This is a genomic window from Modestobacter sp. SYSU DS0290, from assembly GCF_054050955.1.
Genome location: NZ_JBJHAI010000007.1, coordinates 1 through 110,208 on the forward strand (window position 1 = coordinate 1; position 110,208 = coordinate 110,208).

Sequence of the window (110,208 nt, forward strand, 5' to 3'; positions counted from 1 at the left end):
CCCCCCCCCCCCCCCCCCGCCCCCCCCCCCCCCCCCCCCCCCCCCCCCCCCCCCCCCCCCCCCCCCCCCCCCCCCCCCCCCCCCCCCCCCCCCCCCCCCGCCGGTGTCCCACCTCCCGGCGGCCCGTATCGTGTGGCCGCCGGCGACGCGCACCCCAGCCCCCTGGAGGACCCGATGGGAGCCCGGACCACCCGCGTGGGACGGCGCCCGGTGGCCGCCGCCGCGGCCGCCGCGGTGCTGGCCCTGCTGCCGGGGTGCTCCACCGACGCCGGCACGGAGGCCGCGGCGACGACGAGCGCCGCCGCGACCGGCGCCCCCGGGTCGTTCCCGCTGCCCCCGGACTGGCCGGTGGAGAGCATGCCCGTGCCGCCCGGCGGCTCGACCGAGGACACCTCCACCGCGGCGGACTCCCCCTCCTTCGTCGTCTTCGACGTGACGGTCGAGGAGGCGATGGACTTCTACCGCCAGCAGCTCCCCGCCGAGGGCTGGCAGCTGCTCACCGACACCGCCGACCCCACGGCGCTCACCGCCGAGCACCAGGGCGTGCAGGTGCTCGTGCTGGGCTCCACCGACCCCGAGGTGGTCAGCGTGGTGCTCACCCACCCCGGGGCCTGAGCACCGGCGGGTCGCCGGTCATCAGCTCCGCGGCCCGCTCGCCGAGCATGACCGCGGTGGCCGCCGGACCGCGCGAGGTCACCCGCGGCATCACCGAGGTGTCCACCACCCGCAGACCGCGCACGCCGCGCACCCGCAGGTGCTGGTCGACCACCGCCCCGGGGTCGCCCTCCGGTCCCATCCGGGCGGTGCCGGCCAGGTGGATCGCGGTCGCCAGGTGCCGGCGGGTCCAGCGGTCCAGCTCGCGGTCGTCGGCCAGCACGTCGTCGGGCAGGCCGGTCCGCTCACCGACCAGGGGGGCGAACGCCGCCGTCCGGAGCAGCTCGGCGGCCAGCCGCACCACCTCGCGCATCCGGCGCCGGTCGGACTCCGCCGTCAGGTAGCGGTGCTCGATCCGCGGCGGCACCGTGGGGTCGGCGCTGACCAGGCCGAGGCGGCCCCGGCTGTCCTCCTGCTGCAGCGCGACGGCGAGGAAGAGGTCGTCGCGCCGCCGGGCCTGGTCGAGCACCCGGTGCAGCGAGGCGCCCCGCAGCGCCCGCAGGGTGGCTCCCGGGCGCCTCAGCGCCTCGGCGACCGGCGAGCCCGGCGCGCGGTCCAGCAGCACCCGGCTGAACGGCTTCAGCCAGGGCATCACCTCGAGGTCACCGGGGGTCGCCGAGCCCGTCGACGTCGTGTTCAGCGCGCTGGACAGCGGGAGGAGGCCCCGGGGGGCGGCCAGGCGCCGGCGCGGCTGCCAGGTGACGTAGAGGTCGGGGTGGTCGGTGAAGTCCGCGCCCACTCCCGGGGCGTGCACCCGCACCTCGATGCCGGCCGCCCGCAGCTGGTCGGCCGGGCCGATGCCCGAGAGCATGAGCAGCTGCGGCGTGGCCACCGCACCGGCGGCGAGGACCACCTCCTCGGCGTGCACCGCCCCGTGCTCGGTCTGCACCCCGATCGCCCGGTCCCCCGAGAACAGCACCCGGGTCACCCGGGTGTCCCCCCGGACGGTGAGCAGCGCCGCCCCCCGCCGCGGCGAGAGGTAGGCCATCGCGGTGTTCACCCGGACGCCCCCGGTCACGTTGACCGGCAGCGGCCCGTGCCCCGGCGCCCCGTCGGCGTTCTTGTCCGGCTCGGCGGGGAACCCCAGCTCCGCGCAGGCGGCGGTGAACGCCTCGGCGATCGGGTGCCGGGCCACCACCCGCCGGACCGGCATCGGGCCGCTATCGCCGTGCGCCGGGGAGTCGGGGTGGTCGGCGTCGGTCTCCGAGCGCCGGAACGCCGGCAGCACCGCGTCGTAGGACCACAGGTCGTTGCCGGCGGCGGCCCAGCCGTCGAAGTCCGCCCGGGTGCCGCGGACGAAGTAGGTGCCGTTCACCGCGCTGGAGCCGCCCAGCACCCGCCCGCGGACCACCGGGTAGCTGACGTCCTCGGCCAGCTGCGCGGTGTAGGTCCAGGTGGCCGGGTGCCCGGGGGTGACCGCACCCAGCACGGCGGCGTCGCGCAGGGCCGGCGGGAAGTCCGCCGGCTGCGGGTGGTCGGCGCCCGCCTCGAGCACCAGCACCCGCCGGCCGGCGTCGACCAGGCGGGCCGCCAGCGCGCACCCGGCCGAGCCCGCACCCACCACCACGACGTCCCAGCCGACGGCGTCCCAGTCGCTGTCCCCGGAGCCGGTCACCCCGCCGACGCTAGGCGACGCGACCCGCCGGCGCCCTCAGGTCAGGCGGACCGCGTCGTCCCCCGCGGGCCGGACGCGCCCTTCGGTGCGCAGCTTGGCCAGCGTCGCCCGGGTCGACTGGGCGGCGGCAGGCCGCACCGCCCGGGGGACGTCCGCGTAGACCTGCGCGACCAGCTCGGCGACCGTCCGCGGCCCCTCGGCCAGCGCGCTCAGCAGCTGCTGCTCGCGGTACGCCCGGTGGGCGAGGTAGTACTCGACGACGGCGCCGGGGTCGGCGGTCAGCTCCGGTCCGTGCCCGCAGTAGAGCGCGGCCGGGCCGAGGTCGTGCAGCCGGCGCAGCGACGCGAGGTAGGCCAGCACGTCCCCCTCCGGATGGGTGACCACCGACGTGCCCCGGCCCAGCACGTGGTCGCCGACCAGGACGGCGCCGGAGTCCAGCCGGAAGGCCAGGTGGTCGGCGGTGTGACCCGGGGTCGGCACGACCTCCAGCGTCGTCCCGGCCAGCCGCAGCCGCTCCCCCGGCGTGAGCACGCGCCCGCGCGGGCCGGCCACCGCCGCCGTCGCGGCGGCCACCGGTGCGTCGAAGCACCGCCCCCACGGCAGCGCCGCCTCGGCGTGGTCGCCGTGGTGGTGCGTGACCAGCACCGCCACCACCCGGGCGTCCCGGACCGCCAGGGCCGACTCGACCGCGGCGAGGTGGGTGGCGTCGTCGGGCCCCGGGTCGACCACCACCGCCTGCCCACTGCCCGGCTCCCCCACCAGGTAGGTGTTGGTGCCGTCGAGCGTCATCGGCGAGGGGTTGGGCGCCAGCACCCGGGTCACCAGCGGCTCCGGGTCGGCGGTGCGGGGCAGCTGCCCGGGCGCGGGCAGCCCCCATCCGGCCCTGGGGTCCGGTGGCGCGGTCACCCCGGCACGCCGGCCCGTCCGCCCGCGCACGGTCAGCAGCCGGAGATCGAGACGCCGCGGGCACGCAGCCAGGGCACCGGGTCGACCTGGCCGCTGTAGAGCCGCCCGCCGGGGTGCACCTCGAAGTGCAGGTGCGGCCCGGTCGACTGGCCCCGGTTGCCGACCTCGGCGATCTGCTCGCCGGCCCCGACCCGCTCACCCTCGGAGACGAAGTACCGGTGCACGTGGCCGTAGACGGTCACCGCGCCGTCGTCCCCGAGGACGTAGACCGCCAGCCCGAAGCCGGTGGCGGGACCGGCGCGGACGACCGTGCCGGTGGTCGCGGCGTACACCGGCGTCCCGATCGGCGCCGCGATGTCCACCCCGAAGTGGGTCACGCCCCAGCGGGCGCCGTAGCAGCTGCTGGTCCGGCCGCTGGCCGGGCGCACGTACCCCTTGCCGCCGCCGGTGTCGCGGCCGGAGACGACCTGGTTGCGGGCCGCCGCCGCCTCGGCCTCGGCAGCCGCCCGGGCCCGGGCCGCCGCCTCCTCCTCGGCGCGCTTCTGCGCCTGCCACGCCTCGAAGGCGTTCCGCTCGCCCTGCAGCTGCAGCAGTCGCACCTGGGCGTCCTGCAGCTGCTTGTCCAGCGCCGCCTTCTGCGCGGCGACCTGCCCGACCGCGGCCTCCTGGGCGTCGAGCTGGGCGTCGGCCTCCGCCTTGGCCACCGCCGCCTGCTCCTCGGCCGCGGCCGCCTCGTCGCGGGTGCTGCGTGCCGCGGCCTCCGCGGCCGCCTGCTGCTGCTCGGCGGCCTGCAGGGCACCGAGCACGTCGACCTGGTGGTCGGCGACGTACTGCAGCGTCGCCGCCTTGCGCACCAGCTCGCCGGGGCCCGCCACGTCCAGCAGCGCCGCGGCGCTGGTCAGCGAGCTGCCGTTCATGTACGTGTCGCGGGAGAAGTCCGCGATCCGGCCCCGCGCGTCGGTCACCGCGGTGACGGCGGTGGCCAGCTCCTGCGCGGCCTGGTCGGCCGCCGCCTGGGCGAGCTGGCGGACCTCCTCCGCGGCCAGGTAGGCCGTGCCGGCCGCCTCGGCGAGGAACTGCGCGCGCTCGAGCTCGGACTCCGCGGCCGCGACCAGGCCGGCGATCCGGCCGACCTCGGCGGCCGCCTGGTCCTGCGCCGACTGGGCCTGGCCGAGCTGCTCGTCACTGGGGTTCACCGGCTCGGCGAGGGCCGGCCCGGTGCCGGCGGCGAGCAGGGCTCCGGTCAGGGCCAGCACGAGCAGCCGGGCCCGGGCGCCCGAGCGGCGCCGGGCGGGCACCGGCGTCGACGCGCGGAAGGAGCGCAGCGGGTGCTGCGGCATGGTCGCTCCCTGGGGGAAGAGGGATGGACGTTGGGCTGAGCGAGGCTCGCACCGGCACCATCTGTCACAAAGGCAACACGCGGCGCAGTGGGATCCCGCGGACGAGAACGCAACGTGAGCGACCGAACGCGTCGAGTTGTCGACTTCGTCCCGCGCCGGGATCCAGGACACCACAGGATCGGAATGGGCGCCGCCCCCCGGGCGCGTCGTCCCCGGGGTGTCCGGGGGGACGCCGGTCAGCCGCGTGCGGGGCGCTGCAGCTCCTCCGCGAGCTGGGTCAGCTCGTCGCCACCGGCCATCATCGTGGTCAGCTGCTCGGGGCTGACCTCCCCCTTGGCGAAGTCGCCCATGCTCCGGCCGCGGTTGAGCAGCAGGAACCGGTCCCCCACCGGGTGGGCGTGGTGCGGGTTGTGGGTGATGAAGACGACACCGAGGCCGCGGTCACGGGCCTGGGCGATGTAGCGCAGCACCACGCCGGCCTGCTTGACCCCGAGCGCCGAGGTCGGCTCGTCGAGGATGAGCACCCGGGCACCGAAGTGCACGGCCCGGGCGATCGCCACCGACTGGCGCTCACCGCCGGAGAGGGTGCCCACCGGCTGCTCCGGGTCGCGGATGTCGATGCCCATCGCGGCCAGCTCCCGCCGGGTGACCTCCTTGGCCGTCGCCCGGTCGAACCGGCGGAACGGGCCCCAGCCGACGGTGGGCTCGGAACCGAGGAAGAAGTTCCGCCAGATCGACATCAGCGGGATCATCGCCAGGTCCTGGTAGACCGTGGCGATCCCGGCGTCCAGCGCGTCCCGGGGAGCCCCGAAGGTGACCGGGCGCCCGTCGAGCAGCAGCTCGCCCCGGGTGGGCCGGTGCACGCCGGAGAGCACCTTGATCAGCGTGGACTTGCCGGCGCCGTTGTCACCGAGCACGCAGGTGACCTCACCGGCCCGCACGGTGGTGGAGATGCCGTCCAACGCGATGACCGAGCCGTAGTGCTTGCCGATGTCGCGCAGCTCGAGCAGCGGCGCCCCGTCCACCGGGGCCCCCCCGGCAGCAGTGCCCATCGCGGTGCTCACCTCCGGGCCTGCTCGGCGTAGCGGCGGACCAGCCGGTTGCTGAGCACGGCCAGCAGCAGCATCGCGCCGAGGAAGAAGTAGAACCAGTCGGCGTCCCAGTTCAGGTAGACGATCCCCTGCTGGGTCATGCCGAAGACCAGGGCGCCCAGCGCCGCCCCGATCGCGGAGCCGAACCCGCCGGTGAGCAGGCAGCCACCGATCACCGCCGCCACGATGTAGATCAGCTCCTGCCCGGTGCCGGTGTTGGCCTGCACGGCGGTGAGCCGGACCGCGGTGATGGTGCCGACCAGCCAGCCCGCGGCCGCGGTGGTCATGAACAGCGCGATGGTGGTCCGCCGGGCGGGGACGCCCACGTTCCGGCTGGCGACGTCGTCCCCGCCGGTGGCGAACACCCAGTTGCCGAAGCGGGTGCGCAGCAGCACCCAGCTGGCCACGGCGGTGACGCCCAGCCACCACAGCACCGCCACCCGGAACGGCTGCCCGAAGACCTCGATCGTCGAGGCGAACACCAGCTCGGCGAGGTGGTACCCCGGCGCGTCGGCCAGCCCGCGGACGATCACCGTGCCGGTGAACAGCTTGGTCAGCCCCAGGTTCAGGCCCTGCAGCATCAGGAAGGTGCCCAGGGTGATGATGAAGCTGGGCAGGCCGGTGCGGGTGACCAGCCAGCCGTTGAGGAAGCCGATCACCAGCGCCACCACCAGCGCGACACCGATGGCGACCCAGATGTTCTGCTCCAGCTGGACCGCGACGATGCCGACGGTCAGCGCGCTGGCGCCGGTCATCACCCCGGCGGACAGGTCGAAGTGCCCGCCGATCATCAGCAGCGCGACCGCCACCGCCATGATGCCCAGCGTCGAGGCGACGTCGAGCCAGTTCGCGATGCCGCTCAGCGAGCGGAACACCTGCGACTGCGACGCGAAGAAGGCGAAGATCACCACCGCGCCGATCAGCGACCCGAGCTCGGGCTTGACCAGCAGCCGCCGCCACCAGCTGACGGCGGCCACCCGCTCGTCGACGCGCGGCGGAGCACCCGCCGGCGTCCCCTGCGCCACCCCCACCGACCCCTCCCTGCTCAGCGCGTGCCCTCCGCGGCGAGGTCGGCGATCTCGTCGACGTTGGTCGAGTCGACGATGCCCGGGCCGGTGAGCACCGGCTGCCCACCGCCCACGGTGTTCAGGTTGTCCGCGTACAGCTTGAGCATCACCACGGGCAGGTAGCCCTGCTCGTACTGCTGCTGGTCGACGGCGAAGGCGATCGAGCCGTCCTGGATCGCGGCGATCACGTCACCGTTGAGGTCGAAGGTGGCGATCTCGGCGTCGGAGGAGGCGTCCGACGCGGCCGACGCCGCGACCGAGGCGACGGCGGAGTTCAGCGTGAGGACGGCGTCGATCGACGGGTCGCTCTGCAGCTGGGAGGTGATCGTCGACTGCGCGGACTGCAGGTCGTTGATGTCCACCTGCAGCAGGCGGACGTCGCGGCCCAGACCCTGCGAGGCGCCGGCGCACCGCTGCTCCAGGCCGATGTTGCCGGCCTCGTGCACCACGCAGAGCACGTTCTGCGCGCCGTCGGCGGCCAGCCGCTCCCCGGCCCCGCGGCCGGCGATGACCTCGTCCTGGCCCACGTGCCCGATCGCGCCGAACTCCGCGGAGCGGTCCGCGCCGGAGTTGATCGTGACCACCGGGATACCGGCGTCGACGGCCGCGCCGATGGAGTCCTCCAGCGCGTCGGGGTTGGCCATCGAGACGACGATGCCGTCGACCCCCTGGTTGACCGCGGCCTCGATCAGCTGGGACTGGCGCTGCGGGTCGCCGTCGCTCTGGTAGTCGACGGACACGCCCAGGTCGTCCCCGGCGCCCTCGGCCCCCTTCTGCACCACGTCCCAGAAGGCGTCGCCCGCGGAGCCGTGCGTCACGACCGCGAAGCTGTAGTCGCCGTCCCCGCCGGAGGCGCCACCTCCGGAGCCGTCCGTCCCGCCGCCGGAGTTCTCGGTGGAGCAGGCAGCGAGCAGCAGGGGTGCGGCCAGCGCGAGCGCCAGCAGCCGCGTGGATCGGGCCATGTGAGCGTGTCCTCCTGTGTCGCGGCGCAGCGCTGCTCCGCTGGGTCCTCCCCCGGGCGGCCCTGGACTCGGGCGAACCGGGACGAAGTGTGCGGCACCGGGGGAACCGGCGCCCGTCGTAGACCGTTGATCATGCCTCCACCCGCCACCGGCGACGTCAGCGACCTGCCTGCCGAGACCAGGTCGTTGCCGAGAGCGACGACTGCGCGGGTCCACGCCGGGGGACGCGCCTAGGCTCCTGGCCGTGGACGTTCTGGGTTCCGGTCACGAACAGGTCGTCTTCTGCTCCGACCCCGGGTCGGGGCTGCGGGCGGTGATCGCCGTGTACTCCACGGCTCTGGGCCCCGCCCTGGGTGGCACCCGCTTCTTCCCCTACGCCTCCGAGGAGGCCGCCGTCGCCGACGCGCTGGCCCTGTCGACGGCGATGGCCTACAAGAACAGCCTCGCCGGCCTGGACCTCGGCGGCGGCAAGGCGGTGATCATCGGCGATCCGCGCACCGACAAGACCGAGGCGCTGCTGCGCGCCTACGGCCGGTTCGTGGAGAGCCTGGGCGGTCGCTACCTCACCGCCTGCGACGTCGGCACCTACAACGCCGACCTGGACGTCGTCGCCCGGGAGACCCGGTTCGCGCACGGCCGCTCCGAGGCGTTCGGCGGCTGCGGCGACTCCTCGGTGCTCACCGCCTTCGGCGTCTTCCAGGGCATGCGCGCCGCCGCCCAGCACCGCTGGGGCGCACCCACGCTGGCCGGGCGCACCGTCGCGGTGGCCGGCGTGGGCAAGGTCGGCTCACACCTCGTCGACCGGCTGGTCGCCGACGGCGCGTCGGTCGTGGTCACCGACGTCGACCCGGCCGCGGTCGCCCGGGTGCGCAGCCGGCACCCGGAGGTCACCGCGGTCGCCGACACCGCCACGCTGGTGCGCACCCCGCACGACGTCTATGCGCCCTGCGCCCTGGGTGGCGCGCTGGACGACGAGACCGTCGCCGCCCTGCCCGCCCAGATCGTCTGCGGCGGCGCGAACAACCAGCTCGCCCACGAGGGCACCCCGGGACTGCTGGCCGACCGCGGCATCCTCTACGCCCCCGACTACCTGGTGAACGCCGGCGGGGTGATCCAGGTGGAGGACGAGCGGCACGGGTTCTCCTTCGCCCGGGCCGAGGCGAAGACGACGACGATCTTCGACGTCGCCCTCCGGGTGTTCGCCGCCGCGGACGCCGACGGGGTCTCCCCCGCGGTCGCCGCAGACCGACTCGCCGAGGAGCGGATGAGCTCGGTGGGCCGGCTGGCGACCATCCGGCTGCCCCGCTGAACCGCCGTCCCGGGCCGATCGGCGGGTGATCCCGGTCACCGGACCCCTCCAGACGAGGGGGCCGGGGATGCCGACGTGTGCCCGTGACCCATCCGTGTCGTAAGCTCGCTCCAGGACACAGTCACTCAGTCGGGGTCGCCACACGGGCCGTCCAGCCCAGTGCTTGGACGACCCGCACTCCGTCACGAGGGGGTCGAGCCAATGGGGCGCGGCCGAGCGAAGGCCAAGCAGACACGCGTGGCCCGTGAGCTCAAGTACAGCTCACCCAACACCGACCTCACAGCCCTCCAGCGCGAACTCGCTGGTCAGCCGTCGTCGTTCCCCAGCCGGGGGCCCAAGGACGACGACGACGATGAGGACGAGGGCTACGCCGATCGTTGGGCGTCGGACGACGAGGACGACGACTGGGCAGCCAGTCGTTGACCTGCTGACCCGACGGCACCAGCAGCCGTTCGAACGCGAGGACACCGCCGATCCCCCGGGACCGGTGGTGTCCTCGCGCGCCCGAGCCACATGTCGGCCCCCCTGCAGGGCCCCGCTGCGAGCTTGCGAGCAGTGGGGGGCAGGGGGGTCCTTCTTCAGCGGTAGTCGCCGCGGAGGGTGACCGCAGGGGCCGTCGTCGGCGACGCGGCCCCGGTCACCGTGCCGGCGACCCAGGACGGGACGCCGCGGCCGGTGAGCACGGCGACCGCCCGGTCGGCGTGCTCTGCGGCGACGGCGGCGACCATGCCCACGCCGCAGTTGAAGGCCCGCTCGGACTCCGTGCGCGGCACACCGTGCTCCTCGAGCAGTCGCACCGCTGCGGGCAGCGCCCAGGTGCTCCGGTCCAGCTCGGCAGCCAGCCCGTCGGGCAGCACCCGCACGGTGTTGCCGGCCAGCCCGCCGCCGGTGATGTGCGCGTAGGCGTGCACGGTCTCCACGCCGAGCTCCTCGACCAGGGCCAGGCAGTCCCGGGCGTAGATGCGGGTCGGCTCCAGCAGCACGTCCCCCAGCGGGCGGTCCAGCCCGGCCGGGGTGGCGGTGAGGTCGAGCCCGGCGCGGTCGACGACCCGGCGCACCAGCGAGTAGCCGTTGGAGTGGAAGCCGGAGGAGGCCATCGCGATCACCGCGTCGCCGGCCCGGACCCGCTCGGGACCGAGGACGGCGTCGGCCTCGACCACGCCGACCGCGGTGGCCGCCAGGTCGTACTCGTCGGCGTCCATCAGGTCGCCGTGCTCGGCGGTCTCCCCGCCCACCAGGGCGGCGCCCGCCTGCTCGCAGCCGGCGGCGATGCCGGTGACGATCGCGGCGATCTTCTCCGGGACCACCCGGCCACAGGCCACGTAGTCCTGCAGGAACAACGGCTCGGCACCGCAGGCGACGAGGTCGTCGACGACCATCGCGACCAGGTCGACGCCGACCGTGTCGTGCCGGTCCAGCTGCCGGGCCAGCGCGATCTTGGTGCCGACGCCGTCGGTGGAGGAGGCCAGCAGCGGCTTCCGGTACTTCGCGGTGTCCAGGGCGAACAGCCCGGCGAACCCGCCGAGCCCGCCGATCACCTCGGGCCGGTTGGTCCGCTCCACCGCGGCGCGCATCAGCGTGACCGCCCGCTCTCCGGCGTCGATGTCGACGCCGGAGGCGGCGTAGGTGAACTCGCTCACGGCCGGGCCAGCGCCTCGTCCGCGCCGCCGGAGACGGCGGGGCTGCCGGCCTGCTGGCCGGTCCAGCCCGACACGGCGGGCACGCCGTCGCCCAGCGCGCGCCGGCCGATCCCCTCGAGCACGTGCTTGCCCAGCACCTCCGGCTCCCCCAGCGGGATCGGGTACTCGCCGGTGAAGCAGGCGGTGCACAGCCGGTTGGCCGGCTGCTCGGTGGCGGCGATCAGGCCCTGCTCGGAGACGTAACCCAGCGAGTCCGCGTTGATCGAGGCGCGCACGCCCTCGACGTCCAGGCCGTTGGCGACCAGCTCGGCGCGGCTGGCGAAGTCGATGCCGTAGAAGCACGGCCACTTCACCGGCGGGGAGGAGATGCGCACGTGCACCTCGACGGCGCCGGCCTCGCGCAGCATCCGGATCAGCGCGCGCTGCGTGTTGCCGCGCACGATCGAGTCGTCGACGACGACCAGCCGCTTGCCGCGGATGACGTCGCGCAGCGGGTTGAGCTTCAGCCGGATGCCGAGCTGGCGGATCGTCTGGCTGGGCTGGATGAAGGTGCGCCCGACGTAGGAGTTCTTGACCAGGCCCACGCCGTAGGGGATGCCGGAGGCCTCGGCGTAGCCGACCGCGGCCGGGGTGCCCGACTCCGGCACCGGGATGACCAGGTCGGCGTCGACCGGGTGCTCCTTGGCGAGCCGGCGGCCGACCTCGACCCGGGCGGCGTGCACGCCGCGGCCGGAGATCGTGGTGTCCGGCCGGGCGAGGTAGACGTACTCGAAGACGCAGCCCTTGGGCTGGGCCACGGCGAAGTGCTGGCTGCGCAGCCCGTCCTCGTCGATGGCGATCAGCTCACCCGGCTCGACCTCGCGCACGAAGGAGGCGCCACAGATGTCCAGCGCGGCGGTCTCGCTGGCCACCACCCAGCCGCGCTCCAGGCGGCCGAGCACCAGGGGGCGCACGCCCTGCGGGTCCCGGGCGGCGTAGAGGGTGTGCTCGTCCATGAAGGTGAAGCTGAACGCGCCACGCAGGCGGGGCAGCACCTCCATCGCCGCGGCCTCCACCGAGGTGTCCGGCTTCGCGGCGATCAGCGAGGTGACCAGGTCGGAGTCGTTGGTCGCGACGAACGCCCCGGCCACGCCCTCGTCGGCCGCGGCGCTGGCGAGCTCGGCGGTGTTCACCAGGTTGCCGTTGTGGCACAGCGCCAGTCCGGTGCCGGCCTCGGTCGTGCGGAACGTCGGCTGGGCGTTCTCCCAGGTGGACGCCCCGGTGGTGGAGTACCGGGCGTGGCCGACGGCGATGTGGCCGCGCAGGCTGCCCAGCGTCGGCTCGTCGAAGACCTGGCTCACCAGGCCCATGTCCTTGTAGACCACGACCGAGGAGCCATCGGACACCGCGATGCCCGCCGCCTCCTGACCGCGGTGCTGGAGGGCGTAGAGACCGAAGTAGGTCAGCTTCGCGACCTCCTCCCCCGGGGCCCAGACCCCGAAGACGCCACAGGCGTCCTGGGGACCAGGGGAATGGGGATCGAGGTCGTGCGTCAGCCGTCCGTCACCGCGAGGCACTCCCCGAGCGTACCGGCTCCGCCGTCCCGGGTCGGGTGGGACCGCTCACCCGGGTGAGGACGCCGTCCGGAACGCACTGGTCAGCGAGGTGCTCAGGCGATGTTGCCCAGCTCGGCGTTGATCGTCGTGTCGTCGCCGTGCCCGGTGCGCACCACCGTGTCCCCGTGCAGGGTGAGCAGCCGGGCCCGGATGGAGGCCAGGATCGTCGGCTTGTCGCTGTAGGAGCGGCCGGTGGCGCCCGGCCCACCGCAGAACAGCGTGTCCCCGGTGAACACGGTGTTCAGGTCGGCCGAGTGCAGGCAGGTGCTGCCCGGGCTGTGTCCCGGGGTGTGCAGCGCCTGCAGCTGCACCCCGGCCACGGCGAACCGGGTGCCGTCGACCAGGTCACGGTCGGGGGCGGTGTCCGGGTGCACCACGTCCCACAGCATCCGGTCGGCCGGGTTGAGCCAGATGGACGCCGCGGTCTCCTCCCGCAACGCCACGGCGGCGGTGATGTGGTCGTTGTGCCCGTGGGTCAGCACGATCGCCTGCACCCGGCGCCCGCCCACGGCCTCGATGATCGGCTCGACCCGGTGCGGGGCGTCGATGACGACCACCTCGTCGTCGTCGCCGACGAGCCAGACGTTGTTGTCGACGTCGAAGTCCTGCCCGTCGAGGCTGAACACCCCGCTGACGACGGCCCTCTCGATCCGGGCGGTCATCAGAGCACCACCACGGACCGCAGCACGTCGCCGGAGTGCATCTTCTCGAAGGCCTGCTCGACGTCGCCCAGCCCGATCGTCTCGGTGACGAAGTCGTCCAGCGGGAAGCGCCCCTGCAGGTACAGGTCGACCAGCATCGGGAAGTCGCGGCTGGGCAGGCAGTCGCCGTACCAGGACGACTTCAGCGCGCCGCCGCGGCCGAAGACCTCCAGCAGCGGCAGGGTGATCTCCATGTCCGGGCGCGGCACGCCGACCAGCACGACCCGGCCGGCCAGGTCACGGGAGTAGAAGGCCTGCTCGAACACCGCGGGGTGGCCGACGGCGTCGATGGTGACGTCGGCGCCGAAGCCCCCGGTGAGGGACTTGATCGCCTCGACCGGGTCGGTCTCCTTCGAGTTGACCGCGTGGGTGGCGCCGAGCTTCCTCGCCCACTCCAGCTTCCGGTCGTCGATGTCGACGGCGATGATCGTCGTCGCCCCCGCCAGCTTCGCCCCGGCGATCGCGGCGTCACCGACGCCGCCGCAGCCGAAGACGGCCACGCTCTCCCCGCGCTGGACGGCGCCGGTGTTGATCGCCGCGCCGACGCCGGCCATGACGCCGCAGCCGAGCAGCCCGGCGGCCGTGGCCGGCGCCTGCGGGTCGACCTTGGTGCACTGGCCGGAGTGGACCAGCGTCTTCTCGGCGAAGGCGCCGATGCCGAGCGCGGCGGACAGCTCGGTGCCGTCGGCCAGCGTCATCTTCTGCGCGGCGTTGTGGGTGTTGAAGCAGTACTGCAGCTGCCCCTTGCGGCAGGCGCGGCACTCCCCGCAGACCGCCCGCCAGTTCAGCACCACGTAGTCGCCGACGGCGACGTTGGTGACGCCCTCACCCACGGCGGAGACGACGCCGGCGGCCTCGTGGCCCAGCAGGAAGGGGAACTCGTCGTTGATGCCGCCCTCGCGGTAGTGCAGGTCGGTGTGGCAGACCCCGCAGGCCTGCACGTCCACGACCGCCTCGCCCGGACCCGGGTCGGGCACGATGATCGTCTCGATGGTGACCGGTGCACCCTTGCTGCGGGCGACGACGCCCTGGACCTCGTACGGCATGTCCCGGAGCCTAGGTCGGGCCAGGAGCAGGCGCACGACCGCCTCCCGCACGCACAGCGCCCCTCCTGCCGGACGGCAGGAGGGGCGCTGTGCGTGGTGGTGCGGTGGCTCAGCCGGTGAACAGCGTGCTGGCCGTGCGGATGGTCTGCACCAGCCCGTACACCAGCGGCAGGCCCACCAGGGCCCACGCGAAGGCCACGAGGCCGGTCGGCGTGCTGCTCTTCTCGCTCATCGGGCGGTGCTCCGTTCGGGGTTGGCGCGGGCGGTGGCGGGGGTGGTGGCGTGCGGCTCGTGCCACTTCGCCGCCACCGGCTTGACCAGCAGGTTGGCGACGAAGCCGATCGCCAGCAGGCCGACCATGATGAACAGCGCCGGCCGGTAGTCACCGGCGTTGAGCTGCCCCGGGGTGCCCTGGGTGTCCAGGACGCCGTTGACGATCAGCGGGCCGGCGATGCCGGCGGCCGCCCAGGCGGTCAGCAGCCGGCCGTGGATCGCACCGACCTGGTAGGTGCCGAAGAGGTCACGCAGGTAGGCCGGGACGGTCGCGAAGCCACCGCCGTAGAAGCTGATGATGATCGCCGCGAGCGCGACGAACAGCCAGACGGCGCTGCTGCCGACGGTGGCCAGCAGGACGTAGAGCACCAGGCCGACACCCAGGTAGACCATGTAGATGCCCTTGCGGCCGATGTAGTCCGACGTGGAGGACCACACGAAGCGGCCGGCCATGTTGAACAGCGACAGCAGGCCGACGAAACCGCCGGCCGCGGCGGCGGCGACCGCGGAGACCTCGCCGTCCCGGAAGAAGTCCTGGATCATCGGCGCGGCCTGCTCGAGGATGCCGATGCCGGCGGTCACGTTGCAGAACAGCACGGTCCACAGCAGCCAGAACTGCGGGGTCTTGATGGCGTTGCCGGCCGAGACGCTCTCGGTGGTGACCAGCGCCTTCGCCTTGACCGCCGAGGGGTCGAAGCCGGCGGGCTTCCAGTCGTCGGCGGGGACGCGGACGATGAAGGCGCCGAACATCATGAAGACCAGGTAGAGCAGGCCGAGGGTGAGGAACAGACCCGCGACGGCGTTGCCGCTCGGGGTCGTGCCCGCGGTGCCGTCGTAGGCCGGGTCGTACCAGTTCATCAGCTGGCGGGACAGCGGCGAGGCGATGAGCGCGCCACCACCGAAGCCCATGATCGCCATGCCGGTGGCCAGGCCCGGACGGTCCGGGAACCACTTGATCAGCGTGGAGACCGGCGAGATGTAGCCGATGCCCAGACCGATGCCGCCGATGACGCCGTAGCCGAGGTACAGCAGCCACAGCTGCTCGGTGTAGATGCCCAGGGAGCCGACCAGGAAGCCGGCGACCCAGAAGCAGGCCGAGGTGAACATGGCGGCGCGGGGACCGTTGCGGTCCACCCACGTGCCGAACAGCGCGGCCGACAGGCCCAGCATCACGATCGCGATCGAGAAGACGATCCCGATCGCGGTGAGGGTGGAGTCGAAGTGCGAGACGAGAGCGGCCTTGTAGACGCTCGTCGCGTACGCCTGGCCGATGCACAGGTGCACGGCCAGAGCGGCTGGCGGGATGAGCCATCGGTTGAACCCGGGCTTCGCGACGATGCGCTCCCGGGCCAGGAAGCTGGGTACTGCCACGGAACGACCTCCGAGGTGACGTGACGGCGCGGCCGGTCGGACGAGCCAGCCGCGCGAGTCACTTCCCTGTGAGCTCCGTCGCGACCGGTGGGACCGTACGACGTCACCGGCTCTTTCGCCCTGCGCGGTACCCGAAGTGGGGACGGCGTGTCTCATCACGATTTCGCAGGTCGGGCCGCGCGTCGTCGACGTGTCGACAACCCGCGGCGGTCAGCTGCGGCGCAGCGGGGGCAGCGGCAGGTGCGCCGCGAGGTCCGCCCGGTTGCCGCTGGCGCTGACCCGGCCCTCGGCGACCGCGTCCGCCCAGCTGAGCACCCCGGTGGCCAGCCGCAACCAGGTCGCCGCGTCGGTCTCCACCACGTTGGGCGGGGTGCCCCGGGTGTGCCGCGGGCCCGGGATGCACTGCACGGCCACGAACGGGGGCACGCGCACCTCCACCGACCGGCCCGGCACCTGCTGGGCCAGCCAGCGCGCCGAGGTCTTCACCGCCGCGCCCAGCACCGGGCGCGGCGGCTGCTCCGCCTCGCCGGCCAGCCACGGCCGGACGGCGTCCACCGCGGCCCGCAGCTCCTCAGCGGGGATCGGCTGGCCGGCCGCCATCAGCTGGTCGGGACGGTCCCCGCGGGGACGGTGCCGACGGCGGCCTCCGGGCTGCCGAACAGCGCCGGCAGCGTGCCGGTCCAGGCCTCCCGCAGCTCGGCCAGGGGCAGCTCGAGCAGCCCCTCCAGCACCAGGGCGTCACCGCCGGTGGTCCCGAGCTCGGTGACCGGGACGCCGGCGGCCTCCGCGGCGGCACGGACCGCCGCCGGGTCGGCCGTGGTGACGACGACGCGGGCCACCGACTCGCTGAACAGCGCGGCCGTGGGGTCGCCGGTCAGCGTGAGCCGGGCCCCGGTGCCGTACCGCAGCGACGACTCGGTGAGCGCCTGCGCCAGCCCACCGTCGGCGAGGTCGTGCGCCGAGCTGACCGCCCCCTCGGCCGACAGCCGCACCAGCAGCTCACCGAGGGTGCGCTCGGCGGCGAGGTCCAGCCGCGGCGGCAGGCCGCCGAGGTGCCCGTGCACGACCGCAGCCCAGGCCGAGCCGCCGAACTCCGGGCGGGTCTCCCCCAGCAGCAGCACCGTCTCGCCGTCGGCGCGCCAGCCGGTGGGCACCCGGCGGGCGACGTCGGCGTGCACGCCCAGCACGCCGATCACCGGCGTCGGGTTGATCGCGACCTCACCGGTCTGGTTGTACAGGCTCACGTTGCCGCCGGTGACCGGCAGTCCGAGCTCCCGGCAGCCGTCGGCCAGGCCGCGGACCGCCTCGGCGAACTGCCACATCACCTCGGGCTCCTCCGGGGAGCCGAAGTTGAGGCAGTTGGTGACCGCCAGCGGGGTGGCGCCGGAGACGGCGACGTTGCGGTAGGCCTCGGCCAGGTTCAGCTGCGCGCCGGTGTAAGGGTCGAGGCGGGCGTAGCGGGCGTTGCCGTCCAGCGCCAGCGCGATGCCGCGGTTGCTGCCCTCGTCGATCCGGACCACGCCGGCGTCCTCGGGCTGGGCGAGCACCGTGTTGCCGCGCACGTAGCGGTCGTACTGCTCGGTGACCCAGCTCTTGTCCGCGCCGTCGGGGCTGGAGACCACGGCCAGCCAGTCGGCCCGCAGGTCGGCCGAGGACGACGGCGGCACGTCGGCCTGCAGCGCGTCCAGGTCGGCCGGGCGGGCCATCGGCCGCTCGTAGACCGGGCCCTCGTGGGCGACGGTGCGCGGCGGGACGTCCACGATCCGCTCCCCGTGCCAGTCGATGACCAGCCGGTCGCCCTCGGTGACCTCACCGATGACGGTGGCCAGCACCTCCCACTTGCGGCACACGGCCAGGAACGCGTCGACCTTGTCCGGCTCGACGATCGCGCACATCCGTTCCTGCGACTCGCTCATCAGGATCTCGGCGGGCGTGAGCGTGCTGTCGCGCAGCGGGACGGCGTCCAGGTCGATGTGCATGCCCCCGGTGCCGGCGCTGGCCAGCTCGCTGGTGGCGCAGGAGATGCCGGCGCCGCCGAGGTCCTGGATGCCGGTGACCAGGTCCTCGCGGAAGATCTCCAGGCAGGCCTCGATGAGCAGCTTCTCGGTGAACGGGTCGCCCACCTGGACCGCGGGGCGCTTGGCCGGGCCCTCGGCGTCGAAGGTCTCACTCGCCAGCACGGACACCCCGCCGATGCCGTCGCCGCCGGTGCGGGCACCGAAGAGCACGACCTTGTTGCCGACGCCCTCGGCCTTGGCCAGGCGCACGTCCTCGTGCCTCATCACGCCCACGCAGAGCGCGTTGACCAGCGGGTTGCCGGCGTAGCAGTCGTCGAACAGCAGCTCGCCGCCGATGTTGGGCAGGCCCAGGCAGTTGCCGTAGCCGCCCACCCCCGCGACGACGCCGGGCAGCACCCGGGCGGTGTCGGGGGCGTCGGCGCGGCCGAACCGGAGCGAGTCCATGACGGCGACCGGCCGGGCACCCATGGTCAGGATGTCGCGGACGATGCCGCCGACCCCGGTGGCCGCGCCCTGGTAGGGCTCCACGTAGCTCGGGTGGTTGTGCGACTCGACCTTGAAGGTGACCGCGTAGCCGTCCCCCACGTCGACGACGCCGGCGTTCTCGCCGATGCCGACCAGCAGCGCGTCGCTGGGCGGCAGGTCGCCGAAGCGGCGCAGGTGCACCTTGGAGGACTTGTAGGAGCAGTGCTCGCTCCACATCACCGAGTACATGGCCAGCTCGGCGGTGGTGGGGCGGCGGCCCAGGATGTCCCGGATCCGCTGGTACTCCTCCTCGCGGAGGCCCAGCTCGGCGAAGGGCTGCTGCTCCTCGGGCGTGCCCGCGGCCAGCTCCACGGTGTCCAGCCGGCCGGCCAGCCGCCCGGGGCCGGTGTCGAGCTCGGAGAGCCCCGCGGTCGCGCTGGCCTGCCCGGCCGTCACGTCGGCGCTCATGCAGCCACCACCAGGGCGGTGAGGACCGAGGTGAAGAAGCCCAGGCCGTCGACCGACGGGCCGGTGAGGTCCTCGACCGCGTGCTCCGGGTGCGGCATCAGCCCGACGACGCGGCCGTCCTCGCTGCACACCCCGGCGATGTCGCGGGAGCTGCCGTTCGGGTTGCCGTCGACGTAGCGGACGACCACGCGCCCCTCGCCCTCGAGCCGGTCCAGGTCGGCCGGCGCCGCGACGTAGCGGCCCTCGCCGTTCTTCACCGGGACGACGATGCGCTGGCCCGTGGAGAAGGACGACGTCCACGCGGTGTCGGCGCGCTCGACCAGCAGGCCCTGGTCGCGGTTGCGGAAGTGCAGGTGGCCGTTGCGGGTGAGCGCCCCGGGCAGCAGCCCGGCCTCGCACAGCACCTGGAAGCCGTTGCAGATCCCCAGCACCGGCAGGCCCGTGCGGGCCGCGGCCACGACGTCGGCCATCAGCGGCGAGCGCGCGGCGATGGCGCCGGCCCGCAGGTAGTCGCCGTAGGAGAAGCCGCCGGGCAGGACGACCGCGTCGACGTCCTTCAGGTCGTGGTCGGCGTGCCAGAGGGAGACGGGCTCGGCGCCGGCGAGACGCACCGCACGTGCGGCGTCGACGTCGTCCAGCGAACCCGGGAAGGTGATGACACCGATGCGCACTGCTCTTCTCTCCGTTGTGGTGCTGCCTGGACGGCGCTCTGCCTAGTCGGTGGGGAGGTGCAGCTCGACGTCCTCGATGACGGGGTTGGCCAGCAGCGTCTCGGCGATCTCGCGGAGCTCCGCCTCGTCGGGGTCGCCGTCGACCTCCAGCACGAAGTGCTTGCCCTGACGGACACTGCGGACACCGGAGTGTCCGAGCCGCCCCAGGGCGCCGAGCACGGCCTGCCCCTGCGGATCGGAGATCTCTGGCTTCAGGACGACGTCGACGACCACCTGGGGCACGCCGAGAAGGGTACCGGCTCCCGCCCACCGGCCTGCAGGAGCGCAGGTGACGGCCCCGGACGGCCGGGTGGCGGCGTCCCCCGAACGGGTGGCGCCGTCCGCTCGTCGCACTCGCCACCTGCCCTGCGGCACCGATGATGACCCGGCGTGGCCGCCGCCCGGCGGTCACCGGACGGACCGCAACGGACTGGAGGCACCGACCGATGGTGGCGGGCACCCCGAACGTCGACTTCCCGGCCGATGCCACAGCGCTCAGCGTCCTGCCGCTCGGCCAGGACGAGGCGCTGACCAGCAGGGTCCGGCGGAGCAGCGACACGCTGCTCTACCTGAGCCACCCGCGCGACCCCCGCGGCGAGGGCGCCGAGTTCGTGCCCAAGGACATGCTGGAGCTGTCCTGGCAGGCCGACGACGGACTGCGGTCGGTCCCCACCGAGGCCGTCGGCGTCAGCGACGACGGGCTCTGGAAGGTCAAGATCACCGGCCCGGCCAGCAAGCTGCAGCGCCGCGACGCCGTCCGGGCCCCCATCGGGCTGCCGGTGTCGCTCGCCTGGGACAGGATCGTGCTCACCGGCAGCACGGTCGACCTCAGCGAGGGCGGCCTGCTGGCCGTCTTCCGCGGCTACGCCGACCTGGGGGTCGGCACGCCGTTCCCCAAGCGCGGCCAGACGATGACCCTGCGCCTGGACCTGTGGTCCGACGAGCTCGTCACCGAGGTGCAGATGGTGCGCCGCCGGCCGCGCCAGGACCAGCTGCACGAGTTCTCGCTGGCCTTCGTCGGCCTGCCGGAGTCCGCGGCCGACCTCATCCGCTCGCACGTGTTCACCGCGCTGCGCAACGCGCGCACCCGCGGCATCTCCGCGATCTACTGAGCACCTGGCCGGCCTCCCGGCGCCGGCGCACCACCCCGACCCCCGAGGCCGGAACGCGGAAGGAGCTCAGACGAACCGCTGGCCGGTGAGCTTCTCGTAGGCGGTCACGTAGCGCTCGCGGGTGGCGGCGACGACGTCGTCCGGGAGCTCCGGCGGCGGGGACACCCGGTCCCAGCCGGACGTGGTCAGCCAGTCGCGCACGAACTGCTTGTCGAACGAGGGCTGCGCCGCCCCCGGTGACCAGGTGATCGCCGGCCAGAAGCGCGACGAGTCGGGCGTGAGGACCTCGTCGCCCAGCACCAGCCGCCCGGCCGCCGTCCCGAACTCGAACTTGGTGTCGGCCAGCACGATGCCCGCGCCCTCGGCGATCTCCGCCCCGCGCCGGTAGAGCGCCAGGGTCAGCGCGCGCAACGCCTCGGCCCGGTCCGCGCCGACCGCGTCGACCACCTGGGCGAACCCGATCGCCTCGTCGTGCTCGCCCTGCTCCGCCTTCGTCGACGGGGTGAACACCGGCTGCGGCAGTCGCGAGCCCTCGACCAGGCCGGCCGGCAACGGGACGTCGACGATCGCGCCGGAGCGCTGGTACTCGACCGTGCCGGAGCCGGAGAGGTAGCCGCGGGCCACGCACTCGACCGGCAGCATCGCCAGCCGGCGCACCAGCATCGCCCGCCCGGCCACCTCGGCCGGGACGTCGGTCGCCGAGACCAGGTGGTGCTCGGCGCCGTGCTCGGCCAGCACCGGGGCGAGCTGCTCGAACCACCACACCGACAGCTGGGTGAGCACCCGGCCCTTGTCCGGGATCGGGGTGGGCAGCACGTGGTCGTAGGCGGAGATCCGGTCGCTGGCGACCAGCAGCAGCCGGTCGTCGCCGACCGCGTAGACCTCGCGCACCTTGCCCCGCGCGACCAGCGGGAGGTCGACGCTCACGAGAGGGCGGCGAGCCGGTCGAACAGCGGGCCCAGGTTCTGCACGTACCGCTCCGGCCGGCAGATCTCGTCCAGCCGCGCCTCGTCCAGCGTCACGCCGTCGGCCTCCGCGCGGGCCCGCAGCGTCGCCCGGAACGGCGTCCCGGTGTTCCAGGTCTCCATCGCCGCCGACTGCACCAGGGCGTAGGCGGCCTCGCGGGACAGGCCGCTCTCGACCAGCTCCAGCAGCACCGAGGACGTGTAGATCAGCCCGCCGGTGGACTCCAGGTTCGCCCGCATCCGGTCGGCGTCGACGACGAGGTTCTCCACCAGGCCCGCGGTCAGGTTCAGCAGGTAGTCGGTGGTGATCGCTGCGTCGGGCAGGAAGACCCGCTCGGTGGAGGAGTGCGAGATGTCGCGCTCGTGCCACAGCGGGATGCCCTCCATCACGGGCACGATCGCCGCCCGCACGACCCGCGCGAGCCCGGCGATCCGCTCCGAGCGGATCGGGTTCTTCTTGTGCGGCATCGCCGAGGAGCCCTTCTGGCCCGACCCGAACGCCTCGGACAGCTCCCGCACCTCGGTGCGCTGCCCGTGCCGCACCTCCAGCGCGATCGCCTCGCAGACGGTGGCGATGATGCCGAGCGCGGAGACCCACTCGCTGATCCCGTCGCGCAGCACCACCTGGGTCGACGCGTCCGCGGCACGCAGCTGCAGCGCCTCGGCCACGGTCACCTCAACCGACGGGTCGATCAGGGAGTAGGTGCCGACGGCGCCGGAGATGGCGACCACGCCCACCGACTCCCGGGCGCGGCGCAGCCGGTCGCGGGAGCGGGCCATGGCGAAGGCGAGGTCGGCGACCCGGTGGCCCCACACGTCGGGCTCGGCGTGCACGCCGTGCGTGCGGCCCACCTTGATGGTGTCCCGGTGCGCCAGGCCGTGGTCGCGCAGTGCCGCCACCAGCCGGTCGGCCTTGGCCAGCAGCACGTCGGTGGCGTCGGTGAGCTGCACGGCCAGCGCGGTGTCCAGCAGGTCCGACGACGTCATGCCGTGGTGCACGTAGGCCGCGGCCGACCGCGGCTCGGTGTTGTCGGCCCAGGCGGTCAGGAAGGCGATGACGTCGTGCTGCGTCGTCTCCTCGATCTCCGCGACCCGGGCGGCGCTCGGCGGCGGGGCGTTGCGCACCGGCTCGACGACGTCGGCGGGCACCCGGCCGGCCGCGGCGTGCGCCTCCAGGACGAGCGTCTCCACCCGGCACCACAGCTCGTACTTGTGCTCGTCACTCCAGACCCGTCCCATCTCGGGCAGGGTGTAGCGGTCGATCATGCGGGCACCGCCGGGAACTGGTCAGCAGGTCGTGGCACCGTGACATCCTCCCGCACGGGCCGGTCGGTCCGTGCATCCCCTCGGAGGAACCATGCTGAAGCGGGTCACCCGCGCAGTGTCGCGCGCCCGGGAACACCTCCGGGCCGCCGCCGAACGCGACCCGTACGCCTGGCCCGACGGGACGGTGCTGGTGCTCGACGACGGCACCCGCGCCGTCGTCGACCACGTGGAGGGCCACCCGGCCCCCGAGCCGGGCACCGCCGTGGTCACGCAACCCCCCGCGCACCCCAACCGGCGGCCGGACCCCGCCGCCGCTGACGCCCCGCCGGCCGCCGGGAGCCCGCACCCCGACGCCCCCGACGTCGACGTACCGGGCGGCGTCAGCGGGCCACCCCGCCCGGGCGGCCCGCCGCCGGCTCCCGGTCAGGACCGCAGCCGGGGCAGCCTGTTCGGCCCCGAGACACCGCGCACGCCCGACCACGAGGTGCCCAACGGGCTGCGGATCGCCGCGGCCTGGTCGTGGCGGGCGATCGTGGTGGTGGCGGCCGGCTACCTGCTGCTGCGGGCGGCCGGGTACGTCGCCGTCGTCCTGGTGCCGGTGTTCGTGGCGCTGCTGCTGGCCGCGCTGCTGCAACCGGGTGCCGCGTGGCTGCGCCGGCGGGGCTGGCCGACGTCCCTGGCGTCGCTGACGATGCTGGTGGTCGGACTGGGCGTGGTCGCCGGGATCATCACCCTGGTCATCGAGGAGTTCGTGGCCGGGTACGACGACCTCGCCGAGCAGGTGGGCCAGGGCATCGAGCAGGTGCGCGACTTCGCCGTCGACACCTTCCCGATCTCCCAGTCGCAGATCAACGACGCGCTCGACAGCGCGCAGGGGGCGGTCGTCGCCAACCGCGACGTGCTCACCACCGGGGCGCTGACCACCGCGGCCACGGTCGGCGAGGTGCTGACCGGCATCGTGCTGACCCTGTTCACGCTGTTCTTCTTCCTGCTCGACGGCCGGCAGATCTGGCTGTGGCTGGTCGGTCTGGCGCCCACCAACTCGCAGGCCTACCTGGACGAGGCCGCCCGCCGGTCGTGGCGGACGCTGATCTCCTACGTCCGGGCCACCGTCGCCGTCGCCGCCTTCGACGCGGTGTTCATCGGCATCGGCCTGCTGGTCCTGGGCACGCCGCTGGTGGTGCCGCTGGCCGCGCTGGTCTTCCTCGGCGCGTTCGTCCCGATCATCGGGTCGTTCCTCGCCGGCACCGTCTCGGTGCTGGTCACGCTGGTGACGCTCGGGCCGATCCAGGCGCTGGTCGTCCTCGGCATCATCGTCGTGGTCATGCAGCTGGAGGGACACGTGCTGCAGCCGCTGCTGCTGGGCCGCGCGGTCTCGGTGCACCCGCTGGCGGTGGTGCTGGGCATCGCGGCCGGGCTGCTCGTCGGCGGCATCTTCGGCGCGCTGATCGCCGTCCCGGTCATCGCCTGCGGCAACGTGGCCGGCACCTACCTGTCCCGCCGCCACGAGGGCCCCCGGCCGCCGCAGCCGGACACCCGCCGCGCCCGCCGGCTGGTCGGCACCCGCTGAGCCGTGCCGATCGACCCGGGCAGCAAGGAGCCCGCCTCCTCGGCGGCGACCCGCGCGGCGGTCCTCGCGCACCTCTACGCCTTCAACGCCCACTCCACCGACCGGCTGATCGCCGGCCTGCACGAGGACGTCGTCTGGGCCACCGGTTCCGACGTGTTCCAGGGCGTCCGACAGCTCCGGGACGACGTCTTCGACGAGGGCCTGTGGGCCATGCAGCCGTCTCTCGCGGTACGGACGCTGCTCATGGAGGGAGAGGCGGCAGCCGCAGTCCTCCGGGAGGTGCTCGTGGTCCAGGACGAGCGACGCGAGTTCGACATCGCCGTCTTCTTCACGGTCGGCGGTGGGCTGATCAGGACCGTCATGGTCTTCCGGGAGGGCAGCGCAGACATCGGGTCGTGACAACCGCCTCGCCCGCACCACACGCTCACCGACCTGCACGCCGCCGACGGCCGCGGCTGGACGTCCGCTGGCGCGGGTCAACCCGCCCGGAACGACGTGGGGCCGCGCCAGGACGCGGCTCAACCCCTGCTGGCGCGGGTCAACCCGCCCGGGCGAAGACGGCCGGGGGGTGCAACGGTCCGGCCGGACGGCTCAGACGGTGATGCGGCCCTCCACGGCCGCCAGCGCGATGTCGGTGCGCCAGTGCGCGCCGGCCAGCCGGACGCCGGCCACCCGCTCGTAGGCGGTCTGCCGGGCCGCCGCCAGGTCGTCGCCGACCGCGGTGACCGCGAGCACCCGGCCCCCGGCCGAACGGACGGCGCCGTCGGGCCCGACCACCGTGCCCGCGTGCAGCACCCCCACGCCGTCGGCGCCGGTGATCGGGTCGCCGGTGCGCGGCCGCTCCGGGTAGCCCGACGCCGCGACGACGACGGTCACCGCGGCACCGTCCCGCCAGCGCAGCGGCGGGTGGTCGGCCAGCGTGCCGGTGGCCGCCGCGTGCAGCAGACCGGCCAGCGGGGTCTCCAGCAGCGGCAGCACCACCTGGGTCTCCGGGTCGCCGAAGCGGGCGTTGAACTCGACCACCCGCACCCCGCGGGATGTGAGCGCCAGGCCGGCGTAGAGGAGCCCGCTGAACGGCTCACCGCGACGGCGCATCTCGTCGACGGTCGGCTGCAGCACGGTCCGCAGCACCTCCCCGACCAGCCCGGCCGGCGCCCAGGGGAGCGGCGCGTAGGCGCCCATCCCGCCGGTGTTGGGCCCCCCGTCGCCGTCGTCGCGGCGCTTGTGGTCCTGGGCCGGGAGCAGCGGCACCACGGTGGTGCCGTCGGTGACGGCGAACAGCGAGACCTCCGGGCCGTCGAGGAACTCCTCGACCAGCACCGCGCCGCCCGCGTCGAGCACCGCGCGGCCGTGGGCCAGGGCCGCCTCCCGGTCGGGGGTGACCAGGACGCCCTTGCCGGCGGCCAGCCCGTCGTCCTTGACCACGAACGGGGTGGCACCGGCGGCGGCGACCTCGTCGAGCGCCGTCTCCAGCTCGGCGACGCCGCCCACCGGCCAGGCCCGGGCGGTGGGCACGCCGGCGGCGGCCATCACGTGCTTCGCGAACGCCTTCGAGGCCTCGAGCTGCGCGGCCTGGGCCGACGGGCCGAAGCAGGCGATGCCCGCCTCGCGCACGGCGTCGGCCGCACCGGCCACCAGCGGCACCTCCGGGCCGACGACGACCAGGTCGGCGCCCCACTGCTGGGCCAGCACCGCGATCGCCGGCGCGTCGGCCACGTCGACCGGCAGCGCCTGGGCGATCCCCGCCGTCCCCGCGTTGCCCGGCGCGCAGGCCAGCGCCGTGACGGCGGGGTCGGACTGCAGAGCCACGCACAGGGCGTGCTCCCGGGCACCGGAGCCGATCACGAGCACGCGCACGGCGCAGAACCTACCGAGCCGCGGACCGGTCAGCGCCGGGGCCGCCCGGCCGAGCCCCGACGCTCCCGGTGCAGCGCCCGCAGCCGGGCCGTCTCCTGGGACCGGGCCCGGGCGTCGGCGCGCAGTTCCTGGCGGTGCGCCTCGGCCTGGAGCTTGCGCCAGGCCACCAGCCGGCCCGGGTCCAGCTCGCCGTCCGCGATGGCCGCGGCGACCGCGCACCCCGGTTCGGTGCGGTGCGCGCAGTTCCGGAAGCGACACCCGGCGGCGAGCGCGACGACGTCGGCGTAGGCGTCGTCCAGCCCTGCCTCGCCGGCCAGGGCGAGCTCCCGCATGCCGGGGGTGTCCACCAGCAGCGCGCCACCGGGCAGCTGGTGCAGCTGGCGGGCGGTGGTGGTGTGCCGGCCGCGGCCGTCACCGCGGATCTCCGCGGTCGCCGCGACGGGCCGGCCGGCCAGCGCGTTGGCGAGGCTGGACTTCCCCACCCCGGACGGGCCGACCATCGCCGCCGTGCAGCCGGGCGCCAGCAGCGCCCGCACCGCATCGACGCCCGCGCCGGTGCGCGCGGAGACCGGCAGGACCGTCACGCCGACCGCGTTCTCGGCCACCTGCGCGACGGCGGCCGGCACGTCCGGGCAGAGGTCGGCCTTGGTCAGGACGACGACCGGGGTCGCCCCGCTGCCCCACGCCACGGCCAGGTAGCGCTCGATCCGCCGCAGCCGCGCCTCCCCGGCCAGCGAGTCGACGACGAGCACCAGGTCGACGTTGGCGGCCACCACCTGCGGCGCGGAGCCCCGGCCGGCGGCGGTGCGCACGAACGCCGTCCGCCGCGGGAGCAGCGCCACCGCGAGCTCGCCGCGCACCGCGACCCAGTCGCCGACCGCCGGCGCGCAGTCGTCACGGAGGACGGCGGCCGTCCGCACCCGCTCTTCGCCGTCCGCGGTGAGCACGGTGAGCAGGCCGCGGTCCACCCGCGCCACCCGGCCGGCGCGGCACCCTGCCGGCACGACCGGGTCGGTCGTGCACGACACACCCGGGACTGAGACATCACTCACACGGGTCATGCTGACCTGCAGCTCGGGGGCTTGTCCTCCGATTTGTCCCCATGGAGTCGGCGCACGTTCACCCATCGGACGGCGGGGTGGGTTTCCCTGGACCCATGTCCGAGACCGGCCTGCGGGCCGCTCCCTCGTCCCGACGGACCTCCTCCCCGGTGGTGATCGGTCACCGCGGCGCTCCCAGCTACCGCCCCGAGCACACCGCGGCGAGCTACGAGCTCGCCATCGACCTGGGCGCCGACCGGATCGAGCCCGATCTCGTCGTCTCCCGTGACGGCGTCCTCATCGCCCGGCACGACGCCGAGCTGTCCCGGTCCACCGACGTCGCCGGCCGCCCGGAGTTCGCCGACCGCCGGCGCACCACGGAGGTGGACGGGGAGGAGCTGACCGGCTGGTTCGTGCAGGACTTCACCCTCGACGAGCTGCGCACCCTGCGGGCGGTCGAACGCCTGCCCGCCGTGCGCCCGCTGAACACCGCCTACGACGGCCGCTTCGGCGTGCTCACCCTGGCCGACGTCGTGGAGCTGGCCCGGCGGCGGTCGACCCCGACCCGGCAGGTCCAGGTGCAGGCCGAGCTCAAGCACGTCGCCTGGTTCGCCGCGCAGGGGCTGCCGATGACCGAGCTGGTCGCCGCCGAGCTGCGCCGGCTGGACGCCGCGCACACCGGCGGCACGGTGATCGTGATGGCCTTCGAGCAGGCGCCGCTCCGGGAGCTGCGCGCCGACCTCGGCGCCGGCGGCCCGGTGCTGGTCCAGCTGGTCGAGGAGGAGGGCGTGCAGGACGCCCTGGTCACCCCGGCCGGCCTGCGCGAGATCTCCACCTACGCCCAGGGCGTCGCCCCGCACAAGGGCCGCATCCTGCTGCACGGCGCCGACGGCTCGCTCCGGGGCGTCTCCGACCTGGTCAGCCAGGCGCACCGGGCCGGACTGACCATCACGCCGTGGACGCTGCGGCCGGAGAACCTCTTCCTGCCGCGGCACCTGCGCTCCAGCAACGACCCGCACGACCTGGGCGACGCGCAGGCCGAGGCGCGGCTGCTGTTCGCCCTCGGCTGTGACGGCGTCATCAGCGACGCCCCGGAGACCGCCTTCCGGGCCCGCGCCGAGCTGTCCGCCGAGGCGCTGGCCCCCGTCCGCCCCCGCGTCTGAGCCGCGGCCCCGCCGCAGGGGCCCGCCGCGCGCGGGCGAGCAGTGGGGGCAGCGGGCCCTTACTCGAGCAGGTCGTGGATCACGACGTTCTGGTCGCGGCCCGGGCCCACGCCGATGACGCTCACCCGGGCGCCGGAGAGCTCCTCCAGCCGGCGCACGTAGGCCTGGGCGTTGGCCGGCAGGTCCTCGAAACGCCGGCAGTCGGTGATGTCCTCGAACCAGCCGGGCATCTCCTCGTAGACCGGCTTCGCGTGGTGGAAGTCGGTCTGCGTCATCGGCATCTCGTCGTGCCGGACGCCGTCGACGTCGTAGGCGACGCAGATCGGCACCGTCTCCAGCCCGGAGAGGACGTCGAGCTTGGTGAGGAAGTAGTCGGTGATCCCGTTGACCCGGCTGGCGTACCGGGCGACGACGGCGTCGAACCAGCCGCAGCGGCGGTCCCGGCCGGTGGTCACGCCGACCTCACCACCGTGCTTGCGGAGGTACTCGCCCCACTGGTCGTGCAGCTCGGTGGGGAAGGGACCGGAGCCGACGCGGGTCGTGTAGGCCTTGAGGATGCCCACCACGCGCTCGATCCGGGTGGGGCCGACGCCGGCGCCCACGGCCGCACCGCCGGCGGTCGGGTTGGACGACGTGACGAACGGATAGGTGCCGTGGTCGACGTCGAGCAGGGTGCCCTGCGAGCCCTCCAGCAGCACCCACTCGCCGGCGTCCAGGGCCTTGCCCAGCAGCAGCCGGGTGTCGGCGATGCGGTGCTTGAGCTGCTCGGCGTAGCCGGCGTACTCCTCGACCACCTCGTCGACGTCGATGGCCTTGCGGTTGTAGACCTTGACCAGGACCTGGTTCTTCTCCGTCAAGGTGCCCTCGAGCTTCTGCCGGAGGATGGAGAGGTCCAGCAGGTCGGCCACGCGGATGCCGTTGCGGGCGACCTTGTCGCCGTAGGCCGGGCCGATGCCGCGGCCGGTGGTCCCGATCTTCCGCTTCCCGAGGAACCGCTCGGTGACCCGGTCCAGCGCGCGGTGGTGCGGCATGATCAGGTGCGCGTCGGCGGAGATGACCAGGCGCGAGGTGTCGACGCCGCGCTCCTCCAGGCCGGCGAGCTCGCCGATGAGCACCTCGGGGTCGATGACGACGCCGTTGCCGATCACCGGCGTGCAGCCCGGGGTGAGGATGCCCGAGGGGATCAGGTGCAGGGCGTACTTCTCGCCGTCCGGGGTGATCACGGTGTGCCCGGCGTTGTTGCCGCCCTGGTACCGGACCACGTAGGGGACGCGCCCGCCCAGCAGGTCCGTCGCCTTCCCCTTGCCCTCGTCGCCCCACTGGGCGCCGATCAGCACGACTGCGGGCATCGGGTCGGTCTCCTCGTCACATCGACACCGGCAGGAACCGGTTGGCCAGGTGGCAGGGTATCGGCATGCCCGCGACTCAGCTCGACCTGCGCGGTCTGGCGGCCACCCAGCCGCCGTCCCGCCGGCACGTCGCCTCGGTCGTCGACGACGCCGAGGAGGTGCGTGTGCTGGGCCCGGTCCCCGCGCTCGCGGCGGTGCTGACCAGGCTCTGGCGCAAGGAGCGGCTGCCCGCCGTCCCGGTCGCCTGGGAACCGGCGGACGACGCCGCGTCCCGCGGGCTGGCCCGTGCGCTCGGCGTCGGCTCCGGCACCGAGCGGGAGCTGCCGCTGGTCCGGGACGACCACGGCGGCGTGCTCCTGTGGCACGGCCGGATCACCGCCTTCGGCGCGCCGCGCCGCGCACTGGCTCGCCGCCTGGGCGCGCAGGCCTATCACGACGACCAGCGGGTGGCCGACGGGCCGATCACCCGGATCGACGTCCGGCCGGACTGGACGGCGCCGGACCGGATCTCGGTCGCCGTGGTCACCGTGCCGTTGCGCCCGGTGCGCCGCACCACCGGACGGGCGCTGCAGGTGGCCAGCGCCCCGGCGCAGGTGACCCGGGACGGCGTGCCCGTCGACCGCCAGGTCACGAAGTGGACCTGGTACGCCGACGACCGGGTCCGCTGGCTGCTGCGACCCTGAACGGAGGACCGGGGATGACCGATCAGGACCCGCCGGGCGGGCCCGCGGAACGGACCGTGGGCGGCTTCGACCGCCCGGCCCGGGTGTGGGTGCTCGGCCTGTTCGGCGCCGGCGGGGTGGCGGCGGGCCTCCTGCTGCCGCGGCTGGCGGGCTGGGCCGCCGACCTCCCCTGGGTGCCGTTCCAGGGCCCGCTGGAGCTGATCGGCTCCTTCGACCGCTCCTGGCTCACCTGGGGGTGGCCGGTGGGCGGCCTGGTGGCCGGCCTGCTGTTCGCGGGGTACGTCATCGCCGACTCGCCGGTGCTGCGCATCGGCCCGGCCGAGGTCGAGGTCCGCCGTCGCGGCCGGGTGGAGCGGGTGGTCCCGCGCGACGTCGTGGACGCCGTCTACCGCCGGCGCTCCCACGTGGTGATGGAGAACCGCACCGGGCGCACTCTGTTCGACGACGACGTCGAGGGCGATGCGAGGTCGGTCCGCGACGCCTTCCTGGCCGCGGGCTGGCCGTGGGAGGGCCGGCTGGACTGAGCGTCGCCGGCGCGACCTGCCTCCGGCCCGGCCGCCGCGACCCGTCGCCACCGGAGCGCGCCCGTCGTGGACACTGGGTCCACCGCCCCGCCCGAGGAGGTCGTGCTGCCGTCGTCCCGTCGCCCGACCGGTCCCTGCCGGTGACCCCGGACCGCCCGCTGGCGTTCGGCCCACCCGTGCCGGTGGTGCCCCGCTCGCGCGGCCGCCGGATGCTCGACCGCCTGCTCGCCCGCCCGGGCGTCAGCGCGCTGGTCGGCGTCGCCCTGCTGACGCTCTTCTTCGGGGTGCAGTCCCCGGACCTGCTCTCCTCCGCCGGCCTGGCCGCCGTGCTCCAGGTCGCCGCGCCGCTGGGGATCGGCGGCGTGGCGGTCGCGCTGCTGCTGGTCGCCGGGCAGTTCGACCTGTCGATCGGCGTGGTGGCGGTGAGCAGCGCCCTGCTCACCGCCCTGCTGGTCACCGAGCTCGGGCTGGGCGTCTGGCCCGCTCTGCTGCTGTCGCTGGTCGCCGCGCTGCTGGTCGGGGCGGCCAACGGGCTGCTGGTGGTGAGCACCGGGCTGCCGAGCTTCCTGGTCACCCTCGCGACCTTCCTCATCCTGTCCGGTGCCGCCCAGGCGGTCGCCGCCGCCGTCGCCGACGCCCCTCGGGTCGGCGGTCTGCGTGGGGCCCCCGGGTGGGACTCCGCGCAGGCGGTCTTCGGGTCCACGGCGGAGCTGGGTGACGGCCGGTTCCCGATCTCGGTGCTCTGGTGGCTGGCCGCCACCGTCGTCACCACCTGGCTGCTGTGGCGCACCCGGTTCGGCAACGCCGTCTTCGCCAGTGGCGGGGCCGCCCGCCCGGCCCGCGAGCTGGGGGTGCCCGTCGGGCGCACCACCGTGCTGCTCTTCCTGGGCACCGCGGCGGCCGGCTGGCTGATCGGCACGCTCGGGGTGGTGCGGCTGGGCGCGGTGCAGGTGACCCCGGCGCTGGGCACGGAGATCCAGTTCGTCGTGGTCGCGGTGATCGGCGGGTGCCTGCTCACCGGCGGCTACGGCTCGACCGTGGGCGCCTCGCTGGGCGCGCTGCTCTACGCCGTCGCCCGGGAGGGGATCGCCCTCTCCGGCTGGGACCCGCGGTGGTTCGAGGCCTTCCTCGGCGTGCTGCTGCTGGTCGCCCTGCTGGTCAACGGCGTGGTGCGGCGGCGGCTGCGGGCGGTGCCGCGATCGTGAGCAGCGCGTGGGAGGGGCCGCCGGAGCCCGCCGAGCAGGTCCCCGCCGACGGCGCGGCCCCCGTGCTCGAGCTGCGCGGCGTCACGGTCCGCTTCGGCAGCGTGCCGGCGCTGTCCCGGGTCTCGCTGGCGCTGCGGCGTGGCGAGGTGACCTGCGTCCTCGGCGAGAACGGCTCGGGGAAGTCGACGCTGGTCGCCGTCCTCTCCGGCATGGAGCAGCCCGCGGAGGGTGAGCTGCTGATCGACGGCCGCCCGGTGCGGCTCCGCTCCCCGAAGCACGCCCGTGCGCAGGGGATCGCCACCGTCTGGCAGGACCTGGCGATCGCGCCGCTGATGTCGGTGTGGCGGAACTTCTTCCTGGGCGACGAGCCGACCCGCGGGATCTGGCCCTTCCGCCGGCTGGACGTCGGACGGGCCGAGGAGATCACCACGCGGGCGATGGCCCGGGTCGGGGTCACCGGGCTGGACGCCGACCAGGCGGCCAGCGCGCTGCAGGCCGGCGAGCGGCAGAGCCTGGCGATCGCCCGCGCCCTGCACTTCGGCGCCCGGGTGCTGGTCATCGACGAGCCGACGGCACCGATGACGGTGAGCCAGCGCGCGATGGTGCTGCAGGCCGTCGTCGCCGCGCGAGAGGACGGCCTGGCGGTGGTCTTCGTGACCCACAGCCCGCAGTACGCGCACCTCGTGGGCGACCGGTTCCTCCTGCTGGGCGGCGGCCGGGTCGCCGGGGACCTCACCCGGGAGGACGTGGACGTGGACGACCTGACCCGCCTGGTCGCCGGCGGCGACGAGCTCTCCCGGCTGACGGAGAGCCTGCGCCGCGACCAGCTGTGATGCCCGCCGTCCGGTGCGCCCTGAGACGGAACGGCCCGGGGGTCCATCCGGACCCCCGGGCCTCGTTCAGTTGGTGAAGATGCTGACGCCTCCCGGGCCCACCAGCAGCCCGACGACGATCAGCACGATCCCCCACAGCAGCTGCTTGCGGACGATCGCGACGATCCCCGCGATGACGAGCACGACTGCCAGGATCCAGAGCAACGTGGCCATGACCAGCCCCTCTCCTCGAGGCGACGCCCGGTGGCGCCGACCGGAGGCAGACGGTAACGAGACTTGGCAGTCTCGGCATCGGGACGATCAAGATCCGTTTTTGTCCGGGCTCCTGCCCGCACCGCCCGCCGAGTGCGCAGTCCTGGTCGCCGACACGCGAGGACACGCCGTGCCGGACGACCGGGACTGCGCAGTCGGGTCAGGGGGCGAGCGTCGGGTCGCAGTCGCGCAGCAGCTCGGTGCAGCGCTGCTGCTCGTCGACCTCGCCGATCCGCTCGGCCGCCGCGGCCAGCACGGTCACGCAGCGCAGGAACCCGCGGTTGGGCTCGTGCGACCACGGCACCGGGCCGAAGCCCTTCCAGCCGTTGCGGCGCAACGCGTCCAGGCCGCGGTGGTAACCGGTGCGGGCGTAGGCGTAGGCCTCGATGGTCCGCCCGCCCGCCAGGGCGCCCTCGGCCAGCGCCGCCCAGGCCGCGCTGGAGGTGGGGTGCGCCGCGGCGACCTCGGCCGGGTCGGTGCCGCCCGCGAGCGCCTCGGCGCCGGGGTCGACCGGCAGCAGGGTGGCCGGCGGCTCGCCGAGCAGGTTGCGGTGTGCGTGCGTCATGGTCAGGCCGCCTGCGACTGACCGGCGGACTGCAGGTCCTGGCAGGCCTGCACGATCCGGTCGGCCATGCTCGCCTCGGCCAGCTTCATGTAGGTGCGCGGGTCGTAGCTCTTCTTGACCCCGACCTCACCGTCGACCTTGAGCACGCCGTCGTAGTTGCTGAACATGTGCCCGGCGATCGCCCGGGTGAGGGCGTACTGGGTGTCGGTGTCGACGTTCATCTTGACCACGCCGTAGGAGATCGCCTCCCGGATGTCGGACAGGTCCGAGCCGGAGCCGCCGTGGAAGACCAGGTTGAACGGCTTGGGGTCGCCGAGGCCGAACTGCTCGGCGACGACGGACTGGCCACGCTGGAGGACGTCGGGACGGAGCTTGACGTTGCCCGGCTTGTAGACCCCGTGCACGTTGCCGAAGGTCGCGGCGAGCAGGTAGACGCCCTTCTCACCCAGCCCGAGCGCCTCGGCCGTGCGGACGAAGTCGCCGTCGGCGGTGTAGAGCTTCTCGTTGATCTCGTGGGCGACGCCGTCCTCCTCGCCGCCCACGACGCCGATCTCCACCTCGAGCACGATCTTGGCGGCCGCGCACTGCTCGATGAGCTCCTGGGCGATCTCCAGGTTCTCGGTGAGCTCGATGGCCGAGCCGTCCCACATGTGCGACTGGAACAGCGGCTCCTGACCGGCGTCGACCCGGTCCTTCGAGATCGCGATCAGCGGGCGGACGTAGCTGTCCAGCTTGTCCTTGGGGCAGTGGTCGGTGTGCAGCGCCACGTTGATCGGGTACCGCTCGGCCACCACGTGGGCGAACTCGGCCAGCGCGACCGCGCCGGTGACCATGTCCTTGACCCGGGTGCCGGAGCCGAACTCCGCGCCGCCGGTGGAGAACTGGATGATCCCGTCGCTGCCGGCGTCGGCGAATCCGCGCAGCGCGGCGTTGATCGTCTCCGAGGAGGTGCAGTTGATCGCCGGGTAGGCGAAGCCGCCCTCCTTGGCCCGGCTGATCATGTCGGCGTAGACCTCGGGGGTCGCGATGGGCATGCGGTGCTCTCCTGACGTCGGGACCAGCGGCTCCTGCTCGCCGGTCAGCATCCCACTGGGCCGCGCCCGAGGTCGGCCCCAGGTCGTGCGGGCGCGGGCGGTCGGATCAGTCCAGGCCGAGGTCGGCGAGCTCGAACGCCGCGCGGTACTCCAGCCCGGCCGCCTCGACCGCAGCGCGCGCCCCGCGGTCGACGACGACGGCGACCCCGACCACCTCGGCGCCGGCCTCCTGCAGGGCCTCGACCGCCTGCAGCACGCTCCCCCCGGTGGTGGAGGTGTCCTCGACGGCGAGCACGGACCGGCCGGCGACGTCCGGGCCCTCGATCCGCCGCTGCAGGCCGTGCGCCTTGCCCTGCTTGCGCACGACGCAGGCGTCGAGGAAGCCCTCGCCGGCCGAGGCGGCGTGCAGCATCGCGGTGGCCACCGGGTCGGCGCCGAGCGTGAGCCCGCCGACGACGTCGTAGCGGAGGTCGCCGGTGAGCTGGCGCATCACCCGGCCGACCAGCGGAGCCGCCTCGTGGTGCAGCGTCACCCGGCGCAGGTCGACGTACCAGTCGGCCTCGCGGCCCGAGGAGAGGGTGACCTTCCCGCGGACCACCGCGAGCTCCACGATGAGCTCGAGCAGCCGGTCCCGGTCGGGGTGGGCGGTGGCGGGGGCGTTCATGGTCGCGACCCTACTGAGCGGGTGCGAGCACCTGGTCGACGACGTAGACGGTGGCGTTCGCCGTCTGCAGCGGACCGCACAGCAGGGTCGCCGGGGCCGCCCCGGCGAGCGTCTCCTCCGCCGGCACCGAGATCTCCTCGCCGCTGCCGGTGAGCGTGACCCGGTCACCGAGGAGCGTGGTGTGCTCGCCGGCCAGCTCGTCGGGGCCGAGCCGGCCCGGCAGCACGTGGTGGGTGAGCAGCGCGGTGAGCCGCGGGACGTCGGCCTGCAGCTCCGGCAGCGCCTCCGGGCCGAGTGCCCCGAACGCGGAGTCGGCCGGCGCGAGCACGGTGACGTCCTGCCGGGTGTTGAGCACGTCGACGAGGTTGGCGGTGACCACCGCCTGGGTGACCGTGGTCAGCAGCGGGTTCTGGCTGATCGCGGTGGCCGCCGGCAGCGCGGCGCCGGCCGCGACGCTGCCCGGCCCCTCCGGCGGCAGCCCCGCACAGGCCGGGCCGACGGGGGTGCCGGTGGCCGCACCGGCCGACGCGGAGGTCGTCGCCGCGGACGTGGTCCCCGCCGGGGCGCTGCTGGCGTCCGCCGCGCCGCCGCCGTCGTCATCGGCGCTGCAGGCCGTGCCCACGAGCAGCAGGCCACCGACGAGGGCCGTGGCGAGGGCGCGGACGGCGGGTCGTGCTGCGGGGCGGCTCGGCCCGGTGGCCTTCACGGGACATCTCCTCCTGGTCCTGCGGCCCGCTCCGGTCGGTGGGGGCACTGGTCGTCGAGCATCGCATCCTGCCGACCGCCGCACCGGGAGGTCGGCCGCTCGTGGCCGGCCGGACGTGCCAGGCTGGCGGCGTGAGCGCCGACCCGTCGTCCCGTTCCGCCGGCACCGACCCCGAGCGCCCGCCCATGCCGGTGTCGGTGAAGGTGGCGACCGGCCTGCTGGCCGCACTGTCGGTGCTGCTGCTGCTCAGCGGCGTGGTCAGCCTCGCGCTGCGCGACGGCATCGTCGACGGCTTCCTGGAGGCCCAGCCCGACCTGGACCGGTCCGAGGTGGAGCAGTTCGTGCTCATCGGGCTGGTCCGTGACCTGGCCGTGGGCCTGCTCTGCGGCGCGGCCGCGGTGTTCCTGCCCCAGCGTCGGCGGTGGGCCCGCTGGGCCGGCCTGCTCGGCGCGCTGTTCCTCGGCGCACTGACCCTGGTCTCGATGGTCACCGCCGGCGGCACGAGCCCGTTCGCGCTGCTGCTGCTGGTGCTGTGTGCGGCGGCGGCCACCAGCCTGCTCGCCCGGACGACCACGGCCTGGCTGCCGCCGGTGGCTCGCCGGGGCTGACCCGCAGCTGGGCGCCGCCCCGGGGAGCCCCGGGGCGGCGCCCGGCGTCAGCGGAGGGCCCGCCGCCGGGTCTCCGACTTGTACCACTCGTTGGACTGCTTGCTGGCCAGCAGCACGATCCCGGCGACCACCAGCACCAGCTGGACGAGGCCGAGGAACGACAGGCCGACGCCCGCGCCCAGCAGGCCGAAGAGCACGCTGATCCCGCCCAGCACGAACAGCACGATGCGCGCCCAGTTGCGGCCCTGCCAGGCGAACCAGATCACCACCAGGAACGCGAGGATCAGCACCAGCGTGATCGCGATCGTCGTGTTGACGACCGCATCGACCTGCTCCGGGGTGAGCCCCGAGTCCTCGGCGGCCACGCGCCGGACCTCGTCGAGGTCGGAGAAGCTGATCAGCAGGCTGATCAGGTTGATCAGCGTGCTGGCCAGGAAGGCCCCGATGCCGAACCGGACGGTGCTGGGCCGGGGCTGCTGCTCGGCCGGGGCGCCGCTGTCCCAGCCACCGGGCGCGGCGGGGTAGCCGCCACCCTGGCCGTAGGGCCCGTACTGCCCGTACTGCGGCTGCTGCCCCTGCTGCCCCTGCCCGGGCGGCGGGCCCCAGCCGCCCTGCTGCCCCTGACCGGGGGCGCCCCAGCCACCCTGCTGGCCCTGTCCGGGCGCTCCCCAGCCACCGTGCTGCCCCTGCCCCGGGGAGCCCTGCCCCGGGGAGCCCTGGCCCTCCGGGCCCTGCCCGGGTGGCGGGCCCCAGCCACCCTGCTGCGGGTCCTGCGGTCCTGACGTCATGACGGCTCCTCGAACGACCGGTGTCGTGCTGTGGCGACTCTGTCGCTGTTGATCATCGGCCATCGAGACCGTGTCGGCACGCTCACACGCTCGGCGACGCGGCCCGACGTCAGCTGGGCACCGGGGCGACGGGTGGGTCCACCGGGTCCGCGGCGACCCACTCCCGGCTGTCGGGGTGCAGCAGGAGGAGCACCTGCACCACCGCGACGACGTGCCAGCCGGCAGCGAGGGGCCCCCGCTCCGGGGACAGCAGGCCGGTGAGCAGTGTGAGCAGGCCGGCCCCGAGCAGCACCCACCAGGCCCACCGCCGGTGCCGCTCGAACGCCCGGACCACGGCGCCCCACACGGTGGCCAGCACCGCCAGCCCCAGCGGCAGGAGCAACGCCACCGGCGAGAGGGTCACCGCCACGAGGACCAGCGACCACGCGGCGGAGAGCGCCAGCACCGCCCACTCGACGCGACCGATCCGGATCACCCAGCGCGCCGCCTGCAGGGTGCGCCCCGCTGTCGCCGTCTCCGTTCCCATGACCGTCCTCCCGGCCGCCGCGACGCCGGGTGCGCCGCAGGGCAGGACCGGACGGTAGGGCGGGCGGGCGACGCCGCGCAGCCGTCGTCCACAGGCTCGGCCCCCGTCCGGAGGCCCACGCCGGGCTCACGAGGAGTGCGGAGGACGCGGTCCCTCCTCAGCCGCGGGTGACCGACAGCCCGGCGTCGCCCTGGGCGACGTCGGCCGGCCAGTCGACGACGACCTCGTCGCCGTCGCGGATCTCCCCGGACAGCAGCGCCCGGGCCAGCTGGTCGCCGATCGCGGACTGCACCAGCCGGCGCAGCGGCCGGGCGCCGTAGACCGGGTCGAACCCGTTGAGCGCCAGCCACTCCCGCGCGGCGTCGGTGACCCGCAGGGTGAGTCGGCGGGCCGCCAGCCGGCGGGCGAGCACCCCGACCTGGATGTCGACGATGCCGGCCAGCTCCTCCGAGCCCAGCGCCCGGAACATCACCACGTCGTCGAGCCGGTTGAGGAACTCCGGCTTGAAGTGCGCCCGCACGACGTCCATCACGGCCCGGCGCCGCGCGTCCTCGGGCACCGACTGGTCGGCGATGACCTGCGACCCCAGGTTGGAGGTGAGGATCAGCAGGGTGTTGCGGAAGTCGACCGTGCGCCCCTGCCCGTCGGTCAGCCGGCCGTCGTCGAGCACCTGCAGCAGCACGTCGAAGACGTCGGCGTGGGCCTTCTCCACCTCGTCGAGCAGGACGACGGTGTACGGCCGGCGCCGGACGGCCTCGGTGAGCTGGCCACCGGCCTCGTACCCGACGTAGCCGGGCGGGGCGCCGACCAGGCGGGCCACCGAGTGCTTCTCGGAGTACTCGCTCATGTCGATGCGGACCATCGCCCGCTCGTCGTCGAAGAGGAACTCCGCCAGCGCCTTGGCCAGCTCGGTCTTGCCGACGCCGGTGGGGCCGAGGAACAGGAACGACCCGGTCGGCCGGTCCGGGTCGGCGACGCCGGAGCGCGAGCGGCGGACGGCGTCGGCGACGGCCCGGACGGCGTCGGGCTGGCCGACGACCCGCTGGGCCAGGTCCTCCTCCATCCGCAGCAGCTTCTGGGTCTCCCCCTCCAGCAGCCGACCGGCGGGGATGCCGGTCCAGGCCTGCACGACCTCGGCGATGTCGTCGGGGCCGACCTCCTCCTTGAGCATCGACTCCCGGGCGGCCACCGACGCCTCCGCGGCGGTCAGGTCGCGCTCCAGCTGGGGCATCCGGCCGTAGCGGAGCTCAGCGGCGCGGGCCAGGTCGCCGTCCCGCTCGGCCCGCTCGGCCTCCAGGCGGGCGGCCTCCAGCTCCTCCTTGGTGCGCTGGATCCGGTCGATGGCGGTCTTGTCCTGCTGCCACCGGGCGGTCAGCTCGTCCAGCTCCTGGCGCCGGTCGGCCAGCTCGGTGCGCAGCGCCGCCAGCCGGTCGATCGAGGAGGGGTCGTCCTCCTTGGCCAGCGCCATCTCCTCGATCTCCATCCGCCGCACCGCGCGCTCGACCTCGTCGACCTCCACCGGCCGGCTGTCGATCTCCATGCGCAGCCGGCTGGCGGCCTCGTCGACCAGGTCGATGGCCTTGTCCGGCAGGAAGCGGGCGGTGACGTAGCGATCGGAGAGCGTCGCGGCGGCGACGATCGCGGCGTCGGTGATCCGGACCCCGTGGTGCACCTCGTACCGCTCCTTGAGGCCGCGCAGGATGCCGATGGTGTCCGGGACGCTGGGCTCGCCGACGAGCACCTGCTGGAACCGGCGCTCCAGCGCCGCGTCCTTCTCGATGTGCTCGCGGTACTCGTCGAGCGTGGTGGCGCCGACCATCCGCAGCTCACCACGGGCGAGCATCGGCTTGATCATGTTCCCCGCGTCCATCGCCGAGTCCCCGGTCGCACCGGCGCCGACGATGGTGTGCAGCTCGTCGATGAAGGTGATCACCTGCCCCTCGGCCTCGGTGATCTCCTGCAGCACGGCCTTGAGCCGCTCCTCGAACTCGCCGCGGTACTTGGCGCCGGCCACCATCGCGCCCAGGTCCAGCGCCATCAGCCGCTTGCCCTTGAGGCTCTCCGGGACGTCGCCGGCGACGATCCGCTGCGCGAGCCCCTCGACGATGGCGGTCTTGCCGACGCCGGGCTCGCCGATCAGCACCGGGTTGTTCTTGGTGCGCCGGGACAGCACCTGCACCACGCGGCGGATCTCGGTGTCCCGGCCGATGACCGGGTCGATCCGCCCGTCGCGGGCCCGCTGGGTCAGGTCGACGGCGTACTTCTCCAGCGCCTGGAAGGTGCTCTCCGGGTCGGGGCTGGTCACCTTGCGGGTGCCCCGGACGGTGCGGAAGGCGGCCAGCAGCACGTCACGGGTGGCGCCGGCGCTGGTCAACACCGCGCCGGCCTCGCCCTCGGTGGTGGCCAGGCCGACCAGCAGGTGCTCGGTGGAGACGTACTCGTCGCCCAGGGCGCTGGCCTGCTCACCGGCGGCGTTGATCGCCCGGAGCAGCTCGCGGGACGGCGACGGCGCGGCCACCGTGGCGCCGCTGACGCTGGGCATGCGGCGCAGCGCGGCGTCGGCCTTCGCGCGGACGTCGGCGGGGTCGGCGCCGGCCGCCTGCAGCAGCGGGCCGGCGATGCCGTCGGTCTGCTCGAGCAGGGCGACCAGCAGGTGCAGCGGCTCCAGGGCGGCCTGGCCGCGGTCGACCGCCAGTCGCTGCGCGGCGGCGACCGCCTCCTGCGAACGGGTGGTGAGCTTGCTCTGCATGGTCGGGGGTCGGGTCCTTCCGTGTGGGGGCGTGCTCGCAGGGTCCAACGGACCAGGAGTTGAGTCTGTTCCACTCAACCCTCGGCGTCCAGTGGCGCTCCCCGACGCGGTCGGGACCTCCGCCTCTGTCGCCACTCCCACCCCGCGAGGAGCACCGAGATGAGTCACACAACTGTTTCCCGCCCGATGGCGCCCTACTCTGTGGGCATGACGGACACCCCGTCGCCGAGCGTGGCTCTCGACGACCAGCTCTGCTTCGCCCTGTACGCGGCCTCCCGTGCGGTCACCGCGCGCTACCGGCCCATGCTCGACGAACTGGGGGTCACCTATCCCCAGTACCTCGTCCTGATGCTGCTGTGGGAGGAGGACGGGCAGACCGTGGGCCAGCTCGGGTCCCGGCTCGCCCTGGACTCCGGCACCCTGTCGCCGCTGCTCAAGCGCCTCACCACGGCCGGCCTCGTCACCCGCCACCGGCGGGCCGACGACGAGCGCTCGGTGTCGGTGCGCCTGACCGAGCGGGGCCGCGCCCTGGAGGGACCGGCCTGCGCGATCTCCGCGGAGATGATCGACGCGCTGGCGCTGGACCAGCAGGAGTTCGACGCCCTGAAGGGCCAGCTGCGCACGATCACCGACCGGGTCACCGGTTCGCGGGCCGACGTCCCCGCCTGAGCGGAACGCCCTCAGCGGGCCCGGAACGGGCCTCCGGTGGCGGGAATCCCGGCCGCTGCGCACGGTTGTGCTCGGCAGGAACAGGTGACCGCAACCACCGCATCCGCGCGGTGGACACCGTCCACGCAAGGAGGCCCCGTGCCCACTCGCACCGCACGCACCGCCTGGAACGGCTCGCTCCAGGAGGGCTCCGGCCAGGTCGAGCTCAGCAGCTCGAAGGTCGGCACCTACGACGTCAGCTTCCCCAAGCGCGCCGCCGATGAGGCCGGGGGCACCACCAGCCCCGAGGAGCTCATCGCCGCGGCCCACTCCTCGTGCTTCGCGATGGCGCTGTCCAACGAGATCGGCAAGGCCGGCGGCACCACCGAGTCGCTCGAGGTGACCGCCGAAGTCACCCTCGGCCAGAAGGACGGCGCGTCGGCCATCACCGGCATCAAGCTGACCGTGCGCGGCGAGGTGGGCGGTCTCGACGCCGACGGCTTCCAGCAGGCTGCGCAGGCCGCCAAGGTCGGCTGCCCGGTGAGCAAGGCGCTGTCCGCGGTCGACATCAGCCTGGACGCCTCGCTCGTCTGAAGAAGGACCCCGTCCCCCTCACCCTTCGCAAGCTCAGGGTGAGCCTCTGGACGGGGCCGTTCCAGTACGTCACGAAGGCCCGCCTCCCGGCTCGGGAGGCGGGCCTTCGTCGTGTGCGGGTCAGCGGCGAGAGGTGCCCGTGCCGGCGTCGGCCAGCTGGTGGTCGACCTCGGCGGTCACGTCCCCGGTGGTCTCGGTGCGCAGCCGCTCGTCACCGGTGTCGGTGCGCAGCGCGACCTCCCGGATGGCCACGATCGCGACGATGGTGACCAGCGACAGGGCGGCGGCGATGAAGAAGATCCGCCCGGTGGCGTCGCCGTAGGAGACCGCGATCAGCTCGCGGATCGGCGCCGGCGCGTCGGCGAGGTCGGCCAGGCCGAGATCGCCGGACCCGGCGGATCCAGCGGCTCCGGGCACGCCGGCCAGACCCTGCTGGATCAGGTCGCCGACCCGGGTGGAGAGCACGGCACCCAGCACCGAGACGCCGATCGTGCCGCCCAGGCTCCGGAAGAAGGCGACCGCGGAGCTGGCCGCGCCCAGGTCGGTGGCCGCGACGGTGTTCTGCACCGCGAGCACCAGGTTCTGCATGGTCATCCCGATGCCGATGCCGAGCACGGCCAGGAAGACGCCGAGCAGGACCATGTTCGTCGCGTGGTCGATCGTCGACAGCAGCCCGAAGCCGACGGCGACCAGCAGCGACCCGGCCACCAGGAACCGCTTCCACCGGCCGTACCGGGTGATCAGGATGCCCGAGACGGTGGAGGAGACCAGCAGGCCGCCGACCATCGGGATGGTGAGCAGCCCGGCCGCCGTGGGCGAGTAGCCGCGGGAGATCTGCAGGTACTGGCCGAGGAAGACCGTCGAGCCGAACATCGCCACACCGATCGCGACGCTGGCGATGATGGCCAGGGTCGTGGTGCGGTCACGGAACAGCCGCAGCGGCACGATCGGCTCGGTGGCGCGCAGCTCGGTGACGACGAAGGCGACGATCGCCAGGACGCCGCCGGTGAGGAACAGCGCGGTCTCCACCGACGCCCAGGCGAAGGTGTCCCCGGCGAGGGTGACCCAGATCAGCAGCGCGGAGACGCCGGCGGTGAGGAGGCCGGCCCCCAGGTAGTCGATGGAGACGTCGCGCTTGGTCACCGGCAGGTGCAGGGTGCGCTGGAGCAGCACCAGGGCGGCCACGGCGAACGGGACGCCGACGTAGAAGCACCACCGCCAGCCCAGCCAGCTGGTGTCCACCAGGAGACCGCCGATCAGCGGTCCGCCGACGGTGGCCACCGCCATGACGCCGCCCAGCAGGCCGGAGTACCGGCCGCGCTCGCGCGGGCTGATCATCGCCGCCATCGCGATCTGCACCAGCGCCTGCAGGCCACCGAGGCCCAGGCCCTGGAGCACCCGCCAGCCGATCAACGTGGGCACCGACTGCGCCAGCCCGGCCAGCATCGAGCCGACGATGAAGACCACGATCGCGATCTGGATCAGCAGCTTCTTGCTGAACAGGTCGGCGAGCTTGCCCCAGATCGGGGTGGACGCCGTGGAGGCGAGCAGGGTGGCGGTGACCACCCACGTGTACTGGCTCTGCGAGCCGCGCAGCTCGGTGATGATCGTCGGCAGGGCGTTGGAGACGACGGTCGAGGACAGGAAGGCGACGAACATCGCCAGCAACATCCCCGACAGCGCGGACAGCACCTGCCGGTGGGTCATCCGGCCCTGCTGCTGGACCGGTGCCTCGGCGGCGGGGACGGGACCGGCCTCGGGCCGGGTCGGGGCGGGGGTGCTCATGCGCGGGTCTCCTGAGGGTGCTGCGGTCGTGCGGGAGGGAGGGCCGGGGCCGCTGGAGCGGCACCGGGGTGGATCGCTGCGGACGGGCGACCGGCCCGGTCCAGGCCGTCGGCGAGCTTCTCCAGCGAGCGCGTGAACTCGCGGGCCTCGTCCTCGGTCCAGTCGTCGAGGGCGCTGAGCGCCCACTGGCTGCGGACGTCGCGGGTGCGTGCGAGCGCGGCGGCCCCGGCGTCGCTGAGGCTGATCAGGCTCGCCCGGCCGTCCTGCGGGTCGGGGCGGCGCTGGACGTACCCGGCGCGCTCCAGCGCGGCGACCTGCCGACTGGCGACCGAGACGTCGACACCGGCGTACCCGGCGAGCGCGCTGCAGCGCTGGGGCCCGTGCTCCTCGAGCGGGGCGAGCACCGCCCAGCCGAAGGACGGCAGGTCGCCGTAGAGGTCCGCGGCCACTCGGTGGCCGAGCTGGCGCGTGGTGCGGAGCAGCCGGGCCAGCCCGGCGGTCATCCGCTGGGAGGTGTCCCGGGTGATGTGCACGTCCCCGCCCCCTCGTCGCCGCGCTCACCGTCCTGTGCAGACAGCAAACATCTTGCGCCGGTTGGTTGGAGCATGCAACCTCTTGGGGTGTGAAACCCCTCTCCCGGGGAGGGAGACAGCCTGAGACCCCGGACGGCTCAGCCGTCCGGGGTCTCAGGCGTTCACGGCCTCAGCTGTTCGTGACCTCGGCCTCGCGGGCCTCGCCGATGCGGTTGAGCCGCCCCAGCAGCTCTGCCAGCGTGGCGACGTCGGCGGTGTCCCAGTCGGACAGGTCGGCCTCCCACCGGGCCCGGCGGGCGTCGCGCAGCTCGCTGAGCCGGCGGTGGCCCTCCGCGGAGGTCGACAGCACCTGGGCCCGGCCGTCGTCGGGGTCGGCGGTCCGGTCGACCAGCCCTAGGTCGACCAGCGAGGCCACCTGACGGCTGACCGTGCTCTTGTCCAGCCCGAGCTTGGCGACGACGTCGCTGGCGCGCAGCGGGCCGGCGTCGTCGAGCAGCACGAGCAGCCCGTAGGCCGCGCCGTCCAGCTCGTGGTGGAGCTGACTCCCCAGCCGCCCCTGGATGGCCCGCGCGCGCCGGAGCAGCAGGGCGATCTCACGCTCCAGGTGCACGTACGCCTGGCGGCTGTCCAACTCGCTGTCCACGGTCACATCGTGTCCCACGTTCGGAACCGGCTCAACGTTCCCCGGGGGATGCCACCGCGCGGCGCGCTCAGGCGTGGCCGCCGGGCCGCCAGATGACCAGCGCGGAGCCGGCCGTACGCGGCACCAGGTCCCGCCGGTACGTGGCCGCGACCGCGGACTCCGCGGCGATCCGCCGGGACTCGGCGACCTGCAGCTCCTCCAGCAGCTCGCCGACCCGGGTCTGCAGCGCCTCGACCTGGGACTCCAGCTCGATGATCCGCTTGATCCCGGCCAGGTTGACGCCGTCCTCCTGGCTGAGCCGCTGCACCTCGCGCAGCAGCGCGACGTCCCGTGGGCTGTACCGGCGCCCGCCGCCGGCCGTGCGCCCCGGGCTGACCAGGCCGAGCCGGTCGTACTGGCGCAGCGTCTGCGCGTGCATGCCGGCCAGCTCGGCGGCCACCGAGATGACGAAGACGGGTGCGTCCTCGGCGAAGGCCGGGCCCGGGCCGGTCACCGGGTGCTCCCGTGGCGCAGCGCGGCGGTGACCTCCGGACGGGGGTCGTCGGGCAGCTCGGCGGCGAGCTTCTCGATCGCCTCGCGGGCGCCGGGCGTCAGCCGCTGGGGCACCGCCACCTCGACGGTCACCAGCAGGTCGCCCGCGGTGCCCCTGCCCGGCACGCCGCGGCCGCGGACCCGGAAGGTCCGGCCGCTGGCGGTGCCGGCGGGCACCTTGAGCGAGACCGAGCCGTCCAGCGTGGGCACGGTGAGGGTGGTCCCGAGCGCGGCCTCGGCGAAGGAGACCGGCACCGTGAGCGTGAGGTCGTCGCCGCTGCGGCCGAACAGGTCGTGCCCGCTGACGTGCACGACGACGAACAGGTCACCGGCCGGACCGCCCCGCCGGCCGGGCGCGCCCTTGCCCGCCAGCCGGATGCGCTGCCCGTCCTTGACCCCGGCGGGGATCCGGACGGTGATCGTGCGGGTCTGGTTGGTGACCCCACTGCCGGAGCAGGTCGGGCACGGGTCGTCGACCACCGAGCCGGTGCCGCGGCACTCCCGGCAGGGCTCGGAGAAGGCGAACGCGCCCTGGCTGCGGCTGGTGACGCCCGCGCCGTTGCACACCGGGCAGGTGTGCGGGCTGGTGCCGGGCTTGGCGCCGCTGCCGGAGCAGGTCGGGCAGGTCCCCGGGCTCTGCATGCGCAGGGGCACCGTGACCCCCAGCACCGCCTCGTCGAACGCGAGCGTCGCCTCGGTCTCGACGTCCTGGCCGCGGGCCGGACCGGAGGCCGCCTGCTGCCGGCTCCTGGTGCTGCTTCCGGGGGCGCCGCCGGTGAACAGCCCACCGAAGAGGTCGCCCAACCCGCCGGCGCGGCCACCCGGACCGGGAGCGCCCGCGCCACCGAACAGGTCCCCGAGGTCGAAGGGCTGCCCCGCGCCACCGGCGCCACCCGGGAACCCGCCGGGGAAGCCCGCGCCACCGCCGCCGGCGCCGGGCCGGAAGCCGCCGGAGCCGAACAGCCGCCGGGCGTCGTCGTACTCGGCCCGCCGCTTGGGGTCCGACAGCACGTCGTAGGCCTCGGAGACCTCCTTGAAGCGGGCCTCGGTCTGGGCGTTGCCGGGGTTCTTGTCCGGGTGCAGCTCCCGGGCCAACTGGCGGTACGCCTTCTTGATCGCCGCCGCGTCGGCGTCCTTGGGGACGCCCAGGGCCGCGTAGTAGTCCTTCTCGATGAAGTCCCGGGTGCTGCTCATCGGGCGCCTCCTCTCTGCTGTGCTGCGGTCGGGCCGGCCCGGCGCCCGGGTCGTGGGCGCCGGACCGGCAGCGGGTGTGGGATCAGCGGTCGGCCGGGTCCGCGCCCGGCTGCCCGACGGCGTCGGGCTCCCCGGCTGCGGCCGTGTCCTCGCGCACCGGGGCCTCAGCCACCGGGGCCTCGGCCACCGGGGCCGGCGACTCCGGCTCGGTCACGCCGACCATCGCAGTGCGCAGCACGCGGTCGCCGCGGCGGAAGCCCGGGCGCAGCACCGTGGTGGCGGTCGGCTCGCTCACCTCCGGCGAGGTGTCGTGCAGCACGGCCTCGTGCAGCGCCGGGTCGAACGGGTCGCCGGGCTTGCCGAAGGACTCCACGCCCAGGCCGTCGAGCAGCCCCAGCACTCGGTCGGCGACGACCTTGAACGCCCCGGTCAGGTCGCCGTGGTCCCGTGCCCGCTCGATGTCGTCGACGATCGGGAACAGCTGACCGGCGAACCGCTCGGCCGCCTGGTCGACCACCAGGACCCGGTCCCGGTCCACGCGGCGCCGGTAGTTGGCGTACTCCGCGGTGACCCGCTGCAGGTCCTCGGTCCGCTCGGCCAGCTGGCGGGCGGTGTCCCCGCCCGGGTCCCCGCCCAGGTCACCGGCCGGGACGTCGGTGTGCTCGGCGACCGGGGCCGCCCCCTCGTTCTGCTCGCTCATCTGCTCTCCCTGGGCGGCCGCGGAGCCGGCCGGCTGCTCGCCGGCCGGCTCGCGGACCGCGCCGCTGGTCGGGTCGATGCGCCGCCGGTCACGGATGACGACCCGCGGCGCCTGCTCGTCCTGCTGGCTCATGGCTCCCTCCCGTGCCCGCCGGCCCGGTTCCCCGGGCCGGCGGGCCGGCACGCAGCCGGTGCGGTCACCGCTTGTCGGTGTCCTCGTCCACGATCTCGGCGTCGACGACGTCGTCGTCCGCGGCCGTTGCACCCGAGGCACCGGCGTCACCGGTCGCACCGGCGAAGCCCGCGTCGGCGTCACCGGCCGGCGCGCCGTCGGCCTGCGCCTGGGCGTAGAGCGCGCCACCGACCTCCTGGGAGACCCGGGCGACCTTCTCCTGGGCGGTCTTGATCGCCGCGACGTCCGAGCCGCCGAGGGCGGAGCGGAGCTCGGTCAGCGCCTCACCCAGCTCCTCCTTCTTGTCGGCCGGGATCTTGTCGCCGTTCTCGGCCAGGAACTTCTCGGTCTGGTACTGCAGCGACTCGGCCAGGTTGCGGGTCTCGGCCTCGTCGCGGCGGCGCTTGTCCTCCTCGGCGTGGGCCTCGGCGTCGCGCATCATCCGCTCGATGTCGTCCTTGGGCAGGGCCGACCCGCCGGTGATCGTCATCGACTGCTCCTTGCCCGTGCCCAGGTCCTTGGCGGACACGTGCACGATGCCGTTCGCGTCGATGTCGAAGGCCACCTCGATCTGCGGGACACCGCGGGGTGCCGGCGGCAGACCGGTCAGCTCGAACATGCCGAGCTTCTTGTTGTAGGCGGCCATCTCGCGCTCGCCCTGGAAGACCTGGATCTGCACGGACGGCTGGTTGTCGTCGGCCGTCGTGAAGATCTCGCTGCGCTTGGTCGGGATCGTGGTGTTGCGCTCGATGAGCTTGGTCATGATCCCGCCCTTGGTCTCGATGCCCAGGGACAGCGGGGTGACGTCGAGCAGCAGGACGTCCTTGACCTCACCGCGGAGGACACCGGCCTGCAGGGCAGCGCCGACGGCGACGACCTCGTCGGGGTTGACGCCCTTGTTGGGCTCCTTGCCGCCGGTCAGCTCACGGACGAGCTCGGTCACGGCCGGCATCCGGGTCGAGCCACCGACGAGGACGACGTGGTCGATGTCGGAGACGGAGACGCCGGCGTCCCGGATGGCCTGGTTGAACGGGGCCTTGGTGCGGTCGAGCAGGTCCTGCGTCAGCCGCTGGAACTCCGCCCGGGTGATCGTGACGTCCAGGTGCAGCGGGCCCTCGGCCCCGGCGGTGATGTAGGGCAGGTTCACGTTCGTCGACTGCGCGCCGGACAGCTCGATCTTGGCCTTCTCCGCGGCCTCGCGGAGCCGCTGCATGGCCAGCTTGTCCTTGGCCAGGTCGATGCCGGACTGCGCGTTGAAGGTCTGCACCAGGTGCTTGACGATCCGCTCGTCCCAGTCGTCACCACCGAGCTTGTTGTCACCGGCGGTGGACTTGACCTCGATGACGCCGTCGCCGATCTCCAGCAGCGAGACGTCGAAGGTGCCACCACCGAGGTCGAAGACCAGGATCGTCTGCTCGGTCTCGCCCTTGTCCAGGCCGTAGGCCAGCGCGGCCGCGGTGGGCTCGTTGACGATGCGCAGCACGTTGAGGCCGGCGATCTCCCCGGCCTCCTTGGTGGCCTGGCGCTGGGCGTCCTCGAAGTACGCCGGGACGGTGATGACCGCCTCGGTGACCGGCTCGCCCAGGTAGGTCTCGGCATCGCGCTTCAGCTTCTGCAGCACCCGCGCGCTGATCTCCTGCGGGGTGTACTGCTTGCCGTCGATGTCGCCGGTCTTCCAGTTGGTGCCGATCTCGCGCTTGACGCTGCGGATCGTGCGGTCGACGTTGGTGACCGCCTGGTTCTTGGCCGACTGCCCGACCAGGACCTCGCCGTTCTTGGCGAACGCGACGACCGACGGGGTGGTGCGGGAGCCCTCGGAGTTCGCGATGACGGTGGGCTCGCCGCCCTCGAGGACCGAGACGACGGAGTTGGTGGTGCCCAGGTCGATACCGACCGCTCGTGCCATGGGGGCTTCTCCTCTGTGCTGGTGGGTGGTGCAGGTCCGGAGAGAGCCGAGGGACCGGCGACGCCGGGTCGCCCACTGCCGGGCACGCCTTGCGCCTGGTCCGCTCAACTTTCCTGCCCACCGTAACGGCAGGCCCCGCCGCCGTGTTCCCGGGGGGGCGGAGCCTGCCGTCGCGCGCGCCTCGGCCGCCCCGTGTCACGGACGATCATCCGGGGATCAGGTGACCTGATCGTGCGTGCTCCTGGCTCACCACCGGGTGTGAGCCAGGAGCGACGACGGTGAGCCCGGACGGCGTGGATGCCGTACGCGGTCAGGCCCGGGCGCGACGGCCGGCCGATGCCCGCACGACACGGAAACGCCGCTCCCCGGGCACCCGGGTCGCGAGCAGCAAGCGGAGTCGCTCGGCGACCGGAGGCCACCCGGCACCGAGGTCGGCCTGGGCGATGCGCACGAACCGGACACCGAGGTCGCGCACGGCGTCCTCACGGCGCTTCTCCTCCCACAGCACCTGCGCCGGCGTCCGGCCACGGCGCGGGTCCTCGTACTTCACCCGACCGTCGAACTCGATCGCCACTGCAGCGTCCTCGTACCAGGCGTCGACGCGGGCCACGAAGCCCCGCGGCCCGCGCAGCTCGACCTGCAGCTCCGGCGCGGGGAGGCCGCTGCCCAGCAACGCCAGCCGGCCACGTGTCTCCAGTGGCGACTCCGCGCGGCCGTCAGCGAGCCCCGCGGCGCGCGCGGCCCCACTGATCCCGTACCAGTGGGTGGCGTCCAGCACCGCCGCCCGCAGCTCTGCCGCGGTGACGACGTCGGCGTGCAGGGCGGCGTCCATCGCCACGACGGCGTCCTCCAGAGCCCACTCGCGGGCGCAGTCCACCAGCGTCCGGGCGGGTCCGGTCAGCCGGAAGGGTCCCTCCGTACGGAGGTGGTGGGCCGGCAGCCGGGCGCGCATGACCGCATACCCCCGCCCCCGACGCCACTGTTCCTCGTCGGTGAGCTGCACGAGGGGCGGCAGACCGGCCGGGACGACCAACGACGCGAGGCGCGCGGCCGAGGCGTGGCTCACCGCCGGCCGACCACCCAGGCACAGCAGGACGGCGGCGCAGTCGAGCCGGTGCCGGGCGGCGTCGCCCCACCGTTGGGCGTCCTGGAGGACTGCCCGCTCCACGTACACGCCGCGGCGGAGGCGGTCCCACTCCCCGCGACGCAGGGCGGACTGGACGTCGATCGGGTCGAGGCCGGCACGGCGGATGTCAGCGGCGGTGAACGCGCCCCACTGGCGACCGGCGGCGTCACGGAGGACCGGGTGCATGGCCGAGAGCCTGGCAACGAACCGCCGGTTCGTGGCCTCCACCGCCGTCCGACTGTGGACAACCACCGTCCTGGCTCACCGCGCGTGCTCCTGGCTCACCGCGGAGGGTGAGCCAGGAGCACGCATGATCAGGTCACCTGATCCCGGGCCGACACCGGGGTGGGTCAGTCGGCGGCGGGGGTCTCCGGCGCCGACGACGCCGGGAACTCCGGCAGCGGCACCTCGGGGCGCTGGACGGTGGCATCGCAGGTGCCCAGCGGCACCGGCACCCCGTAGAGGTCGGTGCCGGAGCCGTCCAGGACGTACTGCTGGGGGAACACGTTCGGCACCGGCACCCCGTCGGCGGCCAGCGGCTGGCGCAGCTCCCGGGTGCAGCCGTCGGCCCACCACTCCTGGAAGCCGACCTCCAGCGGGCGGCCGTCCTGGTCGTAGAGCAGCACGCCCTCCAGCGGGGTGCCGTCCGCGGCGTAGGGCAGGACGTCGGTCACCGGGCCGTACCGGGACACCAGCGGGTACTGCCCGACGGCCTGGTCGGTCACCGGGGTCGGGTAGCCGTACTCGGCGGCGTACCCGTAGTCGACCGAGTCCGCCGGCGAGGCGTCCACCACCGCGAAGAACGCGACCAGGGCGAGCAGGGCACCGCCGGCCAGCACGGGCACCCGCAGCCGGGGCGACAGCTCGCGGCGGCCGAGCCAGACCGACCCGGCGACCGCGGCCGGGACGAGCAGGACGCCGAGCGCCTCACTGCCCAGCGGGGCCGGGAAGGGGAAGTCCCAGTCGCCGGAGAGGGCGGCGGGCACCGCGATCAGCAGGTAGCCCCGCAGCACCCACCAGGCCGGCCGCAGTTCCCGCTGCAGCCGGTGCACCTCCCGACCCAGCGGGTGCGCCTGCGCGCGGGCCACCCAGCGGCGCAGCTCGGCCGTCCGGTCCCGCGACGGGCGCGCACCGTCGCGCGGCGGCAGCCCGGCGGCGGCGCGCAGCTCGGCCGCGTAGGCGACCGGTGAACCCAGCCGGACGTCGATCGGCCGGTCGTCGTCCTCCTCGGCCAGCGACGCCAGGTGGGTCTCCAGGTCCTCGAGCAGGTCGCCGCGCTCCTCGGCGGGCAGGTCGCTGAGCTCGCACTCCACCGCCACCAGGTAGTTCTGCACCTGCCGGGCGAGATCGGGCGCCGTCGGCGCGGTCACGCGGCCGCCATCCGGCCCAGCACGCCGTCGACGGCGTCGACGAACGTCCCCCACGTCTTGGTCGAGTCCTCGAGCACCGAGCGCCCCCTGTCGTTGATCGCGTAGTACTTCCGGTGCGGCCCCTCGTCGCTGGGGACGACGTAGGAGGTCAGCGCGCCGGCCTGGTACAGCCGGCGGAGCGTGCCGTAGACCGAGGCGTCACCGACGTCCTCCAGGCCGGCGTTGCGCAGCCGGCGGACCACGTCGTAGCCGTAGCCGTCGGCGTCGCGGACGACCGCGAGCACCGCGACGTCCAGCACGCCCTTGAGCAGCTGACTGGCGTCCACGCGCCACCTCCCCCACCGCCCCAGTGACGGCACGGGGCTAGTGCACCATGCGGAGTAGTGCGCGGAGAAGAGCAACACGCGTACGGATCGTCGCGACGCGGCCCCCTGGGGTCACCGGTTACCGGCCGGTAGCGTGACCTCGCCCGGTCAACGTCGGTCCCGGGTGGGCGGCGACGCCCGCACGCGCGCACGAGAGGGAGCCCATGGGCCCGCTGCAGATCGTCCTCGGCACGCTCGCCGTGCTCCTGCTCGTCGTCTCGGTGGTCTATGCCACCAAGGCGGTCCGCGCGATGCTCGCGATCTTCCGCACCGGCCAGCCCGATCCGCACCGCACCGGCCCGGTCGGCCCGCGGCTGAAGACGCTGGCGATCGAGTCGCTGGGCCACACCCGGATGCTGAAGTGGTCGGCGATCGGAGCCGCCCACTGGTTCGTCTTCGTCGGTTTCTACGGCCTGTTCCTCACCCTGGTGGAGGCCTTCGGCGAGGTCTGGAACCCGGCGTGGCACCTGCCGCTGATCGGCGAGTGGGCCCTGTGGAACCTCTTCGTCGACCTGATCGGCGCCGCCACGGTGCTCGGCATCCTCTACCTGATCATCCGGCGCCAGCTCGACCACCCGCGCCGCAAGGGCCGGCAGAGCCGGTTCGCCGGGTCGAACGAGGGCCGCGGCTACTTCGTCGAGGCCGTCGTCCTGGTCATCGGCGTCTGCATCCTGCTGATCCGGGCGATCAAGGTCGCCGCCGGCCTCACCGACGCCCCGGCCTGGTCGCACCCGGTCTCCGGCGCGCTGGCGAACCTGGTCCCCGCCAACCCGGACCTGCTCTCGATCGTCGCCTTCGTCAAGATCGTCGTCAGCCTGGTCTGGCTGATCACCATCTCCCGGGTGCTCAACATGGGCGTGGCCTGGCACCGGTTCAGCGCCTTCTTCAACATCTACCTCAAGCGCGAGGCCGACGGCTCCCAGGCGCTCGGCCCGCTGCCGGCGATGACCAGCGGCGGCAAGCCGATCGACTTCGAGGACCCCGGCGAGGACGACGTCTTCGGCCGCGGCAAGATCGAGGACTTCACCTGGAAGGGGATGCTCGACTTCACCACCTGCACCGAGTGCGGGCGGTGCCAGAGCCAGTGCCCGGCGTGGAACACCGGCAAGCCGCTGTCTCCCAAGATGGTGATCATGGACCTGCGGGACCACCTCTACGCCAAGGCCCCGTACCTGACCGGCGCGACGAAGGCGTCGGACAACGCCCCCGACTTCGCCGACTACTCCACGCTCCAGGCCAGTGACGAGCAGGTCTGGGCCTCCGGGTACGCCCGCATCGAGGGCACCAACGACGCGCAGGCGCACCGCCCGCTGGTCGGCACGCTGGAGGAGGGCGGGGTCATCGACCCCGACGTCCTGTGGAGCTGCACCAGCTGCGGCGCCTGCGTCGAGCAGTGCCCGGTGGACATCGAGCACGTCGACCACATCATGGACATGCGCCGCTACCAGACGCTGATCGAGTCGAGCTTCCCCTCCGAGGCCGGCGTGATGATGCGCAACCTGGAGAACCGCGGGAACCCGTGGGGCGTGGGCGGCAACGTCCGCGAGGACTGGATGAAGGACCTGGACTTCGAGGTCCGGCAGGTCGACGGCGCGATCCCCGACGACGTCGAGTACCTGTTCTGGGTCGGCTGCGCCGGCGCCATCGACGACCGGGCCAAGAAGGTCACCAGGGCCGTCGCCGAGCTGCTGCACATCGCCGGCGTGGAGTTCGCCGTCCTCGGCAACGGGGAGACCTGCTCGGGCGACCCGGCCCGCCGGATGGGCAACGAGTTCCTCTTCCAGCAACTGGCCGCCGAGAACGTCGAGACGCTCGACACCGTCTTCGAGGGCCGCGAGCCGGGCCGGCGGAAGATCGTCGCCACCTGCCCGCACTGCTTCAACTCGATCGGCCGGGAGTACCCGCAGCTGGGCGGCGACTACGACGTCGTCCACCACACCCAGCTGCTCGGCCAGCTGGTCGAGGACGGCCGGCTCACCCCGGTCACCCCGGTCGACCGCAAGGTCACCTACCACGACCCGTGCTTCCTGGGCCGGCACAACAAGGTCTACACGCCGCCGCGCGAGGTGCTCGGCGCCGTGCAGGGGCTGTCCACCCAGGAGATGCACCGCTGCAAGGACCGCGGCTTCTGCTGCGGCGCCGGCGGCGCGCGGATGTGGATGGAGGAGAAGATCGGCAAGCGGATCAACGTCGAGCGCACCGAGGAGGCGCTGGACCTGGACCCGGACGTCATCTCCACCGCCTGCCCGTTCTGCATCACCATGCTGAGCGACGCGGTGACCAGCAAGAAGCAGGCCGGCCAGGCCAAGGAGCACGTCGAGGTGCTCGACGTCAGCCAGATCCTGCTGCGCTCGATGGCACCGGCCGGCGCACCCGGCACCGGCTCGGGGCCGGAGGTCGGCACCGAGCCCGACGACCCGGCCGGCACCGGTTCGCCGGCCACCCGGAACTAGAAGGACCCCGGTGCCCCTCACCACTCGCAGGCCCGCGGCGGGCCCCTGCACCGGCGCCGCTCCAGCCCGTCACCAGGGACACTGACGGGGTGAGCTTCATCTTCGGGGGCGTCCGCGGGCACGAGGACCCCGAGCTGGCCGCGGGCAACCGCCGCAGCCGGCTGCACTACGCGCGCGACGTCAACGACGAGCGCACCCTGGCCGACGACCGGCCGCCGGTGCGCCGCAACCGGGGCTGGGTCTGGCTGGCCGTGACGGCGGTGGTGCTCGCGGTGCTGGGCCTGGCGGGCACCGGCGGGGCCGAGGACGTTCCACTCCCCGCCGACTGCGACACCCCGGCCATCGGGGTGGCCAGCAGCGTCGTCGCCCCCGGCGCGGTGCTGCGCTACCGGCTCACCGGCCCGGACGGCGCGTGGTACGTGGCGACGCTGGACGGCGCTCCGGTCCAGGGGGACGCCGGCAGCACGGTCAGCTACACCCAGACCGGCGCCGGGCCGGCGCTGGAACTGCGCCAGTGCCTGAGCCCGACGCTGGCGATCGCCGCCCCGGCCGGGGAGGGCCCGCACGAGCTGGCGTTGCTCCGGGTGGGCGCCGACGGCACCGCCGAGCAGGTCGCGTCGGTGCTGGTCACCGTCTCCCGGTAGGCCCCCCTCCCGGCCGTCCGGGCCCAGGAGGATGATCCGGGCACGTGACCCGCTCCACCCCCGACACCGCGGCCGCGCCCGCCGGTCCCGCCTCCTCCGGCGCCGTCCTGGTCGGCACCGCGATCGTGCTGACCGGCTTCAACCTGCGCACCGCGGTCAACAGCGTCGGCCCGGTGCTGGAGGAGATCGAGCGCGGCCTGGGCATCTCCTCCGGACTGGCCGGGCTGATCACGAGCATGCCCCTGATCTGCTTCGCGCTGATCGGCTTCGCCGGGCCGCCGCTCGCCGCCCGCTACCGGGACGGGCACGTGCTGGCCGCGGCCCTGCTGGTGATGACCCTGGGGCTGCTGGCCCGGGTCGCCACCGACAGCGTGTGGGTCTTCCTCGCCGGCACGGTGGCCACGATGGTCGGCGGGGCGCTGGGCAACGTGCTGCTGCCGGGCCTGGTCAAGCGCTGGTTCCCCGGGCGCACCGGGCTGCTGGTCGGCGCCTACAGCACGGCCCTGGCGGTCGGCGGCGCCGTCGCCAGCGTCACGGCGGCCCCGATCGCCGCGGCAGCCGGCGCCGACGGGTGGCGCTGGGCGTTGGGCATCTGGGCGGTGTTCGCCCTGGTCGCCGCGCTGCCCTGGCTCTTCGTGCCGGTGCGGCCGGGGGCGTCGCGGAGCACGCACACCGCCATCCGGATCCGGACACTCACCCGCAGCCCGCTGGCCTGGACGATGGCCGCCTTCTTCGGCCTGCAGTCGATGCAGGCCTACGTGATCGTCGGGTGGACCGCCCAGTACCTGCGCGACCAGGGGATGGCCGCCGCGGCTGCGGGGTCGCTGGTCGGGCTGAACGCGCTCATCGTCATCCCGCTCAACGCCGTCGTCCCGCTCGTGGCGGTGCGCCAGCAGCTGCAGCGGCCGATGCTGCTGGTCTTCGTCGCCTGCTACCTGGCCGGCTGGACCGGCCTGCTGCTTGCCCCGCTCACCCTCTCGTGGCTGTGGGTCTCGCTGCTGGGCCTGGGGATGGGCTCCTTCGCCATGGTGCTGGCGCTCTTCGGCCTGCGGGGGCGGACCCCGGAGTCGGTCGCGGCGCTGTCGACCGTGGCGCAGGGCTGGGGCTATGCACTGGCCGGCGTCGGCCCGCTGCTGGTCGGGCTGCTGCGCGGGATCACCGGCGGGTACACCGGCATGTTCGTGCTGGTCTACACCGGCGTCGTGCTGCTCGGCGTCACCGGGTGGGCGATCTGCCGGGAGCGGTACGTCGACGACGAGCTGCCCGGCCCGACGCCGCGCAGCACGCTGCCCGTGGCGGCGGTGGAGGTGGCCGGCGCCGAGGCGCCGATCGCCGTCCCCCCGGCCGACCGCACCGAACGCTAGGGCTCAGACCGACAGCTGCAGGGCGCGCAGCAGCTCGACCGACCGGTCCCGGCGGATCTGCGGGGACCGCGTGAGCAGCGCGACGGCGACGACGTACTCGTCCTCGCCGGCCCAGCCACGACCCTCCGCGGTGAGCCGCGCGACGTGCTCGCGGACCTTCGGCTCGCGGCTGTAGGCGCCGAACTCCAGGCCCATCGCCAGGAAGTTGGCCACCCGGAACCCGTGTTCCCGGGCCACGGCCAGCGTGCCGGCCGGGTCGGAGTAGCTGGGCAGGGCGACCAGCACGTGGTCGAAGCCCGCCTTGAGCAGCCGCAGCGCGAGGTCGTTGCCGTACCAGCCGCCCCAGAGCTCGGGCATGAGCAGCTCGCCGTCGGGGGCGGGGAGGTAGGGCGGGTTGGCGATCACCGTGCTCACCCGCTCACCGCCGGCGGAGTCGGCCCAGGCGAAGAAGTCGCCGTGCTCGACGGTGTAGCGGTCGCTGACGCCGAGCTCGGCGATGGTCCGCCGGGCCCGGGTCACCGAGGTCTCGCTGATGTCGGTGCCGTGCACCCGCAGGCCCGGCACGGCGCGGACGACGTGCGCGATCGCCCGGGCGTCGCCGCTGCCCAGCTCGGCCACGCCCTCCTGCTCCCAGGGCATCACGGAGGCGTACTGGGTCAGCAGCAGCTGGACCCCGAAGGCGTAGTGCGCCGACTCCTCGGCGCAGTCGAAGAAGCCGTCCGCCACGGAGTCGCCGGTGGCGGCGGGCAGCAGAACGGCGGTGTCCCGGGGGTCCATGGCGGCGTCCCTACCCAGCACGGCGGCCCGTCACCCGGCCATGCACGACTGTTCGCCCACCCGTCGCGCGGCGCCGGGTCGGGCGGCGGTCACGCGAGGGGCGTGGCGGCGTCGGGGCGCCGGGTCTCCGCCCGGCTGAAGTTGCGGAAGGACCGGGACGGCGTGGGGCCGCGCTGGTCCTGGTAGCGGGAGCCGTAGACCGACGAGCCGTAGGGGTGCTCGGCCGCCGAGGTCAGCTGGAACAGGCACAGCTGACCGATCTTCATCCCCGGCCACAGCGTGATCGGCAGGTTCGCCACGTTGGAGAGCTCGAGGGTGATGTGCCCGGAGAAGCCCGGGTCCACGAAGCCGGCGGTGGAGTGGGTGAGCAGGCCCAGCCGGCCCAGCGAGGACTTGCCCTCCAGCCGGGCGGCCAGGTCATCGGGGATGCTCACCACCTCCAGCGTCGAGCCGAGCACGAACTCCCCGGGGTGCAGCACGAACGGGTCGTCACCGGTGGGCTCGACCAGCGTGGTCAGGTCGTCCTGCTGCTGGGCCGGGTCGATGTGGGTGTACCGGGCGTTGTTGAAGACCCGGAAGAACCGGTCCAGCCGGACGTCGATGCTGGAGGGCTGCACCATCGCGTCCTCGTAGGGCTCGATGCCGAGCCGGCCGTCGGCCAGCGCGGCCCGGATGTCGCGGTCGGACAGCAGCATGCCGCGGAGTCTAGGGACCCGGCGATGGACGGGACCTCGGTCCCTGCTCCGAGCGACGCGGGCCGGGGAGCTCGGCAAGGGGTCGGAGACGACCGGCTTCCTCGGCGTGATGCGCGGCTGACCGGGGGGCTGACGCCTCGCCGGGAGTGCTTGGTAGGCTCTCCGGCGCAGGGGCTGACGCCTCTCCGCGGGTGTAGTTCAATGGTAGAACATCAGCTTCCCAAGCTGACAGTGCGAGTTCGATTCTCGTCACCCGCTCTCCTCATCCTCCCGGGCTGCGCCTCCCGGGCCGGTCCGCTTGGCTGAGCGGGTGATCTCCTCCGACGTCCAGCTGCGCACCCTGCCGACGGCGGACCTCTCCCCCGCCGAGCTGCACGACCTCCGCCGCTTCCTCGACACCGCGTTCGACTCCTTCAGCGACGAGGACTGGGGCCACGCGCTGGGCGGGGTGCACGTGCTGGCCACGGTCGACGGCGAGCTCGCCGGTCACACCGCCGTCGTCGGCCGCCAGCTGATCGCCGCGGGCACGACCCTGCGCACCGGCTACGTCGAGGCGGTCGCCACCGCGGCGGCGGTCCGCCGCCGGGGCGTGGGCACCGCGCTGATGGCCGAGGCCGAGCGGCTGGTCACCGGCGGGTTCGAGCTGGGCGCGCTGTCGGCCAGCACCGCCGGCGCCGCGCTGTACACCGCCCGCGGCTGGCTGCGGTGGACCGGGCCGACCGCCGCGCTCACCCCCGACGGCCTCCAGGAGACCTCCGGCGAGGACGTGTTCGTGCTGTCCACGCCGGCGACGCCGGCCGACCTGGACCCGGCCGGCCGGCTGATCTGCGACTGGCGGCGCGGCGACCTCTGGTGAGTCAGGCGGGCAGCAGCAGCGTGGCGTAGAGGGTCAGCCCGGGCCCGAACGCCATCGCGACCACCGGGCCGTCGACGTCGCCCAGCTCCTCGAGCACCAGCAGCACGGTGGCCGACGAGCAGTTGCCGTGCTCGGCGAGCACCCGCCGGGACGCGCTCATCTGCTCCTCGGCGAGCCCGAGCTGGTCGCGGACGACGTCGAGGATCCGCGGCCCGCCGGGGTGCACCGCCCAGCCGGCGACGTCCTCCACCCGCAGCCCCGCGCCGGTCAGCAGCTCGTCGACGACGCCGGCGACGTGCCGGGAGAGCACGTCGGGGACCCGCGGGGAGAGCCCCATCCGGAAGCCGAGGTCGGTGACGTCCCAGGTCATGTGGTCGGCGGTGGCGTAGTCGGTGCGGGCCACCGTGGCCGCGACCCGGCGGCCACGCCGGGCACCGGGCTCCACGACCACCGCCGCGGCGGCGTCGCTGAACAGCGAGTGGTTGACCACCTGCTCCAGCTCGGGGACGGCCGGCTGGACGTGCAGGCTGGTCAGCTCCAGGCACAGCAGCACCGCGGGCTTCGACCGGGCGGTCACGTAGTCGCCCACCGCGCCCAGCCCCGGGATGGCCGCATAGCAGCCCATGTGCCCGACCAGCAGCCGCTGCAGGTCGGCCGGCATGCCGAGGTCGTTGGCCAGCCGGATGTCCAGCCCCGGGGTGACGTAGCCGGTGCAGGAGGCGACGGCGAACAGCCCGACGTCGCCGGGTGCCAGCCCGGCGGCGTCCAGCGCACCGGCCACCGCCTGCTTGCCCAGCGGCATCGCCTCGGCGACGTAGCGGAGCATCCGGGTCTCCGTGCCCGCCGCGGAGAGGTCCTCGTCGCCGGGGTAGACGACCGCGTGCCGGGTGCGCACGCCGGCGGCCATGAACACCCGCTCGGCGGCCCGCAGCCCGGCGTACCGGGGGGCGAAGTAGTCGCGCCAGACGGAGGACTGCTCGTAGCTGGCCGGCAGCGCCCGCCCGGCGCCGGTGACGACCGCGCTCACGGCCGGGGACGGCTTCCGTCGGACCTGCTCATGACCCGACCGTACGTCCGGGCACCGGCCCCCGCCCGCCGCGCTTGACCCCGTAGCCGGCGAACAGCACCGCGGTGGAGCGCATCGGCCGCATCCGGACGACGTCCCGCCGGCCGCGGCGCCAGGCCAGCACGTCGCGCACCGACGGGCGCAACCCGACCAGCCGCAGGTCCAGCCCGGCCGCCTCGGCGGCCGCGCACAGCCGCTCCCGGTCGACGAAGAGCGCGGGGTCGTGGATGCCCGGTGGCGGCCCGCCGGGCACCCGCTCCCCGATCCGCACCGCGACCAGATCGGCCAGCCGGGTGCGGGCGAGCGCGTCGATGACCAGCGTTCCGCCGGGGCGCAGCAGCCGGGCGCACTCGGCGATCACCGCGGCGTCGTCCTCGACGTGCTCGAGGATCTCCCCCGCGGTCACCACGTCGGCGCACCCGTCGGCCAGCGGCACCGCCAGCACCGAGCCGCGCACCGGGACGACGCCGTGGTCGCGGGCGATGCGCAGCCCGGCCAGGCCCAGGTCGACGCCGACGTGCCGGTAGCCGAGCCGGGCCACGTGCGGCGCCATCAGCCCGCCCCCGCAGGCGAGGTCGACCAGCAGCGCCCCGGGCCGGGCCGCGGGCGGGACGTGCTCGGCGCGGGCGGCGGCCAACCAGTGCAGCATCGCGAACCCGCCGGCCGGCTCCCACCACTGGTCGGCGAGCTCGTCGTACTGGGCCGGGTCGTTGCGCTCCAGCGGGCTCACTCCTTCAGCGGGTCGTGGCCCCAGTTCATCAGGCTGTACCGCCACCTCGACGTCTCGACGTCCTCCTTCTCCGGCCGCTGCGCCAGGTGCCGCTGTACGTAGCCGTGCACCTTCCGCATGTGCGCGAGGTCCTCGTCGGTCAGATCGGCCTTCTTCGTGTGCAGCAGCGCGACGATCCGCCGGCCGGACTCGTGCCCGGTCGACTCACCCGAGCCGCCGTCCTGCTGGCCCACCGACTGCGACTGCCCGGTCGCCAGCCAGCGCTCGAGCTCACCCGCGGTCATGTTCACCGCCTCGCCGAACTCGCGGCGGATCGTGTCGGCGTCCTCGACCTGGCGCTGGGCCACGGCACCTCCCGGGTGTTGATCGACTCCGCCTGAGGTACCGCCGGGAGGTGGCAGAGAAACCGACCGACGCCGAGCGGGCGGACGCCGAGCGGACGGCCCAGGCGCGCGGCGAGAGCCCCGACAAGGTGCTGGACCGCAACGTGAACGAGGTCCTGCAGGAGATCCGCGTAACCATCACCGCGGTCCAGGTGCTCTTCGCCTTCCTGCTGACCCTGCCGTTCCAGTCCCGCTTCACCGACCTGGGCACCTTCGGGACGACGGTCTACTCGGTGACGATGATCAGCACCGCCCTGTCCACCGTGGTCCTGGTCGCGCCGGTCTCCTTCCACCGGATGCTCTTCCGGCGGCGGCAGAAGTCGGCGATCGTCGCGTTCGCCGACCGGGCGCTGGTGGGCGGGCTGACCCTCCTCCTGGTCGGCATCGGCAGCGCGGTGCTGCTGGTGCTGGACGTGGTGCTCGGCCGGGGGCCGGCCATCGCGGTGTGCGCGGTGATCGGCGCCCTCGGGCTGGTGACCTGGTACCTCCTGCCGCTGCGCCAGCGGCGGTCCCCCGACCGGGACTCCTAGGCTGCTCCCGTGGCGATCACCGGGAGGCCCGCGTGTCCGTGACCGTCGTCGGCAGCCTGAACGAGGACCTCGTGGTGACCGTCGACCGGCTCCCCGGGCGTGGCGAGACCGTCGTCGGCTCGGCGGTGGCACTGCTGCCCGGGGGCAAGGGCGCCAACCAGGCCGCCGCGGCCGGGCGGCTGGGGCGCGGCGTGCACATGGTCGGGCGGGTGGGCGACGACCCCGCCGCCGGCCGCCAGCTCGCCGCGCTGGCCGACGCCGGGGTGAACGTCGGGCGGGTGCGGCGCACGCCCGGCACCCCGACCGGGTCGGCGACGATCCCGGTGGAGGCCCGCGGCGGGGAGAACCTGATCGTCGTCGTACCCGGGGCCAACGCCGCGCTCACCCCGGCCGACGTCGACGTCGAGTCGGTGCACCGCGCCGGCGTGCTGCTGCTCCAGCTGGAGACCCCGCCGGAGACGGTGCAGGCCGCCGCGGCGGCCACCCGCGGCACGGTCGTGCTCAACCCGGCACCACCCCGGCCGCTGAGCCCCGAACTGCTCGCCGACGTCGACGTGCTGGTGCCCAACGAGCCGGAGCTGCGGGCGCTGGCCGGCGCCCCGGGCGGGGACGACTCCCCGGCCGCCCTGGCCGCGCTGGCCCGGCGGGTGGCCACCGGCGACGTCGTGGTGACCCTCGGCGAGCGGGGTGCGCTGGTGGTGCCGACCGGGGGGCCGGTGCTGCTGCAGGCGCCGCCACCGGTGGACGCCGTGGACACCACCGGCGCCGGCGACTGCTTCTGCGGTGCGCTGAGCAGCGCGCTGGACCGGGGCGCCGGCCTGGCCGAGGCGGTCCGGTACGCGGTCACCGCCGCAGCGCTGTCGACCACCGGCGCCGGCGCCCGGGGGGCGCTGCCGGACGACGACGCCGTCCAGGCGCTGCTGCCCCGCACGCCCCCGGCCGGGCCGGTCGCCTGAGCGGCGGGTTTCCGGACCGGCCGGCCGGGCATCCGCCCAGGCATGACCGAGAGCGCGCAGCAGCACACCAGTGAGCCCGCCGAGGGCGGCGACCCCGCCGTCGACCAGGAGGGCGGTCGCACGCCGCACCCCGACGAGCCCGCCGAGGGCTCGGAGGCGGCGGCCGAGGAGGGCCTGGACCCCGAGAACCGCGTCACCGGCGCCTGACCCGGGCGCGACTGGCCCGGCGACCGCCGGGTCAGTCGCGCGTCGGCCGGTCCCCGGCCGGGTCCCCACCCTCGGGAGAGGGTGCCCCGGGCTCGCGGAGCGGCTCTCCCGGCGCGGGGGACGGCGCCGGGTCCGGCGCCCGCGGCGCGCGGCGCGGCGGCGCGGTCGGCGGACGGACGGACGAGGTGCGGTCCCGGGACACCGGCACGGCGACCTCCTCGGGCACGGCCGCCCGGCGGGTCCGGACGACGCCGGGTCCATGATCCCCGCCACCTCCGGGGCACCGAGCTCGACCGTGATCAGCACGTGGGTGATACTGGGTCTGAGATTCATTCCCATCAGGCATCCACGTGAGGACCCGTCGTGCCCCGCCCTGCCCTGTTCCGCCGCCCCGCACTCGCCGCGCTGGCCGCCACCGCGACGCTGACCCTGGCCGCCTGCGGCAGCTCCGGTGGCGCCGGCACCACGACCAGCGAGGCGGACGCGGACAACTGCCCCGGCGAGGTGCTCGACGTCGTCGTCTCGGTGAGCCAGTGGGGTGACATCGTCGAGCAGCTGGGCGGCGACTGCACCACCGTCACCACCGTGCTCGCCTCCGCGGCCGTCGACCCGCACGACTACGAGGCCACCTCCGCCGACATCGCGGCGTTCACCGACGCCGAGCTCGTGGTGCTCAACGGCGCCGACTACGACCACTGGGCCGCCGACGCCGTCGCCGCCCTCGACTCCGACCCGGCGATCGTCGACGCGGCCGAGGTCGTGGGGATCGAGACCGAGGAACACGCGGCGGACGAGCACGCCGAGGACGAGCACGCCGCTGGCGAGGAGCACGCGGGCGAGGAGGGCCACGGCCACGGCGGGGTCAACCCGCACCTCTGGTACTCCCCGGAGCACGTGCAGGACGTCGCCGCCGCGGTGACCGAGGAGCTCAGCGCGCTGTCGCCCGACGCCGCCGACCACTTCGCCGAGCAGGCCGCGGCCTGGGAGGCCGAGCTGCAGCCCTACCTGGACGAGATCACCGCCCTGCAGTCCGCCGCCGCCGGGCGCAGCTACGCCGCCACGGAGAGCGTCTTCGAGTACACCGCCGAGGCGGTCGGCCTGACCGACGCCACCCCCGAGGGCTACCGGGCCGCGGCCAGCAACGAGGCCGAGCCGGCGCCCGGCGACGTCGCCGCCTTCGAGTCCGCGCTGTCGGACGGGTCGGTCGACGTGCTGGTCTACAACACCCAGACCGAGGGCAGCGTCCCCGAGCAGCTCCGCGCCACGGCCGAGGCGGCTGACGTGCCGGTCGTCGAGGTGACAGAGTCGGCACCGGACGGCGAGTCGTCGTTCGTCGACTGGCAGCTCTCCCAGCTGCAGCAGTTGTCCGACGCACTCGGTGGGGGTCAGTGACCGACATCCAGACAGCTGCCCCGGCCGTCGCGCCGCCACCGGCGCTCGTCCTCGACGACGTCTCGGTGGCGCGCGGCGGCCGGACGGTGTGGTCCGAGGGCTCGCTGACCGTGCCCACCGGCGCCGTCGTCGGGGTCATCGGCCCCAACGGCGCGGGCAAGACGACCCTGTTCCAGCTCGTCCTCGGGCTCCTGCCCCCGGCCACCGGCCGGGTCGAGGTGCTCGGCCGCACCCCGCGCCGGGGTGACCGCCGGATCGGCTACGTGCCGCAGAACTACACCGCCGCGCTGGGCGAGACCGTCCGCGCGCGGGACCTGGTCATGCTGGGCCTGACCGGCGGGCGCTTCGGGCTGCGCCGCGCCTCGGCCGCCGAGCGGGCGCGGGTGGACGAGGCCCTGGAGCGGGTCGGCGCCACCGGCTATGCGGACCGGCGGATGTCGGAGCTCTCCGGCGGCCAGCAGCAGCGGGTCGCCATCGCCCAGGCGATCGTCGACGACGCCCGGCTGCTGCTGCTCGACGAGCCGCTGGCCAACCTGGACCTGCGCAACCAGCACGAGGTCGTGACGCTGCTCGGCGAGCTCACCCGCTCCCGGCAGGTCACGATCATGGTGGTCGTGCACGACCTCAACCCGCTGCTCCCCGTGCTGACCGACGCCGTCTACCTGCTCGACGGGCATCCGCACCACGACCCGATCGACGCCGTCGTCACCGAGGACCTGCTCACCCACCTGTACGGCACCCCGGTCCGGGTGGTGCGCACCGCGCAGGGCGATCTCTTCACCCGGGGCGGTTGAACCGTGGTCACCTTCCAGGAGAACTGGCTGCAGGTGCTGCAGACCTCGTTCATGCAGCACGCGCTGATCGGCGGGTCGATGGTCGCCCTCACCGCGGGGCTGATGGGCTGGTTCGTCGTCACCCGGCAGAACGCCTTCGCCGCGCACGCGCTGGCCCACATCGGCTTCCCCGGCGCGACCGGCGCGATCCTCGTCGGCGCGCCGGTGACCCTGGGCCTGGCGGTGTTCTGCGTCGGCGGCGGGCTGCTGATCGGCCTGTTCGGCAAGCGCGTGGCCGAGCGGGAGGTCGCGACCGGCACGATCCTGGCCTTCGCCACCGGCCTCGGCGTGCTGTTCGCCTCGCTCGCCACCGCCAACGCCAGCCGCACCACCGCCGTCCTGTTCGGCAACCTGCTGGCGATCTCCGACGACCAGCTGTGGGTCTTCGGCGGCTTCACGCTCGTCGTCGTGGGCACGCTCGCGGCCATCGCCCGCCCGCTGGTGTTCTCCTCGGTCGACCCGGCGGTGGCCGAGGCGCGCGGGGTGCCGGTGCGCGCGCTGGGCGTGGCCTTCGTCGTCCTGCTCGCCCTCACCATCACCATGGCCGTGCAGGTGGTGGGCACCCTGCTGCTGTTCGCGCTCGTGGTCACCCCGGCCGCCGCAGCGCTGCGGATCACCGCGCGCCCCGGGATGGTCGCCACCCTCGCCGTGGCGATCGCGCTGGGCAGCGTCTGGCTGGGCCTGGTGCTCTCGGCGATGGTCAACCTGCCGCCGAGCTTCTTCGTCACCAGCCTCGCCGTCCTCACCTGGGCGGTCACCCTGCTCCTCACCCGGGACCGGACGCCCCGCCGGGCCACCGAGCCCCTGGTCGACCAGCCCCCGCTGGTCGTCGACCGCGCCGGCTGACCGGGCCCGCCCGCACCGGGCGGGTGATCGACATCTCAGCGCCTGAACGGGTTCTCCTCCCCCGCGGGCTGTTTTCCGCGGGCGGCTGCGGGGGAAGCTCGTGGTCATGCCGACCAACGACACCGACCAGCAGCGGATGGACCAGAACGCTCCCTCCGGAGCCGACGACGCGCGCGCCGAGCAGCAGCCGCTGGCCCGCATGCTGGCCAACCCACGCCGGGTCCGCCGCGCCTGACCGACCCGCCGCCGCGAACGGCGACGCCGTCGTCCCAGGAGCCTCACGGGACCCCTGACGTCCCGGCTGGTGCCCTGTGCCACGATGGCACTGCGTGAGCGCCTGAACACGTCGGCGTGCCGCGAACTGCTCCGTCACGAGGTGCTGCACGATCGCTGACGTGACTGCCGCAGCCCTCCCCCTGCACACGGCCGACGACGGTCCGACACCGGTCCGTCGTTCCCGCGCGGAGCGCGAGGAGATCGTCCTGGACACCGCCGAGCGCCTGTTCTCGGCGCGCAGCTCGCGCAGCGTGGGCATGGACGAGCTGGTCCGCGAGACCGGGCTGGGCAAGATGACGGTCTACCGGCTCTTCAAGAGCAAGGACGACCTGGTCGGGGCCTACCTGGCGCGCAAGGCGGCCACGGTGCTGTCCTACATCGACGCCGAGCTCATCCGGCTCGAGCACGACCCCCGGGCAGCGCTGCTGTCGGTGGTCGACGCGGTGGAGAAGGACGTCACCCGCACCGGCTTCCGCGGCTGCCCGTTCACCAACGTCAGCAGCGAGTACGACGACCCGCAGCACCCGGCCCGCAGCGCCGCCGCCGACTACAAGTTCGAGCTGCACATGCGCCTGGAGCGGCTGGCCGCGGAGGTGGTGCCCGGCGGTGGCGAGGACCTGGCCGCCCAGGTGCACCTGATCATCGACGGCATGTACCTCTCCGGCGGACTGCTGGGCCCCGACGGCCCGGCCTCGCACGGCCGCCGGCTCGCCGAGAAGCTGATCGACACCGCCGTCGGCGACGCCAGCGCCTGACGAGGTCCCCCACCCTGCCGCGGGGCCAGCGGGCGGGGTGGCGCGGGGACCCGCAGGATCGGTGCATGACCGACCGCACGCGCCCCGACCTCGACGACGACACCGTCACCGCGGTGGGCAAGCTCTCCGAGGCCCTCGAGGCCGTGGAGCACGCCCGCGGCATGCTCTACGGCTTCCACCAGCTCACCGGCCGCGCCGACCTGCTGCTGCAGGACGCCGTCGACCTCTTCCGCCAGGCCGGCCACGGCGAGTTCGCCGACGCCCTGGACCGCGACCTGGTGGGCCGCAACGTCATCGCCGACCGGTGGACCTTCCAGATCGTCGAGGACTACGACGCCAACTACTGGTCGTCCTTCCGCGACTTCGACCGGCAGGCCCGCGACCGGTTCACCGACGGCGACCGGCACGTCTTCGAGGCGCGGATGAAGCAGCGCGAGCGCACCCACGGGCACCCGCGGCACGAGGCCGGCCCGGTCCTCGACGCCGACCCGGCGGAGTCGTCGTGAGCAGCACCCCGGACGAGCCCACCCGCGACGTCGGCCCCCTCGGCAGCGCCGTCTCGCCGTCCCCGGGCGACGACGACGCCGACGGCATGGCCGGGCCGGTGAGCCCGCCACCGGAGACCGAACCCGACGCCCACCGGGACGACGCCGCAGGGGACGACTGACCCGAGCCCTCGCCCCGGGGCGAGGTCCTTGTGCTGGTCACCGGTCGGCCATAGCGTTTGTTACCCGCGGGTAGACCGCCCGTGCCGCCGGCCCTGCCCCCAGGAGCGCGTCACCGATGAGCCACTACACGGCCAACCTCCGCGACCTCGAGTTCAACCTCTTCGAGTTCCAGAGCACCAAGGACCGCTTCGGCACCGGGCCGTTCGAGCAGATGGACGCCGAGACCGCCCGAGGGGTGCTGGCGGAGGTCCGCCGGCTCGCCGAGGGGCCGCTCGCGGCCTCCTTCGCCGACGCCGACCGCAACCCGCCGGTCTTCGACCCGGCCACGCACTCGGTGACGCTGCCCGAGTCGTTCACGGAGTCGGTCCGCGCGCTGGAGGCCGGCGAGTGGTGGCGGCTGGACCTGCCGGAGGAGCTCGGCGGGTTCGGCGCACCGTTCAGCCTGCGCTGGGCCGCGTTCGAGATGATCCTCGGCGCCAACCCGGCGGTGTTCATGTACGGCTCGGGCGCGACGTTCGCGGCGATCCTGCACTCCCTCGGCACCCCGGACCAGCAGCGTCTCGCCGAGCTGATGATCGAGCACCTCTGGGGCGCCACGATGGTACTCACCGAGCCCGACGCGGGCTCCGACGTCGGCGCCGGGCGGGCCCGGGCGGTCGAGCAGCCCGACGGGTCCTGGCACATCACCGGCGTGAAGCGGTTCATCTCCTCGGCCGAGCACGACCTCAGCGACAACATCGTCCACCTGGTGCTGGCCCGCCCGGAGGGCGCCGGTCCGGGCACCAAGGGGCTGTCGCTGTTCGTCGTCCCCAAGTTCCACGTCGACCTGGCCACCGGTGAGCTGGGTGAGCGCAACGGCGTGTACGTCACCAACCTCGAGAAGAAGATGGGGCTGAAGGTCTCCACCACCTGCGAGCTGACCTTCGGGGAGGGCCCGGTCCCGGCCCAGGGCTGGCTGGTCGGCGGGGTGCACGACGGGATCGCCCAGATGTTCCGGGTCATCGAGTACGCCCGGATGTTCGTCGGCACCAAGGCGATCGCCACCCTGTCGGCGGGATACCAGGTGGCCCTCGCGTACGCCAAGGAGCGGGTGCAGGGGGCCGACCTCACCGCCACCTCCAAGGACGCCCCGCGGGTGCCCATCACCCACCACCCCGACGTCCGGCGCTCACTGATGCTGCAGAAGGCCCACGCCGAGGGCATGCGCGCGCTGTACCTGTACACCGCCACCTTCCGCGACCAGGTCATGGAGGCCCAGGCCGCCGGCACCACGGACAGCCCGGAGGCCGTGCTGGCGGCGAAGGTGAACGACCTGCTGCTGCCGGTGGTGAAGGGCTACGGCTCCGAGCGGGCCACCCAGCTGCTCACCAGCGAGTCGCTGCAGACCCTGGGCGGCTCGGGCTACCTGCAGGACTACCCGGTCGAGCAGTACATCCGGGACGCCAAGATCGACACCCTGTACGAGGGGACGACGGCGATCCAGGGCCAGGACTTGTTCTTCCGGAAGATCGTCCGGGACGGCGGGGTGGCGCTGACCTGGCTGGCCGAGCAGATCCAGGGCACCGTCACCGCCGAGGCCGGCAACGGCCGGCTCAAGGTGGAGCGGGCGCTGCTCGGCACCGCCCTGGGCGACGTGCAGGGCATGCTGACGGCGATGTTCGGCCAGCTCACCGCGGCGGACGAGGACCGCACGAAGCTGTACGAGGTCGGCCAGAACACCAGCCGGCTGCTGCTGGCGGTCGGCGACCTGGTCACCGGGTGGCTGCTGGTCCGGCAGTCGGAGGTGGCGCTGGCCGCGCTGGCCGGCGACGTGGGCGAGCGGGACCGGCACTTCTACGAGGGCAAGCTCGCCGCCACCCGGTTCTTCTGCACCCAGGTGCTGCCCAGGCTGAGCAGCGAGCGGTACGTCGTCGAGCAGACCGACAACGCGCTGATGGAGGTCGACGAGGCCGCGTTCTGAGCGGCGCGGTCGCGCACGAGAGCACCGGGCCCGAGTCCGGGATCGGCGCTTTCCCGCGCAACCGCATGGGCGGGGGGAGCGCTGGGCATGGCCGCAGGGACGACGCACCGAGGAGGACAGCGATGAGCCAGCCGCAGGGCAGCGACCGCATCCAGCAGGACGTGCCGACCGCATCGGGCACCGGCGACAACAGCAGCACCGGCACCGACTCCTTCGCCGACGTGCCACTGACGGCGGACGAGGCGATCGCCCGGGACTCCGCCTCCGACGACGAGCAGCCCGCGCGGACGCCGACCGAGCCGTCGCTGGCCCAGCGCGCCGACCCGTCCTGACCCGACCCGAGGAGACCCCATGACCGAGCCCAGCAACAGCGGTTACCACGACTCCCCCGCCACCTCCGACCCCGACGGCGACCTCGTCGACGGCACCCCCGGTCACGACCGCGGGGACGGCGGGGAGAAGGACACCGTGCTGCTCACCGACGACGCGGCCCAGCGGAACGACGAGCTGACCCGCCCGGGCAACTCCGCCGGCTAGGGCCCCCTGCCGCCGACCCCTCGCAGGGGCCCGCGCCGAGCCTGCGAGGCGGGGGGCCTTTCTCAGATCCAGCCGTGCCGGCGCGCGGCCTCCACGGCCGCGTGCCGGTTCGCCGCCCCCAGCTTGGCGGCGGCCGCCGACAGGTAGTTGCGCACCGTGCCCGGCGACAGGTGGGCCCGAACGGCGATCTCCTCGACGGGTGCGCCCCCGGCGGCGAGTTCGAGCACGTCGGCCTCCCGCGGGGTCAGCGGGCTGTCCCCGGCGCTGATCGCCTCCGCGGCGAGCTCCGGGTCGACGTAGCGGCCGCCCCGGTGGACGGTGCGCACCACCTCCAGCAGCACCGGGGCGCTCACCGTCTTGGGCAGGAACCCCCGGACGCCGGCCTCCAGGGCCCGCTTGAGGTGCCCCGGCCGCCCGTGCCCGGTCACGATCACCAGCCCGCAGCCGGGCACCACGGTGCGCAGCTCACCGGCCACGCTGATGCCGTCCCGGTCGGGCATCTGCAGGTCCAGCACTGCGACGTCCGGCGAGTGCGCCCGCGCCATGGCCACCGCCTCCGCGCCGGAGGAGGCCTGCGCGACCACCTCGACGTCGTCCTCCAGCCCCAGCAGCGCCGCGAACGCGGAGCGGACCAGGTTCTCGTCGTCGGCCAGCAGCACCCGGATCACGCGGCACCCCCGGTGGGCAGGGTGGCGGTGAGGGTGAAGCGGTCGCCGTCCCGCCCGGCCTGCAGCGCGCCGCCGGCGCCGGCCAGCCGCTCGCGCAGGCCCGTCAGGCCGTTGCCCGTGCCCGGCTCGCCGGAGACGCCGTCGTTGGTCACGGTCAGCCGCACCTCCCCGTCCCCTCGCTCCAGCGTGATCGTGCACTCAGCGGCGTCGCTGTGCCGCAGCACGTTGGTGACCGCCTCCCGCACCACCCAGCCCAGCGCGACCTGCACCGGCTCGGGCAGGCTCCCGGCGCCGTCCTCACCCTGCACGGCGCAGCCGACGCCGGCCGCGCGCAGCACCGACCGGGCCCCGGCGAGCTCGCCGGTGAGGTCGGTGCTGCGATAGCCGCGCACCACCTCCCGGACCTCCTTGAGCGACTCCTCGGCGATCCGGCTGATGTCGGCCACCTCCGCGGCGGCCTCCGGCCGGGAGCGGCGGACCAGCTCCCCGGCCAGCTGGCTCTTCACCGCGATCGCCGAGAGGTTGCGGCCCATGACGTCGTGCAGGTCGCGGGCGAACCGCAGCCGCTCCTCCGCGACCGCCAGCTGTAGCTGCACGCCGCGGGTGCGCTCCATCTCGAGCACCACGTCGAGCACCCACACGGAGAAGCGGAAGGCCAGGACGATGGCGTAGACCGTCAGGCCGAGCACGGCGGCCAGCGCGGCCGACGGGCCGATCGGCGCCCCCTCGACGAGCGCTGCGACACCGCCCAGCACCCCGATCACCGCGGCCGGGGCCGCGAGCCGGCGGGTGACCCAGATCGTCGAGCAGGCGGTGAGCACCATGCCGAGGGGCATCGCCAGCGACCACGGCGCCCCTTGGGTGTACTCCCCGTCGCCTGCGGACACCCAGAGCCCGGCGGCGCCGGCCGCCAGGGCAGCGCCGAAGGTGGCCAGGACGAGGAGCGGCGAGACCGCGCTGCCGTGCTGGTGTGCGCGCAGCCCGCGTGCGGCGAGCACGACGGCGAGGCCGGTCGTGAGCGCCGTGCCGGCGAGGTAGGCGACGACCGCGGCCCGGGAAGCCACCTCGGTCACCGAGCCCAGGACCGCGAAGGCGAACAGCGGCAGCCCGCCGCCGAGCCACGCGTGGAACGACCACCGGGTGTAGAGGTCGATCCGCTGGGGCGCCGTCCGGCTGCCCCACCAGCGCGAGACGGTCGGCACGGCGGTCATGCTGCCGTACCGGCCGATCCGCGCACCGCTCAACGGCACGGTGCTCAACGGCGAGGTGCTCAACGGCGAGGTGCTCACCGGCGAGGTGCCCACCGGAACCCCCGGGTGGCGGCCACCGTTCCGATCAGGAGCCAGCCGGCCAGCACGGCCAGCGGCAGCGGCGCGGCCGCCCAGGCGCCCGCGGCGTCCACGCGGTCGCCGTCCCAGGTGACGCCGGCCAGCCCCAGCTGCAGCAGCTCGATCACCGGGGTGACCGGCATCAGCCGGGCCACCAGGGCGACCGGCTCGGGGAAGACGCTGAGCGGGGTGATCAGGCCGGACAGCGCGGAGGTGACGACGACCAGCGGCAGGGTGGTGACCTGGGCGCTCTCGGCCGTGCGGGTGAAGCTGGTGCTCGCCGCCGCCAGCACGGTCATCAGCAGCGCACCGCCGAGCAGCGCGATCACGGGGAGGAGGAACTCGACCGGCGCGCTCCACTCGCCCAGCACCACCACGCCGACGGCGACCAGCGCGACCTGGCCGACCGTGACCAGCAGGGTGGGGACGGCGGTGCCGACGAGCACCTCCAGCCCGGTCAGCTCCCCGGTGCGCATGCGCTGCAGCACCATCTCCTCGCGCCGCGCGACGTAGGTGATCACCAGGTTGTAGTAGGTGACGAAGACCAGGGTCACGCCGACGGCGGTGACCAGCAGCTGGGGTCCCAGTGGGAGGTCGCCGTCGATGCCGAGCGCCGGGACAGCGGCCACCAGGAGCAGCGGCAGCAGGCCCGAGTTGGCGACGGCGGTCCGGTTGCGCAGGAACAGCCGCAGCTCACCGCGGGCCAGGGCGGCGACCCGACGCAGCCGGCTCGGGGCCGTCGCGGTCGGCGGTGCAGGGGCGTGGGTGGTGGTCATGGCGGGGGTCCTCTCGGCTGGGTGGGTCACGCGGACGGGGTGCGGGCCTCGGCGGCCACGGCCAGGAAGGCCTGCTCCAGCGAGGCGGCCCGGGCCTCCAGCGCGCGCAGCACGACGCCGTGCCCGGCGGCCCAGGCCAGCAGCTCGACCAGCACCGGCTGCAGCGCGCGGGTGTGCCACTCGACCCGCGGCCGCTCCGTGATGACGTGGGCGGCGGCCGGCCGGGGCGGCTCGGGGGCGTCGTCGTCGAGGGTGAACCGGATGGTGGCCGGCTGGGTCTCGGCGATCTCCTCCTGGGTGCCGGAGAGCACGATCCGGCCGGCGCGCAGGATCGCGATCCGGTCGGCGAGCTCCTCGGCCTCCTCCAGGTGATGGGTGGTGAGCACGACCGCGGCGCCGTCGGCGACCAGACCGCGGACCAGCCCCCACACCTGGCGCCGGCTCTCCGGGTCCAGCCCGGTGGTCGGCTCGTCGAGGACGACGACCCGTGGTCGGCCCAGCAGCGCGAGCGCCAGGTCCAGCCGCCGTCGCTCCCCGCCGGAGAGGCTGCGCACCCGGACGTCGGCACGGTCGCTCAGCTGCACCTGGGCGAGCGCTTCGGACACCGGCCGCGGAGCGCTGAGCGTGCCCGCCCAGGTGCGCAGCGTCTCGGCCACGGTCAGGTCGCCGGGCAGGCCGCTGGACTGGAGCAGCACGCCCAGGTGCGGCCGGACCCGGGCCCGCTCGCGCATCGGGTCGGCGCCCAGCACCCGCACCGCACCGCCGCCGGGCGGGGCCAGGCCCTCGAGCACCTCCAGCGCGGAGGTCTTGCCCGCGCCGTTGACGCCGAGCAGGGCGAACACCTCGCCGGGCTGCACCTCGAAGGAGATGCCGCGCACCGCCTCGAAGTCGCCGTAGCTGCGGCGCAGGTCGGTGACCTCGATGGCCGGGGCCGCCGTCGGTGCGGTGGACGGGGACCGGGTTGTGGTGGCGTGCACGTCGACCTCCTCGGTGCGCCGCCGGCCACCGTCGGGCCGGGCTCTCGGACGCACCCCTGACGGTGCCGCCGGGAACGGCCGCGCACAGGTGCGTGCCGTCACCGGCTGCGGCCGCCGGCTCACCGGCCACCCATGACACGTGTCAGGGGTGGCCGGTGGGCCGACCTACCCTGGGCCGGTGCCCCCGCTGCTCGACACCGCGCCGACGGTGCTGCCCGAGCAGGAGTGGCGCGCCCGGGAGGCGGCGCACCGGGCACGGCTGGACACCTGGCTGGCGCCGCACGCCGAGCGCCGGCGGGCCGGGGTCGCGCACCCGGTGCTGGACTTCCTCTTCACCTACTACTCCGAGCCACCCGGCCGGCTGCGCCGCTGGCACCCCGGCGTGGGCACGGTGCTCAGCGGGGAGGCCGCGCGCGAACGGCTGGCCTGGCCGTTCTACGCGGCGACCGCCGACGGCGTCGGGCTGGACCTGCCGGCGTTCCTGGCCAAGCGGCGCACCGCGGTGGGGTGGATCGAGGGGCTGCTCGGCGGCACCGCCTCCCGCCCCGGCCAGTTCGGCTGCTTCGGGCTGCACGAGTGGGCGATGCTCTACCGCCCCGAGGACGGCGAGGTGCGCCACCCGCTGCCCCTGCGGCTGGGCCAGGCGGGCACCGACGCGGTGGTCGACTCGCACCGGGTGCAGTGCAGCCACATCGACGCCTACCGCTTCTTCACCCGCGCCGGGGCGCCGCGGAACACCCTGCGGCCCACCCGCGAGACCCAGCCCGCGATGGACCAGCCCGGCTGCCTGCACGCGACGATGGACCTCTACAAGTGGGCGTACAAGCTCAGCCCCGCCGTCCCGGGGGAGCTGCTGGCCGACTGCTTCGCGCTCGCCGCCGACGTGCGGGAGCTGGACATGCGTGCCTCGCCCTACGACCTGACCGCGCACGGGTACCCCCCGGTGACGATCGAGACGCCGGAGGGCAAGGCCGAGTACGTCGCCGCCCAGCGCGGCTTCGCCGCCCGCGGCGCGGTGCTGCGCGAGCGACTGCTGGCCGTCTGCCGGGAGCTGCTGGACGCGGCGTGACGTCGTACGGTCGGCGGGTGACCTCCACTCGCACCGACCGCTGGCTGCACCTGGACGGGACGACGAACACCCGTGACCTCGGTGGCCTGCCCACCGTCGACGGCGGGACGACGGCGTTCGGCCGGGTGCTGCGCAGCGACAACCTGCAGACCCTCAGCGAGGCCGACGTCCGCACCCTGGTGGAGGAGGTGGGGCTGACCGAGGTGATCGACCTGCGGACCACCGCGGAGATCCTGATGGAGGGCCGCGGCCCGCTGCGCGACGTCGACGCGGTCACCCACCGGCACTTCACGCTGCTGCCCGAGCGCGGTGTGCGCACCGACGTCTTCGCCGCCGAGGAGGACGACGCGGAGATCCGCGCCCAGCTGCCGGCCGACTGGGCGGAGTCGGTGCTGCCCCGCCAGGCAGCGCCCGGCGACGAGGGTGAGCCGCCCGCCGTCCGCTCCTACCTGGGCTACCTGACCGACAGCGCCGACAACGTGCTGGCCGCGCTGCGGGCGCTGACCGCCGGCCGGGGCGCGGCGGTGGTGCACTGCGCGGCCGGCAAGGACCGCACCGGGGTGGTGTCAGCGCTGGCGCTGGCGGTCGCCGGGGTCACCCGGGAGGCGATCATCGCCGACTACGCGCAGACCGCGGAGATCATCGAGGCGCTGGTCGCCAAGCTGCGGCAGAGCCCGACCTACCAGGTGGACATGAGCACCCGCGACGTCGCCAGCCACACCCCGCGGGCCGAGACGATGCGCCGGGTGCTGGAGCTGGTCGACCAGCGGTGGGGCGGCCCGATCGGCTGGCTGGAGCAGCACGGCTTCGGCGCCGAGGAACAAGCCGCTCTCCGCGCCCGCCTCCGCGACTAGGGACGGCGACCGGCCCGGACAGCAGACGACCCCGGCTCCGACGACGGAGTCCGGGGTCTGCTGCGTTCCTGCGTCCGGCCCCCTCACAGGGCCCCGCCGCGAGCTCGCGAGTGGTGGGGGGTGAGGGGGTCCTTCGTCAGCGGAGGTTGCTGAACTGGCTGCTGTTGGCCAGGGTCAGCAGCTCATCGCGCATCGCCGGGCTGCTGGTGCGGGCGACGGCGGCGTCGAGGGCGCGTCGCGTACGCGCCGCCTGCCGACGCTGCCGCCAGCTGGAGGTCACGCTGCTCATGGTGCTGCCTTCTCTCAGTGGTGTTCCGTGGGTGTTACGCCCGTATTAAAGCAGGCGGACTGCCGTGTATTCCATCGGAAACAAGGCCGTGTCGCCGAAGTCGCCGACGATTCACTCATCCGTAGGGGGGAGGGCCGTAGATCCGTCACTCTCCGGCCATCTCGCGACCGGTCACTGAACGCACAGAGGCCCCGCCGGTCAGTGACCGACGGGGCCCGTGAGCGACGTTGGGCGCTATGCGGAGGCGAGGACCTCGCGCACCGCGGCCCGCGCCGACTGCGGGTCGGCGGCGGCGAGCGCCACCTCGGCCGCCCGCTGACAGGTGGCCAGGTCGACCGTCGCCAGCCGGCCGCCCACCCCCGCGATGGACGAGGAGGCGCAGGACAGCGAGGAGATCCCCATCCCGACCAGGACGCACGCCAGCACGGCGTCGGCGGCGGCCTCGCCGCACACCCCGACCGGCTTGCCGGCGCGCTGCCCGGCGGCGGCCGTGGCCTGCACCAGGGCCAGCAGCGCGGGCTGCCACGGGTCGGTCAGGTCGGCCAGGTCGGCGGAGAGCCGGTCGGCGGCCAGCGTGTACTGGGACAGGTCGTTGGTGCCGATGGACAGGAAGTCCAGGTGCTCGAGGAACCGGTCGGCCAGCACGGCGACCGAGGGGACCTCGACCATCACGCCGGGCGACATGCCCCGCTCCCGCACCTGGGCGGCGAAGTCCGCGGCCTCGGCGACGGTGGCCACCATGGGTGCCATCACCCACGGGCTGGTGCCGGTGCGCTGGGCCGCCTGGGCGATCGCGTCGAGCTGCCGGGTGAGCATGCCCGGGTCGCGCCGGGCGGTGCGCACGCCGCGGACACCGAGCGCCGGGTTCGCCTCGTCCGGCGGGGTGGCGAAGGGCAGCGGCTTGTCCGAGCCGGCGTCGAGCGTTCGGATGACCACCTTGCCGCCGGGGAAGGCCTCGAGCACGCCGGCGTAGATGTCGGCCTGCTCCTCGACGCTGGGCTCCTCGGTGCGGCCGAAGAAGGCCAGCTCGGTGCGGAGCAGCCCGACGCCCTCGGCGTGGGCCCCGAGAGCGGTACGGGCGCCGGCGCCGTCCTGCACGTTGGCGAGCACCTGCACCCGGTGCCCGTCCCGGGTGGCGCCCGGGCCGCGGTAGCCGGCCAGCGCGGCCGCGACCTGCTGGGCCTCGTGCACCCGGGCCTCGGCCTCAGCCGGGTCCGGCGCGACGGTCACCGTCCCCTGGTCGCCGTCGACCAGGACGGTGGCCCCCTCGGGCACGTCGCCGAGCCCGCCCACGGCCACGACGCAGGGCAGCCCGAGCTGCCGGGCGATGATCGCGGTGTGGCTGGTCGCGCCGCCCAGGCGGGTGGCCAGCGCGATGATCCTGCTGGTGTCCAGCCCGGCGGTGTCGGCCGGGGCGAGGTCGTCGGCGAGCAGCACCGACGGCGTCTCCGGCGCGGGCACCCCCGGCTCCCCCTGGCCGGTCAGCTCGGCCACGATGCGGTTGCGGACGTCGCGGATGTCGGTGACCCGCTCGGCCATGATCCCGCCGAGGCCGGTGAACAGCTCGATGAACTGCTCGGCCGCACCGACGGTGGCCACCGGCGCGGTGGCGCCGTCGCCGATGCGCTGCTCGACGGCAGAGAGCAGGCCGCGGTCCCGGGCCAGCTGCGCGGTCGTGTTGAGCACCTCGGCGCTCACGCCGGTCGCCGCGGCGGCGCGCGCGGCCAGCCGCTCGGCCACCGCCTCGGCTGCCGCGCTGAACCGGTCCTTCTCGGCCGCGCGCCGGTCCTCGGCCACCCAGGGCCCCGCCGTCTCCGGCAGCTGCACCTCCCCGACCGGGCGCACCACGGGCCCGACGGCGACCCCGGGCACCACGGGGGTGCCCGTCAGCACGGCCGGCGCCGTCAGGTCGGCCGGGTGGATCCCGGTTCCGGTGGGGGAGGAGGACATCGGGGCCTACCTGTCTGCTCGGGCCTGTGGGCGCGGGGTGGGGGTCCGGCGCGCAGCAACACTGGTGCGTCCGGTGACCAGGGTCACCACAAAGCCTTGACTTGTCAACTAATCCCACGTAGAACAACACGAACAAAGCACGGTTCCCACGCAATCGGACATCCGAGGCTGTCGGACCCGGACCCGCAGGACCCAGAGCAGCGCTGCCCCGGGAGGTGGACGTGTACGCCGAGGAACGACAGCAGGCCATCGCCGGGCTCGTCACCCAGCGCGGCCGCGTGGCGGTCACCGCGGTCGCCGAGCACTTCGGGGTGACCACCGAGACCGTCCGCCGGGACCTCGCCGTCCTCGAACGCGCGGGGATGCTACGCCGGGTCCACGGCGGGGCCGTGCCCGTGGGCGCCCTCGCCGTCGTCGAGCCGGGTCTGGGCGAGCGGCGGAGCACCCGCACCGACGCCAAGCGCCGGATCGCCACCGCCGCGCTCTCCCTCCTGCCGCCCGCCAACGGCAGCGCGATCCTCGACGGCGGCAGCTCCACCGCCGCCCTCGCCGAGCTGCTGCCGCCCGACCGTGCGCTGGTGGTGGCCACCAACTCGGTCCCGATCGCCGCCCGGCTGGCCGCCGCTCCAGCGGTCACCCTGCACGTGCTGGGCGGCCGGGTCCGCGGCATCACCCAGTCGGCCGTCGGGGAGTCGACCGTGGGCGCCCTCACCGACCTGCGCGCCGACGTCGTCTTCCTCGGCACCAACGGGATCAGCGCCGGGCACGGCTTCTCCACCCCCGACGAGGCCGAGGCGGCCGTCAAGCGCGCGATGACCCGCGCAGCCCAGCGGGTGGTCGTGCTCGGCGACAGCAGCAAGCTCGGCCGCGAGCACCTGGTTCGCTTCGCGGCCGTCGAGGACGTCGACGTCCTGGTCACCGACGACGAGGCCGACCCGGCCGTCGTCGCCGAACTCGAGGTGCAGGGAGTCGAGGTGCTCGTCGCATGAGGACGCACGCCACACCGGGCGGGCGAGTGGTCACGCTGACCGCCAACCCCAGCCTGGACCGGACGCTCGCCCTGCCCGGCCCGCTGGAGCGCAGCACGGTGACGCGGCTGGGCGGCAGCTCCACCGAGCCCGGCGGCAAGGGGGTGAACGTCGCCCGCGCGGTCGCCGCCGCGGGGGCCGACGTCGTCGCGGTGCTCCCCGCGGCCGACGACGACCCGCTGGTCGGCGCACTGCAGGCGCTGGGCCTGCCGCTGGCGACCGTGCCGGTCAGCGCCCCGGTGCGCACCAACTACACGCTCACCGAGCCCGACGGCACGACCACGAAGCTCAACGAGCGGGGCGCCCCGCTCGACGACGCGGCGCTGGCCGCCCTGCAGGCCGCGCTGCTCGAGCACGCCCGCACGGCCAGCTGGGTCGTGCTCTCCGGGTCGGTGCCGCCCGGCGTGCCGGTGGACTGGTACGCCACCCTGGTCCGCATGCTGCGCGGCACCGGCGCACGGATCGCCGTCGACACCTCCGAGGCGCCGCTGCTGGCGCTGCTCGCCGCCGGCCCGGACGCCGCCCCCGACCTGCTCAAGCCCAACACCGAGGAGCTGGCCCAGCTCGCCGGCCTCCCCGAGGCCGCGGTCGCGGACGACCCGGACGCCGCCCTGGCCGCCGTCGCCACGCTCCACCGGCGCGGCGTCGCCGAGGTGCTGCTCACCCTCGGCGCCGACGGCGCGGTGCTCTCCACCGCCGACGGGGCGCTGTGGTCGGCGCGTCCGCCGCGGGTCGCCGTCCGCAGCACGGTCGGCGCCGGCGACTGCAGCCTGGCCGGCTACGTGCTGGCCGACCTGGCCGGCGAGGAGCCGGCCGAGCGGTTGCGCACCGCGGTCGCCTACGGCACGGCCAGCGCGGCACTGCCCGGCTCGGCGGTGCCGGCGCCGGCGCAGGTCGACCGCGCGGCCGTCTCCGTCACACCCGGCCTGCCCGGCCACCCAGACCCTGCCGCGGCCGCTCCGGCCACCGGCGCCCACTGACCCGGGGAACGACCATGCCGCCACTTGGAGAAGCACCATGCCCGCACTGATCACGACCGACCTGGTGGCGCTCGACGCCGACCTCGGTCCCGACAAGAGCGCCGTCGTGCACCGCCTGGCCGAGCTCGTCGCCGCGGCCGGCCGGGCCACCGGCGCCGACGCACTGGCCGGCGATGCGCTGGCCCGGGAGGCCAAGGCGGCCACCGGGCTGCCCGGCGGCATCGCCATCCCGCACTGCCGCTCCGCGGCCGTCACCCAGGCGTCGCTGGCGTTCGCCCGGCTCTCCCCGCCGGTCGACTTCGGCGCCCCGGACGGGCCGGCCGACCTGGCCTTCCTCATCGCGGCACCCGAGCACGGCGACGCCGACCACCTGACGCTGCTCACCGCGCTGGCCCGGGCCCTGGTGCGCCCGGAGTTCACCGCGGCGCTGCGCGCGGCCCGGACGCCGGAGGAGGTGGTCGGGCTGGTGCAGGACGTCGTCTCCCCCGCCGAGACCCCGGCCGCCGCCGCGCCCGCGCCGCAGACCCCGGCACCGGCCGCGCCGCAGGGGGCCCGGCGCAGCATCGTGGCCGTCAGCGCCTGCCCGACCGGCATCGCGCACACCTACATGGCCGCCGACAAGCTGACCACTGCCGCCCGCGAGCTCGGCGTCGACCTGCACGTGGAGACCCAGGGCTCGTCGGGCTCGACCCCGCTGGACCCGGCGGTCATCCGGGACGCCGATGCCGCCATCTTCGCCGTCGACGTGGGCGTCAAGGACCGGGACCGCTTCGCCGGCAAGCCGCTGGTGCAGTCGGGCACCAAGCGGGCGATCAACGAGCCCGAGGCGATGATCCGCGAGGCGCTGGCCGCCGCCGACGACCCGAACGCCCGCCGGGTGCCGGGCACCGCCGCCGACGGCGCCACCCCCGCCTCGACGGGGGACCGGCCGGGCGTGGGGTCGGAGATCCGCCGCTGGCTGCTGACCGGCGTCAGCTACATGATCCCGTTCGTCGCGGCCGGCGGCCTGCTGATCGCGCTGGGCTTCCTGTTCGGCGGCTACCAGATCGTCAACGCCGACCCGGCCACCGACGGCGCGCAGAGCTACGCGCTGAACTGGGCGCTGAACAACACCTTCTTCGACCTGCCCACCGCCGCACCGCTCGAGGGCCTCAACGACGGGCTGCTCGGGTACCTGGGCGCGTTGTGCACGGTGCTCGGCCAGGCGGCGTTCGGCTTCCTGGTCCCGGCGCTGGCCGGCTACATCGCGTACGCCATCGCCGACCGGCCGGGCATCGTCCCCGGCTTCGTCGTCGGCGCGGTCTCGCTGACCGTGGGCGCCGGCTTCCTCGGGGGCCTGGTCGGCGGCATCATCGCCGGCTTCGCCGCGCTGTGGATCAGCCGCTGGAGGCTCCCGGCCTTCGCCCGCGGCCTCCAGCCGGTGGTGATCATCCCGCTGCTGGCCACGCTCATCTCCAGCGGGCTGATGCTGGTGGTGCTCGGGCAGCCCCTGGCCTGGGCGCTGGAGTCGCTGGGCGACTTCCTCAACGGCCTGACCGGCGCCGCGACCATCGTGCTGGGGATCATCCTCGGCCTGATGATGTGCTTCGACCTCGGTGGCCCGGTGAACAAGGCGGCCTACGTCTTCGCCACCACCGGGCTGACCGCGGCCATCGCCGGCGAGGGCGGCCAGCAGCAGCTGGTCATCATGGCCACCGTAATGGCCGCCGGGATGGTGCCGCCGCTGGCGATGGCGCTGTCCAGCACGGTCCTGCGCCCGCGGCTGTACACCCCGGCCGAGCGGGACAACGGGAAGGCGGCGTGGCTGCTGGGGGCGTCGTTCATCTCCGAGGGGGCCATCCCGTTCGCCGCGGTCGACCCGCTGCGGGTGATCCCGTCGATGATGCTCGGTGGCGCCACCACCGGCGCGATCGTCGCCGGCCTCGGCCTGGAGCTGCAGGCCCCGCACGGCGGGTTCTTCGTCTGGTTCGCGATGAGCAACTTCTGGCTGTTCCTGCTCGCGGTCGTCGCGGGCGCGATCGTCGGCGGCGTCGCGGTCACCATCGCCAAGAGCATCGGCCGGAAGCCCACCGAGGGTGCGCCCGGCGCCGACCTGACGTCCGACGTGGCCGGTGGCCCCGGTGCCGGGAACGCCCCGGCGCAGCCCGCGGTCACCCGACCGGCACACTGACCACCAGGACCCCGACCTCAGAAGGCAGGCACCGATGCCCTCCAAGACAGTGACCGTCGGCTCCGCCGTCGGCCTGCACGCCCGCCCGGCGGCGCTCATCGCCGAGGCCGTCACCAAGTCCGGGGTGCCGGTCACCCTGGCCGGCCCCGGGGGCAACCCCGTCGACGCCGGGTCGCCGCTGATGATCATGACCCTCGGCGCCAAGCAGGGCACCGAGGTCACCGTCAGCAGCGACGACGAGGCGGTGCTCGACCGGATCGCCGGCATGGTCGCCAGCGACCTCGACGCCGACTGAAGGACCCCTCTGCACGTCACGACGGCGCCCGCCCCCTCGACCGAGGGGGCGGGCGCCGTCGTCGTCCCGGCTCGCAGCCGGGTTCCGTCCGTCAGCCCTCGCGCGGGACATCACCGCGCCAGGCACCGGTCTCGGTGCCACGGCTCTCGATGAACTCCTTGAAGCGCTTCACGTCGGCGGTGATCTGCCGGTCGTCGACGCCGACCGCGGCACCGACCTTCTCCACGACGCCCTGCGGCTCCCAGTCCAGCTGGACCATCACCCGGGTCGTGTTGTCGCTGATCTTGTGGAAGGTGACCACGCCGGCGTGCTTGGCCTCGCCGTCGGTGCTCTTCCAGGCCACCCGCTCGTCGGGGTGCTGCTCGGTGATCTCGGCGTCGAACTCCCGCTCCACGCCACCGATCTTGGTGACCCAGTGGGTGTGCCGGTCGTCGAGCTGGGTGATCCGCTCGACCCCGTTCATGAACTGCGGGAAGGACTCGAACTGCGTCCACTGGTCGTAGGCCTGCCGGATCGGCACGTCCACGTCGATCGACTTCTCCACGTTCGCCATGGGGAGCCTCCTCTGCTCGGGGGTCTCGTACGTCCAGCAGCCCCCTACCCGACGGCGCCCGCCGGGTACACGCCCGGTGACCGGGCGCACCCGTTCCGCTGGACTCCTGCGGTGATCACCTCGGGCTGGTGGGTGCCACGCGAGGCCGGAGACCCCGGCCAGCCCGATCTCGCGACGCCGCCTACGCGCGAGGCAGGAGCAGCCCGACCGCCGCGCCTGCCTCGTCCCGGGTGACCAGCACGGCCAGCCCGGTCAGGACGCAGAGCACCGCCCCGGCACCCGCGGCCGGTCCGATGCGGCGCCACAGGAGCAGGGTCGGCACCCCCAGCGGCTCCCGCAGCTCCTCGACCCGAGCGGCACCACCGCTCCCCGTCCTGCTCATCGTCCAGTTCCTCCCGGGCCGGTCACCGCGACACCGGCCGGCGCCGCTGTCCGGGCGCACCGAAGCAGCACAGCGGGGTCTTGTCCAGGATCAGCGGGACGCGAGGACGGCGGCGGCGACGCTGCCGGCGACCGGGGCCTCGCGCAGCAGCAGCATCTGCGCGAGGTGGTAGGCGTCGGGCTTGCCGGCCCAGGTGACCTCGGCGACCACGCCCTCGGGGGTCAGTTCGTGGTGCCAGCTGCCCACCGCCTCGTCCAGGAACAGCCGCTCGCCCAGCTCCTCCCAGCGGTGCTGCAGGGTCGCCGTCCGCGGATCGCCGGTGACGGCGAACCGGACCGCCGCCGCCGCGATCGCCTCGCAGAGCACCCAGTGCATCCGGGCGACCACCACCGGCCGGTCGGACCAGTCGAGCGTGTACGGGAAGCCCGGGTGCCCGTCGGCGGCCCAGCCGCGCTCGACCGCCGCGGTGAACAGCCCGTCGGCGTCGGTGCGCAGCCAGCCCGGGGCGTGCTCGCCGAGCGCGGCCGCCAGGTGCCAGCAGAGCCGGGCCCACTCGAACTGGTGCCCGATCGTCACCCCGTACGGCCGGAACGGGTCGGCCGGCCGGTCCCGGTTCAGCTCCGGCAGCGGCTCCCAGTCCGCCGTGAAGTGCTCGGGCAGCCGCCAGTCCCGCTCCCGCGTCCAGCCGTGCACGACCCGCTCGGTCGCCCGCAGCGCGTGCGTGCGCAGCCGGGCGGTGGCGCCCGGGTCGCTGCCGGCCAGCGCGTCGGCGGCGGCGAGCATCGCCTCCACCCCGTGCATGTTGGCGTTGGCGCCCCGGTAGTCCTCGGCCGAGGCCCAGGTCCGGTCGAAGGACTCCCGGGCCAGGCCCGCCTCGTCGTCCCAGAACCGCTGCTCCCAGACGCCCAGCGCCTCGTCGAGCAGCTCGCGGCCGCCGGCGATCCCCGCGGTGCTGGCCGTCGCCCCGGCGAGCACCGCGAAAGCGTGCACGTAGGCGGCCTTGGTGTCGTCGTCGGCGGCGGAGAGCCAGCCGCCGTGCTCGGCGTCGTGCAGCGGCCCGGTCCGCAACGCGGCGACGCCGTGGGCCGCCAGCTCGTCCGCGCCGGCGTGCCCGAGCAGCGAGGCGAGCGCGAAGACGTGGGTCATCCGGGCGGTGATCCAGGTCTGCAGCGGGCGGTCGGGCAGGACGGCGCCGTCCCCGCCCTGCCACCCGAACCCGCCGGGCACGCGGGAACGCGCCGCGAAGGACAGCAACCGGTCCAGTGAGGTCACTGGTGCACGCTATCGCTGCCGAGCGGCCCGGCCGGAGTTCAGAAGGTGAGGGCGGTGCCGGGGTCGTGCAGCAGCGCGCCGACGTCGGCGAGGAACCGCGACCCCAGCTCGCCGTCGATCACCCGGTGGTCGAACGACAGCGCCAGCGTGGTCACCTGCCGTGGCACGACCTTGCCCTTGTGCACCCAGGGCATGGCCCGGACGGCACCGAACGCGAGGATCGCCGACTCGCCGGGGTTGAGGATCGGGGTGCCGGTGTCGACGCCGAACACCCCGACGTTGGTGATGGTGATGGTGCCGCCGGTCATGTCCGCCGGGGGCGTGCGGCCGGCGCGCGCGGTGGCGGTGAGCTCGCTCAGCGCCCCGGCCAGCTCCGGCAGCGACAGCCGGCCGGCGTCCTTGATGTTGGGGACGACCAGCCCACGCGGCGTCGCGGCGGCGATGCCCAGGTTGACCTGGGACTTCACCACGATCTCCTGCGCCGCCTCGTCCCAGCTGCTGTTCACCATCGGGTGCCGGCCGACGGCCAGCAGCAGCGCCTTCGCGACGAACAGCAGCGGGCTGACCTTCACCCCGGCGAGCTCCGGGCGGGCGGCCAGCCGCTCGCGCAGCTTCATCGTGCGGGTGACGTCGACGGTGAGGAACTCGGTGACGTGCGGCGCGGTGAACGCGCTGCTCACCATGGCCGCCGCGGTGGCCTTGCGCACGCCCTTGATCGGGATCCGGGTCTCCGCCAGCACCGTCTCGGTGCGCGCGGTGGCCACGCCGGCCGGCCGGTCGGCGGCGGCGCGCGCCGCGTCGACGTCGGCGCGGGTGATCACCCCGCCGTCCCCGGTGCCGGTGATCGAGGCCAGGTCGATACCCAGGTCCTTGGCGTACTTGCGGACCGGCGGCTTGGCCAGCGGCCGGAGCGCGCCGGCACCCGGCGTGGCCGCGAGCGCGGGGGCCGCGGCGGCGGCACGGTCGGCCTGCGCCTCGGCGGCCCGGCCGGCCTCCAGCCCGCCGTGCCGCACCGGCTTGACGGTGGTGTCGGGAGCGGTGGCGAGCAGCGGCGGGCGGTCCGCACCGGAGCCGTGGTCGGCCTCCGCCGGGACGGCGCTCCGGCGGGGGCGCCGGCGCGGCTCGGTGGTGCGCGGGCCGTAGCCCACCAGGACGGCGGTGCGCTCCTCGGCGGCCGGGGCGGCCGCAGTGGCGCCGTCCGCGGGGGCGCCGGTGTCGATGGTGATGATCGGCGCGCCGACGTCGACCGTCGTCCCGACCTCGTGCAGCAGCTCGACGACGGTGCCGGCGAAGGGCGAGGGCAGCTCGACGGCGGCCTTGGCCGTCTCGACCTCGCACAGCGGCTGGTTGACCGCCACGGTGTCGCCCACCGCGACCAGCCAGGACAGGATCTCGCCCTCGGTGAGCCCTTCGCCGACGTCGGGCAGCCGGAACTGACGCAGCTCGGCCATCAGAACCCCATCGCCCGGTCGACCGCGTCCAGCACCCGGTCGAGGTCGGGGAGGTAGTCCTCCTCGAGCTTCGACGGCGGGTAGGGGGTGTCGTAACCGCCCACCCGCAGCACCGGCGCCTCCAGGGAGTGGAAGCAGGTCTCGGTGACCCGGGCGGCGATCTCCGCGCCGAGACCCAGCGTCAGCGGCGCCTCGTGCACGACGACGCACCGCCCGGTGCGGCGCACGGAGGCGTACACCGGCTCCAGGTCCAGCGGGGACAGGGTGCGCAGGTCGACCACCTCCAGCGAGCGGCCCTCCTCGGCGGCGGCGTCCGCGGCCTGCAGCGCCGTCTTCACCATCGGCCCGTAGGCCAGCACCGTGACGTCGTCGCCGCCGCGGACGACGCGGGAGGCGAACAGCGGCGCCGGCGCCCCGTCGAGGTCGACCTGCCCCTTCTCCCAGTACCGCCGCTTGGGCTCGAGGAAGACGATCGGGTCGGGGTGGGCGACCGCCTGCTGGATGCCCCAGTAGGCGTCGGCCGGGGTGCTGATGCTGACGACCTTCAGCCCGGCGGTGTGCGCGAAGTACGCCTCGGGGCTCTCGCTGTGGTGCTCCACCGCGCCGATGCCACCGCCGAACGGGATCCGGATGACGATCGGCATCGGGAGCCGGCCCTTCGAGCGGGCGTGCAGCTTGGCGACCTGGGTGACGATCTGGTTGTAGGCCGGGAAGACGAACCCGTCGAACTGGATCTCGCAGACCGGCCGGTAGCCGCGCATCGCCAGCCCCACCGCGGTGCCGAGGATGCCGGCCTCGGCCAGCGGGGTGTCGACGACCCGGTCCTCGCCGAAGTCCTTCTGCAGGCCGTCGGTGATCCGGAAGACCCCGCCCAGGCGGCCGATGTCCTCGCCCATGAGCACGACCTTCGCGTCGTCCTCCATCGCCCGGCGCAGACCGAGGTTGAGCGCCTTGCCGATGGTCAGCGTCTCGCTCATCTCAGCGCCCCTGGGTGTCGAAGCCGGCGTGGTACTCGACGAACTCCGCGCGCTGCCGGGCCAGCTCGGGCGGCATCTCGGCGTAGACGTGGTCGAAGATCTCGGTGGGCGCCGGCGGGGCCAGCTCCCGGGTGCCGCTGCGGATCCGCTCGGCCAGTGCGTCGGCCTCGGCCTCGACCGCGGCGAAGAAGTCCGCGTCGGCGGCGCCGCTGCGCGACAGGTGCGCCTTGACCCGGGCGATCGGGTCGCGCAGCTTCCACTCCTCCAGCTCGCTGGCCAGCCGGTACCGGGTCGGGTCGTCGGAGGTGGTGTGCGCGCCCATCCGGTACGTGAACGCCTCGATGAAGGTGGGGCCCTGGCCGTCGCGGGCGGCGGCCAGGGCCGCCCGGGTGACCGCCAGCACGGCCAGGACGTCGTTGCCGTCGACCCGGACGCCGGGGAAGCCGAAGCCGCCGGCCCGGTGGAACAGCGGCACCCGGGACTGCCGCTCGATCGGGGCGCTGATCGCGTACTGGTTGTTCTGGCAGAAGAAGACCACGGGTGCGGCGAAGGTGGCGGCCCAGATCATCGCCTCGTTGACCTCGCCCTGGCTGGTGGCGCCGTCGCCGAGGAAGGCCAGGGTGGCGTTCTCCGCGCCGTCGCGCTGCAGCCCCATCGCGTAGCCGGTGGCGTGCAGGGTCTGCGCGCCGATGACGACGGTGTAGAGGTTGAAACCGGTGGCCACCGGGTCCCAGCCGCCCTGGTCGACCCCGCGGAACAGGCTGAGCACGTGCAGTGGGTCGACCCCGCGGGTCCAGGCCACGCCGTGTTCACGGTAGGTCGGGAAGGCCATGTCGTCGGCGGCCAGCGCCCGGCCGGCGCCCACCTGGGCCGCCTCCTGGCCGAGCAGCGACGCCCACAGCCCCAGCTCACCCTGCCGTTGCAGGGCGGTGGCCTCGGAGTCCCAGCGGCGGACGAGCACCAGGTCGCGGTAGAGACCGCGCAGCTCCTCGTCGCTCACCTCGAGCGCGTAGTCGGGGTGCTCGACCCGCTCGCCCTCGGGCGTGAGCAGCTGGACGAGCCCCGGCTGCCCGGGCAGATGGGGAGCACCGGCTCCCGGTACGGGGTCGACCACCTCGGTGGTGTGCGACAGCGCGGTCATGCGCGTCCCTCCTCGCCGTCTCGCGGGGCCCCCGGGGTCTCCGGGAGTCCCGCGCTGGACGTCCTCGCGGCGCCCGGGTGTGGCGTCGCTCACACATCGTGGCACGCCAGAGCGCCGTTCAGCAGATCACCACGGAGCCGATCTGCGCAAGATCCGTCCCACTGGCTGCGCACGATGACCGGTAGTAGGACGTCCTCGCATGTCAGACTGCACATCGTGACCGCCGGCACCGCCCGACTCGACACCACCGACGCACGGCTGCTGCTGGCCCTGTCGGAGGACCCCCGGGCCACCGTCTCCTCGCTGGCCCAGACCCTCGGCCTGGCACGCAACACCGTCCAGTCCCGGCTCGCCCGGCTGGAGTCCACCGGCATCCTCGACCCCTTCGAGCGGCGGGTCCGCCCCGAAGCACTGGGCTACCGGCTGGGCGCCTACGTGACGGTGCAGGTGGTGCAGCGCAGCCTGGCCGACGTCGCCGAGGCGCTGGCGGGGATCCCGGAGGTGTTGGAGGTCACCGGCCTCTCCGGCGCCGCCGACCTGCTGGTCCAGGTCGTCGCCGTCGACGCCGACGACCTCTGGCGGATCAGCGAGCAGGTGCTGGCGATCCCCGGCGTGCAGCGCACCGACACCAACCTCGCGCTGCGCCGGTTCATCGACCACCGGATGGCCCCGCTGCTGGAGCGCGCCGCCGGCGCCACCCGCGACGCCGAGGACGGGGCCACCGCCGGCTGAGCACCGGCGGCCGCCGGGGCTGGCGGGCCGGGCCGGGCGCGAGCACGCTGCCGCTGTGCACCGCTGGCCGACGACCCTGCTGCTCGGCGGGGCCCTGCTGGTCGCCGGCTGGGTCACGCCCTCCCCCGCGTCGGCCTGCAGCTGCACGACGGCGGACACCGCCGAGCAGTTCGACCGGGCCGACGCCGTCTTCACCGGCACGCTGGTCTCCCGCGAGGTGCTGCGGCCGGGAGGCAGCAGCGGCGACCCCGCGCTGCACGTGTTCGCCGTCGACACCCTGCACAAGGGCGTGGCGAGCGCACGGCAGCAGGTGGTCTCCGCCTGCTCGGGGGCCAGTTGCGGCCTGGAGCTGACGGGTGACGGACCGTTCCTGATCTTCGCGACCGACCCACCGGACCTCCCGGAGGGTCAGCTCGCCGCCGACCTCTGCGGCGGCACCGCCCCGCTCACCCCCCAGCTGGCGGCGGAGGCCCGGGGCATCGCCGCGGTGGCGGATCCGCCGACCCCGGGCCCCCCGGTCGGCGCGCAGGCCGAGGAGGCGGACGGGACGAAGGCGCTGGCACTGGTGGCCGGCGCCGCGGGCGCCGCGGTCCTGATGGGTGCCCTCGTGGTCGTCCGCGACCGCCGGGCCGCCCGCCGGGCGACGGTCCTGGTGCTCACCCGCGACTGAGCCCGTTTCACCCGCCGCCCGGGCCGGGTAGCCCGCGATCATGGCGAAGCGGACCCCTCTGGGCACCATCGGCACGGGCAAGCGCGGGATCGGCACGCTGGGCTGGGTGCTGCGCGGCGCCGCCGCCGGTGCGGCCGGCACCACGGCGCTGAACGCCGTCACCTACCTGGACATGGTGGTGCGCGGGAGGGGCAGCAGCTCGACCCCGGAGCAGACCGTCGAGGCGCTGGCCGACAAGGTGCACGTGCAGATCCCCGGTGACGAGGAGACCCGGCAGAACCGGGTGCAGGGGCTCGGCCCGATGACCGGGCTGGCCGCCGGGATCGGCGTCGGCGTCCTCGCCGGGCTGGCCCGCGCCGCCGGGTTCCGCTCCCGGCCGCTGATCGGGACGGCGCTGACGACGGTCGGCGTGCTGATCGGCTCGAACGGCCCGATGACCGTCCTGGGCATCACCGACCCGCGCACCTGGTCGACCACCGACTGGGTCAGCGACGTCGTCCCGCACCTGGCCTACGGCGCGGTGGTGAAGACGACGATGGACGCGTTCGACCGGTGAAGGGCCCCGCCGCCCCCCACCACTCGCGAGGTCACGGCGGGACCCAGCAGCGGGGCCGTTCCGTCACGCTCGCCCCTGCCAGCCCTCCGCGTCGACCCCGCCGGGCACCGGCGCCGCCGGGTCGTAGGGCGTGCGGGTGAAGACGAAGGTCGCCAGGTCCAGGTGGTCGGGGGCGATCCGCAGCGTCTCCCCGGCGTAGTAGCCGTCCAGGCCCACCCAGGTGCCGTCCGCCCGCGCGGTGAACCGGCTGGCCCGCCCGGGACGCCCGGGCAGCGGACCCAGGTGCAGCAGCCGTTCGCCCTGCGCCCGCAGCACGTACGGGGCCGGCCCCCAGAACCAGACGCCGAGGACGTCCAGCGGCACCGGCGGGGGCGCCGGCGTCCAGGCGTCGACGATACGCGGCTCGGCCGCCCGGAGATCGGCGAGCAACCCGGGGACGAGCGGGTCCAGCCCGCTGGTGGTGTTGGCCAGCATCACCGCGCCGGCCTGCTCGGCCCGGTCGACGAAGACCCCGGCGAGGAAGCCGGGCATCGAGCCGCCGTGGCCGACCAGGGTCACGCCGTCGGCGCGCACCACCTGCAGCCCCAGGCCGTAGGCCGACCAGCCGGCCGCCGAGGAGTCGACCCCGGCCGGCACGGTCATCTCCTCCAGCGTCGCCGGGGAGAGCACCTCGGCGGTGTCGCCGAGCAGGAACGCGGCGAACCTGCCCAGGTCGGCCAGCGTCGCCCACAGCTGACCGGCCGCGGCCATCACCCCGGCGTCGTGCTCGGGCTCACGCAGCACGACGTCGGCCCACGGGTGCACCGCGCGGCCCTCGGCGGCGGCGCCGCTGGGGCGCGGCGTGGTGCGCGTCATGCCCAGGGGCAGCAGCACCTCGTCGCGGACGACGTCCGACCACGGTCGGCCGCGGTGTCGGGCGACCAGCTCACCGAGCAGACCGAAGCCCAGGTTGGAGTAGTGGAACCGTCGCGCGGCGCCCAGCACCACGTCGTCGTCGCTGAGCGGCAGCTGGGCCAGCGTGCCGCCGGGCACGCGCTCCCACCAGCCGCCCGGGCTCTCCGCGCCCGCCCCGGCGAGGTGGGAGAGGAGCTGCCCGACCGTGCGGTCGCCCAGCGGGGTGTCCGGCAGGTGGTCGCCCAGCAGGTCGTCCAGGTCCAGGGCGCCCTCGTCGCGCAGCCGCATCACCACCAGGGCGGTGACCGTCTTGCTGATCGAACCGAGGCGGTACTGGACGTCGGTGTGCGGGTCGGCGACGTCGCCACGCGCGGCCGACCAGGCCAGCCCGCCGTCGCGGACCACGCCGGCGACCAGGCCGGGCGCCCGGCCGTCGCGTTGCACGCGGGCGGTGCGCGCCAGCAGGGTGCGGGCGGTGGAGGGCAGCACGGGCTCGGCCATCCCCGGAGGCTAGCCAGCCCGGACGGCGGCGGTCTCGCTCACCGGCAGCCGGCCGGTGCGGCGGGCCCAGTGCTCGAACCAGAGGGTGGCCAGCGGGGGCACCGAGGCGGCCAGCGCGAGGACGGTGGTGCCGAGCGACCAGCGCAGCACCCGCCAGGCGACCAGGGTCACCAGGACGTAGGCGATGAAGACGGCGCCGTGGACCGGGCCGAACACCTGGACGCCGACCTCGGAGGTCTTCGGCACGTACTTGACGAACATCCCGGCGAGGAGGAGCACCCAGGACACCGCCTCGGCGACGGCGACGACACGGAAGACGCGGGCCACGGGGGCGGGGGCGAGGAGACGGGCAGCCACGACCGGGGACAACGAACCACCGGCGCCGCGGTCTCCCCGATGTGATGAAGCCCCCTCCTCCCGACCCTTCGCAGGCGCAGGGCGGGACCCGGGAGGGGGCCCTGCCAGGGCACCCGGACACGCCGGTGCCCCGGCCGCCGTGAGGCGACCGGGGCACCGGCGTTCGTGCTGGAGCGCTGGCGTCAGCCGGCGATCCGGCGCATCGCGGTGATGCTCCCCATCACGTCGATGCTGGCGACCTTGACCACGTCGCCGGAGGTCGGCGCGTGCACCATCTGCCCGTTGCCGATGTAGATGCCGATGTGGGTGACCGGCGAGTAGAAGGCGATGAGGTCGCCCGGCTGCAGCTCCCCGCGGGAGACCGCACGGCCCATGCTCGCCTGCGCCCGGCTGGAGTGCGGCAGCGAGATGCCGGCTGCGGCGTAGGCGTACTGCACCAGGCCGGAGCAGTCGAAGGAGCCCGGACCGGCGGCGGCCCAGACGTAGGGCTTGCCGCGCTGGGCCATGGCGGTGCTGACCGCGGTCGCTGCAGCGCCGCTGGAGGCGACGACCGGCGCAGACGGGGCCGGTGCGGCCGGCGCGGCCGGAGCCGCGGCGCGGGCGTTGCCGCCCCCACCCGAGCGGGAACCGGAGCTCGAGCTCGAGCTCGAGGCGGAGCTCTGCTCGGCCGCAGCGGCCTCGGCAGCCTCGGCGGCGTGCCGCCGCTCGGCCTCGGCCCGGGAGGCGGCCTGCTCCGCGGCGGAGAGCCGCTCGTACATCGCCTGGTACTCGGCGATCTGCTTGTTCAGGTCGGCGCGCTGCTTCTCGACCTGGTCCAGCTGGGCCTGCGCCTCGGTGGCGGCGGCCTCGGCGGCGGCCTTGGCCTCGGTGGCCTGCTCGTCGGCCGTGACGGCCTCGCCCAGGATGCCGTTGTTGTGGTCGGCGATGGAGTCCAGCGTGCCGACGCGGTCCATCAGCTCGTCGGCGGACTCGCTGGTGAGCATCGCCTGCAGGGTGCTCAGCTGGTCGCCGGTGTAGGCGCTGCGGGCGACCTCACGGACGCGGTCCCGAGCGCCGGACAGGGCAGCCTCGGCGGCCTCGACCTGGGCGGCAGCGGCGTCGACCTCGGCCTGCTTGGCCTCGAGCTCGACCCGGGCGTCGTTGAACTGCTCGGTGACGACCTCGAGGTCGTGGGCCCGCTCGGCGACCAGCGTGGCGGCCTCGGCGGACGTGGTGGGCTCGGCCGCCGCGGGCGCGGGGTTCAGCAGCGGGACGGCCACGAGGGCCCCGGCGGCGAGGAGGGTGACGACGGCCCGACGGGAGGTGGACCCACGGCGGGCAGGATTGAGCGAACTCGCCATGTTCGGCGGGTGGTCCTTTCTTCCAACGTGCCGCCTACCGAGTTAGCTGACGGGTTCGGATGGGAAGACACCCGGCACGTGCGGCCCGGCTCGGCCGCGCAGTGCTTCACCCCAGTGCTGCGGTGGGTCCCCGGTCCCCTGGCCCGCCGGAGTGCACGGGCCGCGGAGTTCGGCGGCGGTCTGGTCGGTCGCCACCGATGGGTGGCTGAGGTGCCCGTCCGGACCGTCGCCCACCGTAAGTGCGTTATGGGCTCGTGACAAACGCCCTTTGCGATTTTGTTGAGAAACTCCGGTGGTGTGCTCCGACACGCTCACCGAGGGTGACAGGCACGCCGAATCGTCCGGCCAGTGCGTCCTGCGGACCCGGATCGTCTCCCGGCCAGAGCGCCGACACGCGGCCTGAGCTGGGCAGCCGGACCCGGCGGGACCACTGCGCCCTCCGGTGGAGGGTGGGGTCTGCGCCACCACCGCCGGCCGATCCGTCGTCACGCTCCGCAAGCGGCTGGTGAAGCTGCCGCTGTCGCCACGCTCGCGGCCCGCAGGTGCCCCGGCGCGGCACTCCCCGGCTTCCTCGCCGGGACCTGGTAGGTGGCCTCGTGGAGGAGCCGCACCCCCGCAGGCCAGGATGACCCGGTGCCGACCCTCGCCGCCGTCCCCTGGGACGACCCCGCCGTCGCTGCGCTCACCGCTGCCCAGCAGGTCGAGCTGCGCGCCCGCTACGACGGCGCGAGCGAACCGGGCGTGCCGCCGTCCGCCACCGACGTCGCCGTGGTGCTGCTCGCCCGGGACGACGACGGCACGCCGGTCGGCTGCGGCGCGCTCCGCCCGCTGGGGCCACGCGAGGCGGAGATCAAGCGGATGTACGTCGTCCCGGCCGCCCGCGGGCGGGGGGTGTCCCGGCAGCTGCTCGCCGGCCTGGAGGCCGAGGCCCTCCGCCGCGGCTGGTCGACGCTGAAGCTGGAGACCGGCCCTCGCCAGCCGGAGGCGGTCGGGCTGTACACGTCGGCCGGCTACCGGCCGATCCCGACGTTCGGGCACTACGTCGACGACCCGTTCTCGCTCTGCTTCGCCCGGGAGCTGGGATGACCGCCGCCCGGTACGACGCGGTCGTCGTCGGCGGTGGGCACAACGGGCTGGTCGCCGCCGCATACCTGGCGCGCGCCGGGTGGTCGGTGCTGGTGCTCGAACGGCGCGAGGTGCTCGGCGGCGCCGCGGTCAGCCAGCAGGTGTTCCCCGGCGTCGACGTCCGGCTCTCGGCGTACTCCTACCTGGTCAGCCTGCTGCCCGACCGGATCGTCACCGACCTGGGGCTGCGGCTGGAGCTGCGCGACCGTGCGGTGGCCTCCTGGACGCCGCTGCGCCGTGACGGCCGGCACCGGAGCCTGCTGGTCGAGCGGGACGAGGGGCCCGCGACGGCGGCGTCCTTCCGGGCGCTCACCGGCGGGGACGCCGAGCTTGCCGGCTGGCAGCGCCTCTACGGCCGGCTGTCCACCCTGGCCGAGGACCTCGCGCCCACCCTCACCGAACCGCTGCCCAGCGAGAGGGAGCTCACCGGCCGGCTGCGCGACCCGGGCATCTGGCACGACCTGCGCGAGCGGCCGCTGGCCGACGTGGTGGCCGACCACCTGACCGACGACGACGTGCGCGGCATCGCCCTCACCGACGGCCTGATCGGCACCTTCGCCGACGTGCACGCCGCCGACGGGCTCGCCGGGCGCTGCTTCCTCTACCACCTGGTCGGCAACGGCACCGGCCGCTGGCGGGTGCCGGTCGGCGGCATGGGCGCGGTCAGCGGCGCGATCGCCACCGCCGCCCGCACCGCCGGGGCTCGGTTGCTGACCCGGGCCACGGTGACCGCACTGGAGCCCCGCGCCGACGGGGTCACCGTGCACTGGACCGACGACGACGGGACGGCGCATGCCGCCGACGCCGGGCACGTGGTGGGCGGCGCCGCGCCGACGGTGCTGGACGAGCTGCTCGGCGCGCCGCCGGCGTCGCGCCCGTCCGGGTCGCAGCTGAAGGTCAACATGGTGCTGCGGCGGCTGCCCGGGCTGCGCTCCGGGGACGACCCGCACCGGGTCTTCAGCGGCACCGTGCACGTCGACGAGTCGGCGTCGGCCATCGACGCCGCGTTCGCCCAGGCCGGCGCCGGCCGGCTGCCCGACGTCGTCCCGTTCGAGGTGTACTGCCACTCGCTGACCGACCCGTCGATCACCGGTGCCACCGGGCTGCACACCCTGACCCTGTTCGGGCTGCACACCCCGGCCGAGCTCTTCGCGGCCGACCCGGTGGGCACCCGGGAGGAGGCGGTGCGCCGGGTCGTCGCCCAGCTCGACGACCACCTCACCGAGCCGCTGGCCGACTGCCTGGCCACCGACGCCGAGGGGCGGCCCTGCCTGCAGGCGGCCTCGCCCCTGGACGTCGAGGGCGCGCTGGCCATGCCGGGCGGGCACATCTTCCACGGGGACCTGTCCTGGCCGGTGGCGACCGACCCGGGGCAGGCCGGCACCTGGGGCGTGGCGACCGCGCACCCGCGGGTCGTCGCAGCGTCGTCCGGGGGCACGGTCCGCGGCGGTGGGGTCAGCGGGCTCGGCGGCTTCGCCGCGGCCCGGCACCTGCTCGGCCGGTGAGGCCGCGGCATCCGTGCGTGATCAACCGCCTACGGGGAACGGAGGCACCAGAGCCCGGGACCGACCGGCCCCGACGACCACTGGAGACGCCATGAGCACCCCGCCGAACCGCTCCTCCGACCAGGGCCAGCCGCCGAAGTCGCGGCAGAACCGGAGCCGCGCCGTCTTCGCCGGCGTCATCGTGCTCATCCTGGTCGTGATCTTCGGTTACATGCTGCTGGTCGGCGGCCTCGTCGACTGACCCTCGGCCGACGGGCGCCAGGTGCCCCGCCCGTGGTCACATGTCGCGGTGCGGGCGGCGGACGAGGCGCGGGGCCTCGCGGCATCGGTGCGCCACCGGCTGCGCGGACGGGACACCTCGCTCATCGCCGCCGGGCTCACCTTCTACGCGGGCATCGCCGTCGTCCCGGGCCTGGTCCTCTCCCTCGCGCTGACCAGCTGGGTCACCGGCCGGGTGACCGTCGAACGGCTCACCGGCCGGCTGGCCGAGGTGCTGCCCGCCGAGCTCGGCGCCCCGGCAGCCCTCACCCGGCTGGCCGAGGCCGGCACCGGGCTCTCCGTGGTCGGCGCCCTGCTCACGCTGCTGCCCATCTCCCTGTACGGCGAGGGGCTGCGCCGGTCGCTGCTGCGGTTCAGCCCGGCGCACGACCGGTTCACCGCCTGGCGCGGCCGGCTGCTGGCGCTGCCGCTGCTGCTGGTCGCGCCGCTGCTGACCTGGCCGCTGCTGCGGGCCGGTCAGGCGCTGGCCGAGCTGTCCACCGAACCCGGGGTGAGCAACGGGCTGGCGGCCTTCGCGGTCGGCTACTACTCGGTGCTCGGCGTGCTCACCGTGCCGCTGGCCTGGGTGTTCGGGGTGGTCGCCGCCGGGCGGCTGCGGTGGGCGGCGGTGGGCGCCGGCGCACTGTTCACCGCGGCCTGCCTGTCGGGGTTCCTGCAGGGGTTCGTGCTCTTCCTGTCCCTGCCGCTGGACCTGGGCGCACCGTTCGGCGGGCTCACCGTGGTCGGCGGCGTGGTCGCCGTCGGCTTCTGGCTGTTCCTGCTGCACCTGGTGCTGATCGCCGGCTGGCTCTGCACGGAGGCGCTGGACGAGCGCCTGCGCCGGGGGCGCCCGCGGGTCAGCCGCTGAGCGGCTGCTCCTCGATCAGCCGGTCCCGCTGCTCGTCGACGTCCCAGGCCGGCTCGGGCAGGCGCGGCTGCAGGTCGGTGAGGGTCTCCAGCAGCAGCCGCCCGACGGCCCAGTTGCGGTACCACTTGCGGTCGGCCGGCACGACGTACCAGGGGGCGGTGTCGGTGTCGGTGCGCTCCATCGCCGCCGCGTACGCCTGCTGGTACTCCGGCCACAGCGCCCGCTCGTCGACGTCGGAGGGGTCGAACTTCCAGCGCTTGGTCGAGTCGTCGAGCCGCGCCAGCAGGCGCTGCTTCTGCTCCCACGGGGACAGGTGCAGGAAGACCTTGAGCACGGTGACGTCGTCGGCGACCAGCTGACGCTCGAACCGGGTGATCTCCCGGTAGCGGCGCTCGATCACCTCGGGGGTGGCCAGCTGCCGCACCCGGCCGATCAGCACGTCCTCGTAGTGCGAGCGGTCGAACACCCCCACCTTCCCCGGCCCGGGCAGGCAACGGCGCACCCGCCAGAGGAACGAGTGCCGCAGCTCCTCCGGCGTCGGCGTGCCGAAGGAGACCACCTGCACGCCGTGCGGCTCCATCGCCCCGACGACGTGCTTCACCACGCCACCCTTGCCGCTGGTGTCCATGCCCTGCAGCACCAGCAGCACCCGCCGCCGGCTGCCGCCGGTGCCCTCCGCGTAGAGCCGCTGCTGCAGCTCGGCCAGCCGCTCGGCGTCGACCCGCATCACGTCCCTGGTCTTCTCCTTGTCACCGGGGACGTGCGGGGTCGACCGGGGGTCGATCTCCCCCAGCCGGACCGGGGCAGGGGGCACGCGCAGGGCTCGGCGCAGGGAGGACATGCCCCGCAGCCTAGGGACGGCGCCTCAGCCGGCGAGCAGCTCGGGCAGCTCACCGCGGTGGAGGACGACCATGCTGCTCACCGCTCGGGTCAGGACGACGTAGAGCCGGTGCAGCCCACGCGGCTCGGCGGCCACGATCGCCGCCGGCTCCACCACGACGACGTGGTCGAACTCCAGCCCCTTGACCAGGGTCGCCGGCACCACGGAGACCCGGGCGGGTGCGCTGCCGTCGTCGGCCAGCGCCGTGACCTCCAGCCCGGCGGCGGTCAGCATCCCGACCACCTCGGCGACGTCCGCGTCGGCGCAGACGACCCCGGTCGACCCCTCGGCCGCGGCCAGCTCGGCGACCACCCCGGCCAGCGGCCCGGCCAGCGTCGCCACCGGGTGCAGTCGCAGCGAGCCCGGCTCCGAGCGCGCCGCCGTCGCCGCGGGCAGCCCGGGGGCGATCCGGGGCAGCAGCCGGTTGGCGAAGTCCAGCACCTCGCCGGGCACCCGGTAGCCACGGGTGAGCGGCCGGATCGTCGTCTCCGGCCGGCCGAGGCCGGCCAGCGTCTGCGCCCAGTCCGGCGCCGACCACGGGCTGGTGGCCTGGGCGAGGTCGCCGAGCACGGTCAGCGAGCCGGCGGCCAGCCGGCGGGCGATCGCCCGGCACTGCATCGGGGAGAGGTCCTGCGCCTCGTCGACGACGACGTGCCCGTAGCCGGGGGTGCGCTCCAGCAGGCCGGCCACCTCGTCGACCAGGACGGCGTCCGCCGCGGTCCAGGGCGCGCTCTTCACCGACCGCGGCGCCTTCGGCCAGTGCAGCAGCGCCTGCTCCTCCTCGGTGAGGACGCCGCGGGCCGCCCGGGCCAGCCGTCCGGGGTCGGTGAGCAGGTCGTGCACCAGCCCCGCGGCGTCGACCGCCGGCCAGACCGCGTCGCAGAAGGCGCGCACCTCCGCGCTGCGGGCGCACCGGCGGGTCTCGGCGTCCGTCGGGCTGCCGCCACCGGCCTCCTTCAGCCGCCGGGCGTACTCGGCCAGCCCCATGGCCAGCCGCTCCCGGCCGGCCGCGTAGTGCACCAGCTGCTGGTCGTCGACGCCGCTCGTGCCGGCCCGGCGCAGGTCGTCGACGAAGCGCTTGAGCCGGTCCTCGCCGATCCGGTACTTCCGCCCGGACAGCGTGACCTGGACCGAGTCGGCCGGCTTCCGGATGCCGCCCCACAGCGCCCGCCGCAGCACCTCGGCCATCCGCGGGTCGCCCTTGAGGACGGCGACGGCCGGCTCGTCCTGCGCCCGGACGGTCACCCGGGCGGTCAGGTCGGCGACGGTGGCCTGGTCGACCTCGACCTCCCCGAGAGCCGGCAGCACCTGCTCGATGTAGCGCAGGAAGGCGCGGTTCGGCCCGACCACGAGCACGCCGGTGCGGGCCAGCTGCTCGCCGTGGGTGTAGAGCAGGTAGGCCGCCCGGTGCAGCCCGACGGCGGTCTTCCCGGTGCCCGGCGCGCCCTGCACGCAGATCGACTCGGTGAGCGGTGCCCGCACGATGTCGTCCTGGTCGGGCTGAATGGTGGCCACGATGTCCCGCATCGGGCCGCTGCGGGGGCGTTCGATCTCCTGGCGCAGGAAGGCGCTGTCGTGCTCCTCCCCGGCCGCCAGCACCTCGTCCTCGTAGCCGGTCAGCTCGCCGGCGGCGAAGCCGAACCGGCGGCGGCGCACCAGGCCCTGGGGGTCGGCGGCGCTGGCCTGGTAGAACGGCCGGCTCATCGGCGCCCGCCAGTCGATGACGACCGGGTCACCGACGGCGTCGCGCACGTGCCGGCGCCCGATGTGGAACGTCTCGGCCTCCCCGTCGGTCCGGCCGAAGAACGGCGGGACCCCGGGGTCGGCGGCCAGCGAGCGCAGCCGCTCGGCGCGGGCGGCACCGAGCCGTTCGGAGGCCCAGGCGTCCACCCCGGCGTCGGTGACCGCGACGGCCGCGGTGCGCATCTGGGTCAGGCAGTCGGCCGCGCGGGCCAGGTGGGCGCGCTCGGCGGCGAGGACGGGGTCGGGGGCGGTCTCGGCGGGGGCGGGGGTCGGAGACACGGTCGGAGGACGGTACGCGCGCGGGGGGGGTGCGGCTCAACCGACTTCTGCCGCGCGGCGCGCCGGGGATGTGTAGCCGGGGCCACACCGGAGCACCCACCAGGGCATGACCAGTGACTCCGCGCCGCCTCCCGTCATCGGGGCGATCGTCGACGACCGGGACGGCACTGCCCTGGGCACCGTGACCGCGGTCTTCCTCGACGACGTGACCGGCCAACCGACCTGGATCGGCCTCGCCGACGGGCAGCACGCCGCACCCGACGACGAGGAGGTGCCGGTCATCGCGCCGATGGCCGGCGCCGAGTTCTCCGGCGGGCGGCTGCACCTGACGGTGCCCGCCACGGCGGTCCGCTCCGCCCCGCGCGTGGCCCGCCCGGACCACCTCAGCCCCGACGAGGAGGCCACGCTGCAGGAGCACTACCGCGTCGGCGCGGTCGCCGGGACCGCACCGGTGCTGGAGCACTCCGGCACCGGCCCGTTCCCGACCGCCGGCGGCTCGGCCGACACCGCGATGACCCGCTCGGAGGAGCAGCTGCAGGTCAGCACGGTGATCGAGCCGTGGACCCGGGCGGTGCTGCGGATCGAGGAGGTCACCGAGGAGGTCATGGTCCCGGTGACGGTGACCCGGCAGCGGGCCCGGATCGAGCACCTCCCGCTCCGCGCGGGCGACCGGTCGGCCGGCGACGCCCCGGACGGGGTCGGTGGTGACCGGACCGGCGAGTGGGTGACCCTCTACGGCGAGCGGCCGGTGGTCTCGGTCGAGCGGGAGCCGGTCGAGCGGGTGCGGCTGACGACGTCCTGGACGACGGAGGAGCACCGGGTCGCCGACCAGGTGCGGCGCGAGCAGGTCGAGCTGACCAGCACCGAGGCCCCGCGGGGCTGAGCCGGGTCAGGCTCCGGGGCCGTCCAGCCACCAGCCGAGGGCCCCGGAGACCAGCCCCGGCGTGACCACGTGGCCGCCGGCGAACTCGTCGTAGGTGACCTCGTAGCCGTCGGCGGCCAGCTCCGCCGCGACCCGCCGGCCGCAGCGCGCCACCGGCAGCACCCGGTCGTCGGTGCCGTGCGCGATCCAGAACCGCGGGCGCCCGTACCGGCCCGGTGGGGCGGCGAACCCCGGGGAGAAGGCCAGCACCGCCCCGGTGAGGTCGCCGTTGGCGATCCCCAGCGACAGGGCGTACGAGCCACCGTCGGAGAACCCGCCGATCGCCACCCGGGAGACCGCCGTGCGGGCGAAGACCTGGGCGAGGGCGGCGTCGATGGTGGCGACGTCGCGCCCCAGCCCGCCGGCGACGAGGTCCCAGGTGGACGCCACGGACGTCGGCGCGACGACGACCACCCCGCGGGCGGTGGCCAGCTCCCCCACCAGCGCGAGGGAATCGGCCGCCGAACCGCCCGCGCCGTGGCAGAACACCAGCAGCGGGCGGGGCCCCGGCTCCCCCGGGGGCACCGCGACCACCGCCTCCGCCGACGGCCCCAGGTCCAGGGTGGTCAGGCCCGGCGGGAGGGGTGCGGCGGCGGGCTCGAGGGCGGGACGGCTGTCGAGGCGGCCGTCGGCGGCGCGGCGGGGAACGGTCACCGGCCGGGGCTACCCCGCGGCCGGCCGGTCCGCACGGCCCGAGTGTGCACTTCTGGTCGCCGACACGCGAGGACATGCCGTGGCGAGCGACCGGAACTGCCCAGTCGGCCGGACGGCGCCGGCTCAGTCGGCCGGGCGCTCACCCGGCTCGACGATGTGCACCCGGACGGCGCGGAACTGGCCGGGGGTCTGCAGCAGCACCGCCTTGGTCGGCTCACCGACGTCCAGCGGGGGCAGCCGGGGCAGCTCGGCCAGCGGGCGCAGCCGCGGGTCGTCGAGCACCTCGGCGACCAGCCCCCGGTCCCCGCCGGGGGCGAGCGCCTGCAGGCCACCGGCGTGCGGCAGCAGCACCCGGGCCGCGGTGTCGGCGGCCGCGCCGACCACGGCGTCGGTCTGGTTGGCCCGCCGCCGGGCGAACCGCTGCTGCGACCAGCCGCCGGCGGCGGTGCGGCCCTGCACCTGCCGGGCGTCGACCTTGGAGACGACGAGCGCGGCGCCGTCGAACACCCCGACCGCCCAGCGGCCGCGCCGGACCAGCAGCACGGCGGTGCGCCGGGGTGCCTTCGCGGCCACGGTCAGGGAGGTGAGCACCGCGGGCCCCGGCGTCCAGCCCGGTGGGCCGCTCACCCGCAGCCAGGTGGCGTCCGCACAGGTGACGACGACGTCGCCGTCCTCGACCCGCACGTCGCTGAAGGTGCCGTGCCGGTCGGCGACGCCGTCCAGCCAGCGGCCCAGCCGCTCGGGGGCCACCCCGAGCACCCGGCCACCCCCGGCCGCCGGGCGGGGGGCCGTCACCGGGCCAGCGCGGGGCTGGCGGCGTGCTCGGCGGGCACGTGCAGCAGCCGTTGTCCCAGGGTGACGGCGGCGGCCGCGACGAGGGCGGCGACGGTGGCCACCAGCACGCTCGCGTTGGCGCCCACCGTGTCGACGATCTTGCCCGCCAGCGAGGCACCGACGGCCACCCCCAGCGCGAGGGCGGTGCCGATCCAGGTGAACGCCTCGGTGACGGCCGCCCGCGGGACGAGCACCTCGGCCAGGGTGAAGGCGCTGATCAGCGACGGGGAGACGGCGACCCCGGCGAGGACCACGAGCGGGAGCATCACCCAGAGGGAGTCGACGAGCAGCAGCGGGACGGTGCACACGCTCAGCACCAGCAGGGCGGCTCCCAGCCGGTGGCGCAACGGCTGCCGCCAGTGGACCGTGCCCCAGCCGATCCCCGAGGCCATCGACCCGGCGGCCAGCCCCGCGATGAGCAGCCCGGCCAGGGACCGCTGGTCCACCTCGTCGGCGAAGGCGACCAGCGCGATCTCCAGCGTGCCGAGGACCGCCCCGACGGCCGCGCCGACGACGAACAGCACGCGCAGCCCGCGGGTGCGCATCGCCGAGGGCCCGCCGCGGTGCTCGTGCTCGGCCGGCGGCGGCTCGGTGCGCCGCTGGGCGGCGAACAGCAGGCCGCCGACCGCGGCCAGGGTGAAGGCGGTGACCAGGCCGGAGGTGGTGTGCCCGGTCGTGGACAGGAAGGTGACCAGCACCGGCCCGACGATGAAGACGAACTCGTCGACCACCGACTCCATGGCCAGCGCGGTGGGCAGCCGCGGCGTCCCGCGCAGCAGGTGCGTCCAGCGCACCCGGATCATCGAGGCGACGGGCGGGATGGTGGCCCCGGCGGCGCCGGCGCTGAGGAACACCGTCCACAGCGGCCAGCCCTGGCGCACCGCGGCCAGGAAGAGCAGCCCGGAGGTGACGAAGGCGGCCAGCACGCCGAGCAGCACTCGCCGCTGGGCGTGGTTGTCGGCCAGCCGGCCGATGACCGGGCCGGCGACGGCGGTGGTGACCGCCCCGACGGCGGCCACGGCGCCGCCCAGCCCGTAGGACCCGGTCTCGTCCTGGACCAGCAGCACGCTGCCCAGGCCGAGCATCGACAGCGGCAGCCGGCCGATGAGGGCGGCCAGCACCATCGGCACCGCGTGCGGGGTCCGCAGCACGTGCAGGTACGGGTTGGGCACGAGCGGGACTGCCTCCGTCGCGGGGTGGTGCGTGCCGGCGCCACGGTAACCGACGGAACCGTCCGGCCCCGGACACGACGGAGCCCCGCCCCCGACCGCGTTGTCGGGAACGGGACTCCGTCCGGAGCCGGGCCGCGACGGCGACGCTGCCGCGCGGACCGGGGCCTTCGTTACGCCAGCCGGCTCTTGAGGATCTCCAGCTCGTCCCAGAGCGTGGTCGGCAGCTTGTCGCCGAACTTCTCGAACCACTCGGTGATCTGCGGGACCTCGGCGCGCCACTCCTCGGGGTCGACGCGCAGCGCCTGCTCCACCTGCTCCCGGGTCATGCCGAGCCCGGAGACGTCCAGCGAGTCCGGCGTCGGCACGTGACCGACCGGGGTCTCCTCGGCCGCGGCGGTGCCCTCCAGGCGCTCGACGACCCACTTGAGCACCCGGCTGTTCTCCCCGAAGCCCGGCCACAGGAAGCCGCCGTCGGCGTCCCGGCGGAACCAGTTGACGTAGAAGATGCGCGGCAGCTTCGTGGCGTCGTGGGCCTTGCCGGTCTCCACCCAGTGCCGGAAGTAGTCACCGGCGTTGTAGCCGATGAACGGCAGCATGGCGAACGGGTCGCGGCGGACGACGCCGACGGCACCGGTGGCCGCGGCGGTGGTCTCCGAGGAGAGCGTGGCCCCCATGAACACGCCGTGGTTCCAGTCCCGCGCCTCGCTGACCAGCGGGATGGTGGTCTTGCGCCGGCCGCCGAAGAGGATCGCCGAGATCGGCACGCCCTTCGGGTCCTCGTACTCCGGCGCGAGGATCGGGCACTGGGTGATCGGCGTGCAGAACCGGCTGTTCGGGTGGCTGGAGGGCTCGTCGCTCTCCGGCGTCCAGTCCCGGCCCTTCCAGTCGGTCAGGTGCGCCGGCGGCTCGTCGGTCATCCCCTCCCACCAGATGTCGCCGTCGTCGGTGAGGGCGACGTTGGTGAACACCGAGTTGCCCGCCTCGATGGTGCGCATCGCGTTGGGGTTGGTGTCCCAGCCGGTGCCCGGCGCCACGCCGAACAGGCCGTACTCGGGGTTGAGCGCGTAGAGCCGGCCGTCCTCGCCGAACCGCATCCAGGCGATGTCGTCGCCGAGGGTCTCGACCTCCCAGCCCGGGATGGTCGGCTCGAGCATGGCCAGGTTCGTCTTGCCGCAGGCGCTGGGGAAGGCCGCGGCGACGTAGTAGGTCTTCCGCTGCGGGCTGGTCAGCTTGAGGATCAGCATGTGCTCGGCGAGCCAGCCCTCGTCGCGGGCCATCACCGAGGCGATCCGCAGCGAGTAGCACTTTTTGCCCAGCAGCGCGTTGCCGCCGTACCCGGAGCCGTAGGACCAGATGGCCCGCTCCTCGGGGAAGTGCACGATGTACTTGGTCTGGCTGCACGGCCAGGGGACGTCGGCCTGCCCGGGCTCCAGGGGCGCGCCGAGGGAGTGCATCGCCGGCACGAAGTCACGGTCGGTGCCCATCGCCTGCAGCACCCGGCTGCCGATGCGGGCCATCACCCGCATCGAGACGACGACGTACTCCGAGTCGGTGAGCTCCACGCCGAACATCGGGTTCTCGGCCTCGACCGGGCCCATGCAGAACGGGATGACGTACATGGTGCGGCCGCGCATGGAGCCGCGGTACAGCTCGGTCATCACCGCCTTCATCTCGCCCGGGTCCATCCAGTTGTTGGTCGGGCCGGCGTCGGCCTCGTCGACCGAGCAGATGAAGGTGCGGTCCTCGACCCGGGCGACGTCGCTGGGGTCGGAGACGCAGTGGAAGGAGTTGGGCTTTGCCGCCAGCCGGGTGAAGGTGCCGGCGTCGACGAGCCTGGTCGTGAGCCGCTCCCACTCCTCGTCGCTGCCGTCGACCCACACCACCTGGTCCGGCGTCGTCAGCTCGGCCATCTCCTGCACCCAGGCGAGCAGCCGGGGGTGCGTGGTCGGGGCGTTGTCGAGGCCGGGGGTGGCAACAGAAGTCACGGCGTCTCCTCTGGGGTACGCCGGTGCGGGACCACACCGGCGCTGGAGCTGGACGGCTGGGGAGCGCCGTCCCGGCCACGTCGGTGGGGCCGGGGCGGATCGCACGAGACTAGCCGTTGGGTTGAGTACGTATAAGACGTCTACCTCAAGTGTGACCCAGCTCGCCCCGGGATGTACCGGGACGGATGTCCTGTTGTGCGAGCCGTGAGCGAATCGAGCACCCCCGCCCTCCTGCAGCCGCTGACCCTGCGCGGGGTGACCCTGCGCAACCGCCTGGCCGTCGCCCCGATGTGCCAGTACTGCGTCTCCGACGGCCTGGTCGGCGACTACCACCTGGTGCACCTCGGGCGGTTCGCCCTCGGCGGGTTCGGCCTGGTCATGGTGGAGGCCACCGGGGTCACCGCCGACGGTCGGATCAGCCCCGGCGACGTCGGCCTGTGGAACGACGACCAGGTGCCCGGCCTGGCCCGGGTGGCCGCGTTCCTGCGCGAGCACGGCAGCGTGCCGGCCATCCAGCTGGCGCACGCCGGCGGCAAGGCGAACACGCTGCGCCCGTGGGACGGCAACGGCCAGGTCACCACCGAGAACGCCCGCCCCGGCGACGAGCCGTGGACGCCGGTCGCCCCCAGCGCCGTGCCGATGGGCGAGGGGTGGACGGCGCCGCGCCCGCTGGGCACGGAGGAGCTGGGCGGGGTGCGCGACGCGTTCGTCGCCGCCGCCCGCCGCGCGCTGACCGCCGGCTTCCAGGTGGCCGAGGTGCACGCCGCGCACGGCTACCTGCTCAACCAGTTCCTCTCCCCGCTGACCAACCTGCGGGACGACGAGTACGGCGGCTCGCTGGAGAACCGGATGCGCTTCCCGCTGGAGGTGGTGGCCGCCGTCCGTGCGGTGTGGCCGGCCGACCTCCCGCTGGTGGTGCGGGTCTCCGCCGTCGACGCCACCCGCGAGGGGACGACGCTCGAGGACACCATCGCGTTCGCCCGCGAGCTGAAGGCGCTCGGCGTCGACGCGATCGACGTCTCCGGGGGTGGGATCGGCGCCGGCTGGGAGCACCCGATCGGCTACGGCTACCAGGTCCCCTTCGCCGCAGCGATCCGTGCGCAGGTCGGGATCCCGACGATGGCCGTGGGTCTGCTGGTCGACCCCGCGCAGGCCGACGCCGTCGTCGCCGGCGGCCAGGCCGATCTGGTCGCGGTCGCCCGCGAGGCCCAGGACGACCCGAACTTCGCCGTCCACGCCGCCCGGGCACTCACCGGCTCCCACGACGCCTACCCGGTGCAGGCCGGTCCCCGGCTGGCCTCCCGCGAGCGGCTGCTGCAGCGCCTGGGCCCGTGGACCGGCCCGGACCCGGTGCGGGTCGAGGCGCCGGCCGCCCAGGCCTGAGCCCAGCCACGCGCAACGGTTCGGACGGCGGCCGGACGGGAAAGCGCCGTCCATGACCGTCACCGACCCGGACACCCCGGACCCGCTCAACGACCCGCGCACCACCCAGGCCGACCCGGGCGCGCTCGGCGAGGGCGAGGACCTCGCCTCCGCCGAGGACGACGCCGTCGCCACCGGCGAGGACGAGCTCGCCACCTCACGCACCGAGGCCGACGAGGCCGGCGGTGGCGACGTCACCGGCGGGTTCGCCGGCGCGGTCGGCGAGGCCCCGACCGGCGACCGGACCTGAGGCGGACCGGTCCGTCCGCACGATTGGCCGGCGCACCCCCGGGTAAGTCGGGGAGCGCACACGCACGCCGGGCCCAGCCACGGCCCGGCCGCCGAGCGACCCACGAGGAGGACCCATGGCCACCGGTGAGACCGGATTCGCCGACGTCACCTTCGACCTGATCTCCGTCCAGTACCACTCCCTCAAGGCCGGGCACGACTACGGCCAGTACGTCCGGGACGCCGAGAACGCCGGCCTGGACGACGTCGCCTCGTTCTTCCGCGAGGTGATGGAGCAGGACTCCCAGCGCGCCGCGCGCTGCCACGAGCTGCTGCGCAACCTCTCCGGTACCGAGCAGGGCGGTCCGGCGGCCAGCTGACCGTCCCCCCGCCGCACCTCCCGGAGCCCCGGCCGCACGCAGCGGCCGGGGCTCCGGCGTCGGGACGTCGGAATTCGTTGGCCCGCGCACCGGGCCGCTGCGTAGCCTCCTGGGCCGGTTCGACCCGTCCCGCACCCCCAGGAGGCTCCCCGTGCAGGCCCTGTCCGAGGCCGCGATTCGCAGGTCGCTGGTCAACTGCTCCCGCAGTGAGGCCGCGGCGATGACGCTCCCCCGCGACATCGACCAGTTCGACTGGGCCGCGGCCGACGTGCTCGGCTGGCGCGACCCGAAGGCGGAACTGCGCGGCTGGCTGGTGCACGAGCACGAGGGGCGGACCGTCGGCCTGGCGCTGCGCGCGGCGGACACGAAGATGTCCAGCCGCCGCTCGGCGATGTGCCTGCTCTGCCACACCGTGCAGAGCGCCGACGCGATCTCGCTGTTCACCGCCCGGCGGGTGGGCGAGGCCGGGCGCAGCGGCAACACGGTCGGCACCTACGTCTGCGCCGACCTGCGGTGCGCCGGCCGGGTACGGGAGGTGCCGCCGTCGGCCCAGCACCTGAGCGAGGAGCTGCAGGCGCTCGCCGTCGAGGAGCAGGCCGAGGGGCTGCGCCAACGGCTGGCGGCGTTCACCGCCGACGTGCTGCGCCGCTGAGCTCCGGGGACGACGATGGGGCGATGATCAAGACCCCGCTGACCCGCTGGTTCGACCTCGACACACCCGTGTTCGGGGCGCCGATGGCCGGCGTCGCCGGAGGCGAGCTGGCCCGGGCGGTCTCGCTCGGCGGTGGGCTCGGGATGATCGGCGTCGGTGCGGCGACGACGCCGGAGTGGCTCACCGAGCAGGCCCGGGTGCCCGCCGAGGCCGACGTCTCCTTCGGCGTCGGGCTGATGGCCTGGGTGCTCGCCGACCGCCCCGAGCTGCTGGCGGCGGCGGTGACCACCGAGCCGGCGCTGGTGTCGGTCTCCTTCGGCGACCCGGCGCCGTTCGTCGGCCCGCTGCACGACGCCGGGATCGCCGTCGCCACGGCGGTCAACACGCTCGCCGACCTGGACCGGGCGCACGCGGCCGGCGTCGACGTGATCGTGGCCCAGGGCACCGAGGCCGGGGGGCACACCGGGCACCGGTCCACCCTGCCGCTGCTGCAGGAGGTGCTGGCCGCCACCGACCGGCCGGTGCTCGCCGCGGGCGGGGTGGCCACCGGCGCCGGGCTGGCCGCCGTGCTGGTGGCCGGGGCTGCCGGGGCGTGGCTCGGCACCCCGTTCCTCAGCTGCACCGAGGCGGTCAACGCGCCGGCGGCGCGGGAGCGGATCCGGGCCGCGAGTGGCGACGACACCGTGCTCACCCGGGCGTTCGACATCGCGCAGGGGCTCGCCTGGCCGGACCGCTGGCCCGGCCGGGCCCTGGCCAACGAGTTCACCGAGACCTGGCACGGCCGGGAGGCGGAGCTGCGCGGGGACACCCGGGCGGCCGACCGGGTGCGCCGGGCGCAGGCGGACGGCGACCTCACGGCCGCACCGGTCTACGCCGGGGAGTCCGTCGGGCTGGTCACCGCGGAGGAGTCGGCCACCGACGTCGTCCGGCGGCTGACCACCGACGCGCGGAAGGCACTGGAGCGCGCCCCCCGCCTGCTCGGTTAGACGGAGCAGCTGCCGTCGTCGCAGCCCTCGGCGGCGGGGACGGTGGTGAGCGGGTGGGTGTCGGCCCAGGCGCGCTCGAGCAGCTGCAGCAGCGTCTCGGCGGGCTGGGCACCGGCGGCGCCGTAGGTGCGGTCGACGACGAAGAACGGGACGCCGGTGGCGCCCAGTGCCCGGGCGGTCTCGATGTCGGAGCGGACCGCGGGCAGGAACCGGCGGTCGGCCAGCGCCGCGCGCACCTCCGCCTCGTCCAGCCCCACCTCGACGGCCAGCGGGACGAGCGCGTCGACGTCGAAGACCGACCGCTGCTCGGTGAAGTGGGCGTGCAGCAGCCGCTCCTTCATCTGGCTGCGCAGCCCGTGCTCGGCGGCCAGGTGGATCAGCTGGTGGGCCAGCAGCGTGTTGCCGCTGACGCCGTCGGCCAGGTGGTACTCCAGCCCCTCACCCGCGGCGATCTCCTCGACCCGGCGCATCTGGCCGGCCATCTCCTCGACGCTGCTGCCGTACTTCGCGGCCAGCGCGGGCAGGGTCGGCTCGGTGTGCCCCTCGGGGATGCTCGGGTCGAGCTGGAACGACCGCCAGACGACCTCCACCTGATCGGCGTGCGGGAAGCGGGAGAGCGCCGTCTCCAGCTTGCGCTTGCCGATGTAGCACCACGGGCACACGACGTCGGACCACACCTCGACCTGCATGACCCGCGCAACCAGCGCCATGGCCGGCTCATTCCGCCTGCGCCGCCACCGGCACGTACTGCGCGCCGATCCGGATGATCTCCTCGAGCCGCTCGCGGGCCCGGGTGAGCTCCTCGATCTGCCGGCTGATGCGGTCGCGCTGCTCGGTCAGGTGGGCCAGCATCGCCGGGGTCGCGACGCCGGTGTGCACGCACGGCAGCAGCTCCAGGACGTCCTTGCTCGACAGCCCGGC

117 protein-coding genes, 1 tRNA gene and 1 riboswitch (1 of these 119 only partly in view) are annotated in these 110,208 nt (G+C 74.7%); of the genes, 51 read left to right on the top strand and 67 right to left on the bottom strand.

The genetic code is table 11. The features are described from left to right. The first annotated feature begins 174 nt into the window (after positions 1-174). Positions 175-615, top strand: coding sequence for a hypothetical protein (locus ACI795_RS08155; protein ID WP_457074974.1), 441 nt, complete (start codon positions 175-177; stop codon positions 613-615). Here the strand turns inward: ACI795_RS08155 and ACI795_RS08160 are convergent. The 6 genes from ACI795_RS08160 to ACI795_RS08185 form a co-directional block, all read right to left on the bottom strand. Further along, a complete protein-coding gene (locus ACI795_RS08160) occupies positions 596-2,269 on the bottom strand; it encodes a GMC family oxidoreductase (protein WP_457074975.1) in 1,674 nt (557 codons plus the stop codon). The genes ACI795_RS08155 and ACI795_RS08160 overlap by 20 nt on opposite strands. 36 nt (positions 2,270-2,305) lie before the next feature. Next, positions 2,306-3,175, bottom strand: a complete 870-nt coding sequence (locus ACI795_RS08165) for an MBL fold metallo-hydrolase (RefSeq protein WP_457074976.1) — start codon at positions 3,173-3,175, stop codon at positions 2,306-2,308. A gap of 32 nt (positions 3,176-3,207) precedes the next feature. Beyond that, complete coding sequence (locus ACI795_RS08170; RefSeq protein WP_457074977.1) at positions 3,208-4,515, bottom strand: M23 family metallopeptidase; 1,308 nt, start codon at positions 4,513-4,515, stop codon at positions 3,208-3,210. A gap of 236 nt (positions 4,516-4,751) precedes the next feature. Continuing rightward, the gene (locus ACI795_RS08175; protein ID WP_457074978.1) at positions 4,752-5,567 is read right to left on the bottom strand and encodes an ATP-binding cassette domain-containing protein; all 816 of its coding nucleotides are present in this window, start codon (positions 5,565-5,567) and stop codon (positions 4,752-4,754) included. Positions 5,568-5,575: 8 nt separating this feature from the next. Then, entirely contained in the window at positions 5,576-6,637 is a 1,062-nt protein-coding gene (locus ACI795_RS08180; RefSeq protein WP_457074979.1) for an ABC transporter permease, read from the bottom strand. Positions 6,638-6,651: 14 nt separating this feature from the next. After that, a complete protein-coding gene (locus ACI795_RS08185) occupies positions 6,652-7,635 on the bottom strand; it encodes a sugar ABC transporter substrate-binding protein (protein ID WP_457074980.1) in 984 nt (327 codons plus the stop codon). Between the two features lie 244 nt (positions 7,636-7,879). Here ACI795_RS08185 and ACI795_RS08190 point away from each other — a divergent pair, with 244 nt between their 5' ends. Together ACI795_RS08190 and ACI795_RS08195 are read left to right on the top strand one after the other, a co-directional pair. Beyond that, on the top strand, positions 7,880-8,944 hold the full coding sequence (locus ACI795_RS08190; protein WP_457074981.1) for a Glu/Leu/Phe/Val family dehydrogenase: 1,065 nt from the start codon (positions 7,880-7,882) through the stop codon (positions 8,942-8,944). Between the two features lie 201 nt (positions 8,945-9,145). Then, entirely contained in the window at positions 9,146-9,367 is a 222-nt protein-coding gene (locus tag ACI795_RS08195) for a DUF3073 domain-containing protein (RefSeq protein ID WP_153358526.1), read from the top strand. Between the two features lie 155 nt (positions 9,368-9,522). On the opposite strand, the gene purM is transcribed toward ACI795_RS08195, so the two are convergent. From purM to purS, 10 genes are all read right to left on the bottom strand, one after another. After that, the gene (purM, locus tag ACI795_RS08200) at positions 9,523-10,584 is read right to left on the bottom strand and encodes a phosphoribosylformylglycinamidine cyclo-ligase (RefSeq protein ID WP_457074982.1); all 1,062 of its coding nucleotides are present in this window, start codon (positions 10,582-10,584) and stop codon (positions 9,523-9,525) included. Then, positions 10,581-12,140, bottom strand: coding sequence for an amidophosphoribosyltransferase (gene purF, locus ACI795_RS08205; protein ID WP_457074984.1), 1,560 nt, complete (start codon positions 12,138-12,140; stop codon positions 10,581-10,583). Before purF ends, purM begins: the two co-directional genes overlap by 4 nt. Positions 12,141-12,232: 92 nt before the next feature. Continuing rightward, a complete protein-coding gene (locus ACI795_RS08210; RefSeq protein WP_457074985.1) occupies positions 12,233-12,841 on the bottom strand; it encodes an MBL fold metallo-hydrolase in 609 nt (202 codons plus the stop codon). Next, on the bottom strand, positions 12,841-13,926 hold the full coding sequence (locus ACI795_RS08215) for an S-(hydroxymethyl)mycothiol dehydrogenase (protein WP_457074986.1): 1,086 nt from the start codon (positions 13,924-13,926) through the stop codon (positions 12,841-12,843). The genes ACI795_RS08210 and ACI795_RS08215 overlap by 1 nt, the downstream gene beginning before the upstream one ends. A 109-nt stretch (positions 13,927-14,035) precedes the next feature. Then, entirely contained in the window at positions 14,036-14,158 is a 123-nt protein-coding gene (locus ACI795_RS08220; protein WP_457074987.1) for an MFS transporter small subunit, read from the bottom strand. After that, entirely contained in the window at positions 14,155-15,570 is a 1,416-nt protein-coding gene (locus tag ACI795_RS08225) for an OFA family MFS transporter (protein WP_457074988.1), read from the bottom strand. The genes ACI795_RS08220 and ACI795_RS08225 overlap by 4 nt, the downstream gene beginning before the upstream one ends. Before the next feature lie 210 nt (positions 15,571-15,780). Further along, positions 15,781-16,170 carry a sterol carrier family protein gene (locus ACI795_RS08230; RefSeq protein WP_457074989.1) on the bottom strand — a complete coding sequence of 130 codons (390 nt, stop codon included), beginning with the start codon at positions 16,168-16,170 and terminating at the stop codon, positions 15,781-15,783. Continuing rightward, positions 16,170-18,521, bottom strand: a complete 2,352-nt coding sequence (purL, locus tag ACI795_RS08235; protein ID WP_457074990.1) for a phosphoribosylformylglycinamidine synthase subunit PurL — start codon at positions 18,519-18,521, stop codon at positions 16,170-16,172. Before purL ends, ACI795_RS08230 begins: the two co-directional genes overlap by 1 nt. After that, a complete protein-coding gene (gene purQ, locus ACI795_RS08240; protein WP_457074991.1) occupies positions 18,518-19,192 on the bottom strand; it encodes a phosphoribosylformylglycinamidine synthase subunit PurQ in 675 nt (224 codons plus the stop codon). The genes purL and purQ overlap by 4 nt, the downstream gene beginning before the upstream one ends. A 42-nt stretch (positions 19,193-19,234) precedes the next feature. Next, entirely contained in the window at positions 19,235-19,474 is a 240-nt protein-coding gene (gene purS, locus ACI795_RS08245; RefSeq protein WP_153358479.1) for a phosphoribosylformylglycinamidine synthase subunit PurS, read from the bottom strand. A gap of 206 nt (positions 19,475-19,680) precedes the next feature. On the opposite strand from purS, the gene ACI795_RS08250 reads away from it, so the two are divergent. After that, the gene (locus tag ACI795_RS08250; RefSeq protein WP_457074992.1) at positions 19,681-20,343 is read left to right on the top strand and encodes a PilZ domain-containing protein; all 663 of its coding nucleotides are present in this window, start codon (positions 19,681-19,683) and stop codon (positions 20,341-20,343) included. Between the two features lie 66 nt (positions 20,344-20,409). Here ACI795_RS08250 and ACI795_RS08255 read toward each other — a convergent pair whose 3' ends face one another. After that, on the bottom strand, positions 20,410-21,270 hold the full coding sequence (locus ACI795_RS08255) for a phosphoribosylaminoimidazolesuccinocarboxamide synthase (RefSeq protein ID WP_457074993.1): 861 nt from the start codon (positions 21,268-21,270) through the stop codon (positions 20,410-20,412). After that, entirely contained in the window at positions 21,267-22,574 is a 1,308-nt protein-coding gene (gene purB / locus ACI795_RS08260) for an adenylosuccinate lyase (RefSeq protein ID WP_457074994.1), read from the bottom strand. The genes ACI795_RS08255 and purB overlap by 4 nt, the downstream gene beginning before the upstream one ends. A 91-nt stretch (positions 22,575-22,665) precedes the next feature. Between purB and ACI795_RS08265 the strand changes: the two genes are divergently transcribed. Together ACI795_RS08265 and ACI795_RS08270 are read left to right on the top strand one after the other, a co-directional pair. Further along, positions 22,666-24,144: an AI-2E family transporter gene (locus ACI795_RS08265; protein WP_457074995.1), complete on the top strand. Its 1,479-nt coding sequence runs from the start codon at positions 22,666-22,668 to the stop codon at positions 24,142-24,144. Positions 24,145-24,147: 3 nt separating this feature from the next. Then, complete coding sequence (locus tag ACI795_RS08270; protein WP_457074996.1) at positions 24,148-24,543, top strand: hypothetical protein; 396 nt, start codon at positions 24,148-24,150, stop codon at positions 24,541-24,543. 192 nt (positions 24,544-24,735) lie between these two features. Here ACI795_RS08270 and purD read toward each other — a convergent pair whose 3' ends face one another. Together purD and rsgA are read right to left on the bottom strand one after the other, a co-directional pair. Beyond that, positions 24,736-26,001 (bottom strand): phosphoribosylamine--glycine ligase, encoded by a 1,266-nt coding sequence (gene purD, locus ACI795_RS08275; protein WP_457074997.1) that lies wholly within the window; start codon positions 25,999-26,001, stop codon positions 24,736-24,738. Positions 26,002-26,030: 29 nt separating this feature from the next. After that, a complete protein-coding gene (rsgA, locus tag ACI795_RS08280; RefSeq protein ID WP_457074998.1) occupies positions 26,031-26,978 on the bottom strand; it encodes a ribosome small subunit-dependent GTPase A in 948 nt (315 codons plus the stop codon). Between the two features lie 179 nt (positions 26,979-27,157). Between rsgA and ACI795_RS08285 the strand changes: the two genes are divergently transcribed. After that, the gene (locus tag ACI795_RS08285; protein WP_457074999.1) at positions 27,158-28,204 is read left to right on the top strand and encodes a glycerophosphodiester phosphodiesterase family protein; all 1,047 of its coding nucleotides are present in this window, start codon (positions 27,158-27,160) and stop codon (positions 28,202-28,204) included. 59 nt (positions 28,205-28,263) lie between these two features. Here the strand turns inward: ACI795_RS08285 and ACI795_RS08290 are convergent, their stop codons facing one another. Beyond that, the gene (locus ACI795_RS08290) at positions 28,264-29,553 is read right to left on the bottom strand and encodes an adenylosuccinate synthase (protein ID WP_457075000.1); all 1,290 of its coding nucleotides are present in this window, start codon (positions 29,551-29,553) and stop codon (positions 28,264-28,266) included. A gap of 65 nt (positions 29,554-29,618) precedes the next feature. Here ACI795_RS08290 and ACI795_RS08295 point away from each other — a divergent pair, with 65 nt between their 5' ends. The 4 genes from ACI795_RS08295 (at position 29,619) to ACI795_RS08310 (ending at position 32,798) form a co-directional block, all read left to right on the top strand. Continuing rightward, positions 29,619-30,236, top strand: a complete 618-nt coding sequence (locus tag ACI795_RS08295) for a hypothetical protein (RefSeq protein ID WP_457075001.1) — start codon at positions 29,619-29,621, stop codon at positions 30,234-30,236. Between the two features lie 14 nt (positions 30,237-30,250). Next, positions 30,251-30,760 carry a YqeB family protein gene (locus ACI795_RS08300; RefSeq protein WP_457075002.1) on the top strand — a complete coding sequence of 170 codons (510 nt, stop codon included), beginning with the start codon at positions 30,251-30,253 and terminating at the stop codon, positions 30,758-30,760. A 140-nt stretch (positions 30,761-30,900) separates the two neighbouring features. After that, entirely contained in the window at positions 30,901-31,965 is a 1,065-nt protein-coding gene (locus ACI795_RS08305) for an ABC transporter permease (RefSeq protein ID WP_457075003.1), read from the top strand. Beyond that, positions 31,962-32,798 carry an ATP-binding cassette domain-containing protein gene (locus ACI795_RS08310; RefSeq protein ID WP_457075004.1) on the top strand — a complete coding sequence of 279 codons (837 nt, stop codon included), beginning with the start codon at positions 31,962-31,964 and terminating at the stop codon, positions 32,796-32,798. The genes ACI795_RS08305 and ACI795_RS08310 overlap by 4 nt, the downstream gene beginning before the upstream one ends. A 66-nt stretch (positions 32,799-32,864) precedes the next feature. On the opposite strand, the gene ACI795_RS08315 is transcribed toward ACI795_RS08310, so the two are convergent. From ACI795_RS08315 to ACI795_RS08335, 5 genes are all read right to left on the bottom strand, one after another. Next, positions 32,865-33,011 carry a GPGG-motif small membrane protein gene (locus ACI795_RS08315; RefSeq protein ID WP_457075005.1) on the bottom strand — a complete coding sequence of 49 codons (147 nt, stop codon included), beginning with the start codon at positions 33,009-33,011 and terminating at the stop codon, positions 32,865-32,867. A 199-nt stretch (positions 33,012-33,210) separates the two neighbouring features. Continuing rightward, on the bottom strand, positions 33,211-33,615 hold the full coding sequence (locus ACI795_RS08320) for a DUF3151 domain-containing protein (protein ID WP_457075006.1): 405 nt from the start codon (positions 33,613-33,615) through the stop codon (positions 33,211-33,213). 2 nt (positions 33,616-33,617) lie between these two features. After that, positions 33,618-34,649, bottom strand: a complete 1,032-nt coding sequence (gene fbaA / locus ACI795_RS08325) for a class II fructose-bisphosphate aldolase (RefSeq protein WP_457075007.1) — start codon at positions 34,647-34,649, stop codon at positions 33,618-33,620. 106 nt (positions 34,650-34,755) lie between these two features. Then, positions 34,756-35,313: an orotate phosphoribosyltransferase gene (pyrE, locus tag ACI795_RS08330; protein WP_457075008.1), complete on the bottom strand. Its 558-nt coding sequence runs from the start codon at positions 35,311-35,313 to the stop codon at positions 34,756-34,758. 10 nt (positions 35,314-35,323) lie between these two features. After that, positions 35,324-36,019 (bottom strand): fasciclin domain-containing protein, encoded by a 696-nt coding sequence (locus tag ACI795_RS08335; protein WP_457075009.1) that lies wholly within the window; start codon positions 36,017-36,019, stop codon positions 35,324-35,326. Positions 36,020-36,150: 131 nt separating this feature from the next. Between ACI795_RS08335 and ACI795_RS08340 the strand changes: the two genes are divergently transcribed. Then, positions 36,151-36,627 carry a hypothetical protein gene (locus ACI795_RS08340; RefSeq protein WP_457075010.1) on the top strand — a complete coding sequence of 159 codons (477 nt, stop codon included), beginning with the start codon at positions 36,151-36,153 and terminating at the stop codon, positions 36,625-36,627. Positions 36,628-36,674: 47 nt separating this feature from the next. On the opposite strand, the gene ACI795_RS08345 is transcribed toward ACI795_RS08340, so the two are convergent. From ACI795_RS08345 to clpB, 3 genes are all read right to left on the bottom strand, one after another. Continuing rightward, positions 36,675-37,415 (bottom strand): hypothetical protein, encoded by a 741-nt coding sequence (locus ACI795_RS08345; protein WP_457075011.1) that lies wholly within the window; start codon positions 37,413-37,415, stop codon positions 36,675-36,677. 109 nt (positions 37,416-37,524) lie between these two features. Then, entirely contained in the window at positions 37,525-37,941 is a 417-nt protein-coding gene (locus ACI795_RS08350) for a hypothetical protein (protein ID WP_457075012.1), read from the bottom strand. Positions 37,942-38,098: 157 nt separating this feature from the next. Continuing rightward, positions 38,099-40,690, bottom strand: a complete 2,592-nt coding sequence (clpB, locus tag ACI795_RS08355) for an ATP-dependent chaperone ClpB (protein WP_457075013.1) — start codon at positions 40,688-40,690, stop codon at positions 38,099-38,101. A gap of 207 nt (positions 40,691-40,897) precedes the next feature. Here clpB and ACI795_RS08360 point away from each other — a divergent pair, with 207 nt between their 5' ends. Both ACI795_RS08360 and ACI795_RS08365 read left to right on the top strand, forming a co-directional pair. Beyond that, positions 40,898-41,359: a MarR family winged helix-turn-helix transcriptional regulator gene (locus tag ACI795_RS08360; protein WP_457075014.1), complete on the top strand. Its 462-nt coding sequence runs from the start codon at positions 40,898-40,900 to the stop codon at positions 41,357-41,359. 138 nt (positions 41,360-41,497) lie between these two features. After that, on the top strand, positions 41,498-41,932 hold the full coding sequence (locus ACI795_RS08365) for an OsmC family protein (RefSeq protein WP_457075015.1): 435 nt from the start codon (positions 41,498-41,500) through the stop codon (positions 41,930-41,932). 120 nt (positions 41,933-42,052) lie between these two features. Here the strand turns inward: ACI795_RS08365 and ACI795_RS08370 are convergent, their stop codons facing one another. The 10 genes from ACI795_RS08370 to ACI795_RS08415 form a co-directional block, all read right to left on the bottom strand. Beyond that, entirely contained in the window at positions 42,053-43,717 is a 1,665-nt protein-coding gene (locus tag ACI795_RS08370) for an MDR family MFS transporter (RefSeq protein ID WP_457075016.1), read from the bottom strand. Beyond that, positions 43,714-44,250 (bottom strand): MarR family winged helix-turn-helix transcriptional regulator, encoded by a 537-nt coding sequence (locus ACI795_RS08375; RefSeq protein ID WP_457075017.1) that lies wholly within the window; start codon positions 44,248-44,250, stop codon positions 43,714-43,716. The genes ACI795_RS08370 and ACI795_RS08375 overlap by 4 nt, the downstream gene beginning before the upstream one ends. A gap of 169 nt (positions 44,251-44,419) precedes the next feature. Further along, complete coding sequence (locus ACI795_RS08380; protein ID WP_457075018.1) at positions 44,420-44,893, bottom strand: MarR family winged helix-turn-helix transcriptional regulator; 474 nt, start codon at positions 44,891-44,893, stop codon at positions 44,420-44,422. A 67-nt stretch (positions 44,894-44,960) separates the two neighbouring features. Continuing rightward, positions 44,961-45,386 carry a heat shock protein transcriptional repressor HspR gene (locus tag ACI795_RS08385; protein ID WP_457075019.1) on the bottom strand — a complete coding sequence of 142 codons (426 nt, stop codon included), beginning with the start codon at positions 45,384-45,386 and terminating at the stop codon, positions 44,961-44,963. Beyond that, positions 45,383-46,618 (bottom strand): molecular chaperone DnaJ, encoded by a 1,236-nt coding sequence (dnaJ, locus tag ACI795_RS08390; protein WP_457075020.1) that lies wholly within the window; start codon positions 46,616-46,618, stop codon positions 45,383-45,385. Before dnaJ ends, ACI795_RS08385 begins: the two co-directional genes overlap by 4 nt. 82 nt (positions 46,619-46,700) lie before the next feature. Beyond that, positions 46,701-47,450: a nucleotide exchange factor GrpE gene (grpE, locus tag ACI795_RS08395; RefSeq protein ID WP_457075021.1), complete on the bottom strand. Its 750-nt coding sequence runs from the start codon at positions 47,448-47,450 to the stop codon at positions 46,701-46,703. 64 nt (positions 47,451-47,514) lie between these two features. Beyond that, positions 47,515-49,395 carry a molecular chaperone DnaK gene (dnaK, locus tag ACI795_RS08400; protein ID WP_457075022.1) on the bottom strand — a complete coding sequence of 627 codons (1,881 nt, stop codon included), beginning with the start codon at positions 49,393-49,395 and terminating at the stop codon, positions 47,515-47,517. A gap of 310 nt (positions 49,396-49,705) precedes the next feature. Next, complete coding sequence (locus ACI795_RS08405) at positions 49,706-50,707, bottom strand: type IV toxin-antitoxin system AbiEi family antitoxin domain-containing protein (protein ID WP_457075023.1); 1,002 nt, start codon at positions 50,705-50,707, stop codon at positions 49,706-49,708. 164 nt (positions 50,708-50,871) lie between these two features. Beyond that, positions 50,872-51,891 (bottom strand): HAAS signaling domain-containing protein, encoded by a 1,020-nt coding sequence (locus ACI795_RS08410; protein WP_457075024.1) that lies wholly within the window; start codon positions 51,889-51,891, stop codon positions 50,872-50,874. Next, on the bottom strand, positions 51,888-52,217 hold the full coding sequence (locus ACI795_RS08415) for a PadR family transcriptional regulator (protein WP_457075025.1): 330 nt from the start codon (positions 52,215-52,217) through the stop codon (positions 51,888-51,890). Before ACI795_RS08415 ends, ACI795_RS08410 begins: the two co-directional genes overlap by 4 nt. A 203-nt stretch (positions 52,218-52,420) precedes the next feature. Between ACI795_RS08415 and ACI795_RS08420 the strand changes: the two genes are divergently transcribed. The 3 genes from ACI795_RS08420 to ACI795_RS08430 all read left to right on the top strand — a co-directional run bounded on the left by ACI795_RS08420 (position 52,421) and on the right by ACI795_RS08430 (position 56,717). Continuing rightward, positions 52,421-54,709: a (Fe-S)-binding protein gene (locus ACI795_RS08420; protein ID WP_457075026.1), complete on the top strand. Its 2,289-nt coding sequence runs from the start codon at positions 52,421-52,423 to the stop codon at positions 54,707-54,709. Positions 54,710-54,798: 89 nt separating this feature from the next. Then, positions 54,799-55,353, top strand: a complete 555-nt coding sequence (locus tag ACI795_RS08425; protein ID WP_457075027.1) for a hypothetical protein — start codon at positions 54,799-54,801, stop codon at positions 55,351-55,353. Between the two features lie 44 nt (positions 55,354-55,397). Continuing rightward, positions 55,398-56,717: an MFS transporter gene (locus ACI795_RS08430; protein ID WP_457075028.1), complete on the top strand. Its 1,320-nt coding sequence runs from the start codon at positions 55,398-55,400 to the stop codon at positions 56,715-56,717. A 3-nt stretch (positions 56,718-56,720) separates the two neighbouring features. Here ACI795_RS08430 and ACI795_RS08435 read toward each other — a convergent pair whose 3' ends face one another. Beyond that, the gene (locus tag ACI795_RS08435) at positions 56,721-57,494 is read right to left on the bottom strand and encodes a methyltransferase domain-containing protein (RefSeq protein WP_457075029.1); all 774 of its coding nucleotides are present in this window, start codon (positions 57,492-57,494) and stop codon (positions 56,721-56,723) included. Positions 57,495-57,583: 89 nt separating this feature from the next. Further along, positions 57,584-58,189, bottom strand: a complete 606-nt coding sequence (gene dcd, locus ACI795_RS08440; RefSeq protein ID WP_457075030.1) for a dCTP deaminase — start codon at positions 58,187-58,189, stop codon at positions 57,584-57,586. Between the two features lie 187 nt (positions 58,190-58,376). Here dcd and ACI795_RS08445 point away from each other — a divergent pair. Continuing rightward, positions 58,377-58,447, top strand: a tRNA-Gly gene (locus ACI795_RS08445). 52 nt (positions 58,448-58,499) lie between these two features. After that, positions 58,500-59,045, top strand: a complete 546-nt coding sequence (locus tag ACI795_RS08450) for a GNAT family N-acetyltransferase (RefSeq protein WP_457075031.1) — start codon at positions 58,500-58,502, stop codon at positions 59,043-59,045. 1 nt (position 59,046) lies between these two features. On the opposite strand, the gene ACI795_RS08455 is transcribed toward ACI795_RS08450, so the two are convergent. The 3 genes from ACI795_RS08455 to ACI795_RS08465 are packed head-to-tail and all read right to left on the bottom strand — an operon-like array spanning position 59,047 to position 61,188. Beyond that, positions 59,047-60,072: a type III polyketide synthase gene (locus tag ACI795_RS08455; protein WP_457075032.1), complete on the bottom strand. Its 1,026-nt coding sequence runs from the start codon at positions 60,070-60,072 to the stop codon at positions 59,047-59,049. Positions 60,073-60,100: 28 nt separating this feature from the next. Continuing rightward, positions 60,101-60,841: a methyltransferase domain-containing protein gene (locus tag ACI795_RS08460; RefSeq protein WP_457075033.1), complete on the bottom strand. Its 741-nt coding sequence runs from the start codon at positions 60,839-60,841 to the stop codon at positions 60,101-60,103. Then, complete coding sequence (locus ACI795_RS08465) at positions 60,838-61,188, bottom strand: DUF3140 domain-containing protein (protein WP_457075034.1); 351 nt, start codon at positions 61,186-61,188, stop codon at positions 60,838-60,840. Before ACI795_RS08465 ends, ACI795_RS08460 begins: the two co-directional genes overlap by 4 nt. Before the next feature lie 47 nt (positions 61,189-61,235). Between ACI795_RS08465 and ACI795_RS08470 the strand changes: the two genes are divergently transcribed. The 13 genes from ACI795_RS08470 (at position 61,236) to ACI795_RS08530 (ending at position 70,184) form a co-directional block, all read left to right on the top strand. Beyond that, positions 61,236-61,754, top strand: coding sequence for a DUF6328 family protein (locus tag ACI795_RS08470; RefSeq protein ID WP_457075035.1), 519 nt, complete (start codon positions 61,236-61,238; stop codon positions 61,752-61,754). 32 nt (positions 61,755-61,786) lie between these two features. Beyond that, the gene (locus tag ACI795_RS08475) at positions 61,787-62,710 is read left to right on the top strand and encodes a ribokinase (RefSeq protein WP_457075036.1); all 924 of its coding nucleotides are present in this window, start codon (positions 61,787-61,789) and stop codon (positions 62,708-62,710) included. A gap of 42 nt (positions 62,711-62,752) precedes the next feature. Next, the gene (locus tag ACI795_RS08480; protein ID WP_457075037.1) at positions 62,753-62,917 is read left to right on the top strand and encodes a hypothetical protein; all 165 of its coding nucleotides are present in this window, start codon (positions 62,753-62,755) and stop codon (positions 62,915-62,917) included. Between the two features lie 363 nt (positions 62,918-63,280). Further along, the gene (locus ACI795_RS08485) at positions 63,281-64,309 is read left to right on the top strand and encodes a metal ABC transporter solute-binding protein, Zn/Mn family (RefSeq protein WP_457075038.1); all 1,029 of its coding nucleotides are present in this window, start codon (positions 63,281-63,283) and stop codon (positions 64,307-64,309) included. Further along, on the top strand, positions 64,306-65,103 hold the full coding sequence (locus tag ACI795_RS08490) for a metal ABC transporter ATP-binding protein (protein ID WP_457075039.1): 798 nt from the start codon (positions 64,306-64,308) through the stop codon (positions 65,101-65,103). Before ACI795_RS08485 ends, ACI795_RS08490 begins: the two co-directional genes overlap by 4 nt. Positions 65,104-65,106: 3 nt before the next feature. Continuing rightward, positions 65,107-65,988 (top strand): metal ABC transporter permease, encoded by an 882-nt coding sequence (locus ACI795_RS08495; RefSeq protein WP_457075040.1) that lies wholly within the window; start codon positions 65,107-65,109, stop codon positions 65,986-65,988. A gap of 106 nt (positions 65,989-66,094) precedes the next feature. Next, the gene (locus ACI795_RS08500; RefSeq protein WP_457075041.1) at positions 66,095-66,223 is read left to right on the top strand and encodes a hypothetical protein; all 129 of its coding nucleotides are present in this window, start codon (positions 66,095-66,097) and stop codon (positions 66,221-66,223) included. A gap of 160 nt (positions 66,224-66,383) precedes the next feature. Beyond that, on the top strand, positions 66,384-67,019 hold the full coding sequence (locus tag ACI795_RS08505; RefSeq protein ID WP_457075042.1) for a TetR/AcrR family transcriptional regulator: 636 nt from the start codon (positions 66,384-66,386) through the stop codon (positions 67,017-67,019). 65 nt (positions 67,020-67,084) lie between these two features. Next, the gene (locus ACI795_RS08510; protein WP_457075043.1) at positions 67,085-67,525 is read left to right on the top strand and encodes a hypothetical protein; all 441 of its coding nucleotides are present in this window, start codon (positions 67,085-67,087) and stop codon (positions 67,523-67,525) included. Continuing rightward, on the top strand, positions 67,522-67,686 hold the full coding sequence (locus tag ACI795_RS08515) for a hypothetical protein (protein WP_457075044.1): 165 nt from the start codon (positions 67,522-67,524) through the stop codon (positions 67,684-67,686). Before ACI795_RS08510 ends, ACI795_RS08515 begins: the two co-directional genes overlap by 4 nt. A gap of 116 nt (positions 67,687-67,802) precedes the next feature. Continuing rightward, positions 67,803-69,647 carry an acyl-CoA dehydrogenase gene (locus tag ACI795_RS08520; protein WP_457075046.1) on the top strand — a complete coding sequence of 615 codons (1,845 nt, stop codon included), beginning with the start codon at positions 67,803-67,805 and terminating at the stop codon, positions 69,645-69,647. A 122-nt stretch (positions 69,648-69,769) separates the two neighbouring features. Then, positions 69,770-69,979, top strand: a complete 210-nt coding sequence (locus ACI795_RS08525) for a hypothetical protein (protein ID WP_457075047.1) — start codon at positions 69,770-69,772, stop codon at positions 69,977-69,979. A 19-nt stretch (positions 69,980-69,998) separates the two neighbouring features. Then, complete coding sequence (locus ACI795_RS08530) at positions 69,999-70,184, top strand: hypothetical protein (RefSeq protein ID WP_457075048.1); 186 nt, start codon at positions 69,999-70,001, stop codon at positions 70,182-70,184. Positions 70,185-70,246: 62 nt separating this feature from the next. Here the strand turns inward: ACI795_RS08530 and ACI795_RS08535 are convergent, their stop codons facing one another. From ACI795_RS08535 to ACI795_RS08550, 4 genes are read right to left on the bottom strand one after another with little or no spacing between them, the layout of a single operon-like run. Then, on the bottom strand, positions 70,247-70,852 hold the full coding sequence (locus ACI795_RS08535) for a response regulator (protein ID WP_457075049.1): 606 nt from the start codon (positions 70,850-70,852) through the stop codon (positions 70,247-70,249). Then, entirely contained in the window at positions 70,849-72,141 is a 1,293-nt protein-coding gene (locus ACI795_RS08540; protein ID WP_457075051.1) for a sensor histidine kinase, read from the bottom strand. Before ACI795_RS08540 ends, ACI795_RS08535 begins: the two co-directional genes overlap by 4 nt. After that, positions 72,138-72,956 (bottom strand): ABC transporter permease, encoded by an 819-nt coding sequence (locus ACI795_RS08545; protein WP_457075053.1) that lies wholly within the window; start codon positions 72,954-72,956, stop codon positions 72,138-72,140. The genes ACI795_RS08540 and ACI795_RS08545 overlap by 4 nt, the downstream gene beginning before the upstream one ends. Before the next feature lie 26 nt (positions 72,957-72,982). Continuing rightward, positions 72,983-73,933 carry an ABC transporter ATP-binding protein gene (locus ACI795_RS08550; protein WP_457075054.1) on the bottom strand — a complete coding sequence of 317 codons (951 nt, stop codon included), beginning with the start codon at positions 73,931-73,933 and terminating at the stop codon, positions 72,983-72,985. Positions 73,934-74,111: 178 nt separating this feature from the next. On the opposite strand from ACI795_RS08550, the gene ACI795_RS08555 reads away from it, so the two are divergent. Further along, the gene (locus ACI795_RS08555; RefSeq protein ID WP_457075055.1) at positions 74,112-75,002 is read left to right on the top strand and encodes a 3-methyladenine DNA glycosylase; all 891 of its coding nucleotides are present in this window, start codon (positions 74,112-74,114) and stop codon (positions 75,000-75,002) included. A 17-nt stretch (positions 75,003-75,019) separates the two neighbouring features. Further along, a complete protein-coding gene (locus ACI795_RS08560; protein ID WP_457075056.1) occupies positions 75,020-75,856 on the top strand; it encodes a tyrosine-protein phosphatase in 837 nt (278 codons plus the stop codon). Positions 75,857-75,992: 136 nt separating this feature from the next. On the opposite strand, the gene ACI795_RS08565 is transcribed toward ACI795_RS08560, so the two are convergent. Beyond that, positions 75,993-76,145: a hypothetical protein gene (locus tag ACI795_RS08565; RefSeq protein ID WP_457075057.1), complete on the bottom strand. Its 153-nt coding sequence runs from the start codon at positions 76,143-76,145 to the stop codon at positions 75,993-75,995. A 234-nt stretch (positions 76,146-76,379) separates the two neighbouring features. Continuing rightward, entirely contained in the window at positions 76,380-78,095 is a 1,716-nt protein-coding gene (locus ACI795_RS08570) for a phosphoenolpyruvate--protein phosphotransferase (RefSeq protein WP_457075058.1), read from the bottom strand. 221 nt (positions 78,096-78,316) lie between these two features. Here ACI795_RS08570 and ACI795_RS08575 point away from each other — a divergent pair, with 221 nt between their 5' ends. From ACI795_RS08575 to ACI795_RS08590, 4 genes are read left to right on the top strand one after another with little or no spacing between them, the layout of a single operon-like run. Beyond that, positions 78,317-79,084: a DeoR/GlpR family DNA-binding transcription regulator gene (locus ACI795_RS08575; protein ID WP_457075060.1), complete on the top strand. Its 768-nt coding sequence runs from the start codon at positions 78,317-78,319 to the stop codon at positions 79,082-79,084. Further along, entirely contained in the window at positions 79,081-80,103 is a 1,023-nt protein-coding gene (locus tag ACI795_RS08580) for a 1-phosphofructokinase family hexose kinase (protein WP_457075062.1), read from the top strand. The genes ACI795_RS08575 and ACI795_RS08580 overlap by 4 nt, the downstream gene beginning before the upstream one ends. Positions 80,104-80,140: 37 nt before the next feature. Next, positions 80,141-82,273, top strand: a complete 2,133-nt coding sequence (locus ACI795_RS08585) for a PTS fructose transporter subunit IIABC (RefSeq protein ID WP_457075063.1) — start codon at positions 80,141-80,143, stop codon at positions 82,271-82,273. A 34-nt stretch (positions 82,274-82,307) separates the two neighbouring features. Then, a complete protein-coding gene (locus ACI795_RS08590; RefSeq protein WP_457075064.1) occupies positions 82,308-82,568 on the top strand; it encodes an HPr family phosphocarrier protein in 261 nt (86 codons plus the stop codon). Between the two features lie 91 nt (positions 82,569-82,659). On the opposite strand, the gene ACI795_RS08595 is transcribed toward ACI795_RS08590, so the two are convergent. The 6 genes from ACI795_RS08595 to pdhA form a co-directional block, all read right to left on the bottom strand. Then, positions 82,660-83,121 (bottom strand): SRPBCC family protein, encoded by a 462-nt coding sequence (locus ACI795_RS08595; protein ID WP_457075065.1) that lies wholly within the window; start codon positions 83,119-83,121, stop codon positions 82,660-82,662. Between the two features lie 181 nt (positions 83,122-83,302). Next, a complete protein-coding gene (locus tag ACI795_RS08600; protein ID WP_457075067.1) occupies positions 83,303-83,503 on the bottom strand; it encodes a hypothetical protein in 201 nt (66 codons plus the stop codon). A gap of 90 nt (positions 83,504-83,593) precedes the next feature. Continuing rightward, positions 83,594-84,775 carry an AGE family epimerase/isomerase gene (locus tag ACI795_RS08605; protein WP_457075069.1) on the bottom strand — a complete coding sequence of 394 codons (1,182 nt, stop codon included), beginning with the start codon at positions 84,773-84,775 and terminating at the stop codon, positions 83,594-83,596. Between the two features lie 38 nt (positions 84,776-84,813). After that, entirely contained in the window at positions 84,814-86,226 is a 1,413-nt protein-coding gene (locus tag ACI795_RS08610; protein WP_457075070.1) for a dihydrolipoamide acetyltransferase family protein, read from the bottom strand. Continuing rightward, entirely contained in the window at positions 86,226-87,203 is a 978-nt protein-coding gene (locus tag ACI795_RS08615) for an alpha-ketoacid dehydrogenase subunit beta (protein WP_457075071.1), read from the bottom strand. The genes ACI795_RS08610 and ACI795_RS08615 overlap by 1 nt, the downstream gene beginning before the upstream one ends. Position 87,204: 1 nt before the next feature. Further along, complete coding sequence (pdhA, locus tag ACI795_RS08620) at positions 87,205-88,344, bottom strand: pyruvate dehydrogenase (acetyl-transferring) E1 component subunit alpha (RefSeq protein ID WP_457075072.1); 1,140 nt, start codon at positions 88,342-88,344, stop codon at positions 87,205-87,207. A 216-nt stretch (positions 88,345-88,560) separates the two neighbouring features. On the opposite strand from pdhA, the gene ACI795_RS08625 reads away from it, so the two are divergent. From ACI795_RS08625 to ACI795_RS08635, 3 genes are read left to right on the top strand one after another with little or no spacing between them, the layout of a single operon-like run. Next, on the top strand, positions 88,561-89,076 hold the full coding sequence (locus ACI795_RS08625) for an Lrp/AsnC family transcriptional regulator (RefSeq protein ID WP_457075074.1): 516 nt from the start codon (positions 88,561-88,563) through the stop codon (positions 89,074-89,076). A gap of 55 nt (positions 89,077-89,131) precedes the next feature. Beyond that, entirely contained in the window at positions 89,132-89,746 is a 615-nt protein-coding gene (locus ACI795_RS08630) for a hypothetical protein (RefSeq protein ID WP_457075076.1), read from the top strand. Between the two features lie 40 nt (positions 89,747-89,786). Continuing rightward, positions 89,787-90,302: a hypothetical protein gene (locus ACI795_RS08635; RefSeq protein WP_457075078.1), complete on the top strand. Its 516-nt coding sequence runs from the start codon at positions 89,787-89,789 to the stop codon at positions 90,300-90,302. A gap of 63 nt (positions 90,303-90,365) precedes the next feature. Here ACI795_RS08635 and ACI795_RS08640 read toward each other — a convergent pair whose 3' ends face one another. From ACI795_RS08640 to ACI795_RS08650, 3 genes are all read right to left on the bottom strand, one after another. Beyond that, the gene (locus tag ACI795_RS08640) at positions 90,366-91,697 is read right to left on the bottom strand and encodes a serine hydrolase domain-containing protein (RefSeq protein ID WP_457075080.1); all 1,332 of its coding nucleotides are present in this window, start codon (positions 91,695-91,697) and stop codon (positions 90,366-90,368) included. 9 nt (positions 91,698-91,706) lie between these two features. Then, complete coding sequence (locus ACI795_RS08645) at positions 91,707-92,054, bottom strand: DUF3817 domain-containing protein (protein ID WP_457075082.1); 348 nt, start codon at positions 92,052-92,054, stop codon at positions 91,707-91,709. Between the two features lie 182 nt (positions 92,055-92,236). Next, entirely contained in the window at positions 92,237-93,394 is a 1,158-nt protein-coding gene (locus ACI795_RS08650; RefSeq protein ID WP_457075084.1) for an NlpC/P60 family protein, read from the bottom strand. A 15-nt stretch (positions 93,395-93,409) separates the two neighbouring features. Next, a riboswitch (cyclic di-AMP (ydaO/yuaA leader) is annotated at positions 93,410-93,579 on the bottom strand. A 448-nt stretch (positions 93,580-94,027) separates the two neighbouring features. Between ACI795_RS08650 and ACI795_RS08655 the strand changes: the two genes are divergently transcribed. The 4 genes from ACI795_RS08655 to ACI795_RS08670 all read left to right on the top strand — a co-directional run bounded on the left by ACI795_RS08655 (position 94,028) and on the right by ACI795_RS08670 (position 97,150). Further along, complete coding sequence (locus ACI795_RS08655) at positions 94,028-94,480, top strand: GNAT family N-acetyltransferase (protein WP_457075085.1); 453 nt, start codon at positions 94,028-94,030, stop codon at positions 94,478-94,480. Further along, a complete protein-coding gene (locus ACI795_RS08660) occupies positions 94,477-96,024 on the top strand; it encodes a phytoene desaturase family protein (RefSeq protein ID WP_457075086.1) in 1,548 nt (515 codons plus the stop codon). The genes ACI795_RS08655 and ACI795_RS08660 overlap by 4 nt, the downstream gene beginning before the upstream one ends. A 91-nt stretch (positions 96,025-96,115) precedes the next feature. Then, positions 96,116-96,265, top strand: coding sequence for a hypothetical protein (locus ACI795_RS08665; RefSeq protein ID WP_457075087.1), 150 nt, complete (start codon positions 96,116-96,118; stop codon positions 96,263-96,265). Positions 96,266-96,313: 48 nt separating this feature from the next. Beyond that, a complete protein-coding gene (locus ACI795_RS08670; protein ID WP_457075088.1) occupies positions 96,314-97,150 on the top strand; it encodes a YhjD/YihY/BrkB family envelope integrity protein in 837 nt (278 codons plus the stop codon). On the opposite strand, the gene ACI795_RS08675 is transcribed toward ACI795_RS08670, so the two are convergent. After that, on the bottom strand, positions 97,140-97,991 hold the full coding sequence (locus ACI795_RS08675; RefSeq protein ID WP_457075089.1) for a PPK2 family polyphosphate kinase: 852 nt from the start codon (positions 97,989-97,991) through the stop codon (positions 97,140-97,142). The two genes, ACI795_RS08670 and ACI795_RS08675, sit on opposite strands and share 11 nt — an antisense overlap. Positions 97,992-98,015: 24 nt before the next feature. After that, positions 98,016-100,052, bottom strand: coding sequence for a HelD family protein (locus ACI795_RS08680; protein WP_457075090.1), 2,037 nt, complete (start codon positions 100,050-100,052; stop codon positions 98,016-98,018). A 106-nt stretch (positions 100,053-100,158) separates the two neighbouring features. Here ACI795_RS08680 and ACI795_RS08685 point away from each other — a divergent pair, with 106 nt between their 5' ends. Further along, positions 100,159-100,935: a PRC and DUF2382 domain-containing protein gene (locus ACI795_RS08685; protein ID WP_457075091.1), complete on the top strand. Its 777-nt coding sequence runs from the start codon at positions 100,159-100,161 to the stop codon at positions 100,933-100,935. Positions 100,936-100,941: 6 nt separating this feature from the next. Here the strand turns inward: ACI795_RS08685 and ACI795_RS08690 are convergent, their stop codons facing one another. The 4 genes from ACI795_RS08690 to ACI795_RS08705 form a co-directional block, all read right to left on the bottom strand. Further along, a complete protein-coding gene (locus tag ACI795_RS08690) occupies positions 100,942-101,628 on the bottom strand; it encodes an alpha/beta hydrolase (protein WP_457075092.1) in 687 nt (228 codons plus the stop codon). Positions 101,629-101,751: 123 nt separating this feature from the next. Then, entirely contained in the window at positions 101,752-102,423 is a 672-nt protein-coding gene (locus ACI795_RS08695; protein ID WP_457075093.1) for an acVLRF1 family peptidyl-tRNA hydrolase, read from the bottom strand. After that, positions 102,420-103,634 (bottom strand): MFS transporter, encoded by a 1,215-nt coding sequence (locus ACI795_RS08700; RefSeq protein WP_457075094.1) that lies wholly within the window; start codon positions 103,632-103,634, stop codon positions 102,420-102,422. Before ACI795_RS08700 ends, ACI795_RS08695 begins: the two co-directional genes overlap by 4 nt. A 170-nt stretch (positions 103,635-103,804) precedes the next feature. Further along, positions 103,805-105,619 carry a phosphoenolpyruvate carboxykinase (GTP) gene (locus ACI795_RS08705; RefSeq protein WP_457075095.1) on the bottom strand — a complete coding sequence of 605 codons (1,815 nt, stop codon included), beginning with the start codon at positions 105,617-105,619 and terminating at the stop codon, positions 103,805-103,807. Between the two features lie 204 nt (positions 105,620-105,823). Here ACI795_RS08705 and ACI795_RS08710 point away from each other — a divergent pair, with 204 nt between their 5' ends. The 5 genes from ACI795_RS08710 to ACI795_RS08730 all read left to right on the top strand — a co-directional run bounded on the left by ACI795_RS08710 (position 105,824) and on the right by ACI795_RS08730 (position 109,287). Continuing rightward, positions 105,824-107,002, top strand: a complete 1,179-nt coding sequence (locus ACI795_RS08710; protein ID WP_457075096.1) for an NADH:flavin oxidoreductase/NADH oxidase — start codon at positions 105,824-105,826, stop codon at positions 107,000-107,002. A 52-nt stretch (positions 107,003-107,054) separates the two neighbouring features. Continuing rightward, on the top strand, positions 107,055-107,291 hold the full coding sequence (locus tag ACI795_RS08715) for a hypothetical protein (protein ID WP_457075097.1): 237 nt from the start codon (positions 107,055-107,057) through the stop codon (positions 107,289-107,291). A gap of 115 nt (positions 107,292-107,406) precedes the next feature. Further along, positions 107,407-107,649, top strand: coding sequence for an acyl carrier protein (locus ACI795_RS08720; protein WP_457075098.1), 243 nt, complete (start codon positions 107,407-107,409; stop codon positions 107,647-107,649). 151 nt (positions 107,650-107,800) lie between these two features. After that, positions 107,801-108,301, top strand: a complete 501-nt coding sequence (locus tag ACI795_RS08725) for an FBP domain-containing protein (RefSeq protein WP_457075099.1) — start codon at positions 107,801-107,803, stop codon at positions 108,299-108,301. Positions 108,302-108,324: 23 nt separating this feature from the next. Further along, a complete protein-coding gene (locus ACI795_RS08730; protein WP_457075100.1) occupies positions 108,325-109,287 on the top strand; it encodes an NAD(P)H-dependent flavin oxidoreductase in 963 nt (320 codons plus the stop codon). On the opposite strand, the gene ACI795_RS08735 is transcribed toward ACI795_RS08730, so the two are convergent. Together ACI795_RS08735 and ACI795_RS08740 are read right to left on the bottom strand one after the other, a co-directional pair. Then, the gene (locus tag ACI795_RS08735; RefSeq protein WP_457075101.1) at positions 109,284-109,997 is read right to left on the bottom strand and encodes a DsbA family oxidoreductase; all 714 of its coding nucleotides are present in this window, start codon (positions 109,995-109,997) and stop codon (positions 109,284-109,286) included. The genes ACI795_RS08730 and ACI795_RS08735 overlap by 4 nt on opposite strands. A gap of 7 nt (positions 109,998-110,004) precedes the next feature. Continuing rightward, a protein-coding gene (locus ACI795_RS08740; protein WP_457075102.1) for a MerR family transcriptional regulator crosses the window boundary here: on the bottom strand, positions 110,005-110,208 show its 3' portion. 162 nt of this gene lie beyond the right edge of the window; 204 of the gene's 366 nt are visible here — the last part of the coding sequence; its start codon lies beyond the right edge, outside the window — the gene reads right to left on this strand; the stop codon is at positions 110,005-110,007.

Excerpts from the sequence above, each read along its gene's own strand:
- ACI795_RS08155 (WP_457074974.1), top strand. The coding sequence starts at position 175 with ATGGGAGCCCGGACCACCCGCGTGGGACGGCGCCCGGTGGCCGCCGCC.
- ACI795_RS08170 (WP_457074977.1), bottom strand. The coding sequence starts at position 4,515 with ATGCCGCAGCACCCGCTGCGCTCCTTCCGCGCGTCGACGCCGGTGCCC.
- ACI795_RS08175 (WP_457074978.1), bottom strand. The coding sequence starts at position 5,567 with ATGGGCACTGCTGCCGGGGGGGCCCCGGTGGACGGGGCGCCGCTGCTC.
- ACI795_RS08185 (WP_457074980.1), bottom strand. The coding sequence starts at position 7,635 with ATGGCCCGATCCACGCGGCTGCTGGCGCTCGCGCTGGCCGCACCCCTG.
- ACI795_RS08195 (WP_153358526.1), top strand. The coding sequence starts at position 9,146 with ATGGGGCGCGGCCGAGCGAAGGCCAAGCAGACACGCGTGGCCCGTGAG.
- ACI795_RS08210 (WP_457074985.1), bottom strand. The coding sequence starts at position 12,841 with ATGACCGCCCGGATCGAGAGGGCCGTCGTCAGCGGGGTGTTCAGCCTC.
- ACI795_RS08215 (WP_457074986.1), bottom strand. The coding sequence starts at position 13,926 with ATGCCGTACGAGGTCCAGGGCGTCGTCGCCCGCAGCAAGGGTGCACCG.
- ACI795_RS08220 (WP_457074987.1), bottom strand. The coding sequence starts at position 14,158 with ATGAGCGAGAAGAGCAGCACGCCGACCGGCCTCGTGGCCTTCGCGTGG.
- ACI795_RS08230 (WP_457074989.1), bottom strand. The coding sequence starts at position 16,170 with ATGGCGGCCGGCCAGCCGATCCCCGCTGAGGAGCTGCGGGCCGCGGTG.
- purL (WP_457074990.1), bottom strand. The coding sequence starts at position 18,521 with ATGAGCGCCGACGTGACGGCCGGGCAGGCCAGCGCGACCGCGGGGCTC.
- purB (WP_457074994.1), bottom strand. The coding sequence starts at position 22,574 with ATGATCGACCGCTACACCCTGCCCGAGATGGGACGGGTCTGGAGTGAC.
- ACI795_RS08265 (WP_457074995.1), top strand. The coding sequence starts at position 22,666 with ATGCTGAAGCGGGTCACCCGCGCAGTGTCGCGCGCCCGGGAACACCTC.
- ACI795_RS08285 (WP_457074999.1), top strand. The coding sequence starts at position 27,158 with ATGTCCGAGACCGGCCTGCGGGCCGCTCCCTCGTCCCGACGGACCTCC.
- ACI795_RS08290 (WP_457075000.1), bottom strand. The coding sequence starts at position 29,553 with ATGCCCGCAGTCGTGCTGATCGGCGCCCAGTGGGGCGACGAGGGCAAG.
- ACI795_RS08295 (WP_457075001.1), top strand. The coding sequence starts at position 29,619 with ATGCCCGCGACTCAGCTCGACCTGCGCGGTCTGGCGGCCACCCAGCCG.
- ACI795_RS08300 (WP_457075002.1), top strand. The coding sequence starts at position 30,251 with ATGACCGATCAGGACCCGCCGGGCGGGCCCGCGGAACGGACCGTGGGC.
- ACI795_RS08315 (WP_457075005.1), bottom strand. The coding sequence starts at position 33,011 with ATGGCCACGTTGCTCTGGATCCTGGCAGTCGTGCTCGTCATCGCGGGG.
- ACI795_RS08320 (WP_457075006.1), bottom strand. The coding sequence starts at position 33,615 with ATGACGCACGCACACCGCAACCTGCTCGGCGAGCCGCCGGCCACCCTG.
- fbaA (WP_457075007.1), bottom strand. The coding sequence starts at position 34,649 with ATGCCCATCGCGACCCCCGAGGTCTACGCCGACATGATCAGCCGGGCC.
- pyrE (WP_457075008.1), bottom strand. The coding sequence starts at position 35,313 with ATGAACGCCCCCGCCACCGCCCACCCCGACCGGGACCGGCTGCTCGAG.
- ACI795_RS08345 (WP_457075011.1), bottom strand. The coding sequence starts at position 37,415 with ATGACGTCAGGACCGCAGGACCCGCAGCAGGGTGGCTGGGGCCCGCCA.
- ACI795_RS08350 (WP_457075012.1), bottom strand. The coding sequence starts at position 37,941 with ATGGGAACGGAGACGGCGACAGCGGGGCGCACCCTGCAGGCGGCGCGC.
- clpB (WP_457075013.1), bottom strand. The coding sequence starts at position 40,690 with ATGCAGAGCAAGCTCACCACCCGTTCGCAGGAGGCGGTCGCCGCCGCG.
- ACI795_RS08360 (WP_457075014.1), top strand. The coding sequence starts at position 40,898 with ATGACGGACACCCCGTCGCCGAGCGTGGCTCTCGACGACCAGCTCTGC.
- ACI795_RS08370 (WP_457075016.1), bottom strand. The coding sequence starts at position 43,717 with ATGAGCACCCCCGCCCCGACCCGGCCCGAGGCCGGTCCCGTCCCCGCC.
- dnaJ (WP_457075020.1), bottom strand. The coding sequence starts at position 46,618 with ATGAGCAGCACCCGGGACTTCATCGAGAAGGACTACTACGCGGCCCTG.
- grpE (WP_457075021.1), bottom strand. The coding sequence starts at position 47,450 with ATGAGCCAGCAGGACGAGCAGGCGCCGCGGGTCGTCATCCGTGACCGG.
- dnaK (WP_457075022.1), bottom strand. The coding sequence starts at position 49,395 with ATGGCACGAGCGGTCGGTATCGACCTGGGCACCACCAACTCCGTCGTC.
- ACI795_RS08405 (WP_457075023.1), bottom strand. The coding sequence starts at position 50,707 with ATGCACCCGGTCCTCCGTGACGCCGCCGGTCGCCAGTGGGGCGCGTTC.
- ACI795_RS08420 (WP_457075026.1), top strand. The coding sequence starts at position 52,421 with ATGGGCCCGCTGCAGATCGTCCTCGGCACGCTCGCCGTGCTCCTGCTC.
- ACI795_RS08435 (WP_457075029.1), bottom strand. The coding sequence starts at position 57,494 with ATGGACCCCCGGGACACCGCCGTTCTGCTGCCCGCCGCCACCGGCGAC.
- dcd (WP_457075030.1), bottom strand. The coding sequence starts at position 58,189 with ATGCTGCTGTCCGACCGCGACATCCGGGCCGCGCTGGCCGACGGCCGG.
- ACI795_RS08480 (WP_457075037.1), top strand. The coding sequence starts at position 62,753 with ATGACCGAGAGCGCGCAGCAGCACACCAGTGAGCCCGCCGAGGGCGGC.
- ACI795_RS08500 (WP_457075041.1), top strand. The coding sequence starts at position 66,095 with ATGCCGACCAACGACACCGACCAGCAGCGGATGGACCAGAACGCTCCC.
- ACI795_RS08510 (WP_457075043.1), top strand. The coding sequence starts at position 67,085 with ATGACCGACCGCACGCGCCCCGACCTCGACGACGACACCGTCACCGCG.
- ACI795_RS08520 (WP_457075046.1), top strand. The coding sequence starts at position 67,803 with ATGAGCCACTACACGGCCAACCTCCGCGACCTCGAGTTCAACCTCTTC.
- ACI795_RS08525 (WP_457075047.1), top strand. The coding sequence starts at position 69,770 with ATGAGCCAGCCGCAGGGCAGCGACCGCATCCAGCAGGACGTGCCGACC.
- ACI795_RS08530 (WP_457075048.1), top strand. The coding sequence starts at position 69,999 with ATGACCGAGCCCAGCAACAGCGGTTACCACGACTCCCCCGCCACCTCC.
- ACI795_RS08545 (WP_457075053.1), bottom strand. The coding sequence starts at position 72,956 with ATGACCACCACCCACGCCCCTGCACCGCCGACCGCGACGGCCCCGAGC.
- ACI795_RS08565 (WP_457075057.1), bottom strand. The coding sequence starts at position 76,145 with ATGAGCAGCGTGACCTCCAGCTGGCGGCAGCGTCGGCAGGCGGCGCGT.
- ACI795_RS08570 (WP_457075058.1), bottom strand. The coding sequence starts at position 78,095 with ATGTCCTCCTCCCCCACCGGAACCGGGATCCACCCGGCCGACCTGACG.
- ACI795_RS08580 (WP_457075062.1), top strand. The coding sequence starts at position 79,081 with ATGAGGACGCACGCCACACCGGGCGGGCGAGTGGTCACGCTGACCGCC.
- ACI795_RS08585 (WP_457075063.1), top strand. The coding sequence starts at position 80,141 with ATGCCCGCACTGATCACGACCGACCTGGTGGCGCTCGACGCCGACCTC.
- ACI795_RS08590 (WP_457075064.1), top strand. The coding sequence starts at position 82,308 with ATGCCCTCCAAGACAGTGACCGTCGGCTCCGCCGTCGGCCTGCACGCC.
- ACI795_RS08595 (WP_457075065.1), bottom strand. The coding sequence starts at position 83,121 with ATGGCGAACGTGGAGAAGTCGATCGACGTGGACGTGCCGATCCGGCAG.
- ACI795_RS08600 (WP_457075067.1), bottom strand. The coding sequence starts at position 83,503 with ATGAGCAGGACGGGGAGCGGTGGTGCCGCTCGGGTCGAGGAGCTGCGG.
- ACI795_RS08610 (WP_457075070.1), bottom strand. The coding sequence starts at position 86,226 with ATGGCCGAGCTGCGTCAGTTCCGGCTGCCCGACGTCGGCGAAGGGCTC.
- ACI795_RS08615 (WP_457075071.1), bottom strand. The coding sequence starts at position 87,203 with ATGAGCGAGACGCTGACCATCGGCAAGGCGCTCAACCTCGGTCTGCGC.
- pdhA (WP_457075072.1), bottom strand. The coding sequence starts at position 88,344 with ATGACCGCGCTGTCGCACACCACCGAGGTGGTCGACCCCGTACCGGGA.
- ACI795_RS08635 (WP_457075078.1), top strand. The coding sequence starts at position 89,787 with ATGGCGAAGCGGACCCCTCTGGGCACCATCGGCACGGGCAAGCGCGGG.
- ACI795_RS08640 (WP_457075080.1), bottom strand. The coding sequence starts at position 91,697 with ATGGCCGAGCCCGTGCTGCCCTCCACCGCCCGCACCCTGCTGGCGCGC.
- ACI795_RS08650 (WP_457075084.1), bottom strand. The coding sequence starts at position 93,394 with ATGGCGAGTTCGCTCAATCCTGCCCGCCGTGGGTCCACCTCCCGTCGG.
- ACI795_RS08660 (WP_457075086.1), top strand. The coding sequence starts at position 94,477 with ATGACCGCCGCCCGGTACGACGCGGTCGTCGTCGGCGGTGGGCACAAC.
- ACI795_RS08665 (WP_457075087.1), top strand. The coding sequence starts at position 96,116 with ATGAGCACCCCGCCGAACCGCTCCTCCGACCAGGGCCAGCCGCCGAAG.
- ACI795_RS08675 (WP_457075089.1), bottom strand. The coding sequence starts at position 97,991 with ATGTCCTCCCTGCGCCGAGCCCTGCGCGTGCCCCCTGCCCCGGTCCGG.
- ACI795_RS08685 (WP_457075091.1), top strand. The coding sequence starts at position 100,159 with ATGACCAGTGACTCCGCGCCGCCTCCCGTCATCGGGGCGATCGTCGAC.
- ACI795_RS08715 (WP_457075097.1), top strand. The coding sequence starts at position 107,055 with ATGACCGTCACCGACCCGGACACCCCGGACCCGCTCAACGACCCGCGC.
- ACI795_RS08720 (WP_457075098.1), top strand. The coding sequence starts at position 107,407 with ATGGCCACCGGTGAGACCGGATTCGCCGACGTCACCTTCGACCTGATC.
- ACI795_RS08730 (WP_457075100.1), top strand. The coding sequence starts at position 108,325 with ATGATCAAGACCCCGCTGACCCGCTGGTTCGACCTCGACACACCCGTG.
- ACI795_RS08735 (WP_457075101.1), bottom strand. The coding sequence starts at position 109,997 with ATGGCGCTGGTTGCGCGGGTCATGCAGGTCGAGGTGTGGTCCGACGTC.